The sequence below is a fragment of the Alkalimonas delamerensis genome, from assembly GCF_030717955.1.
Classification (GTDB): domain Bacteria; phylum Pseudomonadota; class Gammaproteobacteria; order Enterobacterales; family Alteromonadaceae; genus Alkalimonas; species Alkalimonas delamerensis.
Genome location: NZ_JAUZVY010000002.1, coordinates 287,229 through 402,571, shown reverse-complemented (window position 1 = coordinate 402,571; position 115,343 = coordinate 287,229). Strand labels below are relative to the sequence as shown.

Below are 115,343 nucleotides of genomic sequence, written 5' to 3'. Positions count from 1 at the left end.
ACATGGTGATACGGCCGCTGGCCTATTGCCGGGAAAAAGACATTGCCCGCTACGCCGAGGCCAAAGCCTTTCCGATTATCCCCTGCAACTTATGCGGCTCCCAGGATGGCCTACAACGCCAGGTGGTCAAAGAGATGCTGCAAGACTGGGACAAACGCTTTCCAGGCCGGATTGAAACCATGTTCCAGGCCCTGCAAAATGTGGTGCCCACCCACCTGGCCGATACCGAGCTCTTTAACTTTAAGCAGTTGTCCAAAGCCGATAGCCACCTGGCTGCAGATATGGCCTTTGATCCTGTTAGTTTTACGGCCCCGGCAGCCACAGAAGATGACGACACAGCCCCGCGCCATGCCGTGCAGGTTGTCGAGTTAGGTTAATTAGCAGCAGACGTAAAAAAACCAGCCAAGGCTGGTTTTTTTACGTCTGCTGCGCGGCGAAGCCCGGTGTTAGCAAGCAGGACTGATGGCCACCAGCTGTTTCACTTCTTCCATAATGGGGCAGTTGAAACGGATCATGCCGCTGATTTCGGCAATGTAGTCTTCACCGCGCTCGGAGTAACTCATCAGGCCTTGCACCAAATCTTCCCCCCGTACCGGCTTATTACGGGCTCGCAGTTCAGCCCGGATATCCCGTAAGGATTCGTAGCTGTGGAAGGTATTGAGGTTGTAAAAATAGCTGCGAATGCTGGCCGCGGCGGTGTCAAAGCGGGCCACTTCGTGAAATTGGTCTTCACCACGAGCCAGAGGCACGATGCCACAGCCTTCCCGAAAGCACCATTGACCAAAAAAGTTCAGTCCTTCCACCGCAAAGCGGCTGGTGCCCCAGGCCGACTCATTGGCCGCCTGCATCAACACCATAGAGGCAGGCAATACATCAACCCGCTTTAACAACTCCGACAGACTGTCGTCATCAAAGTGATCCACATCCATCCGGAACTCGTCAAAGAGTGCGTAAACAAAGGCGTAATCCTGCACGGTCAAAGGTTGCGAAGCGTTGAGCTGACTTTGCAGCTTCAGCAGTTGCTTACGCAAAGCACGCAGCCGTGCGTTTTCATGCGCCACGTAAGGCCCAAGATAGGCAAAAAAGGCCTGCTTTTTCAGGTTTACATCGCTGATGGCATCAAAGTCTGGCAGCGCTCTGTTGGCTGGGGCTTTCATCGGGTACGCCAGTCGCTTGCGGACCTGCTCAGAGTGACTGTAGCTGTACACATCCGAGCGCAGTGGGTGCACCAAAGGCTCGGCCCAAATGACCTCTGGCTCAGGCTGTGCTGGCTGAGGGATAAAAGGATAGTACAATGCATAAAGCACCAGGGCTGTCAGTGCAGCCAAAAGTGGGAACTTCAAAAATCGCATCAAGCACCTTTTCGTGAATAGAAAACATTCTTGGATAAAAACATAAGGGAGCTGTCTAAGCCAGACATCGTCACTGGACGAAAGCTCCCACTGATAACCAAGGCTGTTAAGCGTGGACAATCCCTTATTTTACCCCGAAAATGGTCAGTTCAGGAAATATTCTGGCCATTCCTTGTACAAAAAATCACAGCTTTTAAACTAAGCAACTGATACTGCAATAAAAATGAAACACTGGCATTCACCCCAAATATGGGGTAAAAATGACCATTCAGGCTTTTTTACAAGGAATTGGTCATGCAAAGCGTCCGGCTTTTGCCCCTGATAAGTCTTTTCGGCTTGCTGAGCTGCAGCAGTGCTGCCAACGAAAAAACCATCGAACGCACACTGGATGCCAGTGCATTGCAGCAGCTGGTGCTGGAGGTTGGCGTGGGTCAGGTCAATCTGCACAGCAGCGACAGCGATCAGTTGGAAATAACGGTCAAACTGCGTGGTGAGCGGCGTTGGTGGTTTTTCAGCCATAAGGTGGGCGATGTTGAGTTGCAACCGGAGCAACGCAATGGCGAACTTCGGCTCAGTATCCCGAAAGACAATACCCATCAGCAGTGGCAACTGCGGATCCCAGCGCATCTTTCGGTCCAGACCGACCTGGGGGTTGGCCAGGTGTACCTTCATCAATGGCGAAATCCACTGCAGGTGGATGTTGGCGTTGGTCAAATCAATGGCAGCCTGAACAGCAGCCAGTACCAACAGATTGAGTTGGCGGTTGGGGTTGGCAATGTCGGCTTGAGTAATGCCAACGGCAGCATGCAGTCGGAACGTCATCTGGTCGGCGGTACCCTGAACTGGTCCGGTTCGGGGCAAGCTGTGCTCAAAGCCAATCTTGGGGTTGGCGACATCAGCCTGAGCCATCAGCCCTGATTTTTGCTGAGCAGAATGAAAAGCACGCTTTTCACTTTGTTTTGCGACAGGACATCGGGTAGTATTTGGCTATCCAGACGTATAAAAATATAAGTGCATCCGAGCAAATTATGAAGCCCATTCAACGCTCCTCCAAACTTGAAGGTGTTTGTTACGATATCCGCGGTCCGGTGGCGCAAGAAGCCAAACGGATGGAAGAAGAAGGCCACCGCATACTAAAGCTGAATATCGGCAACCCGGCCCCTTTTGGCTTTGAAGCCCCGGACGAAATTTTAAAGCATGTTATTCACAACCTGCCAACGGCTCAGGGCTACTCCGACTCTCAGGGCATTTACCCGGCCCGGGTCGCAGTAGCGCAGTATTACCAGCAACGCGGCATTCGCGGTGCCGATGCCGACGATGTCTTTATTGGCAATGGCGTTTCCGAGCTAATTTTAATGGCACTGCAAGGCTTGCTGAACAACGACGACGAGGTGCTGATCCCCTCCCCCGATTACCCACTCTGGACAGCGGCTGTCAATCTGGCCGGAGGCAAGGCCCGGCATTACCGCTGCGATGAGCAACAGGACTGGGCACCGGATCTGGATGACATTCGCAGTAAAATCACCAAAAAAACCAAGGCATTGGTGCTGATCAACCCCAACAACCCAACCGGGGCGGTGTACAGCGATGAGGTTTTGCTGGCCTTGCTGGAAATTGCCCGCCAGCATCAACTGGTGGTGCTGAGCGATGAAATTTACGACAAAATTCTGTACGACGGTGCCAGTCACACCAGCACTGCCGCCCTGTGCGATGACTTGCTGTTGCTGACCTTTGGCGGCTTGTCGAAAAACTACCGCATCGCTGGTTTTCGGGTTGGCTGGCTGTTTATTTCCGGTGCCAAGCGCCAGGCACAGCATTATGTCGATGGGTTGCGGATCCTGGCCTCGATGCGGCTCTGTGCCAATGTGCCCTGTCAGCACGCGGTACAAACGGCTTTGGGCGGTTACCAAAGCATCTTTGAGCTGACCAAACCCGGTGGCCGTCTGTACGAACAAATGGATGCGGCCTGGCACCAGGTCAATCAAATTCCGGGGCTAAGCTGCACCCGCCCGAAAGGCGCCATGTATTTGTTTCCGAAAATCGATCGCCAGCAAATCAAAATCAAAGACGATGAATTGATGGTGCTGGATTTTCTGCGGCAACATAAAGTCTTGCTGGTGCATGGCCGTGCCTTTAACTGGCCGGAGCCGGATCACTTTCGCATCGTAATTTTACCGCACAAAGAACAGTTGGAGCAGGCCATTGGCCGGCTCGGGCAGTTTTTATCCGCGTATCAGCAGTAGGCCCAGCCATGACGACCAGCCCCGGCTTTCGTGAAGCCTTTGAATGGTTTACCCAGCAGCTGTCCTCGGTGGTGTTTTATGCCATTCCGGTGGCCGGCGCCGAATTACCGATGGTGGTGCTCTGGCTGATGGCCGGCGCCCTGTTCAGCACCTTTTATCTGGGCTTTATCAATGTGCGCGGCTTTGGTCATGCCATCCGGGTGGTCTCTGGTCGTTACAAGGATCCCAAGCAGCAAGGCGACATTACTCCCTTTCAGGCACTTTCTACTGCGCTGTCCGGTACCGTAGGCACCGGCAACATTGCCGGTGTGGCGGTGGCGATAACCCTGGGCGGCCCGGGCGCAACCTTTTGGATGATTCTGGCCGGCTTGCTCGGCATGTCGCTGAAATTTGTTGAATGCACCCTGGCCGTCAAATACCGGCGTCAGGCGGCCGATGGCACCTTCTCCGGTGGCCCGATGTACTACATCGAAGCCGCCCTTGCCAAATACCGGCTGCCTCGCCTCGGCAAGGCGCTGGCGATTTTCTTTGCCATGGCCTGCGTCTTTGGCTCGGCTGGCTTTGTGCATGTCAATCAGGGCTTTGCCCAGGTGAAAGGCGTTACTGGCTTTGACAGCGCCTGGGGCTTTGGCGTCCTCTACGCCCTGTTGGTGGCGGTGGTGATTATTGGCGGCATCAAAAGCATTGCCCGGGTCACCAGCCGCTTGGTGCCCTTGATGTGTGCCATATACTTGCTGGCGGCATTGGTGATCATCGGCAGCCAGCTGACGGCTGTACCGGCGGCGCTGATGATCATCGTGCAAGGCGCTTTTGCGCCGGAAGCGGCCTATGGTGGCTTTATTGGCGTGTTGATTCAGGGCTTTCGGCGTGCAGCCTACTCCAATGAGGCGGGCATTGGCTCCTCCCCCATTGCCCATGCAGCAGCACAAACCCGTCAACCGGTTTCCCAGGGCTTTGTCGCCTTGCTGGAGCCTTTTATCGATACGGTGGTGATTTGCACCATCACGGCTTTGGTGATCATCTTAACCGGCGCCTATTTGGGCAGCGATCTGGATGGTGTTCGCCTGACATCCAGCGCCTTTGCCACAGTGTTTGACTGGTTTCCGCTGGTGTTGATGGTGGCCCTGCTGCTGTTTGGCTTCTCTACCGTGATCAGCTGGTCTTATTATGGACTGAAATCCTGGAGCTACATTTTTGGCGACAGCGCCCGGGCCCAAAACCTGTTTAAGGTGCTGTTTTGTCTGGTCGTCTCGGTTGGCGCCGTGCCGAATATTTTGGCGGTGTTTGATTTTATCGACTCGATGATTTTCCTGATGGCGGTGCCCAACATCCTGGCCATTTACCTGCTGATGCCGGAGGTAAAGCGTGATTTACGGCAGTATTTGGCACAATTGAAAGAAAACCGGGCTCACTTCAAGTGAGCCCGAATTTTGGCAGAAGCATAATCCATCAACCAAACAATGACAGCAATCACGATCACCAACATACCGACTTCGTTCCAGCGCGCTAAGCCCTGATACTGCATCAGCAAAGTGCCAATACCACCGCCGCCGACCAATCCAATCACCGTTGCCATCCGCACATTGATGTCCCAGCGGTAAATGGTATAGGACAAATAAGGCAACACAATTTGCGGCACTACCCCGTACCAGATCACCTGGATTGGATGCGCCCCTGTGGCGGTCATCGCTTCCACCGGTCCATCGGAAATCGATTCAATCTGCTCCGAGTACAGCTTGGTTAAAGACGCCACAGAATGCAGAAATAGAGCCAACATGCCGGAAAAAGGCCCAATGCCGACCCACACAGAAAAAATAATGGCCCAAACCAGAGGCTCAATCGAACGGGTCAGGTTCATCATAAAGCGAATGACGCAGTAGATGGCAAAGCTCAGTGCTGACTGCTTCATCAAATTACGAGCTGCAAAAAATGCCAGCACAAATGCAACCGGTATGGCCAGGCTGGTGGCAATAAATGCCATGTACACTGTTTCAATGGCTGCAAAAAGAGCATCTTCGAAAATGGCAAAGTTGGGGGTCAATAACGCAGAAAAAATGCGCTGGGCGCCGGCAAGGCCGGAATCGGAGAAAAACTCCCGCATCGACACCTGGGACACATGCAAGCCGGCGATAAAAGTCAGAGCGATAAAAAACACACCCAGCCGGACACTGGCACTGCGGAAAATAGAGCGGTCCTCTGGAAACAGAATCAAGCCACTGATGGCTTTGCCGACAGAGCAGGTGCTGTAGCTCAGAACACTGGCCAGCACCACACCAATCCCAAGCGCATACAGTGGCTCGTGCCAGTAAAAGTCAAGATGACGACTTTGCAAGTACCAGGTTTGATACCCCAGCTTGTAGCCGATCAAGGCGGTGTAACTCCATAAAATTACATCAATGAACCAGGCTTTAATACTGGCTTTATAGCCGTGCACTCTGGCCTGTTCAAAAGGCTGTTCAGTCATTAGCTTTTCCATCAGTTGATACTCACCTCAACCGCATCCTCGCCATAAATGGTTTTAAACCATTGCTCATCAATATCGTCCGGAGCGCCCTGATAGACAATGCGTCCACCCTTTAAGGCGATCACCCGGCTGGCATAGGTGCGAACCAGGGATAAAAAGTGCAGGTTGCAAATCACTGTTACGCCCAGCTCCTGATTAATTTTTTGCAGGTACTTCATTACGGAGTGCGATGTGGAAGGGTCTAAGCTGGCAACCGGCTCATCGGCCAGCAGAATCTTCGGGTTTTGCATCAGGGCACGCGCTATGGCAACACGCTGTTGCTGGCCGCCGGATAAATTATCGGCCCTGACATAAGCTTTGTGCTCCAGACCCACGATTTTCAGGTAATCCAGCGCCTGCTTTTTTTGCGCCTCGCTGTAGAGTCCAAGCAAGGACTTCCAGACCGGAGTCACAGCCAGAGCACCGGCCAGCACATTGGTGAGCACCGTTTTGCGTGGGATCAGATTAAACTGTTGAAATATCATGCCAATACGACTGCGCTGCTGCCTTAGCTCTTTCCCTGCCATAGCAGTCAGCTGTTGCTGTTCAAAATAAAGCTCCCCGCTACTCACCGGGTGCAACTGATTGATGCAGCGTAGTAAGGTGGATTTACCAGAGCCGGACAGGCCAATGATGACCAGAAACTCGCCTTCCTCAACAGTAAAATTAACATCATGCAAGGCCTGAGTGCCGTTTGGGTAGGTTTTACTTAAATTGTTGCATTGAAGCAGCTGCATACAAACTCCTAGAGCAATAGCTGATTGGTATCCAGCTCAATGGCTCGGATCATGGCTCGTAATGGGTCATAATCGGCGTCGGTAGCATCAACCAGCCCCTCGACACTGTATATATTGCGGAAGATTTCCTGCCCCTGTTCAGTATCCAGAAAGCGTTTCACAGCGGCAATAAAGCGATCACGCACCTCTTCGGGCATGTCTTTGCGAAACACAAAGGGGTCGTTCGGGATTTTTTCTGTAATCGCCAGGATCCGTACCTGTTGCTCCACATCCGGGAATTGAGTCAATACCCGTTGCCGGGCATCACGAATACTGCCATCCGCTGCTGGTGCTGAATAGTACGCAGAGCCCGCATCCACTTGCCCTTGATACACCATGGTGATCACACTGTCGTGTTTCATCGCAAACGTTTCATTACCAAGCCTCACACCGGCATCACGCAGCATTTTGAGTGGAAAAAAATAGCCAGAAGTAGAGGCCGGATCGGTAAACGCAAAGCGCTTTCCGGCTAAGTCTTGCAAGGACTCAATGCCGCTATCGTAACGCACCACGATTTGCCCCTGATAGTAGTCGACACCATGACGGATCATTTTTAAATGCGCTCTGGCACCATAGCGTTCGTGCGCCATCAGATAACCAAAGGAGTTCATCGCGCCAATATCGGCCCTGCCAGAACCGAAAGCTTCAACCACGGCGATGTAGCTGGTTGGGATACCGGTGACGTAATAATCGCCGGTCTCCTGCTCCAAAAAGCGAATAAACTCACGCGAATTGGTGGCAATGGTGTCTGCATCGACCGATGGGGTAAAGTACAACCGTACCGGATTGTCCCGGCTGCCCAGCTCTCCTTTGGGCTGGCAGCCTGCCAGCACCAGCATCGTACTTAACCAGAACAAAGTAAGCAGCATCCTGCCCATGAACCCAGCTTGCATACAACTCATCCCTTTTTTATCCGTTTCGGCCCCTGTTGTAACAAGACAATATGACCAACAGATGACATTGCTGTCATCATACTGTCGCAATCGGGCTTAAAAATGGCCCTGCTCTGCTCGATCCACAGCAGGCTTTCACGTAAGATAAATGCAGCACAACAAAGGGAGTTGCTATGACAAATCCATGGCTGGCGAGACGTTCAGCGCAAACGGTACAACGGCAGCATGATCAGCGCACCCCATGGCAGCGGGATCGGGCCAGGATCCTGCATTCTGCTGCCTTTCGTCGTTTGCAGGCTAAAACCCAGATCATGGGGGTTGGCCAGAATGACTTTTACCGCACCCGCCTGACCCACTCGCTCGAAGCGGCTCAGATAGGCACCGGCCTGGTGAATCAGCTGAAGCGTCGTTACGCCGACCAGGCTGAGCTGGCGGCAGAGCTGCCCGATGACAGCCTGATCGAGGCCCTTTGCCTGGCGCACGACATTGGACACCCCCCCTTTGGCCATGGCGGTGAAACAGCCCTGAACTACAAAATGCTGCATGCCGGCGGCTTTGAGGGCAATGGCCAGACCTTTCGCATTGTCAGCAAGCTTGAGCCCTACACCGAGCACCACGGCATGGATCTGACCCGCCGCACTCTGCTTGGACTGCTAAAGTACCCGGTGTTGCCACCCAAGGAGCTGGGTGACAATCAGCAGCTGGCACCTCTGAGCCTGGCGCCGTGGAAAGCGGTGAAATCGGTGTTTCATGAAGATGCCGATGTGCTTGACTGGGTGTTGGCGCCGCTAAGCGCGTCGGATCGGACGCTGTTTCAGCACACCGAATCCTTGCCACAAAGCCCCTGGCAAAAATCCTGCTGCAAATCCCTCGACGCATCCATTATGGAGTTGGCCGATGACATTGCTTATGGCGTGCACGATCTTGAAGACGCCATCGTCACCGGCTATGTCCGCCAGGAGCAGTGGCAGCAGCAGATACCCGCTGCCATGGCCGAACTGGAGCCGCCGATGCAGCAACTGATGCAGCAGGTCTCAAACGATCTGTTTCATCCTGAGCATCACCGGCGTAAAAATGCCATCGGCGCACTGGTCAATGCCTTTATTACCTCGGCCAGCTTGCATCAAAGCCTGCCGGATGCCAGCGAGCCACAAATCCGGCTCAATGCCTGCTTGCCCACCGCCGAACAAGCGGTGCTGGATTTGTTAAAGCAGTTTGTGTTTCAGCATGTGATCAGCCAGCCGGATATTCAGCAAGCACGTTTTCGCTGCCAGAATATGCTGCTGCGGATGTTTGATGCGTTTGCCTCCGACCCGACACGCTTGCTGCCGACCAATACCCAGTTGCGCTGGCGTCAGGCCGAAGCCCAGGGCAAAGGGCTACGGGTGATTTGCGATTACTTGTCCGGCATGACCGATGAGTACGCCGAGGCCATGTACCAAAAACTCTTTGGAGCCTTATGAGATTACGAGTATTAGCCGGACCAACCGCTCTGGCCCATATTCAGCAGCATGGGCTGACGGCCGATGCCATTCATACCCTGGTTGGAGCCAGTGGTGGTCCCAAGTGGTTCAGTCTGTTTGGGCTGGATCAGTACCTGGTCGGTGAGTTTTTTAAAGACCGGCAACAGCCATTGCAGCTGCTGGGCAGCTCGGCTGGGGCCTGGCGTTTTGCCTGCTATGCCCAGCAGGATCCACTGGCGGCTAGCCAACGCTTTTGCCAGGCTTACTCCCAGCTGTGTTACCCGGCCAAAGCCAGCAGCCGTCAGGTCACCGACATTTCCATGACGGTCATCGATCAGGTGTTCCCAACCGAGCAGCACCTGCAGCAAGTGCTGGATAACCCGGTTTTTAAGCTGAACTTTACCGTGGCCAAGGCCAGGAAGTTAACCCGCTCTCGCCATAAGCTGGGCCAGTTGGCCGGTTTAAGCCTGACCGCTGCAGCCAATTTAGCCAGCAGGCGCCATCTGCGCTTTTTCTTTGAACGCTGCTTGTTTCATGCGCCCGACAGTCAACTTATCCAACAACCCCTGACCGACCTGCCCACCCGTACTGTGCCTCTGACCATGGCCAACCTAAAGGCAGCACTCACGGCCAGCGGCTCCATTCCAATGGTGTTGGATGCGGTTGAAGATATCCCAGGTGCCGGGCCCGGTTTGTTTTACGATGGCGGTGTCACCGACTATCATTTTGACTGGCCCTTTGCCAGCCAGGGGCTGGTGCTTTACCCGCATTTTTATCCCCATGTGGCTGCCGGCTGGTTCGATAAGTCGCTGCCTTGGCGCCGGCGTTTTTCAGGCCATTACCACAATGTGGTGATGCTGTGCCCAAGTGATAGCTGGGTGGCGTCCTTGCCTGGGGGAAAAATCCCCGATCGCAACGACTTTAAACGGCCCGATCAGGCAAGAATACGCGATTGGCAGGAGGTCATTGCCCGCTCAGCCGAGCTGGCCGAGGACTTTAAAGCCGGTCGCTACCGACTGGAAGCTTTGTATTAGAGCCAGGGTTCTTTCCAGCAAATCACCAGCGAATTTATTGGTCAAAAAATGCCCGGCAATCATGCCGGGCATTTTTAAGCTCAGATAAGCCATCAACACTAGGGGGCGTCTGGGCTCAGCTCGGTAATGCTAAAGCGGCTTGGCACCACATCCAGCAGCACAAAGGCAGCACTGCTGTTGTCCTTCATGCCATCCAGATACTGCCAGTAGCCCTGAGTCCGCTCATCCTGGCGAAAACGCAGGGTAAAGCCCAAGCCATCGCCTTGATGAAAGTAACTGACCACTTCGCTGGCAGCTTTGTTGTCCACCAAATCAAAACCTATCAGATCTTTTAACCGGCTGTTGCGGCTAAAGACACCCGACACCACCACAGGTTCCGGGATGTTCAGGTACTCCTGACCAATGGTGGCCGACTTGGCTGGATGCGGGGTAAAGCGGTGCTCGCCGACATGGTAGCGATCGCCGCCCTGAATAAAGCTAATGCGCACATTTTCAATGTGATAGCCATGCGGGTTGTTGATTTTGTTGGCGTCACGGACATCAATGATGGTGACACCGCCATAGCCTAAAGCTTCGATTTCGTGACGCTGTGGGTAGTACACCAGAGCAGCATCTTCATCGATGCCATAACCAACCGGGAAGCTGTCCCGGTGCTGCTGCACCGCCACCAACAAGCGGCCAAAGCGGGATTTGCGATCAAAGTGCTGATCGATGATGCCATCTTTAAAAAAGCTCAGCCCCTGGCGCAGGATCAAAGGGCCAACTTCCTGATCCTGCATACCATCGTAGCGCTCACGCTTGGGCGCGGTCAGCGCGTGCCAGGAATCGCCACCGGCAATCATCACCTCACTCATGATGGCTGCGCCAGCACTGGTGCCAGCCACTACCCCACCTCGCTGATACAGCGCCTGCACCGCTTTAAACACCGGTGTCGCTTTGCCATCCGGGCGCAGGGTGCGAATGATGTTGGTCTGATCGCCCCCTAAAAACCAGACTGCCGTGTAATTGTCCAGTTTGGCCGCCAGGGCTTTGTCATGACCGCCTTTGGCCCAGGTACTTTCATCCTGATCGGGCGTGCTACGATCGTTATTGACCGCAATGGGCAACAAGGTTACCTGGTCCTGGGTCAGGCCATAATGCACCATGTCGTCACGGAACTGGTTAAAGTAGCGAACCGGCTGATTGCTGGCGGCGGGGATCACCGCGATGCGCGCCTGAATGGGCCCGCCGGCAAGCTCGATAAAACGTTGATAAACGGCGGCGTTCGAGGTACTGAGCGAGCCACCAACCATCACCAAAGCACCCTGTTCAGTGGGCCTTGGGTCGGGATCTTTTTTTGAACAGCCACCGATAGCCAGACAGGCCATCAGCACAAGGATGGGATACTTCACGTTTTGTTGCTCCATTGTTATCTTTCTACTCAATTGCTATTTTTATGGTCAAACGCCCTGTTGCTTTTATTATCGGGCGCAGCTTTGCTGCCGAGCAAGTGTAGCAAAAAAAGTCCGGGCTACAAATACGAGCAGCCTGAGCCAACGGTGTTAACCACGCTGCTGCCGCACAGCATCAATGCCTTCGCACAATTGGCTGGCCCCTTCCAGACTGCGGCGGGTAAAGCGGTACATCAAATCGGCATCCACCGCCAGATAGTGCCCCTTTCGCACGGCAGTCAGGCTGGAAAACTGACGCCATTGGCTGGCCTGAACCGGTGCAGCACCACGACTGGGCTGAATAATCAGCTCCACATCGGCCAACAGCAATTGCTCCGGTCCAATTTGCGGGTAATCGTTGCGATTGGTTGCAAAAGGATTCTCGGCACCGCAAAGCTCCAGCATCAGCTGTGGCCAGGCATGATTGGCTACGGTCGATAACGGCTGCTGCGACATGGCAAAGAACACCCGCACCGGTGCTTGCTGCTGGTACTGCTGTCGTAAAGCGGCCAGCCTTTGCTCAAAATCACGGGCCCGCGCTTCCGCTTGCTGCTGCCGACCGGTCAGCTCTCCCAGCCAGCGCAGCTCGCTCGCAATGTCATCAAGCTTGAGCGGATCGGAATACTGTACCTTGATGCCCAGCTGCTCCAATCGCTGCAAATCTGCCTGAGGGTTGCCGGTACGCCAGGCAATCACCAAATCCGGCTGCAATGCCAGCACAGCTTCCAGCTGGATCTGGGCGTAATTGGCGACACTGGGCAGTTGACGGGCAGCCTTGGGGTAATCGCTGAAATCACTGACCGCCACCAGCTGAGCTTCGGCACCAATATCAAACAGCAACTCGGTAATGTGCGGCGCCAGTGCCACAATGCGCTCTGGCACTTCGGCACGCAATGGCGCTGCCAGCAACAGCAGCCATAATAAACTGAAACAGCGTACAGGCATCACCAGTCCAGCCCTTGTTGGGCACGAATGCCAGCATCAAAGGCATGCTTGACTGACTGTACCTCACTGACGGTATCGGCCAGCTCCAACAAACGACGATGGCAATTGCGCCCAGTAACCACCAGGTGCTGACCCGGTGGGCGCTTGCGGATGCAATCCAGCACATCATCCAGATCCAGGTAGTGGTAACTCAGCATATAAGTCAGCTCATCGAGCAACACCAAGTCAATGCTGCTATCGGCCAAAAAAGCTTTGGCTTGTTGCCAGACCGCTTCGGCAGCGGCAATGTCGGCTGCTTTATCCTGGGTATCCCAGGTAAAGCCAGTGGCCATCACCGCAAAGGGTACGCCATGTTGCTGCAATAAATTGCGCTCACCACAGGCCCACTCTCCCTTGATAAACTGGGCCACGGCCGCTTTGTAGCCATGGCCCACAGCACGTGCCACGGTGCCAAAACCGGCTGTGGACTTGCCCTTGCCATTGCCGGTCAGCACCAGCAGGATGCCTTTGTCGATGGTGGCGGCGGCAACGGCTTTATCCACCTGGGATTTGAGCTGTTGCTGGCGTTGTTGATGTCGTTTTGCTTTGTAGTCGTCGGTCATAGTCAGCCTGGTTGTTGTCGCCGCAACAGCAGCAAGAAGAAGACGCTGCCCAGCATGGAGGTAATAATGCCCAAAGGGATTTCCTGTTGCAGCAGCAAACTACGGGCGAAGTTATCCACCCAGATTAAAAAGATGCCCCCCACCAAAGCAGAGCCCAGCAATAAAGGCAGCAAGGTCACTCCAAACCACTGCCGTACCAGGTGCGGGATCATCAAGCCCACAAAGGCGATACCGCCGCATTGCGCCACAATAAAGGCAGTGACAGCCGAAGTAGCCAGCAAAAACAATAAACGGACCTTATCCACCGCCACACCCAGGGTGCGGGCGCTTTCATCGTGCAGCAACATGGCATCGAGTTGACGGCGAAACCCCAGAGCCAACAGCAACAGCAGCAGGACGGCAGGCGCGACGATGGCAACCCCTTGCCAGTCGCTGCGGCTTAAACTGCCCATCAACCAGAAAATGACCCGGTTGGCGGCAAAAGGCTCGGCAAAATACAGAATAAAGCTGCTGATGGCGCTGAGCATAAAGGACACAGCCACCCCGGCCAGCAACATGATCTGCAATTGCTGCCAGCCATGCCGGATGCACACCAATACCACCAACAGCACCGCCAGGCTGGCCCCGGCAAAAGCCGACAGCGCCAGCGGCAGCTGTTGCTCCGGAAAGACAATCATCGCCAGACTGGCGCCAAGCCCGGCGCCGGCTGTCAAACCAAACAGATAGGGATCGGCCAGCGGGTTACGGCTCATGTTTTGCAATAAAGCACCGCAAATCGCCAGACCAGCGCCGGCAAAAAATGCCATCGCAATACGGGGCAGACGAATTTGCCAGACAATGGTATCTAGAGTGGCATCGCCGGAAGCACTGGTTAGCAGCTGCCAAAGCTGTGCATAGGATATCGATGCACTGCCCAGGCGAATGCTCATCAGCAAGGTGATCAGCAGCAGCAGCGCCGCCAACAGCCAACGTAGCGGATGCCCCTTGCTCATGGTGTCTCCTGCCTTGGGCTGGCGTGAAAATGAATCACAGCCTGAGGTAAATCCGGATGCGACAGCATGGTGCACGGCTGCTGAAAAACCTTGCTCAATCGCTCCGCGGTCAATACCTCTTTGACCGCGCCAAAAGCCTGCACCTTGCCTTGATCCAACAACAGAATATCGTCGCAATAACTGGCTGCCAGGTTTAAATCGTGCAAGCAGCAAACCACTGTCAGTTGCAGCTGACGGATCAGTTGCAATATCTGGTGCTGGTAATGCACATCCAGATGGTTGGTGGGCTCATCCAGCAATAGAATACGGGCATTTTGCACCAGAGCCCGGGCAATGTAAGCGCGCTGCAGCTCACCACCTGACAGGGCCTCCAGTTTGGTATGACGCAGCTCAAGCAAACCGGTTTTTTCCAGTGCCAACTGCAACTGTTGGCGATCCTGACTGGTGGTGGGGTCGAACCAGCGCTTGTGCGGCACCAGCCCCAGGATCACCAATTGCTCGGTAGTCAGGCTAAATACCGGTGACGGGCTTTGTACCACTACGGCCATCTGACGTGCCAGCTCAGTCCGGCTGTAACTGGCAAGATCCCGCTGGTGCAACAGCACCTGGCCACTGTCGGCGACCCGCTCGCCATAAAGCACACGCAGCAAAGTGCTCTTGCCAGCACCATTGGGGCCAACCACACCGAGCACCCGACCAGCCGGCAGTTGCCAGCTGACTTGGTCGAGCACGGAGCGACCACCCAGTTGCAAACTGACCTGCTGTAGCTGTAACACTGCTGACATCGGCTGCTCCGCCTGCCCCGAATAACAATCCTGATAAGTTGTCGGATTGTAACAGAAAAAATCTGGTTGCCCATTTCAAAACGCACAAAACCAGCCGAAGCTGGTTTTGTCAGGCTAAAAAGCGTATTAAAACTAGTTCAATACAGACAGCAGGGTCTCATCCAGACCTTCGGTGTTCAAGATCTGCACAATGGCCTGACAGTGATCGATGGTAAAATCATTGTCTTCGATTTGCTCATTCAGCATGGCACGACGCCGCAGCACGATGCCGGATAACACGGCGGAGTCAAAATCATTGGACGCTTCAATTCGTTGTTGCAATTTCTCAAGCCAGGGATAAAGCTGCGCTTCGGCCTGATACGCCGATTGCCGTACCGCCGGGTGGAAATCTTGACACGCATTGAGGTTTAACAAATAAAAATTAAGGTAGCCTGCCACCGTCAGCAACCGATAATCTTTGGTCGATGCCTGTAGCTGCCAGGAGCTGGCCGCCATAGCGGCAAACACTGTTGCGATGAGCCATTTGTTCATTGCTTTTCTTCCCTTACTGAATGCTCTTAGTTCAATCTAAACAGAAATCCTGATTTTTTCAATCTATCCGGTTAAATAACCGCCTTTTTTCTCCGAGCCCTGATTGCCCTTCTGAAGAATGATGCAGTTGTTAAATTTTAACTACGAAACAACAACAAAAAGCGACCAGTAGGCTTTCTCTAATTCAACCACTTGGCTACTATTGCTGCGAATGAAATTCAAGGCAAACATAAAAAAACATATTCATTCACAAAATCAAAATAACAACAAACCGGAGGAACTCATGCATTTTAAATACAGTGGAGCCTTTCTAGCATTGGCAACAATCCTCGCCATTCCGCTGGCAGGCCATGCGCAAGAAAGCAATCAGGCAACTGAGCTGGAGCGTATTCAGGTAACCGGCAGCCGGATCCGACAATCGGAGCTGGAAGGTCAAAACCCGGTGCAGGTACTCGACAGAGATTACATTGATCGCTCAGGAATGAGCTCAATTGGCGACTTGCTGCAATCCATTACTGCTTCGGGCTCTGCCTTAAACACCCGCTTTAATTCCAGTGGTAACTTTGGCTTCCCACCGGATGGCGGTGGTGTTGGCGCTGGCGCATCAACGGTTGACCTGCGTCACCTCGGCACACAGCGGGTCTTAGTACTGGTGGATGGACTTCGCTGGGTCAACGAAAGCTCGGCTTCTGGTGTTGGCGGTGTGGTTGATTTAAATACCATCCCAATGGCCATCGTGGATCGGATTGAAGTATTGGAAGACGGCGCCTCGTCCATTTACGGCTCTGATGCCATTGCCGGGGTCGTGAACATCATCACCAAACGCGCTCAGGATGGTGCAAGCCTCAGTAGCCGTTATGGTCAATTTACCCGTGGCGATGGTGAACAAAGCCAGATTGAGCTGAGCTTTGGTGGTGAGTCGGGCCGTCACAGCTATTTTATTGCCGCCAGCTTCTTTGACCAAAAAGCAGTGGCATCCAACCGCCGGGATCAATCCAGTCTGCCCTACCCCGGTACAGGCAATGCCCTGGGCAGTGCCGCCATTCCTGCCGGTTTGATTGACTTTATTGATCCCAATAGCGGACAGCGTCAGCTGCTGTTTCCTATCGGCCTCAACCCCGGTTACGATGGCAGTCTTAGTGGCTGTGAACGCAGTGACCAATTCAGCTGCTTTTCCAACGACGACCGCTTTAACTACGCCAATTACAACTTGTTGCAAACCCCAAACAAACGCAGCTCACTCTTTGCGCAGCAACATTACCAACTGACCGATAGTACCAGCTGGTATATGCGCGGCCTTTACAATCAGCGTAAAAGCACCAACCAGGCTGCTGCCGAACCTTTCTTTATTGGCACAGCAGTCCCCACCAACTTTTGGGCCGATACACTGACCATTGCTGCAGACAACCCCTACAACCCCTTTGGTTTTGATTTGGTGGCCGGAGGTGATGACCCGAACCTGCTGATGCTGGCATACCGGCCGCTGGAAGGTGGCGCCCGACGCTTCGAGCAAACCGTCGATACCTTTTATTTGGCGACTGGTTTAAGTGGGGACTTTAGCCGCGGCGATCGCTGGTTTAACTGGGATATCAATGCCGCCTACAGCACCAACCGCGCTTCACAGCTCAACTTTGGCAGCTACAACGCCAGACGAATGGCAACAGGACTTGGCCCGCTGGCCAATTGCGAAGCCGAAGCCGGTTGTGTTCCACTGAATGTATTTGGTCCGGGCGCTTTAACGCCTGAAATGCTTGCTTACATTCAACCTGTGGTGCGGGACAACAGTGAAAATACCCTGAATCTGTTTTCTGCCAACCTGACTGGCGATTTGTTGTCGCTACCGGCTGGCGAACTGGCCTTTGCCACCGGCTGGGAATACCGTAAATACCGGGGCAATTACCGGCCTGACAGCCTGACAGTCGCCGGTGAATACAACGGCGTGGTCTCATCCCCCACCTCCGGCAGCTACGATGTGCAGGAAGTCTACGCTGAACTCAGCATTCCTTTGCTACGCGATCTGAGCCTGGCAGAACAATTGGATCTCAGTCTGGCCAGCCGCTTCTCAGACTACTCGACCTTTGGCAGTGAGATCACCAGTAAGGCCGGTGTTCGCTGGCAACTCTCTTCAGAATTGCTGTTACGCGGCAGTTGGGCGGAAGGTTTCCGGGCTCCAAATATTGGCGAGCTGTTTGGTTCTGCCAGTGGCTTTGATGCCGTGCTGGATGACCCCTGCTCAGAGCCTTCGGATGCAAGTATCCAGGCCAATTGTTCCGCCCTGGGCGTTCCGGCTTCCTATGTCCAGCCCAATCCGCAAATTGGGGTAATTACTGGTGGTAATCGGGAGTTGCAGCCTGAGTCCTCCACCAGCCATAACCTGGGTTTTGTCTACAGCCCGGAGTTTGCCAGCCAGACCAGCTGGTCCGAACGGATGGACATCAGTATGAGCTGGTATCGTCATCAGCTCAAAGGAGCCATTCAGGCACTGGATGCGCAAACCCAACTGAACCTTTGCGTACAAAGCCTTAGCAATGATTTTTGTGGCGGTATTCAGCGCAATGCGTTAGGAGCCATCGATAACTTCAGCAACACCCTGACCAATATCGGAAAAATCGATACTTCAGGTGTTGACTTTGATGTCAGCTGGTTGCAACCGGCCACAGACATTGGTCAACTCAGCGTCAACTGGCGAACCACCATGATGAATTACCATCGGGTGTTTGATGCCAACAATGAGCGCCAACCCAGAACCGTTGGGGTTGAAGTGAACAACAGCGGCATCCCCCGTTTTAGCAGTAATTTGAATCTGGCCTTTGGCAATGACAGCATTCAGGCCAGCTGGACGCTGCGCTACCTGAGCGAACTGACCGAAAGCTGCGGACGGGCGGCCAGCTTCGCCGTCTGTCGCAACAATCCAGAAGAGGGCCAAAACCGTTTGGGCTCAGTGGTTTACCACGACCTGCAGCTTAGCTGGCAAACCGAGGCGTTGTTAAACGGCCTGCAATTGACGGTTGGCCTGAACAACTTGTTTGGCAAGGAGCCACCGATTTGTTTGTCCTGCACACTGAATGGCTATGATCCATCCAACTATGAAATGCCGGGTAGCCGTTTCTGGTACCTGCAAACCCGCCTTCAGTTTTAACCGCGCTGTGCCGGCAGACACCTTGCTGTCTGCCGGCTTTAAATCCGATCAAACACCGATCCCATGTCCGGGCTAAACAGCTTGTGGTACAAGCGAACCGCATGGTGATCGGTTAGGGTTGCCAGGTAATCGCAAATCACCCGATCTTTTTCTGCTGCCTCTTGATAGCGCGCCAGCACAGCCGGGGGTAACAAGCGCTTTGGATTATCACGCAACACCCGAAAAAGCTTCAGAATCAGTTGCTGCCCCTTGTACTCCAGGCTTTGCACTTCCGGGCTTTTAATCACCTGCTGGTAGACAAAGTCTTTCAATACCGCCAAGGTTTGCTTTGCCTGCACTGATATCTGAGCCTGATAATCCAGCAAAGGTGTTCTAAAGCGACCTTGAGCACGCACCGAAATTTCTGTCAGCATGGAATGCACCAACTTGCTGATGGCATGTTTACGCTCACAGCTGGATTCAGAAAACAGTTTGCGGCTGTAAAAATCGGCATTTTGGGCAATAACGTCATCGGCTGGCAGCCTGGCCAGCACCTGTTCGCGCCAGGCATGCTCAGTGACCAGCTTTAGCGCCAGCGCATCTTCCAAGTCATGCACCCCGTAGGCAATGTCATCGGCCAGCTCCATAATGGAGGTGTCCAGGCCCTGGTAACGGGCTTTGCGGTGGGAGCTTCCGTCTGTGCTGCTGCGAAATAGCTCCTGATCAGCTGCTGGCAAGGGCGCCAAAATCCAGTTCAGCACAGCCTCGTCTTCATCATGAATGCACTTGGGGGGCTTGAAGCTGTCGATATTGCTGGTTCCTTCGGCCAACTCAACCGGGTAACAGGCCACTTCGCGGTGCAGTACCGGGTATTTCAACACCCCCAACATGGTGCGCCGACTCAGGTCCAGTCCATGCTGCGGTGAGTATTCCCCTAAATGCGCCAGAATTCGCAAGGTTTGGCCATTGCCTTCAAAGCCACCCTGATCATGCATAAAATAGTTCAAAGCCACTTCACCGCCGTGACCAAAAGGCGGGTGCCCCAAGTCATGCGCCAGGCAAATGGCTTCAATCTGTCCCATACCGGGCAGCCAGCTGAGCAACTCTGTATTTTCCCGATAGCGCTGACGCAGCTTTTCGCAAATGCCAGAGCCCAGTTGCGCGACTTCGAGCGAGTGGGTAAGCCGGGTACGGTAAAAATCGTGCTCCCCCACCCCCAGCACCTGAGTTTTTGATTGCAAGCGACGAAACGCCTCGCTATGAATAATGCGAGCTCGGTCACGCTGCCCGGTGGCGTCGCCAGGGATGGCATCGTACGACGATTCATCATGTTGTGGCGGATGACTGCGCCGGCTTTCCCACATAACGGACTCCTTTGGTTGTTCTATATCCTACCACTGCGTGTCTGTGAAACAAACTAACCGCAGTGAGCGAACCACAGAACGCGTTTGCCCTTTTATTTCATCGCAGTTGGACTACAGTAGTTTCTACGGCAAATTAAAAATTTTGCCCTGAAAGATAGCGCCATTAACCCGGATTTCACCAGCATCTACTGCGTGTTTTTCATTAGAATAGCGGCATCACAGATCCAGCAGTCAGACCATAGGCTGCCACTGCACGACAAGGAGCCCACTATGCTTTTCCAAGGTGACCTGACCACAACTTGCCCTATCCGGCAAAAAATTCGCGACTTTTACCGCATTGATGAAAATGCAGTGATCGATCACATTCTGCCGCTGGCGGAAGTTGGCGTTACCGCCCGCAGCCGCGCCTGGGAGCGGGCCCGGCAAATTGTGCACAACATCCGCAAAGACCAGGATGGCCAGGGTGGCATTGATGCCTTGCTGAATGAGTTTTCGCTTTCAACCGAAGAAGGCGTGGTCTTGATGTGTCTGGCTGAAGCCTTGTTGCGGGTGCCCGATAAAAAAACTCAGGATCTGTTGATTCGCGACAAGCTGGCCAAAGGCGACTGGAGCTCCCACCTGGGCAGCAGTGACTCGCTTTTTGTCAATGCGTCGTCCTGGGGCTTGTTGATCACCGGCAAGATGGTCAATTACAGCGATAGCAGCAAAGCCAAACAGTTTGGGTTGTTGAAGAAAACCATGGGCCGTCTGGGCGAGCCGGTGATTCGAAAGTCTGTCAATTTCGCCATGAAAATCATGGGCAAGCAGTTTGTGATGGGCGAAACCATTGAAGACGCCATTGAACGCGCTGCCGATACCGAGCAAAAAGGCTACGTCTATTCCTACGACATGCTGGGTGAAGGTGCCCGCACCATGAAGGATGCCGACTTTTATTACCAAAGCTATCTGGATGCCACCCACGCCATAGGCAAGGCTGCCGGTGGCCGTGGCCCGATTAAAAGCCCGGGCATCTCGGTCAAACTGTCCGCCATTCACCCTCGCTACGAGTTTAGCCACCGCGAGCGGGTGATGAGCGAGTTGGTTCCCCGGTTAAAAGCCCTGGCTTTGGTTGCCAAAAGCTACGACATTGGTTTTACTGTGGATGCCGAAGAAGCCGACCGGCTGGATATCTCATTGGATGTGATTGAGGCCGTGTTCAGCGATCCAGAGCTGGGCGATTGGAACGGTTTTGGTCTGGCAGTGCAAGCCTACCAAAAGCGGGCCATTTTTGTCGTCGAATGGGTGACAGAGCTGGCGCGACGGGTTGGCCGCAAATTGATGGTGCGCCTGGTCAAAGGCGCTTACTGGGATACTGAAATTAAAACCACCCAACAGTTGGGTCTGTCCCACTTCCCGGTGTTCACCCGCAAAGCAACCACTGATGTTTCCTACAAAGCCTGCGCCATCAAGCTGCTGGAAGCCCGGGATGTGCTGTACCCGCAGTTTGCAACCCACAACGCTTACACAGCCGCCACCATTTTGGAAGTGGCTAAAGGCGACAACAACGGCTTTGAGTTCCAGCGCTTGCATGGGATGGGCGAGTCCTTGTTTGACCAAATCGTCACCCAGGAAAAAATCCAGTGCCGGGTCTACGCGCCGGTTGGTCAGCACGAAAACTTGCTGGCCTATCTGGTACGCCGTCTGCTGGAAAATGGCGCCAACTCCTCTTTTGTCAATGCCATTGTCGATACCAGCAAGCCGGTTGAGGCGCTGCTGCCGGATCCGGTCGAAACCTTGCAGGGCTTGCGCAACAAGCACAACAACCAAATCAAGATGCCGATTGATCTGTACGGTGATGAGCGCGCCAACTCCAAAGGCATGGACCTGACCGATATCAACGCCATCACGCCGTTCAAAGAAAATTTAGCCCGTTGGTTTGACAGCCATCGTCTCAGCGCCGATCAGGTACCTGCAGACGCCCAGGCGGTGAAAAACCCAGCCAACCACCAGGAGATCATTGGTGCCATTCGCTTGCAAAGTGCCGATGAGATGCAACAACTGCTGGACAATGCCGAGATGGCTTTCCAAAGCTGGTCGCAAACCCCGGTTTCCAGCCGGGCCGACTTGCTGCGTCGGATCGGTGATATTTTGGAGCGGCACCACGACGAACTGGTGGCCATTTGCATCAAAGAAGCCGGCAAAGTGGCGCAAGATGGCATTGACGAAGTGCGCGAAGCCGTCGACTTTTGCCGCTATTACGCTGCTCGCGCCGAAGAGTTGGCCACCGACGCCCGTTTTGAGCCCAGAGGCGTGGTGCTGTGCATCAGCCCCTGGAACTTCCCGCTGGCAATCTTCTTGGGTCAGGTGGTGGCTGCCATTGTTACCGGCAACACCGTCATTGCCAAGCCAGCCGAGCAAACCAGCCTGATTGCCCTGCGGACATTGGAGCTAATGCACACAGTCGGCATGCCGGACCATGTGGTTCAGGTGGTCATTGCCCGTGGCAGCGAGGTGGGCAAAACCATCGTGCCGGATCCGCGTGTTCAGGCCGTGATGTTCACCGGTTCAACCGAAACCGGCACCCTGATCTCACAAACCCTGGCGGCCCGCAGCGATGGCCAGGTGCCGCTGATTGCCGAAACCGGCGGCCAGAACTGCATGATCGTCGACTCCACTGCCCTGCCCGAGCAAGTGGTGGACGATGTGATTAGCTCTGGCTTCCAGAGTGCCGGTCAGCGCTGTTCTGCCTTGCGGGTGCTCTTTATTCAGGACGATGTCGCCGATGGCATCATTGCCATGTTGATTGGCGCCTTGAAAGAGCTGCATGTCGGGGACCCGTCCTTGCTGTCAACCGATGTTGGCCCGGTGATCGATGCCAAAGCGCTGAACAGCTTAAACGAGCACGTCGCCTATCTGGAAGGCAAAGCGCAGCTGCTGTATCAATGCCCGATCCCGGATAACGACGAAAATGGCGCTTACTTTTTCGCTCCCCGCCTGTACCAGATTGACAACCTGAACGTGCTGAAACGCGAAGTCTTTGGCCCTTGTGTCCACATCATACGTTACAAGGCCAATGAACTGGATGACGTCATCGATCAAATCAACGGCACCGGCTACGGTCTGACCATGGGCATTCATTCACGCATCGAAGACCGTTGCGAGTACCTGGCCCGGATGTCTCGCGCCGGCAATGTCTACATCAACCGCAACATGATTGGCGCCATTGTCGGTGTGCAGCCGTTCGGTGGCCGAGGTCTGTCTGGCACCGGCCCTAAAGCCGGGGGTCCCAACTACCTGAACCGTCTGGTCAAAGAAAAAGCATCGCCGGACAACATTCAGATGACCAGCCTGACGCCGGATGAGCTGGACTTGCACCACAGCCCAGAGGCCGATCAGCAAGTCGCTGAGCTGATGGCCAACTCACTGCGGGATGAAAAAGTCTGGCGGGCTACCCCGCTGAATGACCGGCTGTCAGCCATGCGGCAATTGCTGGCCAAAATCGCCACCGTCGACATCATCGACGAACTGGCCGATGATCTGGCGCAAACCCTGGCCGATGCCCGGGCGCAATTGATTCGGGTTGAAAAAACCATGCGCAAACACATCACCTTGCCAGGGCCAACGGGCGAGTCCAACACCCTGCACCTGGAGCCGCGGGGCTGTGTGGTCTGCTACGCCGATAAAAGCACGTCCTTTAATTTCTGGGCCATTTCCATCATCACTGCGCTGGCAGCGGGCAATACGGTGATTACCGTGGCATCAGAGCTTTTTTACGACGAAGCGCTGGCGTTTCGTGATAAGTTTATCGCGACCGGCGTAGCCCCTGGCGTGCTGCAAGTCGCCCGGCCCAATCAGTTGCAAGCCATTCTGGAGCATCCGCACCTGGCCGGCGCTGTGGTGGCAGCACACTCATCGCGCCTGGGTTACTTTAGCCAGCAACTGGCCGAGCGTAAGGGAGCCATTTTGCCGGTGATTACAGCCGAGTATTACGACACTCTGTTAAAACGGCTGGTGACTGAAAAAACCATCAGCATTGACACCACAGCGTCCGGTGGCAATACCTCCCTGATGACTCTGGCTGAAGATGATGAGTAATCGCTGCCACTAAAGCCCGTTTTTATGCGGCCAGTGACCTGCTGGCCGCATCGCTTTTACCTCGGGTTATCCTGTACACTCATTTGCTAACCAAATCACAATAACAATCACCAAGGAGCCTCGTTTCATGAAGCATGCTTTTCCGCTGCTGACTGCAGCCCTGCTTACCGCCTGTGGTGGCCAGCCCCCAGCCACAGAAGTCAGCCAACAAGCCCAACAGGGTCACCAGCTGACCTACCCAATTACCCGAACCAGCGATGTGGTCGATAGCTATTTTGGCCGTGAGATTGCCGATCCCTACCGCTGGCTGGAAGATGATCGCAGCGAGGAAACCGCAGCCTGGGTCCAGGCGCAAAATGAACTGACCTTCTCATTTTTAGAGCAGATCCCATACCGGGACACCATTCGCACCCGGCTGCAAGAGGCCTGGAATTTTGAACGGCTGGGCGCTCCTTTTACCGAAGGGGACTACAGCTACTTCTTCCGCAACGATGGTTTGCAAAACCAGTTTGTGCTGTACCGGCAACGCGGTGATAACGAGCCGGAAGTCTTTTTGGATCCCAACACTTTCAGTGCCGATGGCACCACTTCGCTGGCAACCATCCGCTTTTCCCGCGATGGCAGCCTGGCGGCCTACGCCATCTCCGAAGGGGGCAGCGACTGGCGGAAAATTATTGTCATTGATACCGAAACCGGTGAGCAGATCGGCGATGTGCTGACCGATATCAAATTCAGCGGCATCAGCTGGCTGGGCAACGAAGGTTTCTTCTATTCCAGTTACGACAAACCAGACGGCAGCGCCTTATCGGCCATGACCGACCAACACAAACTGTACTACCACAAGCTAGGCACCCCTCAGTCCGAGGATCGTGTCGTCTTTGGTGCCAAACCCGGCGAAGAGCACCGCTATGTTGGCGCTGCTGTCACGGAGGATGATCGTTACTTGCTGGTATCGGCGGCGGTATCCACCTCGGGCAACAAGCTGTTTATCAAAGATTTGACGCAAGCGGACGCTGGCTTTACCGCCATAGTCGACAGCACAGCGCACGATGTGAATTTCTTAACGTCCGAAGGCGACACCCTGTTTCTGGTGACCAACCGCGATGCCCCCAACCGCCGGGTGGTGGTTGCCAATGCGGCCAAGCCACAGCCGGAGCATTGGCAGGATCTGATCCCGGAAACCGAGCATGTACTGCGTGCCAGCACCGGCGCAGGCTTTTTGTTTGCCAACTACATTGTCGATGCAGTGGCCAAGGTTAAGCAGTTTGATAAAGAAGGCCAACTGGTTCGTCAAATCGAGCTGCCAGGTGTTGGCAGTGCCGGCGGCTTCAGTGGCAAAGCCGATGCAGAGCATCTCTACTTCAGTTTTACCAATTACATTACTCCGGGCAGCATCTATCAATTGGATCCAATGACCGGCGAAACCGAACTCTATAATCAGCCTGAGACCGGTTTCGACCCAGCCAACTACACCTCAGAGCAGGTGTTCTACACCTCGAAAGATGGTACCCGGATCCCAATGATCATCAGCTACCGCAGCGATATTGAGCTGGACGGCAGCAACCCAACCATTCTGTATGGTTACGGTGGCTTCAACGTCAGCTTAACGCCATCCTTTAGTGTTTCCAATGCGCTCTGGATGGACATGGGTGGCATCTATGCTGTGGCCAATATCCGCGGTGGTGGTGAGTACGGCAAAGCCTGGCACGACGCCGGCCGGCAGAAAAACCGCCAGAATGTGTTCGACGACTTTATTGCCGCCGCCGAATACCTGATTGAGCACAACTACACCCACAGCGATAAACTCGCCATTCGTGGCGGCTCTAATGGGGGGTTGCTGGTGGCTGCTGTCTCTACCCAGCGTCCGGATCTGTTCCGCGCTGCCATTCCTGCAGTCGGGGTGCTGGACATGCTACGCTACCACACCTTCACGGCAGGTGCCGGCTGGGCTTACGATTACGGCACCGCCGATCAAAGCGAAGCCATGTTTGAGTACCTGCTTGGCTATTCACCGGTGCACAATGTTCGTGAAGGCGTCAACCACCCGGCCACTTTGGTCACCACGGCCGATCACGACGACCGTGTGGTCCCGGCGCACTCTTTCAAGTACGTGGCCGAGCTGCAGGCCAAAGATGGTGGCGCGCACCCTCAGCTAATCCGCATTGATGTCAATGCCGGTCATGGTGCCGGCATGCCGGTGTCGATGATCATTGATCAGGCCGCCGACGTCTTTGCCTTTATCCTGCACACCATGGGTTATCAGGAGCTGCCACGGCAGTAACAGATAGCAAGGCTGACTCAACACAAACGGCGTCTTCGGACGCCGTTTTTAATTTAGATGCGATGCTAACCAGTCGGTTAAAGCGTCAACAGGCATCGGCCTGGCAATGCCGTATCCCTGACCATAGCGGTAGCCAATTTCAAGCAATTTTGCGATATGGGCTGGGGTTTCGACGCCTTCGGCAATGGTATTAAGCGAAAAGCTGGCGGCAAGCAAGCCAACCCCTTGCAAAATAGCCAAATCCTCGGGATCGGTTAAAATATCACGGACAAAGCTTTGATCCAGCTTCAAGGTGCTGATGGGTAGACGCTTTAAGTAGCTTAGAGAAGAGTAACCGGTACCAAAATCATCCAACGAAAATGATACACCAAGCCGAGTGCAGGCCAGCATGGTTTGCGAGGCATGCTGAAAATCATGCAGCGCACTGGTTTCGACAATTTCAAGCTCAAGTAATTTGAGCGGAACATCTGGAAACTCGGCAGCTAGCACCTCCAGCCTTTCAGCAAAGTCGACTTGCTGCAAGTGATTGGCCGCAATATTCACCGATATCGGCAGCTCAATTCCCTGCTGCTGCCAGGCAGCCAACTGCAGAAAAGCTTGCCGCAACACCCATTGCCCGACTTTAATGCCCAAAGCATGCTGCTCAATAATGGGTAAAAAACTGGCGGGAGCTAACAAGCCCTGCTCAGGGTGCTGCCAACGGATCAGCGCTTCAACCCCTATACACTGCTCGGTCTGTAAATCCGTTTTGGGCTGATAAAACAACACAAACTGCTGCTCCTCTAAGCCCAACTCTATGGCCTGCAAACGTTGATGCATGTCTCTGGCATGCAAATCGGCCACGATATCAAAATAATGAATGCAATTTTTACCGGCTTGCTTGGCCAAATACATGGCTTGATCGGCTTGTCGCAGCAACTGTTCAGATTCAACTGCAGGTTGCTGCGGATAAACGCTCACCCCAATACTGGCCGATAGCTGGCTGCAAATGCTGTCGACCTGGACCGGATAGGCCAAGGCAGCCAAGACGTCTTGCAGCACAGCATCGGCGTCCTCCACCTGCGTTAACCCAGGCAGCATCAGCACAAACTCATCGCCACTGAGTCGCGATAGACAGTTGCGTTCAGACAACCGATGCTGCAAGCGCCGGCTTAAAGCGACCAACACCCGGTCTCCATATGGGTGACCGTATTGATCGTTGACGGTCTTAAAGCCATCCAGATCGATAAAGGCGACAACCAGGAACTGTTGTCCAGACTCAGCCTGCTGCATCGCCTGTTGCAATTTTTCGGCAAACAAAAACCGATTGGGCAACCCAGTCAAGGGATCGAAATGCGCCAACTGCTGTAAATGTTGTTTGACTTGCTGGCGATTTTTTTCCAGCTGAGCCAGCCGATGCTGGGTGTGGCTAAGCCAGCCCACCACGGTATCCACCTGCTGCTCAGGCATCTCAGTTGGCTCAGAAAAACGGCCTTGTCCCAATTGCTCGATACGCCGGTACAAATCGCCGATTGAAGTACCTAAAATCGCCGACTCCAACTGCTTAAAACGCCACAACAGCCACAGCAACATCATGCCAAGCACGATAAACAACAGCAACATGAGTCTTGCCTGGCGCTCAGCTTTATGAACTGCAGCATCTGTTCGTTGCCGCATTTGACTGTATAACTGATCGATTGGCTGCATAATGCCTGCTTTGGCTTGATGGTACTCTGGACCGTGCAGCATGGCTAAGGCCTGCTCTCGTAACTCAGGGTCGCCCGTTTCTACCAAGCGCATCGCCTTCTCTTCGAGTAGCACCAGCTCATCAGACGCATCCTTGGCCGCAACCAATTGTGAAAGCTCATACTCGGTAAAACCTGCTGCGCGCATCAGATCCAATAGCGCTATGGCGTTTTCGGGTGGGCGCGGCCGATTGCCGGCTTCATCCACCAGGTCCCAGTAGATATGATGGTAATCGATAGGCCTGGCCATTTCGCCATCACGGATGGCCAAAATTTCATCAAAGTATTGTCGGTAGCGTTGGTCACCAGTTACCGCATAGGTGCGTACCATACGGGTTAAATCATCGGAAGATTGACGAAGCTCGTCGGCCAGCAGGAAGGATTGCAAACGTTGATGATGAGCGCGCTCGATGTCTCGGCCTGCATTAACATAGAGCCAAAAACTAATCACAAACAAAATGAAAACCAGCAAGGTCCACAGCAACCGAGCATCCAGCTGGTTCAACAAAGGTTTTTTTGGCCGCAATTGTTACCTCAACAACCTGAAGTGAACGAAGGCATTTATTGATGATAGTACCACAGTAGTCAACAGATCGATCAGCTCAGCAATACTTTAAACCCCTGCCAAAGCTTGATCGGCACCCTGGTTTGCGGCATGCTCCGCAGCCATTACAAACGGAGCATCCTTATGGCCTACCTTTGGACAATCACGGCTCTTTGGGCCTTTTCTTTTTCGTTAATTGGTGTCTATCTGGCCGGTCAGGTCGACAGCTACTTTGCCGTCCTCAGCCGGGTGCTGTTGGCTGCGCTGGTGTTTTTGCCCTGGCTGCTGCGTCACCCACTGCCCGCTCGTTTGGCGCTGCAACTGATGGCAATAGGCGCCATTCAACTGGGCCTGATGTATCTGTTTTACTACCAATCCTTTTTGCTGCTGACCGTACCTGAGGTACTGATCTTTACCATCTTTACCCCGGTTTACATCACGCTGCTGCACGATCTTCTGGCCCGGCGCTTTCATCGCCGTTATCTGCTCTGTGCTCTGCTGGCGGTGCTGGGTGCTGCTTTGATGCGTTGGGATCAGCTCAGTGGCGACTTTTGGCTTGGCTTTTTGGTGGTGCAAGGAGCCAATCTCTGTTTTGCCAGCGGCCAAGTGCTGTACAAATACCTGCTGGCGCACTGGCCAGAGCCCGAGCCACCACGGCAACACTGCATCTTTGGTTGGTTCTTCGTCGGCGCGCTCGTGGTCGCGCTGCCGAGCTGGTGGCTGCTGGGTGGCCCACAGTACCCGACTCAGCCGCTGCAATGGGGGATCTTGCTCTGGCTCGGCCTGGTTGCTTCCGGCCTGGGGTATTACCTGTGGAATCTGGGGGCAACCCAGGTCAGCAGCGGCCAACTGGCCACCATGAACAACGCCCTGATCCCGGCGGGCTTGTTGGTCAATGTTCTGATCTGGAACCGCGATACCGACTTAGTACGCCTGGGCGCCGGAGCCGCCCTGCTGTTGGTTGCGCTTTGGCTGACTGGCAAACAGCAGCAGACTTGAATGCCTGGTGTCGTGCTATCGGTGCGGGCTAAAGGAGTGAGAGATTACTGCCTATCTTGCCTATACCAAGGTTTACGGTTTTTGATGCATGACCGCACGAATAAAGCGTGTGTCTTTCAAATTGCCCGATACTTTCCCATCTTTGTCAACCACAGTAACTGCGAACTGAACGGCAGAAAAAAACCGGCCCTTGCGGAGCCGGTTTTTGGGAGGTTGTTTAAGCCTTATTGGCTTAAAACTCTCGGCGGTTTTGCAGCGCAGCGATGCGTTTTTCCAGCGGTGGGTGCGACATAAAGAGCTCAGACTTCTTGCCGCCGCCAGCGATACCGAAAGCGGCCATGCTGCCTTCCAGCCGGCTTTCGTGATTGTGTTGCAGCCGCTGCAAAGCAGCGATCATTTTATTGGGACCTTCCAAGCGAGCGGCACCGGCATCGGCGCGGTATTCACGCTGGCGCGAGAACCACATCACGATGATGCTGGCCAGCACACCAAACAGCATTTCCAGCGCTATCACAATGCCGAAGTACGCCATGGTGCCCAGCTGTTGGTTGTTCTGCCGTATAGCACCGGCAATCAAACGCGCCAGGAAAATAACAAAGGTATTGACCACCCCCTGGATCAGGGTCAGTGTCACCATGTCGCCATTGGCGATGTGCGATACCTCGTGCGCCAATACAGCTTCGACTTCGTCTTCACGCATATTGCGCAGCAAGCCGGTAGAGACAGCGACCAGAGATTCGTTGCGATTCATGCCGGTGGCAAAGGCGTTCATTTCCGGCGAGTCGTAAATAGCCACTTCCGGCATGCCGATGCCTGCCTGACGCGCCTGACGGGCGACGGTGTCCACCAGCCATTTCTCAGTAGCGTTGCGCGGCTGTTCAATCACCACCGCACCGGTGGAGCGCTTGGCCATCCATTTGGACATTGCCAGCGAGATAAAAGAACCACCAAAACCAAAGATGGCCGCAAACACCAGCAAACCGCCAATGCTGCCGCGATCAATGCCGAAGAAGGTAAAAATAATACTCAGTGCAATACTCAGCACCACCAGCACAGCCAGGTTGGTCGCTAAAAACAACAGCACTCTTTTCATGGTGAACCTCTTTTAAAAATCAACTGTCCTTAATATAAGGCTAGCATCTGAATTTTCAATGAATACGCGATGAAAAGCGCGCTGAAAGAGTGTAAGCAAAGTTGTCAGCGGGTAATTGCTTTCGTACACTTGCTTCCTCTTTAATCACAACCTGCCCCCAATTCGACCCACGGAGATATGATGCAGCTTTTAGCCCTGAGCAGTTCCAAAGTGAATAACAGCGATTATCTGGTGCCTTACCTGCCCTGGATTAAGCAGCATCTTAGCGGCTGTTCGCGCTTGCTGTTTGTCCCTTATGCCGGGGTGAGTGTCGACTTTGATGCCTATCAGGCCAAGGTCGTTGAGGCATTAGCCCCCCTTGGTATTGCAGTCGATAGCCTGCATCGGTTTGACAACCCGGCCAACGCCATCGAGCAAGCCGAGGCGATTCTGGTGGGTGGCGGCAATACCTTTGCACTGCTTAAGCGGCTGCAGCAATTGAATTTACTGGCGCTGATCAAAAAACGCGTAACCGAAGGACTGCCTTACATCGGCTGGAGTGCCGGGGCCAACCTGACCGGCTTAAGCATCCGTACCACCAACGATATGCCGATTGTGCAGCCGGAGTCCTTTGACGCTCTGGGCCTGCTGCCGTTTCAGCTGAACCCGCATTACACCGATCAGCACCCGGCCGATTTTCATGGCGAAACCCGCGATATGCGCCTGGCCGAATTTATGGTGTTAGAGCCTGAGATGCCGATCATTGCTTTACCGGAAGGCAGTGCCTTGCTGCGCCAGGGGGAACAGCTCACTGTGCTCGGCGAGTCGGGCGCTTATCGGTTTATAGGCGGCACTAAATCCCAGCTGACAGCAGGCAGCGAGCTATCGGCGTTACTACAGCTTTAGTGCATTCAGCAAAGCGCCAGCCAGTTGCTGCTGCAGCAACGAGCTGGCCCCTTCGGGCTGGTGCGGCACGATGCCAAGGCATGGCGCTGGGATGCGCTGCTGCAAATCGGCAATGTTTTCCTGTTGCAGCTGCATTGTCGGATCGACGCCATTGGCAACCCAGCCGAGCAAGCGCAGGCCAGAGCGTTCAATTTCGCGTACTGTCAGCATGGCGTGGTTCAAACAGCCCAGCTTCATCCCCACCACCAACAGCACCGGCAATTGCTGCTCAGCCACCCAATCGGCCAGATAGCGGCTGGCCGATAATGGCAGCAACCAGCCACCGGCCCCTTCAACCAACACCAAATCGGCTTGTTGCTTTAATGCACGAAGCTGCTGGCTCAGCACCTCTTCATCCAATGGCTGCTGCTCGATGGCAGCGGCAAGATGCGGCGCTACCGCCGCTTGCAGCAAGATGGGATTGATGGCCGCGTAGTCCAGTGGCACCGAGCTGGCTGCCTGCAGCGCCAGTGCATCCGGGTTTTGCCCGGTGCCATCCACTCCGGCTGCGATTGGTTTAGCTCCAATGGTTCGAAAGCCTGCTTGGTGTAGCCCCTGCAGCAAAGCGCGGCTAACGTAGGTTTTACCAGCATCGGTATCGGTGCCAGTGACAAAAAAGGCGTTCATGCTTTGACTCCAACCAAATAAGCCAGCTGGTAACTGGCGACGATGCCATTGGGAGCAGCTCGATTGGCTGTCTCAGGGCAAGGATACGCCTGTTGCAATTGCTGCCAGTAGCGGCGGCCGGTTAAACCCCGCCCAGACTCTGCGTCTGCAGCCAGCACATAATTGGCGCCCAGCGATTTTAGCTCACGCGCCAGCGCCAGCACATCCGGATAAGGCAACTGCACAGACTCGGTGCGAAGCTGCCACTGCATGGCTGGTGCTCCCTGCTGCATGGCACTGAGCAGCACATCGGCGCTTAAGAAAGCATTGACATGCACCGGCAGACCAGCGGCTAAAAAAGCCTGCCGCAACTCGGCCAGAGTGCCGTGCAGCAAGCTGGTAATCACCGCCTGGCCGCCTGGTCGTAACAGCCGTTGCAACTCGGAAGCGACCTCTGCCGGCCTTGGGCACCACTGCAGCATTAAATTGGAAAACACCGCATCCAGACTCCGAGCCGGCAAAGGCAACGCAGCAGCATCGGCTTGCAGGTACTGACTGGCCAGCCCAAGCTGCCTGGCCTGCTGCAGCATGCCGGCACTCAAGTCTGCAGCCAGCAAGGTCTGGCACTGGCTAGCCAGCTCTGGATGCAGCCAGGCCGGGCCACAGCCCAGATCCAACAACTGGTTACGCGGAACCGGTTTCAGCAGCTTCAGTGCCGCGTAACCGCTGTGACGTTGCAAGCGGGCGGCCGATTCGTAACTCTGACTGGCTTTGCCAAAATGCGCGGCAATGGCCGGAGCATGCCCAGCCATCAATGCGTCCCCCGATAAGCCTGACCAAGTGCCTGCACCAACTGCCGGATCTGAGCCGGCTGATGGGCGGCACTTAAGGTAATGCGAAGACGGGCACTGCCCGGAGCCACCGTTGGCGGTCGGATTGCCCCCAACCAAATCCCCTGTTGCTTTAGGGCATCGCTGATGGCCAGCGCCTGGCTGGTATCGCCAATCAGCACAGGTTGAATAGCGGAATCCGATGCCAGCATTGGCAGCTCCTCAGCCTTGGCCAGTTGCTGCAACAACTGAATATGAGCGGCCAGCCGCTCCCGGCGCCAGCTTTGTTGACGGCACAGCAAAACGGCTTCACGAAGTGCCACGCAAAGCGCCGGTGACAGCGCCGTACTGTAGATGTAATGACGACCATACTGACGCAGGTAATCAATGACGGTAGCAGAGCCGGCAACAAAACCACCTGAGCCACCCAGTGCCTTGCCAAAGTTGCCCATACAGGCTTGCAACGAGGCGGGCGTCAGCCCTTGTTGCTGCCAGCTGCCCCTCCCTTCGCTGCCTAGCACGCCCAGGCCGTGGGCATCGTCCAACAGCAAAGGCGCAGCATGCCTCTGACACAGGGCACTCAGCGCTGCCAAGTCCGGACTGTCGCCATCCATACTAAAGACCCCTTCGGTCACCACCACCGCCTTGGCAGGTAGGGTTTGTGCCAGCAGTTTGTCAAGCGAGCTCAGGTCGTTGTGCAAAAAGCGTTTAAAGCCGCCAGCATGGTGTTTGGCAGCATCAATCAGCGAGGCGTGGCTCAGTTTATCCAGCAGCAACCGCTCCTCGCTGGCAGCCAGGGTTTGCAGCATGCATTGATTGGCGGCAAAGCCAGAGGAAAACAGCAGCACATCGTCAAAGCCCAGCCAGTCACAGAGCGCATCGCACAACGCCTGGTGTGGGTACTGATGCCCGGTCACCAAAGGTGAGCCGGTACTGCCCAGGCCATAGCGGCTGGCACCGTCGCACAACGCCTTCAGCACGACCGGCTCCTGTGACAAACCAAGGTAATCGTTGCCGGAAAAATTCAGGTAATCCTTGCCGCCCCCTCGCAGCAGGCCTGCCGTCAGTGGCTGCAAAGGGGCTTGATTGCGATGCAGTTGCAGCTGACGTCGCTCCTGCAGCGCCAGCTGCATGCGGGTCTGATCCATCGGCGTTAACCGGCGGCGTGATACAGCGGCGCTTGCTGCTGCTCTTTGATGGCATCGGCCAGCGCCAGCGCATGGGCTTCGTCCGATACATCCTGACGCTGCTCCGGGCGGATCCCGAGCTTGGCAAACAGTTGCATATCGGCATCGGCTTCCGGGTTGTCGGTGGTCAGTAACTTATCACCGTAGAAAATCGAGTTGGCGCCGGCCATAAAGCACAAGGCCTGCATTTGCTCGTTCATCCGGCTGCGACCGGCCGATAAGCGCACATGGCTGGCCGGCATCAGAATACGAGCCACGGCAATGGCACGGATAAAATCAAAAGCATCCATGTCGTCGACGTTTTCCAGCGGCGTGCCCTGCACTTTTACCAACATATTGATAGGCACACTTTCCGGGTGCTCCGGCAAGTTGGCCAGCTGCATCAGCAAGGCTGAGCGATCATTGGCCGACTCCCCCATCCCCAGGATGCCACCGCAGCAGACTTTCATGCCGGCATCACGCACGTGTTGCAGCGTATCCAACCGATCCTGATAAGTACGGGTGGTAATAATTTCGCCGTAAAATTCCGGTGAGGTATCCAGGTTGTGGTTGTAGTAATCCAGACCGGCAGAGGCCAGGCTTTGCGCCTGCTCCGGGTCAATCATGCCGAGCGTCATGCAGGTTTCCAGACCCATGGCTTTAACGCCCCGCACCATTTCAATCAGGTACGGCATATCACGCTGCTTGGGGTTGCTCCAGGCTGCGCCCATGCAAAAGCGGGTGGCCCCCTTCTCTTTAGCGGCCTGGGCCTGACGCAACACCTTCTCGACTTCCAGCAGGCGTTCGCGCTCCAGGCCGGTGTTGTAGTGCCCACTTTGCGGGCAGTACTTGCAGTCTTCGGCGCAAGCGCCGGTTTTGATCGACAGCAAAGTACTGACCTGCACCTCGTTCGGGGTAAAGTGCTGACGATGCACCGTCTGGGCCTGAAATAATAAGTCGTTGAATGGCAGTGCGAAAAGCGCGTTGACTTCGGCTAGGCTCCAGTCGTGACGGATGGCTGCTGGCATGAGGTTCCCCATTTGGATTGTGGTTCGGGTTATTTTTCGCTAGTCTAGCCGCCAACCCCAACTTGTCAATCTGATTCACCGACATAACTTTACTGATGGTTACTTTATGAGCATTGATTTGGCCTTTGACCGTGAGCACATCTGGCACCCTTACACTTCGATGCAGGATCCTTTGCCGGTGTATCCGGTGGTGGCCGCTGAAGGCTGTGAATTGATCCTGGATAATGGTCAGCGGCTGGTCGATGGCACAGCGTCCTGGTGGTCGGCGGTGCATGGCTACCGTCATCCGGTGCTGGATCAGGCCATTCAACAGCAACTGGGCCAGATGGCGCACGTGATGTTTGGCGGCATTACTCACCCGCCGGCCATCAGCTTGTGCCAACAGCTGGTCGCCATGACTCCGGCTCCACTTCGCAAAGTTTTCCTGGCCGACAGCGGCTCCATCGCGGTCGAAGTCGCGCTTAAAATGGCACTGCAATACTGGCAAGGCCTTGGTCACAGCGGCAAAACCGAACTGATCAGTCTGCGCAAGGGTTACCATGGCGATACCTTTGCCGCCATGGCGGTGTGCGATCCGGTGGACAGCATGCACAGTATGTTCAGCAAGTTACTGCCGCAGCACCACTTTTTACCGGCACCGGAAAGCCCTTACCACCAGGATTTTCGACCCGAGAGCCTGCAACCACTTCGACAATTGCTGCAGCAGCGGCATTCGTATATCGCTGCTCTGATCGTCGAGCCTCTGGTGCAAGGCTATGGCGGCATGCGCTTTTATCATCCCGACTATCTGGCCGGCTGCCGCGCTCTGTGCGATGAGTTTGATGTGCTGCTGATTGCCGATGAAATTGCCACCGGCTTTGGCCGTACCGGCAGCCTCTTTGCCTGTGAGCAAGCCAGGATCAGCCCGGATATCCTTTGTCTGGGCAAAGCCCTGACCGGCGGTTACATGACGATGGCGGCCACCCTCTGTACCGATCAGGTGGCGTTTGGCGTGAGCCAAAGTGAAGCCGGCGGTCTGATGCATGGCCCTACCTTTATGGCCAACCCGCTGGCTTGCGCAGTGGCCAACGCCAGCCTGACATTGATTCAGGCCGGTGATTGGCAACAACAGGTCCCGGCCATTGAAGCGCAGCTAAAAGCCGAGCTGGCTCCCTGCCAGGCCTCGCCTGAGGTGAAAGAAGTCCGGGTACTGGGCGCGATTGGGGTGCTGGAGATGCATCAGCAGGTCGATGTGGCAAAGCTGCAACAGCATTTTGTCAACGACGGGGTTTGGATCCGGCCTTTTAACCGGCTGATCTATCTAATGCCGCCCTTTATCATCAGCGCAGCACAGCTCTGCAAGCTCTGTGCCTCAATGCGCCGCGCCGTTGGGGTCTGAGCCGTTATCGACCGATGTTACAGGCGAAGCAAGTAGAGCCCTAAAGCAATGGATGCCAGCAGCAACAGCACCAGATTAAAATGCAGCCGGTCGCTTTTTCGCCTAAGCCGCAGCCGGTTTAACAACAAGCTGATGGCGCTAAGCGCTGCGGTGGCATAGAGGATCCACTGCAGCCAGTTGGTTAATAACGGATGCCAGTCGTCACGGATCTCCAGCTCCCAGTAACGCACCAGGCCGGTATCCATTTCCGGCCGGGCAAAATGCACCAGCAACAAGGCCAGAATAAAACACAGCCAGGCCAAAATCGCCAGCCAGCCAAACAAGCGTCGTACCCAGTCCGGGCCACGGCGGCGATCATTTTTGTAAGCACCATGCTCTGTGGTCATATCGGCATTAAAAACCCAAGTTTTGCTTGTGTTCAGTCACTGCGTCAGTATCATTACATGTCTTGTTGTTTTGACCAAATTTAACCGCCAGGTTTCCAACTTTACACGGAGCTCTCAAGCATGTCCGATGCTGTGATTCATGATGTTTTAAGCGGTCGCTACGCTGTTGGCGATACCGTCACTGTCAAAGGCTGGGTTCGTACCAAACGCGATTCCAAAGCCGGTATTTCTTTTGTGGCTGTGCACGATGGCAGCTGCTTCGACGCCGTCCAGGCCGTGGTACCAGCCAATCTGGCCAATTACGACAGTGAAGTAAAACGTTTAACCACGGCGTGCTCGGTGATCGTCAGCGGCCAGATTGCCCGCTCGGAAGGCCAGGGCCAACAGTTTGAGATCCAGGCTAGCGCTGTGCAGGTGGTCGGTTGGGTTGAGAACCCCGATACCTACCCAATGGCGCCAAAACGCCACTCGATGGAGTACCTGCGCGAGTTCGCCCATCTGCGTCCACGCACCAACATTCACGGCGCAGTCACCCGGGTCCGCAACTGTTTAGCCCAGGCAGTCCACCGCTTTTTCCATCAGCGTGGCTTTTACTGGATCAGCACCCCCATCATCACCGGCTCAGATACCGAAGGGGCTGGCGAAATGTTCCGGGTTAGCACCCTGGATCTGGAGAACCTGCCTCGTACCGACGATGGAAAAGTAGATTACAGCCAGGACTTCTTCGATCGGGAAACCTTCCTGACGGTCTCCGGCCAGCTGAACGTGGAAACCTACTGCTGTGCTTTGTCGAAGGTCTATACCTTTGGCCCGACTTTTCGCGCCGAAAACTCCAACACCAGCCGCCATCTGGCGGAGTTCTGGATGATTGAACCGGAAGTCGCCTTTGCCGAGCTGGCCGATGTAGCCCAACTGGCTGAAGACATGCTGAAGTATGTCTTTAAAGCGGTGCTGGAAGAGCGGGCCGATGACATGGCCTTTTTTGCCGAGCGGGTCGATAAAGACGCCATCAATCGCCTGCAAAAGATGGTCGACTCCAGCTTTGTACGGATGGACTACACCGATGCGATTGCGATCCTGCAAAACTGCGGCAAAACCTTCAACTACCCGGTCGAATGGGGCATCGATTTGCAGTCCGAGCACGAGCGCTACCTGGCCGAAGAGCATGTGGGCGCGCCCATTATTTTGCAAAACTACCCGAAAGACATCAAAGCTTTCTACATGCGCTTGAACGAAGATGGCAAGACGGTGGCGGCGATGGACATTCTGGCACCCGGCATTGGTGAAATCATTGGTGGCAGTCAGCGTGAAGAGCGCCTCGACAAGCTGGATGAGCGGCTGGCAGCCATGGGCCTGAACAAAGACGATTACGGCTGGTACCGCGATCTACGCCGTTATGGCACCGTGCCTCACTCTGGCTTTGGTCTGGGTTTTGAGCGTCTGGTCAGCTATGTCACCGGCATGGGCAATGTGCGGGATGTGATCCCCTTCCCACGCACCCCTGGCAATGCCGATTTCTAATCGTCCTTGCAGACAAACAACAAGCCCCGCGATGCGGGGCTTGTTGTTTCTAGCCACACACTAGGGCGTGTTGACCTTTGCTGTTTAGATTTTGTTTGCTCTGGCGGCGCTTTGATCGCGAAACGAGGAGCGCAGTTTAGTGATTCTAAATAAGTGACGAGTGACAAAGAGCAGAGCGTCGCCAGACGAACCCTTCGGGCAGCGCTTGGCTGGCATTTCTACTGCGTTAAAGCTTGTTTCATGTAGAATAACTACACCTTACAACCTTTGCCTTGTATAAATACCAGCCAAGCAGCTGCAAAAACAAACAGCAAAGGTCAACACGCCCTAATTGTCAGAAATCTGAGAAAAAATCCGCCGGGTCCAGCTCCGCGCGGATACGAACCGGATTAACAGGTGTTCCCAGATACAAAAAGCCGACAATCTCATCGTCTTCGCCCAGCTCCAGCGATTGTTTGACAAACTCCATTTCCGCGTACATGCCAGTTCGCCAGATGGCGCCATAGCCCAGCGCAAAGGCGGCTTGCTGCATTGCCATCACGGAGCAGGCGGCCGATTGCACCTGTTCGTGCAGCGGGATCTTGGCGGTAGTGTTGCAACGGGCAATGCAGACAATCACCATCGGGGCCCGCAGCGGCAATTGCCGGGCACGCTCCAACAGCTCATTGGCAATGGAAGGATCGTCCTCGACGGCGGCTTCGGCAAAAATGTCGCCCAGCCGCTCCAGCGCAGCTTTGCCCTGGACAATGCTAAAGCGCCAGGGGCGCAAGCCACCATGATCCGGCACCCGTAAGGCCGCACGCTTAATTAAATCCAAGTCATCCCCAGCAGGTGCAGGCTCCATTAAACGGGGGCAAGACTGCCGTGTGGTCAATAAGGTGATCGCATCCATAGAAAAACCCTTTTCAGAGCGAAAGAAAACCGTGATAGAACGAACTGCTAGGCTAGCAGAAGTTGTGTGGCCTGCCTACGGCTTTTGTGCGGATTTGCGTGCAAGCGCTTGGCGAATGCTCAGACTGCTCAGTCCGCCAGCGCTGCCTGGTACATGGCCTCGTAAGCCTGACGCGCTTGCTGCCAGCTAAATTGCTGCGCCATGCCCCGTTGCTGCATCGCAGTCAGTTGCCTGGGCTGCCGATACAGCTCATCCGCTTGTTGCAAAGCCCCCAGCAGAGCCTCGGCGCAGGGCTCGTTAAAGTGAATGCCGGTACTGCCTTTTGCCGGGTATGGTACCACCGTATCCTTCAAGCCACCGGTGGCTCGGACAATGGGCACAGTACCGTAACGCAAGCTGTAGATTTGATTGAGGCCACAAGGTTCAAACAAAGACGGCATTAAAAAGTAGTCACCACCGGCTTCGATTTTGTGGGCCAGACTTTCATCAAAGCCCATCACAAAACTCATCTGTCCTTTAAAGCGGGCAGCCAGTTCAAACAAGGCCTGGGTGTAGCGCCGCTCGCCTGTGCCCATAATCAACAACTGCGATTCGGTCGTAGGCAACCATTGCTCCAGCGCCGGCAGCAAGTAATCAAAGCCTTTTTGGCCAGTGATGCGACTGACAGCGACAAAAAGTGGGACGGATTTCTCCGGCAATTGATGGTGTTGCCGCAACCAGGCCTTGCAGTCTGCTTTGCCGGTTAAATCCGGCCAATCGTAATGGGCCACCAGATGCCGGTCTTGCGCCGGGTGCCACAGGCTGTAATCGCAACCATTGAGAATGCCGCTAAAATCCGGCTGCCTGGACTGATACAAAGCCGCCAGCCCCATGCCGGAGGGCTCGGTCAAAAGCTCATCACGATAGCCCTGACTGACGGTATTGAGCTTGCTGGCACTTTCCACACCATGCTGCAGCAGGTTGACACCTGCCGGCTCTGGCGGCAGCTCCAACTGCGCCGCCCAATCCGGGTGAACCACTTCCTGATAAGCACCATTGTGAATGGTAAAGACAAAGCGGCTCTGCGCGAAAAAATCATCCTGCGCCTGCTCTTGCTGCAAATACACCCCAGCCAGAGCAGTTTGCCAATCGTGGCCATGGATAATGTCGGGACAAAAGTGCTGCTCACGGCACCAGGCAAGAGCGGCTTTGCAAAAAAAAGCAAAGCGCAGCGGGTTATCGCCATAGCCCTGGTCGCCATCGTCGTAAGGACGCAGTCGTTGAAAAAACTCGTGATGCTCCACCAGAGCAATGGCAACGCCGTCCAGTGTTAAATGCCGGACAGCACAGCCCAGGGTGCGCTCACCCAGTGTCAAATACACCGATTGCCAGGCCTCTGTTGGCGTCTCGTACAAGGACGCATAGCGCGGCAGCATCACCAGCACTTCATGGCCGGCTTCAACCAAGGCTTTGGTCAGGCCGCGGCAGGCATCGGCCAGGCCACCGGTTTTGATTAAACCTTCGTACTCACTGCACAACATCAAAATACGCATTGGAGCATGCTTTCCTTCAGACAGTTATTGATCAAACCCGACTCTGGAGCCTTTCGGGATCACAATGACGCCCCCGTCGGAGACATGAAATCGTTGCCGGTCCAGGCTGAGATCTTCACCTATTACGGTATTGGGAGCAATTTTTACATCTTTGTCGATAATGGCGCGCCGGATGCGGCAGCCACGTCCAATGTCGTTGTTGCCCATCAGCACGCATTTTTCGATGTACGAGTGGCTGTGGACGTGCACATTGTAGCCCAATATCGAGTGATACACGATGGAGCCACTGATGATGCAACCGGAGGATACCATCGAACTGATGGCCTGGCCGGTACGGTTGGCTTCATCATGCACAAACTTAGCCGGTGGCATCGGCGGTGTGTAGCTACGTAGTGGCCAGTAGCGGTTGTACAAATCGAAAGGCGGGATCACCGCAATCAGATCCATATTGGCTTCGTAGTAAGAGTCGAGGGTGCCGACATCGCGCCAGTAACCGCGCGAAATTTCCTGCTCGCCACGGATCACATTGCTCGAGAAGTCATACACATAGACATCACCGGCGGGAAACAGCTTCGGAATGATGTTCTTGCCAAAATCATGGCTGGAATCCACATCGGCCGCATCGGCTTCCAGGCTGTCAATCAGGCAGTCTTTTTCAAAAATGTAGTTACCCATCGAGGCCAGCACGTAATCGGGCCGACCCGGGATGGTTTTCGGATTGTTGCTGGGTTTCTCTTCAAAGCCGATCATCTTGCCGCTGCTATCGACTTCAATCACCCCAAAGTGATGCGCATCGGCGACCGGCACCGGAATGGCAGCGACCGTCATGCTGGCGTTGTTTTGACGGTGAAAATCCAGCATTTGCCGTACGTCCATTTTGTAGATGTGATCGCCACCGAAGATGCAAACCTGCTCCGGATCCAGACCGTGGATCAGGTGCAGGTTTTGATAGACGGCATCGGCCGTGCCCAGATACCAGTGTTTGCCGGTTTGCATTTGCGCCGGAATGGGATCGATAAAGCGGTTGGTCAGGCCGGACACCCGCCAGGCTCGTCCCAGATGCTTCATCAATGAATGGGATTTAAACTGAGTAATGACGAAAATCTGCAGAAAGTCCGAGTTAACAAAGTTATTCAACACAAAATCTATGATGCGATAATTGCCACCAAAAGGCACCGCTGGCTTGGCGCGGATCCCGGTTAAAGGCGCCAGACGAGTGCCCTCGCCTCCGGCTAAAATCATCGTTAATACACCTGACATACCGACTCCCTGTAACAAAGAAAAGAAAGCTTGCTGCAAATTCGTTTGCAAAGCTGAGGCCACAATGCAGTATAGACGCTGGCACTGCATACGTATGCGGTAATCTAGGCGGGCAGTATGTCAACAGCATGACAATTGCACCAAAACACAACAGCCGCCTCGCTCCAAGCGCACCAAAACAGTGCTTGATGCCCTCTTTGGGTACATTCAGGCTAGCAAAGCTTCAAGGGGCCGACAAGAGAGGAAAGCGTGAAAAACCACAAGGGCCTTGCTGCCAGGCAGCATGGCCCTCGTTAAATAGCAGGAGCTAAATGCGGGCGGCCAACTCTGCGCCCTGACGAATGGCGCGTTTGGCATCAAGCTCGGCGGCCACGTCAGCTCCACCGATCAAGTGCACCGGGATCCCAGCAGTTTCCAGACCAGATTGCAGCTCACGCAATGGCAACTGCCCGGCACAAACCACCACATTGTCGACTTGCAGACAACGCTCTTCGCCATCCATCTCAATCCAGAGACCATGGTCGTCTACTTTGCGGTACTGCACCCCGGCGATACTTTCCACACCTTTGCTTTTTAATGACGCCCGATGTGCCCAGCCCGAGGTTTTGCCAAGGCCAGCACCCACTTTGGTGCTTTTACGTTGCAGCAAGTAGATTTTGCGAGCCGCCGGTTCGGGGCGATGTTCCGGCAGCAAAGCGCCGCGAGCCTGATAGGCCTTATCCACGCCCCACTCTTTGAGCCAGGCTTCGGGCTGCAGCGTCAGGGAGTTGCTCTCGGTCAGGTACTCGGCGACATCAAAACCAATACCGCCGGCGCCGATAATGGCGACATTTTTGCCAACCGACTTGTGATCGCGCAGCACATCCAGATAGCTCAGCACCATCGGATGATCGATGCCGTCAATCTCAACCGGACGAGGGACAATACCGGTAGCCAGCACCACTTCGTCAAAGCCAGCCTGTTGCAACGACTCAACCGTTTGTTCGCTGTTTAGCCGAAGCTCAATATGGTGCAGCTCCAGCATGCGGCCAAAGTAGCGCAGCGTTTCGTAAAATTCTTCTTTGCCCGGGATCTGTTTGGCGTAATTGAATTGGCCTCCGATCTGATGCGACTTATCAAACAAGGTGACCTGATGACCACGCTGCGCCGCATAAACACTGAATGCCAGGCCGGCAGGCCCGGCACCGACCACCGCCAGTTTTTTCGGTTGAGAGGCCGCCTCAAAATTCAATTCGGTTTCATAACAGGCTCTCGGGTTGACCAAACAGCTGGCCCGTTTTTTCTGAAACACATGATCCAGACAGGCCTGATTGCAGGCAATGCAGGTATTGATTTCGTCGGCTTTGTTGGCCGCAGCCTTGTTGACAAAATCGGCATCGGCCAAAAAGGGCCGAGCCATGCAGATCATGTCGGCCTGACCGTGCGCCAGAATGTCTTCGGCCACCTGTGGCGTATTAATGCGGTTGGTGGCCATCACCGGAATGTCAATCTCCTTGCGCACCCGCTCGGTGATCCAGCTAAAAGCGGCTCGGGGCACCCGGGTGGTAATGGTCGGGATCCTTGCTTCGTGCCAGCCAATGCCGGTATTGATGATGGTCACGCCAGCTTCTTGCACCGCTTTGGCCAAAGCCACCACTTCCTCATAACTGTTGCCATCTTCAACCAGGTCCAGCATCGACAAGCGATAGACAATAATAAAGTCATCGCCACAGCGCTGCCGAACTGCCTGAATGGTTTCCAGCGGAAAGCGGATGCGGTTTTCAAAACTGCCACCCCAGTCGTCCTTGCGCTGATTGGTGCGCTGACAAATAAACTGATTGATGAGGTAGCCTTCAGAGCCCATGATTTCAACCCCATCGTAACCGGCCTTTTTCGCCAGCTCGGCGGCTTTGGCAAAATCAGTAATGGTGCCCTTAATCTGACGATTGGACATTTCCGAGGGGGTAAAAGGGGTGATCGGGGATTTTATTTTACTTGGTGCGACATTAAACGGATGATAGCCATAGCGACCGGCATGCAGCAGTTGCAGACAGATTTTTGCACCTTCCTGATGCACTGCAGCCGTGACTTGGCGGTGTTTTTTTAGCTGCCAGCCAAAGCTGAGCTGGCTGCCAAAAGGCACCAGGTTGCCACGAAAGTTTGGGCTGATGCCCCCGGTAATAATTAAGCCAACGCCTCCTTTGGCGCGCTCGGCATAAAAGGCGGCTAATTTCTCAAAACCGTTTTTTTCTTCTTCCAGCCCGGTGTGCATCGATCCCATCACCACCCGGTTGCGAAGCTGGGTAAAGCCCAAGTCCAATGGCTGCAATAAATGTTGGTAGGCCACATCGCCCTCTCTGGTCATACCTGTTACTCTATGGTGTTCAGAGTAGCTGGTTTGTTCGGGATGCGCAATATGTACATTTGCTTACAAATTGCATTTCGCATTGACGGCTAAATTCGCTAGCATAGAATGACCTCTTTCCAGTAGTCGTTGTTTAGGAATACGTATGTCAGCAGCCAACCCCGGACTTGTACGTCGCTTCTTTGGAGGCATTTGGCGTGGTTACAAAGTCTTTCGCTCACTGATCTTAAATACCTTGTTCATTCTGATAGTGCTGGTGGTGTTGATCAGCATTTTCAGCAGTAAGGATAAAGTTCAGGTTCCGCCAACAGCAGCCTTGTTGCTGAACTTACAAGGTGATCTGGTCGAAGAAAAACGTTTTGTCGACCCTTTCACCACCTTGCTCAATGAAAGTCTCGGTGCTCAGCCGGAAACACCGGAAGTCTTGGTCTCCGATGTGATTCGCGTGGTGCAACAGGCTACCACCGATGATCGTATTCAAGCCATGGTGTTGGACCTTTCCAGGCTTGGTCGGGCTTCGCTCGACAAGTTGCAGGCTGTCGGCGCTGAGCTGGAAAACTTCAAAGCTGCTGGCAAGAAAATTTACAGCCGTGGTACCTTTTTCGGCCAAAACCAGTATTTTTTGGCCAGCCATGCCGATGAAGTGCACCTGGACCCCTTAGGCGCAGTGCTGCTCGAAGGCTATGGCAGCTTCCCGATGTACTACAAAAGTGCGCTGGAAAAGCTCAAAGTAAACACTCACGTATTTCGGGTTGGTACCTACAAGTCTGCGGTTGAACCCTTTATGCGTGACGATATGTCGGAAGAGGCCAAGCAAGACACCTTGTTTTGGCTGAACGATCTGTGGGACAGCTACAAGGCCGAGGTGACAGAGCGCCGTGGTTTTGCTGCCGACAGCATTATCGAAACACGCGACGATTTTTACCAGGCATTGCAGCAACACGATGGCGATATGGCCGAAATGGCACTGGCACTGGGTCTGGTCGATCAGTTAACCACCCACCAAGCATTTCGTCAGAAGATGATCGAGCTGGTCGGTCAAAATGACAACCAGAGCTACAATTACATCAGTTTTGATGATTACCGCAGCCTGGTAGTACCCAGCCGTCAAATTGACAACCCACTGACGGACAAAGTCGCGGTGGTGGTGGCGCGCGGTATGATTGTCGATGGCACGGCCAGGGCCGGTACCATTGGCGGCGACAGTACAGCAGCCATGCTGCGCCGAGCCCGCAATGACGACAAAGTCAAAGCCGTGGTGCTCCGTATCGACAGTGGCGGTGGCAGCGCCTTCGCCTCGGAAATTATTGGCCGTGAGGTACAAGCTCTGCGTGAAGCCGGTAAGCCGGTCATTGCCTCGATGGGTGCTGTGGCAGCCTCTGGCGGTTACTGGATAGCTGCTCCGGCCACTGAAATTTGGGCCGCCCCAACCACCATCACTGGTTCCATTGGTATTTTCGGCTTGTTTCACAGCTTGGAAGACAGTTTCGGCGCTTTGGGCCTCAACGTCGATGGCGTCGGTACTACCGAGCTATCTGGCTTGAGCTCGGGCTTGCCTTTTTTCAAAGGTCTGCAACCGCGTGAAAAAGATATCTTCCAGTTGCTGATTGAACGTGGCTATCAGGATTTCCTTAGCATGGTCGGTGAGCACCGGGGCATGAGCATTGAGGACGTGGATCAGGTCGCTCAGGGCCGTGTCTTTACCGGTCAGCGAGCGCTGGAGTATGGCCTGGTCGACAACTTAGGCAGTTTTGAAGATGCCATAGCTGCAGCCGCCGAGCGCGCCGGTCTTACCAACTATGATGTCAAGGTCATCGGCCACCAGCTGAGCCCTTTCGAGCAGATGGTGGTGGATATCTTTGGTGGTGCCGCCAACCAAGGCTGGTTGCCACAATCGGTGGTAGGGGCTGAGCGTCAGGCACTTGGCCGCTTAACACAGCAGCTGCGTCATGACTTTGTGACTTTAAGCAACTTTAACGATCCGCAGGGCTTGTACGCTTTCTGTTTGCTCTGTCAAATCGACTGACAGCCGCTTGATCCTTCGCTACAATGCCCGGCTTTAGCCGGGCATTTTTTTATGAGGCCAGCCATGAGCAAGAAACGCATTTATGTTGCCTACACAGGCGGTACCATCGGCATGCAAAAGTCGGCCCAGGGTTTTGTGCCTGCCCCGGGATTTTTGACCCAAACGGTGCAAAACATGCCGGAGTTTTTTCGCCAGGAAATGCCGGAGTTTCGCATTCATGAATACCCCGAGTTGATAGACTCCTCCAACATGACGCCAGCCCATTGGCTGCAAATTGCCAACGACATTCAACAGCATTACGCCGACTACGATGGTTTTGTTGTGCTGCATGGCACCGATACCATGGCTTACACGGCTTCGGCTTTGTCGTTTTTGTTGGAGAACCTGGCCAAGCCTGTGATTGTTACCGGCTCACAAATCCCCTTGGCCCAACTGCGCAGCGATGGCCAGGTCAATCTGTTGAATGCACTTTATCTGGCAGCCTATTACCCCATCCATGAAGTATCGTTGTTTTTTAACAATCAACTGTTTCGTGGCAATCGCGCCACCAAGGCCGATGCCGATGGCTTCAATGCCTTTGCCTCGCCCAACTACCCCGCCTTGCTGGAAGCCGGCATTCAGATCCGCTTGCAGGCTGGTGCCCTGAGCACCACAGAGCGGCATGCGGCCCCACTCAAAGTTGCGGCAGTGGTGCCCCAACCTATCAGTGTGGTGACCCTCTATCCGGGGATCAGCGTCGATGTGATTGCCAATATGGCGGCCGCGCCGGTGAAAGCTTTAATCATCAAGTCGTATGGTGTTGGCAATGCTCCGCAACAGCCTGAGCTGCTGCACACATTGCAGCAGGCGACAGAGCGCGGCACGGTGATTGTCAATTGCACCCAGTGTTTTCGTGGGCAGGTCAATATGGAGGGCTACGCCACTGGCAACGCACTGAAAGCCCATGGCGTGATCAGCGGCTACGACATGACGCTGGAAGCGGCGCTGACCAAACTGCACTATCTGCTGAGCCAGGGGATCGACACCGAACAGGTTCGCCAGCAAATGCAGCAGAACCTGCGCGGTGAGCTGAGCAAAAACTAAGCGTCTATTCCCAAAGGCAACCGCTAAAGGCTTAGCACACGCTCCAACCGTTCCAGCAACGGCAACTCATTGGCTGCCAGTGGCCCATGGCTCAGCCAGCGGGCCAGCATAGTCTCCTTGCTAAAAGAACTGGCTTTGTTGTGCTTCTCCGCCAACAGCTGCAACTTGAGGGTTGATATTTGCTGAGCACTGGCAGATGCATCGCTCGCTTCGCCGGTGATCATCAGCTCCAGCACCAGGGTTAACTCAGACCGACTCAGGGGATCTGGCTGTTGCTGCATGGCGTCGCGCCACACCGCTGGCAAGCTGTCAAAATCAGTGCCGTTTCGAAGCGCCTCAAACAGTTGTTGATAAGCCTGCAGCGCCTGAGCTTGATGTTGCTGGTGCTGCTTTTGCTCCAACTTGTCCAGCAACTGCTGCCGAGAGCGCTGCAAAGAGTCAAAGCCACTTAAGTCCAGTGCTTTCAACTGGGTTTGCAGGGAGCTAAGCTGCTGCGGCTGATCACTCTGCGCCAGTGCCTGATCGCAATCCGCAAGCTGCTGTTGCAACACCTGCTGCTGTTGCTGGCGCTGCTGCTCTTGCTGCTGACGACTGGCCTTGAGTTTGGCAAAAAATGCATCGCAAATGGCACGAAACTGACGCCAAAGCTCGTCATCCACCCCTTTGCCTGCATAGGGTATCTGCTTCCAGGCCTGCTGGTATTGCTTTAGCATCACCGCAGCCTGGCCAGGCTCTTGTTGCTCGGTTGCTGCCTGAGCTTGCTGGATTAGCTGTTGCTTTCGCTCAGCACAATCGGCCTGTTGTGCCCGCCCCTGTTGTCGCAATTGCTGACAGAGCTCACGGTAGCCCTGTTGCAGACTGGCCAGTTGCGCTTTTGGCACAGGCCCTATGGCCTGCCATTGCCGCTGCAGTTGCCGCAGCAGCGCGAAAGGATCCGACTCTGAAGCAGCAAGCTCCGCTGTTGTTTGCGTCAGCAGCGCCTGCTTGGCGCTGGCATGTTGTTCACGCTCGGCTTGCTGAGCGGCGAAAAATTCCCGGCATGGCGCATAGGCCGCTTCGCAGGCTTCGTCAAATGCCTGCTGCCAACTGGCCTGCTGCTCGCTGTCGGTTTTACCCAGCGACAGCCAGTCGGCACGGGCCTTTTTCACCAAAGCAGCCCGCTCATTGGCATCAAACATGGGCTCGGCAGCCAATTGCTGCATCTGCTGTACCAAGGCTTCGCGCCGTGGTCCGGCAATAAAGGCTTGCAAATCCGCCAATTGTGCCAACTGCTCGCGCGCCTGCTCAAAGCGACTTTGCAGCTGTTGTTGTTGCTCTGGCAACAGCAGCTGATAGCTGGCTTCAATGCCTTTGAACAAACCAAACAGCGATTTAAACTTCCCCGCCTGGTGTAAGCGGGCAAATTCATGCAGTTTGCCGCGGCATTGCCGCAGCGCTTGCGTCAGCTGCTGTTCAAAGCCATTAGCAATGCTTTGCCACTGCTGTTGCAGTGTCTGTTGTTGTTGCTTGAGATCCTCTGGCAAAGGCAAGCTAAGATCGTCGACCAACTGCTGCCAACGCTGCCGGTACTGCTGCCAGCTGGTACTGGCGGCTTGCCAGTCCTCCAGCGTGTCAGGCATGGCCTCAGCCTGCCATTGCTGCAGCAGCTGCTCCGCCTGACTGAATCGAAGCGCGACCCGGGGTAAGTCGGCCAGCTGACTGCCCAACTGCTCCAGCGCCCGCTGCAACCTAACCCGCTCAGTAGCTGGGATTTCTGCCTGCTCAAGCTGCGCGGCCAGCGCTTGGTACTGGCCATTGAACTGGTCCAGTTGCTGCACATTGGCTTGAGGCAGGTTTTGCCGCAAACTTTGCAGCACGTCGATTTCAAGCGCGGTGATGGCTTTGCGAATGCCATTGATTTGCAGCTGCTGCTGTTGCTGCTGCTCCTCGGCCAACCTCTGCTGTGCCTGTTGCTGCCAGCTGTCGGCAAAAAAATGTTCAACCGACTGGCTCAACTGCTGATGCTTAGCAAAGAGCGCTGCGGCCTCGTCCAACTCGTTTAGGGCGTCAGCCAAATCGGCCCACTCCTGTTGGTACTGGCCATAGCGCTGCTGACTGTCGGCCGGTGAGCGGTCTTTTAAGGCATTGATTTTGGATAAAATTAAACTGGCCTGTTTACACAGGCGAATGGGCTTTTCCTGTTGTTCCCGCCGCTCAGTAAGCAGTTGGTCAATGGCGGTAGCTAAAGCGGGCTCCAGCTGCTTTTGCAACGCCTGCAGCGTTTTTTCATCCTCAATCCTTGGCAAGAGTTCGAGTCGGGTCTTAAGTTCCCAACTGGGATCCTGCACCGCTTGCTGATAGAGGTCTTGCCGGTCCAGCCGCTGCAGCAAGGCCAAGCGAATGGATCTATCCTGCTCCAGACGCAAGATATGCTCCAGCACACTGCTGCGCTGACATTCAGCGATAAACTGCTGCTTCAAACTCAAGGTCAGCTGATTGGCGGTGACCATCTCAACCACCCGGCGCTCGGCCTCGGCACGCAAGCGTTCCGAGGCTTCTTTTTTGCTGGCTTGCCACCAGAGTGAAAAATCATTGAGCTTCTCGAGCGCTGCTTGACGCACAGCCATCTGACCGTCGTTAAAAGCCAGCTCATGCAGGATTTGTTTGTAATCACTCTGGGATTCAGATAACTCAGCAATGGCGGCTATCCGCTTATCCGGGTTTGGATCCTGCCACTTAGGCCGAAGCAATCGTTTAAAGATCATCATGGTCAAACCGCGCTATCGCTGCTTGTTGCTGCCAGGCTGCCTTCTGTTCAGCTTTACTTTTTTGTACCATCTGCCCATCGGCACCAATGGTAAAAGGCTCATCGCTTTTCAGTATTTTGGCCTGATAAGCCATCACCAGCTGCATGCTGTGTGAACGTTGCGCTTCCGACAGCAGCTTGCCATCGGGCCAGCGCCCTGTAGCCACCGCATCCGCCAGCTTTTGATAGGTTTCAGGCGTCAAGGCGCCGATTAAGGAGTCAAAGTCCATGTTTGGATTTTCGCTTCAACATCAGAATCCGGACCCGGTTGACCAGATACCAGATAAAGCCAACACCAATGGCCGCAATGGCCGCATAGTATTGCCAGCCATAGGGCGGCAACTGCCAGTAAAAAAAGAAACCGGCAAGAAACAAAATCATTGCAATCATCGATTGCGTCATCAAAGACTGACTTTGGTTTAAGCGTCGGTCACGTGCCATCGCGGCCAGTTTTTCCTGATCCAATTCTGCGATGCCCATGCCACACTTGGGGCAGGATGGTGCTTTGTCCGAAACTTTTTGCCCGCAGGACGGACAACTGATAATCGCCATAGTCTCCCCTTGCCTGCTGGCTGTGCTGCCAATGACAGCACAGCAGCTTTGGTTAACGAAGTTGATCCACAATGGCCAACACAGCCGTTAAGCTGTCGTGGCCAAATTTCATCGAGCGCACATCGCTCCAGCCATAGAGGTCATCGGGCAACTTGTCGTTGTCTTTAAATGGCATTTCCAGTGTAAAGGCCATGCAGTTAAACTGTTGCGCCACCCAGTTTGATGCCACGGTCATATTGGCCTGGCCAGGTGCATCCACCTCGTAACCAATCTCATTTTGAAACTCCGGCGTTGCCATCAACAGGTATTGGCGGAAGTTTTGCTCCAACGACTGCATGCGCGCATCAAAGCATGGCACCCCTTCACTGCCGGCCAGGAAGTTGTATGGGATGTTTTCATCGCCATGCACATCCAGGTACATGTCGACGCCAGTTTCCAGCATCATTTGTCGAACCAGAAAGACTTCCGGGCTTTTTTCCATCGAGGGTGCTTGCCATTCACGGTTCAGATTTACCCCAACCGCATTGGTTCGCAAGTGACCACGGGCACCGCCATCCGGGTTCATATTTGGTACCACATAGAAAACAGCTTTATCCAGCAGGCTTCGGGCAACGGCATCTTCGTCGTCCAGCAAACGCTCCAGCATGCCTTCGACAAACCACTCGGCCATGGTTTCTCCCGGATGTTGTCTTGCCGTGATCCAGATACGACGTTTGCCCTCACCGGGCTCACCAATCACCAACAAGCTCATATCGCGGCCATCCAGGGTTTCCCCCAGCTCGACCAGCTGACAACGCTCATGCAGCTGCGCCTGCTGCACCAGATCCAGGTGCTGCTCGTAGCTGTAGGGTGCAAAATAGGCAAAGTAAATCGAGTCGGCTTCCGGGTAATGGCTGATCACCAGCTCCTGACCGTTGTAATCGGTATCGACCCGGAACCAGGTTTGCCGATCGTAGGAAGCCACAGCCTGGTAATTTTTCCAGCCATCCGGGTAGGCAGAGTCATTTACATTGATGATTTTTAAGGTATGCAGCTCGCGATGCGGGCTGTGCAAACGGAAGTGAAACCACTGATAAAAGTCTGAAGCATTGTCTTTGCGAATAGCCAGGCGAATATCGGAAGGATCGGTAGCACTGATCACCTCAATATTGCCACTGTCAAATTGAGCGGTAATTTTCATAGGGATTCCGAGGTTGTCAAAAAACAGCGGCTGCGGAGCAGCCTTATAATTTGGTGCCAAGAGTACCATAACCAGGCAGAGAAAACAGCCTAACGCGCTCTGAGTTCCAGACCAAGCCGGCTGCTCCAGCCCATCGACTTGCGTTGCACCCGACCTTCATCATCCAGCACATAGTAGGTTGGAAAACCACGAATTTGGTAGTCCTGTTGTAACTGGTCATTGCCAAGCACCACCGGCATGCTAAGGCCCAATTCATCGGCAAAGTCTTGGACCTCAGCCAAATCCTGATAACTCAAAGCAACAGCCACCAGATTCCAGCCATCGCGCTGCAAAGCCTCCAGATTTGGCATACTGTACTTGCAGACACTGCACCAGGGGGCAAAAAAATACAGCACCGTTGGTTGCCCCACAAGATCATCCCGGCTTAGCCAGCCGTGGTCTAGTGTACGGTGATAAAACATCGGGGCTAAGGTATCAGCTGGAAGCAGGCTGCGCTCACGAAACCAGGCAACCGTTTGAACAATCAGCATCACTGCGATGAGGTGCAACAACAAGGAACGTATCATGGAACAAGCCACGGCACTCTGCCAAGAGGACAGAGTGCCCTACTGCACGATCTAGCCGTTGCGCTGCAGGCGACGACGCCAGAGCAACAGCAGCCCAAGACCCAATGCACTCCACAAAGAGCCTGTTGCACTCTTACGGTCGTAAACCAATTCATCTTCTACGCCGCAATCGCTCGGCTCGCCATTGGCAACAGGATTCAGCTTGACCGCACGGGCCTGAAACTCAGTTCTTGGATTGCCATCCTCGTCCAGCAGCACTTCGCCAAAAGAATTGCGCAGCGGCACCTCGGTGACGGCTGTTGCCAGTATTTCATTGCTGTTGTTGATGCTGGTGGCATCAACCAGGGTGTACGGGCTGTCGCACTCCAGCAAAGTATTCAAATCGATAAAGCTGTCTTCAGCAATGTTGTACTTAAAAGCCCGCTGACGCTTAACCGACGCGACGATGGCCTCGGTACGTCCAACCACAATGCCTTGATCGTTAATCGCTCGCGGATGGGTGTTGGCGCTGACAAATAAGTCCTCTGGAAAAACCATCTGTTGCGCACTGATGTCGTAGTAAAACATCCGGCGAGGGAACTGGCCGGAAATGGACCGCGTCGGCACCGCGTACCCCACCACGATATCGTTGTTGTTGATGTTGGTCGCGACGCTTTGTTGCCAATCCCGATCTTCGGCAGCAAATACCGGCAACACCTGGCCATCAATAAACAGAGAAGCACGCTGGCTTTGGTAAATAAATTGCTGGGTAAAGCAACCTGTGTAAGGGTTGCATCGCTCAACCCGGACGATATCACCCGAGTCGGAGTAGGTCGACTGCCCAACAATGATGCCATTGTTGTTCACTGCAAAAGCGCTGCTGGTGTACTGCACCGGGGTTAACTCTGTTTCCGGATGCGGCTCATTGCTGCCTTTATCGCCCAAAAAACCCAAAATTTCTGGCTCGGAGACGCTCAGATCAGGTTGCAGCTGCCAGGTCATGGCCCGTAGCAGATAACTGGGCGCACTGACCGAACTTAGTGAGTGCCAAAAGTGGTAACAGTTGATCTCTGGCGCACTGAAACCACGGCAGTCACGCTCTTGTGCGGTACGAAAGTTGTCGGAGACGCCCACACTGCCATTGCCAATAATCAAGCCTTCATCGCTGATGCCCCAGGCCGCACTGGAACCACCACCAAACTCCGCATACACAGGCGTTAGAGTCAGTCGCTGATCACCAACACGAACCACACCAAGGCGTTGAGCACCATTCGGCTGCCAAATCCAGTGTTCGGTGGGCTCAGGGATATCGTCACCTTCGTCGACCGACTCAGGATCGGTAGTGCGGGTAAACTGCACGTATTCAAATGGAGGGGTTGCAAAACCGACCTGAACGCCCAAATTATTTTGCCCTACGACCTGCTCATCGTTACCAATTTCTGTCTCGGTGGTACGAAAGCGCAAGGGTTCAACGCCCTGGCCCTGCTCAATAAAGGCTGCGGTCACGCTGACCGGTTGAAAACTGTAACGTTCCACCAGGTTGGCAATCTGCGTATCGCGAGCTGGATAGCGGCGGGTAAAGGCAGACGGCCACTCCAGCAAAAAATTGTACAAAATAGCATGGGTCTCGGCTGTCAAGACGCCGTCATCAAGCTCAGCGCGCTGCTCTTCGGTAAAAAGGTTATTAAGAACATCGCTGTCTAAATCAATGGTGCTGATATCAATATCCACCGAGTACAGCTGACGACCATTCAGCACAGCCACACCTTGATCGTTCACCGAAGTAGCATAGGTGGCACGTGCATCAACAACTTCGCCTAAGTCAACCACCTGGTACACAGCGGCTGAAGCGCTCATTGCGGTCAGTAGCGGCACCAAAGCCAGGCTGATGGGTGATAATTTCATTCAAAACCCCTATAAAATACGTCTGTTTATTCTGCTTCTAAAAGTTCCCAGCGCTCGTACGCATGCGCCAGCTTCGACTCAAGTTCGGCCAGTTGGTTCAACACCCCTTGGGTCTGATCCACCGGGCCGGAGAAAAAATCAGCTTCATTGACCTGCTGCTGCAGTTGCGAAAGCTCGGTTTCCAATGACTCAATCAGAGCTGGCAGCTGCTCCAGCTCACGCTTTTCTTTAAAGGATAACTTGCGGCTTTGGCTGGTACTGGCTGCCTTGCTGGCTGGTTGCGCTGCTTTCTCACTGCTTTTTTTACTTGGCTCAGAGGCGGCCTCAGCCCGTTGCTGCTGTTGCGTCTGCCAGCGTACCACATCATCGTAACCACCGGTAATGTCCAGGATGGTACCATGACCGGCAAACAACAAACTACTGGTGACGGTGTTATTGACAAATTCCCGGTCGTGGCTGACCAAAATCACCGTGCCCTGATACTGCTGCAGAATATCCTCCAGCAGCTCCAGCGTTTCCACATCGAGATCGTTGGTTGGCTCATCGAGGATCAGTAAGTTGCTGGGTTTGGCAAACAAACGCGCCAGCAACAAGCGATTTTTCTCGCCACCCGACAGCGCCCGTACCGGGGTCCGACTGCGTGCCGGTGGGAATAAAAAGTCCTGTAGATAACTGAGGACATGGCGGCTTTGGCCATTTTGCACAATTTCCTGGCGGCCATCGGCCACGTTGTCCTGCACGGTGGCGTCCAGATCCAGCGCCTGACGGTGTTGGTCGAAATAGGCCACTTCCAAATTGGCACCACGCTTAATGCTGCCCTGCTCCGGTTCCAGCTCACCGAGCAGCAATTTGATTAAGGTGGACTTACCCACCCCATTGGGGCCGATCAGCGCCAGCCGGTCGCCACGCATCACCAACAAATCCAGATGCTGCATCAAAGGCTCGCCACCAAAGCTGTGACTCAGCTTGCTGGCCTCAAACACCAACTTGCCAGAGCGTTCTGCCTGCTCAATGGCAAATTCAACTTTGCCTAAGGTTTCAACCCGGGCGGCCCGCTCTTTGCGCAAGGCTTTCAGTGCCCGCACCCGTCCTTCGTTGCGAGTGCGCCGTGCTTTGATGCCCTGGCGGATCCAGACCTCTTCTTCGGCCAGTTTTTTATCGAACAGCGCATTGTGTTGCTGCTCGTCTTCCAGCATTTTTTGCTTGCGCTCCAGGTATTGAGCGTAATTGCCCGGATGCGAGGTCAGCTGACCGCGGTCTAAATCGATAATGCGGGTGGCCAAGGCGCGGATAAAGGCCCGGTCATGCGAAATGAAAATAATGGCGCCTTTGAACTCTTTTAAAAAGCTCTCCAGCCACTGAATGGCAGCAATGTCCAAATGGTTGGTAGGCTCATCCAGCAGCAGAATATCCGGTTTGGCTACCAGAGCCCGGGCCAGCGCTGCTTTTCGCAGCCAGCCACCGGACAAGGACGCCAGGTTGGCATCGGGATCCATTGCGAACTGCTGGCACAAAGCGGTTACACGTGCTTCCAGGCTCCAGCCATCACGGCTATCCAGCTCGGCTTGCAGTTGCTCGAACAAACGCATTTGCTGCGGGCTATCGGCGTCCAGCGACTCCGATAACTGATAAAACTGCTGCAGTTTGTCGGCCAGGTCGCCCGCGCCCTCGCGGATAAAGTCGGCAATGCGGGTGTCCATTTTGGCGGGCGGATCTTGCTCCAGCCGGCTAAGCACCACACCGGTTGGCAGCACCACCTGACCGTCGTCCAGGCTTTGCTGACCGGTCAGCACTTTTAAAAAGGTCGATTTGCCGGCACCGTTGCGCCCGACCAGACAGACGCGCTCGCCACTGAATAAACTAAAATCCACTTTATCCAGCACCGGATGGGTACCAAAGGCCAGACAGGCCTGCTGAAAACGTAATACTTCCACCGTTAGTCTTCCTGTAACTGTAATTGCAGCCAGGCCGTCAGTTGCGCCTGGTCAAAGGGCCAGCCGAGTGTGGCCTTGGTGTGGCGGCAGGCCAGCACCGGGATTAGCACCCGGTATTGCTCAAATAAATGCGCATGATCCACGATGTCCAGCACCTGATACTGGCCACTCAGGCCTGCTTGCTGCAGCATCTGCTCGGCTTGCTCACACAGATGACAGCCCCAGGTACTGTAGAGTTCAAACCGCACTGTCATCGGCTCAGCTCAAAACAGACATGAATGTGCGGGTTGCGCTTAAAGTCTTCCGGCAAGGTTGCCGCCGAAATGTCTTTCACCTGCCAGCCATCGGCTTCGAGCGCTGGGTAGTCGAGCTTAAAGCGCCGCTTGTTGTTGGAAAAAATCACCATTCCGCCCTCGTTCAGACGGTCTTTCAACTGGCTAAGCAGACGCAGATGGTCGCGTTGCACATCCCAGCTGTCTTGCATCCGTTTTGAATTGGAAAAGGTCGGCGGGTCGACAAAAATCAAATCAAAACGCTGTTGGCAGCGGCCCAGCCATTGCAGGCAATCGGCCTGCTCAAAACGATACTGAGGACCATTCAGCCCATTGAGTAAAAAATTGCGCTTGGCCCAGTCCAGATAGGTATTGGACATGTCCACCGTGGTGACCGAACTGGCACCGCCCAGAGCGGCATGCACCGAGGCAGTTCCGGTGTAAGCAAAAAGATTCAGCACCGCTTTGCCTTTGGCCTGCTGTTGAATGCGGCGACGGGTCAGGCGGTGGTCCAAAAACAAGCCGGTATCGAGGTAATCGCGCAGATTCACCCAAAACCTGGCACCGTACTCCTGCACTTCCTTGTACTGGCCTTGCTGCTGCAAGCTTTGGTACTGCTTGCTGCCTTTTTGCCGCTCCCGCACTTTCAGCACCATCTGATCCGGACGAATGCCCAGTACCTGCGGCACCTGATTGACTACATCGAACAGGCGCTTTTGCGCCACCGCTTCGTCGACAGAAGCCGGCGGAGCGTATTCGTGCACCACCACTTCACCGTCGTACCAATCGACCGCCACGTTGTATTCGGGAATATCGGCATCGTACAGCCGATAGCAGCTTAAGTTTTCCCGCTCCGCCCATTTTTTTAACTGTTTGCGGTTTTTGCTAAGCCGGTTGCCAAAGGAGCTGCTTTCGCTGAAAAACAGCGCCGGCGCTTCGGCATTGCGACTTTGCACCTGCTTTTCGGTCAGTTCAAACAGGCTGAACTCGCAATCGAGCGGCCCATTGCTGAACTGATAGCTTTTGCTGCGTGCCAGTTTCAGCGCCCGCAATAAATCCTGATTCGAGGTAATAACAGCCAAACGCCAGCCGACAAAGTGCTGCTTTAACGCCACTGAAAAACGGGTGTAGAGCGGGATCAAGGCTGGCAAGTCTCCCAACCGCTCACCGTAAGGCGGGTTGGTCACAATAACGCCCGGCTCCTCTGCAACCGGGCAACTCATCGCCGTAGCATCGCCGTCCAAAAAGGTAATGGCCTCGGCCACGCCAGCATTGCTGGCATTGCGCAGAGCTTTTTGCAGCACCTGCGGATCCTTATCCATGCCAAACAAGCGCCCGACTGGCAGTTCGGTTTTGGCGGCCTGAGCGTCTTTACGCAGCCCCTGCCACAGCGCAGGCCGGTGGCCTGGCCAGCCTTCAAAAGCAAAGCGCTCACGCTGCAAGCCCGGCGCTCTGTTGCCGGCCATCAGCGCTGCCTCAATCAGCAGAGTGCCACTGCCGCAGAACGGGTCAAACAGCACCTGTTCAAAGCGCCAGCCCGAGCGCAGCAGCAAAGCTGCGGCCAGGTGCTCTTTCAGCGGAGCTTCCCCCTGGCCAAAGCGGTAGCCGCGCTGGTGCAGTGAGGGGCCGGAAAAATCTTGCAAGAAATGAAAGGCTTTGCCACTTAGCCGCACCTGAAAACGAACATCCGGCTGCTGCTTGTCGACATTGGGACGCTCGTTGGTTTGACGGCGGAACTGGTCGACGATGGCATCTTTCACCCGCAGCGCACCAAACTGGGTGTTGTCGATGGAGGGGTGTTTGCCGACACAGTCAATGGCGATGGATTGCTGCACCGACATCAATTCGGTCCAGTTCAGCTGGCTGGCAATTTGGTAGAGATCGGTGGTTTTATCCACCATTTCAGTATGCAGATGCCGCAAGATGCGGGTCGCCAACCGCGACCACAAGCAGAGCGTATAGGCAGTTTTAAGATCCGCTTTAAAGCGCACCACCCCCATGGTGACTTTGATCACCTCACCCTGATGTCTGCGGATCTCATCCGCCAGTAACTCCTCCACACCTTTGGAGGTTAATGCCCAAAATTCCAGCATGCTTTGACTGCCATGAAAAAAATCGACGCCCAGTATAGCAGAAGCGAAACCCGAAGACGCACCTGAAGGGGTGAATCTTTGTTACCTTAGCAGTGGTATTTATCAGCAGATGCCGAATAAAGCAGCAAACGGTAGCCTGACAGTGAATTGGGGCTTGCGTCCTTTTAGAAAACCCCCTATCATTCGCCCCGCAATGACGGACGCGGGATGGAGCAGCCTGGTAGCTCGTCGGGCTCATAACCCGAAGGTCGTCGGTTCAAATCCGGCTCCCGCAACCAAACATGCATTGCAAATCAACCAATTATCTCTACTGCTCGGGGATAATTCACGGACGCGGGATGGAGCAGCCTGGTAGCTCGTCGGGCTCATAACCCGAAGGTCGTCGGTTCAAATCCGGCTCCCGCAACCAACTTTAAAGCCAGCATCAAGCTGGTTTTTTTGTATCCGGATTTCGGGAGCCCGACGCACGTCGGTTCGCTCTTCATAAGCTCCGCGGTGGCTCCCGCAACCAACATCAAGCCAGCATCAAGCTGGTTTTTTTGTATCCGGATTTCGGGAGCCCGACGCACGTCGGTTCGCTCTTCATAAGCTCCGCGGTGGCTCCCGCAACCAACATCTCAACCGGCCTAGTGCTGGTTTTTTGTATCCGGATTTCGGGTACCCTACCTCCTACCTGGATTGGTTGGTCTTTCGGGACCGTCAGCAACTGCTCGTTGAACAATCTGGTTAATCAGCTCCACCACTGAGTCAAGATCTGAGGGATCAATACCAAAGTGCTCGCTGAAAGCATGCAAGGTGTCTGCATGAAAGTCGGATACATTCCTGATTTCCGCTGCTGTAAGAGGTTGCTGAGATACCGACGCAATAAAGTTTTCAATCAGCGGCTCTCTAAAACCCGGCACTACACGGCGATTCATCAGGATTTGTCGCATGCTCTGTTGCGAGATGATTTCAATGCCAGGTGGTAAGGTTGGTTCTGCACCCGCAAAAGGCGATAAACTCACCTCGAGAAAAGTATTGCCACTAAGCACAACCTCGCGCTGAACAAAACCAACCTGGCTAAAGGTCAGTGTTCCTTCGGCTTGATTCAGTTGACTGATCTCAAACCGGCCTTGCCCATCGGTTGCAACCTGGCGCCCCGATGGCAGGTGTCGAACACTGACACCTGCAAGTGTCTCACCGGTCGGATCAGAGCGAACCACTCCTCTGACTGATACTAACGGCATGGAGGGATGGATGCTGATGGTACCGCGACCACTCTTCTGGCCGTCGGATGCCTGGTAACTAAAAACATACGGTTGTGCCAGTTCCGATAGAAGCGTCACCGACACTGTGCTACCACCATTTTCATAGTGTATCGGGCTGTTCTCACTCCGCTCAAAATTGACAAACCTGAAGCCAGCATAGTCTCCAGACAGTGTAAAGGAACTCCGACCACCGGGCTCAAGGCTCGCTTCAAAATCAGCGAGGTCGAGCTGGTTGTTATGCAGGATACGCGCCTGAAAAAGTGCTGCCGGTCGATGGCTAACGCCCAGCATCGACCAAATACGGTGGAGCTGCTTCAGATCCGCAGAAACAAAGCTGACAGATAGCTTTTTCAAACCTGGAGTGACCTCCTGCAACTGGCGATGATCACCCGGGCTAAAGAGGTTACGGCTATCAAAGAAAGCCATTACAGCAGACAGCTGTTTTAATCCGCTCAGATACAAGTCAGGTTCGTAGCGCCCGCTAGTGCCAAGGTTTGCAGAGATAAGCAACTGCAACGCGGTTTCCTCTATAGGAGTATCCGTCTCAGGCCTACCACCAAGCGCCTGCTTTTGCTCGATATTGAGCAGCGTAATCGCCAGACCGTCTTTGGGGAAGTTACGCGGTTGGGTGACAGACAAGGGTGTTGGGTAGAGCTTCGCAGAGTCACCTTCGGCATGAAAGTGCTGGTTTAGCTGATCGGTAAGAAACTGGATAATATGCTGAATCATGGCTTTATTAGTTTGATGTCCCCAAATGTCCAAAAAGCATAAACCACCCCCCCTGAAAATGCGAATCGATCCATGCCCCCTCTTGAAGCAGGTGCTTGCTTGTGTGACAGTTGGACACAACAGTGGTCAGCTTCCAACAGCTGCAGGTAGAAACAATGAAAGTAATTTTACTGGGAGCAACCGGTTTGGTTGGTGGTCATTTGCTGAAAGGCTTACTGAGCTGCGATGCCATTGACACCATTTACGCACCCCTGCGCCGGCCGTTGGCGATTGAGCATCCCAAACTTGTCACAGCGGTAAGCCAGCCAGAACAGTGGCCGGCCCTGTTTGAACACTGGCAAGCCGATGCATTGCTGCACTGTTTGGGAACCACCATCAAAAAAGCCGGCAACAAGCAAAACTTTAAGGCGATTGACTATCAGCTGCCACTGCAGGCCGCAAGCCTGGCAAAAACGAAGGGAGCTCGCTTTTGCCTTTGTGTCTCGGCTGTCGGCGCCAATGCCAACTCGGGTATTTTCTACAACCGCATCAAAGGTGAACTGGAGCTAGGTCTGACTCAACTTGGTTTTAACAAACTGCTGATTTACCGGCCGGGGTTGTTGCTGGGCCAACGCAGTGAATATCGCTTCGCCGAGCACCTGGCCAGCAAACTGATGCCTTTGCTGGCACCGCTACTGCAAGGCAAAGCCAGTCGCTATCGCGCTATTGCTGGCAGCACCGTCGCCAGAGCCATGCTAGCCGATTTGCAGCACCTAGCAGCGGAAGCAGAAGCTGAGGCGAAAGCCGGAGTATCAGTGACAAATGAAGCAAAGTCAGAGGTTGCCCTGCGTTATTTTTCGGATATGCAGCAGCTAGCTGCGGGTGCTAATTCGGGTTAGTTTTTCCCACACCTAAACACATAGTATTTTAAAACAACAAACCGGCAGCTGCCGGTTTGTTCAGTTTTCTTTGCCTTTGGAAAGCCCCAAAGGCGGGTGATTGCTGCAAGAGGTAGATGAAGGATCAGGTTTCATCCGGGAGGGCAGCAGCAATCACCCTTACACACATCAGAACACAGCGCGCACGCTAAGCGCATAGCGGCGGTCGGTGGTGAAGTTTAAGGCATCTGTCCTCACCCCTTCCTGGTTCATTTGATACTGGGTGCGGATCTCACTACGCAGCAGGTTGCTGCCCTCAATACCCACTTTCCAGTTGTCATTGATGCTGTAGTACAAGCTGGCATCCATCATCCCAGTCGACTTAGCATAGGCTGGTACATACTCTTCCGACTCCCGCAGCGTTAACAGGTACTCGGAGCGCCAGGTGTAGGCCAGACGGAACGACACCGCCTCGTACTCGTACATACCCACAATGTTCAGGTTCTTGTCGGAGTAGCCCTGCAACGGCAAGCCGCTGAATACTCGAAAGGTATTGCGGTTGTCGGCAATGCGGTTGCCTGCCTCGTCAAAACCCAGGGTGCCATCCGAAATTTCATTCGGATCTTCGAGACCGCTCTGATCAATGTAGGTAAAGTTGAACTGCAAGCCCAGGCCACTCCAGGCACCCGGTAGCATGTCGTAAAACTGCGAGTACGAGAACTCAGCACCTCGAATGCTGCCCGAACCGGTGTTGGCAGGACCATAGGCTGAAACATTGTAGCTTTCGCCTTCAAACTCCAGCGGCAGCTCAAAGGAGCGACTGCGAATGATGTTGTCCAGTCGTTTGTGGAACAAAGCCACAGCCATAAAGCCCGCCGGCGCAAAGTACCACTCGGTCGACAAGTCCAGGTTAATCGAGCTCTCTGGCTTCAGGTAGGGGTTGCCAGATAGTGCGGTCACCGCAATATTATCCAGCCCCACCACCGGGTTGTTTTCTTCATCGTAGTCCATGCCCGGTGTTTGCAAGCGGCGGTCGTAATCCAAATCCAACAGACTGATGTTGCGGGTATCCATCAGGCTTGGGTAATAAAGCCCTTTGGAAGCACCAAAGCGCACCACCACGTCTTCAGTCACGCCAACATTAAAGTTCAGGCTTGGTAAAATGGTGGTGTAGTTGGTGCCTTTAACCGTACTCAGCTGCGACTGCCCACCGGCCAGGTTAAAGTAACGCTGGTATTCCGGTTGCTGCATCACGTTGTACAGTGACGTATCCGGCTCGCCACGCCGCGCTTCAATCGGCTGTACAAAAGCGCCAGTGGATTGCAGCTTGTAGTTGACGTAGCGCAGACCCACATTGCCGGTCACTGGCATATCGAGATCAAGCAAGTCGAAGTTACCGCGCAGGTAAAACTCGGTCCGCTTTTCATTGGACGAGCTGATGTTGTGGGCAGCAAAAGGCCCCTCTACCCGGTTGGGCTTGTCTTCATAGGGGACGTAGGTGCCGGTACAAACGCCGTTGTTGGCGGCACTTAAGGTGGCATTGTGCCAGCCTTCCTGACAGCCCTGACGCAGCGACTGGGCGTAGTTGCGCACCAGGTCCATCCGGGGGAACAGGAAGTTGTTCACATTGCCCAGCAACACATTGCCGTGATAGAAATCGGAGAAATCAACCCGCTCAAACAGCTCGGGGCGATTGACCGCAGCAGCGGCATTGCGATCGGCCTGGATCCACGGCGTACCAATGGCTGACCAACCCTCGTAGGCCGTATCACGCACCGTCAGATCTTTATCCGAGTAGTAAAAACCGGTTCTGACCGCGGTAAAGAGACCATCCAGCTCGTAGGTTAAATCAAATTTGAAGCTGTCGGCACGGGCGGTGTTGTGTTCCTCTTGCTCCATACCGCTGCCAAGAAACACATTGGGGACCGGGCCATCCCAATCCTGATTGGGTGACCAACCGGCGGTCAGGATGTTGTCGCTTAAAAACTGCACCGTAGGACGGGAGCCCCGCATATCCAGGAAGTAAGGTGACACCACATGCACATGGTTGCCCCGGGTTTGACCCGACATGCTGTAGTTGTGCACCACTTTTTCCGAATCGATGTGCTGGTAGTCAAACACCATGGTCAGGCGATCGGTCGGCCGGTACACCAGATTGAAGGAGGTATCCTCCACCGTATTTTCGTTGTAGTTCCAACGACTGCGATAAAAGAATGGCGTTTCCGGACTCACCCCCAAGGCGATTCCCGAAGTGACGAAGTCACCACTGGTGGTTAAAGGAAAGCCATTGGCGGCATCGTCTTGCCAGTTTTGCGACGAGCCCATAAAGCTGCGGAACCCCTGAGCCGCCTGACCAATTTGCCGCTCATTCCACTCCAGGGAAGCACGGGAATTGATGTGCTCTAAAGTAGCAACCAGGGTATTGTCGGTATTGGCCCACTGCAATGAGGTGGTAAAGCCGGTGCGTTTGCGATCGTTGTCGGCGGTGCTCATATGAATAGCCACCGGCACGTGCCAGACACTGCCAGCAGGTTGTCCCGGTAAGGCCGGGCCATCTACCGGCGAGTCCGGGTCTACCCCGGTAATGCCGCCCCACTGATCCAGGGTAGGCACAAACGAATCGCCACGTGAGTGGAAGTTGCCAAGGCCAATGCCATCACCCCGAGTTTTAAAGGTGGACTGAGACGCCGCAATCAAAAAGCCAAAACGTCCCGCCTTGGTATCCCAGCTGTCGGAGAACAAAGCCGATACCGAAGGGGTCCAGTCTTTGCGGTAATCGCCATAATTGGCTTTGACATTAACAGCCAGCAAGCGCTCATCGGAGTCAAATGGCTTGCGGGTCACCAGATTGACCGTGCCGGCAATACCACCGGAAATAAGATCGGCGGTCTGGTTTTTCACCACCTCGACCGAGCCAAGCAATTCGGCAGGAAAATCCTCGTAGCTTAAACCACCCCAGGGATTGGCGCTAAACGCATCCCGGCCATTCACTTCGGAGCGAACCCGGTCCAAACCCCGTACCAGAACGCCAGTGCCTTCATCGGCGTAGTGCTTCGGATCGTCGGACGAAGCAAAGCGTTCAATGGTGACGCCAGGCACTCGCTGCAGGGCTTCGGTGACGGACTTATCCGGCAAGGCCCCAATATCGGATGCAGTAATGACATCTTTTACCGTATCGGCAAAGCGTTTCAGGTTCTGGGCACTGAGCAAACTGCCCCGGATGCCCCGGACTTGGATCACTTCAACTTGTTCATCTGCTGCCTCATCAATGACACCGCTGTCATTGTCAGCCAGAGCAAATACAGGCTGAAGTCCAATGATCGCAGCCGAGACGGCGATGGTTAACTTGTTACCTTTAAATTTTGTTCCAGGCATGGTGCACTCTCTTTGTTATCTCTCGTTATGATACTGTGGTTCTGTTGTCTGTCACAAGCCGCTGACCAATGCAGCAGATGGGACTTGCAGCCCTGTTTTTCTGCAAGCTCATTGTTACTTTGTACCAACGAGAGCAAAAAGTAAACAGTTATTTTCGAATTAACCGTGGTTTTTTTGCTGAAAAAAGCAGCTATGCATCTTGTTTACTTCAAAAATAAATGTTACCAAGTAACAATGAGTATTCGAAAATAATGGAATCCCCATGCGTCCTTACCTGCTGCTGTTGCTGCTCTGCCTTGGCTTTAGCATGCCCCTGGCCGGACAGCAAAGCGATCCGTCCCCTGCCCTGATGCCCTACCCGATGCAATTGGACTGGTTGGACGAAGCACCTTTTCAATTAGCTTCCAAGCTGAACTGGCAATACCCACAAGAGCACCAACAGATACTTGAGCCCGCCTTGCAGCGTTTTTTGCAGCGCTTGCAGCAGCAACATCCCGAGGTGCAGCATGCCGCTACCGCTCCGATCTCCCTTCGCATTGAAATCGAAAGCGCGGAGCCTTTTTGGTACCCCAGGTTGCATCAGGATGAATCCTATCGACTGCGGCTCGATGCTGCCGGTATTTTGTTGCAAGCACCCACCCACCTGGGCGCTTTGCATGGACTGGAAACCTTGCTGCAATTGCTGGCCGGGCACAGCAGCCTTGCGGCCCTTGCCATAAAAGATGCGCCTCGTTTTTCCTGGCGCGGCCTGCTGCTGGATCCGGCTCGGCATTTTTTACCGGTAGACACCATCAAACGCCAGCTGGACGGGATGGCTGCTGCCAAACTCAATGTGTTGCACTGGCATTTAACCGACGATCAGGGCTGGCGACTGGAGTCAAAGCGTTTTCCAAAGCTGCATCAAATTGGCGGCACCGCTGGCTATTACAGCCAGGAAGATGTCCGGCGCATCATCGATTACGCAGCATTACGCGGTATTCGCGTGGTCCCGGAAATTGATGTGCCCGGTCATACCACAGCATTGGGCGCGGCTTACCCGGAGTTGATGTCGATGCCGGGGCCTGCCGAGCCTGAAAAGCACTGGGGCATTCACCCGGCAGTGCTGGATCCAACCCAGGAAAGCAGCTATCAATTTTTAACCAAATTGCTGGAAGAGGTCGCCAGTTTGTTTCCCGATCCTTATCTGCACATTGGAGGCGATGAGGTCTTGCCCGATCACTGGCAGCAAAACCCTGGGATCCGGGCTTTTAAGCAGCAACATGGCCTGGAAGACCACCTGGCGCTCCAAACCTGGTTTAATCAACGCGTGCTTGGCATTTTAAAGCAGCTGGATCGTCGGATGATTGGCTGGGATGAGATCCTGACCCCTGAGCTGCCTTCATCCAGTCTGGTGCAGTCCTGGCGTGGACTGGACTCGGTGGTCGAAGCGGCTCAGGCCGGCCATGATGTGATTTTATCGACCGGCTATTACCTGGATCAGCCTCAGTTTGCGCACTTTCATTACCGGATTGATCCACTGCCTCAGCCTTCCCCAGCCCAACCAGAAGGCTACCAGGCCTGGTCGGGATGGCGCTTTACCATCCCCCGTTTACGCGGTGCTCCCATAGAGGGCAAACTATGGCTGCTGCATTACGAGCAACGCCTTGAGGGCTTTATCGACTTTGCAGGGCGCAGCCGACAGGCACTGCCGGACTTAACCGTGGAGGCCAATCGGCTACGCTTTTCACTCGATACCTGGATGGGCCCGGTGCAAGCCGACTGGACGCTGGCAGAGCAGCTAGCCGGTGAGCTGGTGGTTGGCAATGCGCCCTATGCCGTTGCTGGGGAGCAAATCGACTGGCACAACCAACAGGATCCGCTGCCTGCAGGCATAGCACGTCCGGCATTAAGTCTGGATCAGCAAGCGCGGGTGCTGGGCGGTGAGATCGCCCTTTGGGGCGAGCTGGTGAATGCCGAGGTGATCGATCGAAGGCTTTGGCCTCAGGCCCTGGTCGTCGCAGAGCGCCTGTGGTCACCAGCTGAGCTTCGCGATGAAGCGAAGCTTTACCAACGGCTGGAGCAGCTGGAGCCCTGGCTGGAAGACTCGGTCGGCCTTTTGCACCTGCAGCAACAAACACAAGGGCTGGCCAGCCTGGTTGAACCCGCAGGCCTGGCCGCGCTGCAGCAACTGGTTGTAGCGCTGGAGCCGGCTCACTATTACCACCGATTGCATGAGCGCTCCGTCCGCCAGCAATACCACAATCAGGCGCCTCTGAACCGTCTGGTGGACTTCTTGCCGGCAGAGCAAAGCCAGCTGCGCGCGCTTGAGCAATTGCTTAAAAAGTGGCAACAACAGCCAGATACCGACCTCAAGCCTTTGAAAGCACAGCTAAGCCGTTGGCAGCAGTTGCCGCGCAGTTTAACCCCCTACTTAACCGACAAACCGGCGGCGCAGGAATTAATACCCATCATCGACACCCTGAGCCAGTTGGCCGAGGTTGGACTCTCCCTGCTGAAGGCCCACGCCAGGCAAGAAGCAGCTCCAGCCGGTGCTGATGCGCTGTGGCAACAAAGCCGGGGCATTGAAGCTGAGCTGGTGATTGCCGCGCACCGCTTGATACAGCCCTTGCTGACCCCAGTTAACAGCCAGCAGTGGGTTGAAGCCAATACCTTTACTTCCGGCATTGAAGGCCCGGCCTTTGGGCCCGATGGTGCGCTTTATGTAGTGAATTACCGCCAGCAAGGCAGCATTGGCCGGGTAAGCGGCCAGGATACAACCGAGCTGGTATTTGAGCTGCCAGCGGGCAGCATTGGCAATGGCATTCGCTTCAGTGCCGATGGCAGCCGGATGTTTATTGCCGATTACAGCCGCAACCGGGTCTGGCAATACCAGATGGCAACACAAGCACTGAGCGAGCTGGTGCATGTTCCGGCCATGCACCAACCCAATGATCTGGCGCTGTTGCCACCGGATACGCTCTTTGCCAGCGACCCCGATTGGCAAAGCGGTAGCGGTCAACTGTGGCGGGTATCGGCCGATGGCCGCTACCAGTTGCTGGAGTCTGGCATGGGCACCACCAATGGCATCGAAGTATCCAGTGATGGCCACAAACTTTTTGTCAATGAGAGCCTGCAGCGTCGGATCTGGCGCTACCGCATAGATGAGCAACAGCTGCACGACAAAACCTTGCTGGCAGCGTTCTCCCATGGGGGCCTGGATGGTATGCGAATGGTGCAGCCTGGGGTGCTGGCAGTCACCCGTTTTGGTGAGGGCCGGGTGATTTTACTCAGTACAACAGGCGCATTGCTGGCCGAGTTGCCACTGCAACACCGCTACCCAACCAACCTAGCTGTGCAGTGGCCTTACCTTTATGTCACCTTGCAGGATTGCGGCTGCATTGAACGTCTGTCGCTGGATGGCATTTTGCCTGATCCAGCAGATGCGGTTGCTCCACAATAGGCCATATGGCGCGGCTTAGTTTCTGATACTGGTTGCGCCTTGGATCGCTTGGGTAAGGCGCTTTGGCATCCAGATACCAGACCTCGGCAGCGATGGCCGCAAAGCCCTGATAGAAGTGATTGGTCGACTTGACCACCAGACCACGGTACTGCGCAGGCTCAATGCCAAGCGCGCAAAACAAGCTGGGATCAAACGACTGGCAACGGTTGGAGTTTAAGATCACGTCAACGCCGGCGAAGCGGATCCAGGCGCAGGCCCCCATTGGCACCTGACTGCCAGCAAAATCCTGCCAGGCTTGCTGGCGCAGCGCTTTCACTTCCACCCACTGATCCACCGGTGCACCGGCTGTGGCGCAGCTTTTGCCACCAAAGCGTAGCGGGATCACGGCCCCCTCACCGGCTGCCATGCACAATTGCACCGCCATCGGATCCCAAATGGTCCCAAAAGCCACGCCTTGCACCTGTTGCCGCAACACCTCGTGCAAAATCAAGGTGCCATCACCGGCGACGCCCCCACCCGGATTGTCCCAGACATCGGCCAGCACCACCGGGGTTTGCTCGCTGCTGCGCATCCGGCTGACCCCCTCCTCGACCGACAGCATGGTGGGCATGCTTTGGCCGCGCAGTGCAAAGAGCTCCATGCCCAACTGCCGGGCCAGCTGCTCGCTGAGTTCGGGTTGATTGTCGGTAATCACCAACAGCTTGGTGCCCATCTCAGGTACATCCCCCGCCATAAAGCCATGGATCACCGAAATCGACAACACACCGGCTTGCTGCTCCAGTTGGCGGATCCGGGCGACAAAAGACTTCATCGGCTCATTGTTGGTTGGCAACACATCGATCATCTTGCAATCGAAGCTGGCCATGCAAGGATTGATTTCCTTGCGCACTGTCGCCAGTGTTAGCCGCACCAGCTCTCTGGCACGATCCATAAAATCCAGATGTGGGAACTCTTTGAAGGCAATCAGCAAGTCCGCCATGGCCAGCCGCTTGGCCGTCAGGTGGCTGTGCGGATCCAATTCAGCGGAAATGACGGTATCGGGGCCAACCATAGCCCGAACACGCTGCAATAAATCCCCTTCGCAATCGTCGTAGCCCTGGGCCACCATGGCACCATGCAAGCCTAAAATAACCGCATCAACCGGCAGCGCCTGCTGCAATTGCTGCAGCAACTCATCACGCAGGTACTCGTAACTGGCACGATTGACCAGGCCACCAGGCTCCGCCCAGCTGCAGCTGCCTTCAAACAACTGGATCGGCTGGCGCTGCGCTTCTTCCCGACAGGCTACTAGGGGTGCACTGCATAAGGTTGGCGTTGCCGGGTGCTCGCCCGGAGCCGCATAAAAACTGTTTTTAAAGCTGGCAAGATCGGTAAACATCGGCGAAAAAGTGTTGGTTTCTGTCGCCAGCGAAGCGGTAAAAATACGGATCATAACGGACTGTCTCGTTTCGGATCGAACCGGGTGGAATGGGTGTTGGCGGCATCGGCTTCAGCCGCTATCTCAGCAGCTGGTTTTTGCTGCAAAAAGCGCTGCCGCTCTGCCCGTAAACGGCGCATACTGGCCAGGCGGGACACCGGCTGATGCCGGTAAAACCCACTGACCAACAGAGCACTGAGCAAGGCCCCGGCAAATGCCGGCAACACCGGATTGCCCCAATACGCCAGCCAATCGGGCGTGAGCAAAATACTGAAAGAGACCAGCATGGCGCACAGCACAGCCGCCACAGCACCCTGCCAGCGAAAACCAGGCCAAAAACGGCCCAGCAGAGCTGTGACCGCCAGACCGGACATCAAGGTAGCAATCAAAGAGGTAATGTAGCGAATGATATCGTTCGACAGCAGTGCCATGCTCAGAGCCAACACCGCCACCACCACCAGCATCAGCCGACTGAGCAGCAGCAGGCGCTTGGGAGCAAAGCCTGCTGGGACGCACTGCTGCAACAGATCACGGATAAAAATACTGACCGCCGCTATGGCGTCGGAGCTTGCCGAGGACAAGGTAGCCGATACACCGGCCAGCAGCACCAGGATGGCCACCATCCCAGGCAACACTTGCACCGCCATGGTGGCAAAGGCAAATTGATGATCGGCCAGCTCTGGTGCTGTCTGACGAGCCGCGATGCCAATGAGCGCGGGTAACGCAGCAAAGGCAAGGTACAACAGGCCGGCCAGAGTAAAGGCTCGCCGGACCGTACGGACGGAGCGGGCTGAGTAAATACGCTGACGAAAGGAAGGCGTGGCCAACACCCCCAAGGCAATGACCGCAGACAGTGAAAGCGCTGGCACCACCCCAATATGCGTTAAGGCTTGCCAGCCGGACTGCGCAGACGGAACCTCTGCCGCCAACGCCTGAATGCCACCGGCCTGTACGCTGATCAGCAGCGCCATCAAAATAAAACCGATAAATAAGATAATGGCCATGATGGAGTCGGTCCAAACCACAGCGCTGTAGCCACCAATCACAATGTAGAGGGTAAAAGCCGTCGCGATGATCAACTTAGCGACATTCAAATCCATACCGGTGGCCCAGGATAAATACAAAGCGCCACCAATAAGGTGCGCTCCAAGCCAGCCGAGTGACGCCACAAAAATCAACAAGGCAAAGAGCAGACGGACCTGAGGCCGGGCTCCGGTGTAATAAGACAGCTCTTCACTCATGGTCATAAAGCCGTAACGCCTGACCGGTGCAAACAGCCAGGCCAGCAATAAAATACCACAGGCACCACCAATGCCGTACAGCATGCCAGCCCAGCTGTTGGTGTAAGCAAAACCCACCGCCCCCATACTGGTACCCGTGCCTATCATGGTTGCCACTGTGGTGCCGAGGCTCAGGCGACCGGAAACCTGACGCCCCGCCAGTAAGAAGTCATCGCTGCTGCGCTGCCGTCGGGCTAGCCAGAGACTTAAAGCAATAAGCCCGGCCAGATAGAGTGCAAACAAACTGTAAAAGACACCCAGGTTCATCGGAAGCCCCCAGTCAAAAATGACAGCGGTGTCATTCGGAGTCAACTTTAGCAGGGTTGTAGCAGGTCAAGTCCACTTCGACTTTGCAGTCGACCACCAACTCGGTCACAGCGCAGACCCGGGCCGGCGGTGCCTCGGCAAAGTACTCGGCAAAGACCTTGTTAAACGAAGAAAAATAGCGCGCATCGGTCAAAAAAACCTTCAGATGCACGATGTCAGCTTTGGCAAAGCCCGCTTCGGTCATGATTGCCAGGCAGTTTTCAATGGCTAACCGCGATTGCTCAACGATACCACCTTCCACCACTTCACCATCGCGCATCGGAGTCTGGCCCGATACATACAACCAGCCACCGGCGGCTACCGCCTTGGCAAATGGCAGCGGCTGACCGCCTGTGCCGGTATTGCCCTCAATCCCAAAACGACGTATTGCCATGCTTCCTCCTGTCAATCCCCTAAAGGTTGGCGCTCATCCCCGCCGCGGTGGCTGTCAAGCGACAGCTTAACCCGTCGCAGTTTGTCACGTGAGCGCCGCTTGTTTTGTTTGGCCAACTCGGTCGCCAGAATATCAATCACCGCCAGCATGGCGTAGCGCGAGGCCGAGGGTTTATAAATGTAATCGGTTTCCGGTGCCTGGATCGCCAGCAGTAGATCCGACTCATGAGCCAGCAGCGAGTCCGGTTTGGTAATAGCGATGACTTTGGCGTCGTACTGCCGCGCAATGGCGGCGGCATCCACCACTTCCGGAGTATTGCCGGTCAGGGAAATCACCACCAGCACATCGGTCGGCTCGACCGCTGCAGCGACCATACGGCACAATAAACCATCCTGATAACTGCTGACCGGTACCCCAAAACGAAACAACCGGTTTTGCATTTCCAGTGAGCCGATGGACGAACCGCCCCCCATGCCAAGGCAGAGCACCATTCTGGCCTGCAACAGCCACTGCACGGCCTGATGCACCGATTCGGTTTTAAGCAACTTACGGCTTAAGTCCAGGGTATTTTTAATGGCTTCGTACACGCCTTGAATGCCATCAAGATCCGGGCTTTCTTCAATAAACCGCTGGCCTACCGCCAGGGATTGGGCTAACTTCACTTTCAGCTGACGCACATCTTTGCAATCCACACTGCGGGCAAAACGGGTCACCGTCGCCTGGCTAACACCTGCCGCTTTGGCCAGTGCGGCGATGTTCAGCTCGGTGGCCGCCCGCACATCATTCAAGATCAACTGAGCCACTTTTTGTTCGGAGTCGCTGAGTTCGATAAAGCGCTCCGACATGCGAGATAAAATATCAATTTCAAACGTCATATTTGCGACAACCCGCGAAATAAACAAGCCTAAACTCAGACTATAAGTGGTAATTATCAACGATACTTTGTACCATTGAGTTCAAAAAGTAAACCTTTCGGTTGGATAAATTATCAACTGCATCGCCAATTGCGTTCAAGGAGCCTGCATGCAACACAAAGCCGATCCCTGCTATCACCAACCGTCAGAGGCGTGTCTGCTCGATGGTCAGTTGCCTTTGCCGGCCGCCATCATTCGTCAAAGTGCGCTGCACAATAACATTCATTGGATGCAAACCTTTGCCGAACGCGCGGGTGTGAAGCTGGCACCGCATGGCAAAACCAGCATGACCCCGGAAATATTTAAACGCCAGTTGGTCGCAGGGGCCTGGGGCTTGACGGTTGCCACTCCGTACCAGGCGACCATCGCAGCCCAGGCCGGAGCCAGCAAGATTATCCTCGCCAATCAATTGGTGGGCCAGGGCAATATGGCAATCATTGCCAATTTGCTCAAACAAGGGGTGACGGTTTATTGCTGCATCGACGATGCAACCAATGTGCAGCAATTGTCAGCATTCTTTAGTCAGCAAGACTGCCAGCTGCCTTGCTTGATTGAGCTGGGGACTTTGGCCGGGCGCTGCGGGCTTCGCCATGGCGATGCCTGTCTTAGCTTGGCCAGTGAAATTCAACAATCAGCAGGGCTCTTGCTGGCTGGGCTGGAGTTTTACGAAGGCATCGCCAAGGATGAAGCCGGCGTGCGGCAGTGGGTTGCTGAGGCGGCAGCACTCTGCCTGCAACTGCAGCAACATTTTATTGCCCCCCGAACAGCCTTGCTGACCGGGGCAGGCTCGGTCTGGTACGACATTGTGGCTGAGGTGCTGAAGAGCTTGCCAACACAGCACGGCATGGAGGTGGTATTACGTCCCGGTTGTTACATCAGCCATGATCACCAGCTCTATGCCAAAGCACAGCAGCAAGTGATGGCTCGCAGCGCCCTGGCGCAGCAACTGGGTGGCGACTTGCAACCGGCGCTTGAGGTCGCAGCTTTTGTGCAGTCCTTGCCCGAGCCAGGTCTGGCTGTCCTTGGCCTTGGCAAGCGTGATATTGCGCACGATGCCGGTATGCCACAGGTGTTGGCGTTGTATCGGGATGGCAAGCGGCTGCCCTTTGATCCTGCCAACGGACAGACCGAGCGCATCATGGACCAGCACTGTTTTTGGCCCTACCCAGCGGATCTGCAGTTGCAGGTAGGCGATGTGGTGCTGCTGGGTGGCTCGCATCCCTGCCTGACATTTGACAAGTGGCGCAGCATCTGGCTGGTGGACGATGCCTATCGCCCACTGCTGGCCATGGAAACCCGCTTTTAAAGCACCGGAGCCATCAAATAGGCGGCACGGGACAAAGCACGGAAGAACAGGGATTTGTTCTCAATTTCCTCCACCGTCATGATGCGGGAGCGATCAAAGTCGGTCTGGAAAATCTTCTCTAAGCGCTGGTTCGGTTCATCGCCGGCAATCAGCGCGGTGATTTCAAAGTTCAACCGGAAAGATCGGTTGTCCAGATTGACGGTACCCACACTGCTGAGGTTGTCGTCAATCAAAAAACTCTTGGAGTGAAGCACCCCTTTTTCATAGCGGTGGATCTCAATACCAAGCTCAATTAAGGGCGCGACAAAGGCATAAGCCGCCAGATACACCAGGTAGTTGTCGGTGCGCTCCGGGATAAGAATGCGCACATCCACCCCACGCAACGCCGCTAACTTGAGTGCTGATAGCACCCCTTCATCCGGCACAAAATAAGGGCTGGATATCCAGAATCGATCGACGGCGCTGTGGATCAGGTGCTGCATCATCAAACTGGCGGTTTCATGCCGATCGGCCGGGCCGGAAGGCAGTATCAGAATGGGTAAATCGGCCCGGTCGGACAGTGTGGCGTCCCAATTGAGATCTGGAATGGTATCGCTGGACCAATACCAGTCTTCGACAAAAGACAGCTGCACACTCATCACTGCAGGGCCGGTAATTTTAAGGTGAGTATCCCGCCAATGGCCGTAGCGCCGGCTTAACCCCAGGTACTCGTCACCAATGTTGGCCCCACCGAGCCAGGCATGCTTGCCATCGGTGATCACCAATTTGCGGTGATTGCGAAAATTCAACTGAAATCGGTTGCCCGGCCCTTTGGTGGAGTGAAAAGGCCGAACCTGGACACCGGCTTGCTCCAATTGACGAAGATAACGACGACCGAGCCGGTAGCTGCCAATTTCATCGTACAGCAGAAAGACCTGCACACCCTGCTCGGCTTTTTCGATAAGCGCTTGTTGAAAACGCTGGCCAATCTCATCGTTGCGAATAATGTAGTACTGCGCCAGAACATAGTGTTCGGCGGCGCGAATGCCGGCAAAAATACTGTCGAACTTTTCCTGACCGTCGATCAGGTATTCGACTTCATTGCCAGTTAACACCGGCATTTTCGCCAGTGATTCAAGTGCTTGCAGGCTACCGCGAACCCGACTGTTTTGCAGTTGAAAACGGTCGACGGTCGACATTTTCAATTGATGCTTTAACCACAGATCCGAGTCGGTTTCACGGCGCGAAATGACATAGCCCTGGAATTTAGAGCGGCCAAAGATCCAATAGGCCGGTACCGAGACATAAGGAAAGGTGTTTAACGAAATGATCCAGGCGATACTGCCCTGCGAGGTGCGCGATGACATCAGTGCATCGAGCGACGACAGCGCCCCCAACACATGAAACAACAGCATAATGGCCACCATCAGACGGCGGCGCTTGCTCAGCACTGGCACCCCGGGGATCGCAGGCAAAGGCTTCCCCGCCACCTGGCGGATCAGGGCAGAAAACTTCTTAATCATAACTGGGCATCATGCATCCGGCTGTTTCGCGCTGAGGCCGTACTATAGCAGCAAGGCAGGTCGCGCAACAAGCCAAACTGGGTGCCAGGACGTGTTGACCTTAGTCAGGCAGAGCGCCGCATCACCGCAGCCTGATAAGGACGAAGGCGGGATGTCAGCAAACGCAGCACAGTACCGGTAGCTAAAGCTTTGCAAGTTAAAGTGACGGCGGGTTGCAGCAACAAGGTTTGGGCGCACTGGCCATCGGTGGTGAGCACCAGCGCTAAGACGCCCTGCTGCCCAACCAGCTCGACCAATTGCAAGGAATGCAGCGGCCGGTGATTGGCGATGTCGGCAAAGTACCAGCTTTTATGCCCCTGAGCGCGCATAAAGTTAATGGCAGCCAGTGCCGTCAGAGTGAAGTAAAGTCGCTGCTCGGCATCAAGCCCACCTTGCTCCAACACCTCCAGCAGCTGCCAGTAACGCTCGGCATCCTGCATGGTGAAGGCTTGCTCGCTGGCCGGAAGATGCAGTTGCTCAGGGCCAAATGGCACCGGAAACGCCAGCTCGGCGTTCATGTCCAGCACCAACTGTTGCCGCTGTGGGCAGTAAGTCCAGCACCAGTGTTCCGACGGTGACAGCATAAGGCAATCCTAAGCTATTAGAAATATTGATCATTTCTGCAAGTATAACAACTTATGATCAAAGTGAAATTCGAATTTCTTCTAATAAAAAAGGATCCTGCCAGGATCCTTATAAGGGGTGCAGGATCCGTCAGAGGCTGTCGACGATCGTCTTGACCAGCGCCGGCCCGCGGTAGATAAAACCGGTGTAACATTGCAGCAAGTTGGCGCCGGCTGCCAGTTTGGCCTGGGCCGAAGCAGCATCGACAATGCCCCCTACCCCAATCAGCGGAAAGTCCTTACCCACGGCTTGACGCAATTGCTGCAACACCTCGGTGCTTTTTTGTTGCACCGGCAAGCCGCTTAAACCGCCGGCTTCTTCGGCATGCTTCATGCCTTCAACCCCGGTGCGCGCTAAAGTGGTGTTGGTGGCAATGGCACCATCCATTTTGTTGCGCAGCAGCGCCAAAGCCACTTGCTGCACCTCGGCTTGGTCCATGTCCGGAGCAATTTTGACAAAGACTGGTACGTACTTATCGTACTGTGCCTGCAAATCGAGTTGCTCGTTGCGTACCGTTTGCAGCAGCTCATCCAGCGCATCGCCGTATTGCAATTCACGCAAGCCTGGCGTATTGGGCGACGAAATATTGACCGTAATATAGCTGGCGTGCGGATAGACCTTGCGCATGCAGTGCACGTAATCGTCTTTGCCCTGCTCATTTGGCGTGTCTTTGTTTTTGCCAATGTTGATGCCCAGGACGCCCTGATAACTGGCCTGTTTCACGTTGTGTACCAGGTAATCCACCCCTTTGTTGTTAAAACCCATCCGATTAATGATGGCCTCAGCTTTGGGCAAGCGGAAAATTCTCGGCTTGTCGTTGCCGGCCTGAGGACGCGGCGTCACGGTGCCTACTTCGATAAAGCCAAATCCCATTTGACCAAAGGCATCGATGCAGTCGGCATTTTTATCCAGGCCCGCAGCCAGGCCAACCGGGTTATCAAATTGGATCCCGGCCACCGTCACAGGCCTCGCCGGCACATCCTGCCGCCACGCCATCGCCAGCGGGGAATGAGCGCAGCGCTTCAAAGTCCCTAACGCTAAGTTATGGGCGCGTTCGGCATCACAGGCAAACATCAGACTTCTGGCAAAGGGATAAAACATCGCAAAGACTCCGGGCTGTGCAAAAGAAACCCCGGTGATTAACCGGGGTTTCGGAGGTTAAACTGCGGGCTAGTTTACCCTGAAGAATCAGGATTTAACAGGCTCACAATGATGGCTAAGCAGCATCAGTTCACGCAAGGCCACCGAGAACTTAGCAAACTCATGAGTCTTGGTGGTTTTGAACTCTGCCAGCATCATTCGCCAGCGCTCCAGCAAGGCGTCGTGCTCCTCGAGCCAACTGGCAATTACAGCTTCGGCATCGCATGCGCCGCCACAGCTGCGTACCACTACAGCCGCCAGAGAGCGTTGCTGCCAGTCCAGCTCTTCGCGGTAGCTGGCCCGGGCCAGTGCCTGCCAATGGTTGGCAACCGGCTGATGGGTAATTTGCTCCAGGAACCAGTGCAGATCCAGACTGTCGCCCAGTTTGAAATAAATCTCTGCGGTCAGCGCCAGTGAGGTTTGCTCGGCATCGGCAACCTGCGCAATGTCCATCACTGAGAAGACAGTGCTGAGGTAAGCCAGATAACGTGCAGTCGCTTCCGGAACCCCTTTGTCCTGGTACGCCTTGAATTGCTTATCCAGTTCGGCCATCTCTTTTTCTGCCATAAAGCGCGGCAGGTTGGCCGATAACTCTTTAAAGGCCGGCTTGAAGAAGTCCAGTGTTTGCTGAATATCCAGTGCCTTATTGCGATGCCGCAGGAACCAGCGGGTCGCCCGGCGTAAGGTGCGGCGCAGTTGGTGCAGCAACTTGGTTTGCAGGCTGGACGGGATCTTGTTATCCAAGGCCCGTAGCGCATCCCAATGGCTGGGCACATCCAGCAAATCGCGCGCCATAGCATAGCACAACAACAGCTCTGCCACACTGCTGCCGGTCTCTTCGCGCATTCGCTGGGCGAAGTTCGGGCCCATTTCATTGACCAGCTGGTTGGCCAGCTTGGTGGCAATGATTTCACCTTTCAGTGGGTGCTGCTCCATCTCGGCGCTGTACTTTTTCTGCAGCACTTCCGGGAAAGCAGCAAAGAGCTCTTGTTTAAAGTACGGGTTCTCATAAATCTCTGGCAGTACCAGCTGCTCTTTTAACACCATCTTGCCGTAAGCAGTCAGGATCGCCAGCTCAGGACGGGTCAGGCCCTGGCCTCGCGCCATGCGATCCGACAATTCATCATCGGATGGCAGGAACTCCAGCTCACGGTTTAATTTGCCGTCTTTTTCCAGCGTATGGATAAAGCGGGTGTATTCTTTCAGCTGATCCGCACCCAGCAGGCCTGAAATGGAAATGCTCTCGGTTTGCTGATAACAGTCTTCAATCACCAGCCGCGCGACATCATCGGTCATATCCACCAACAAAGCATTGCGCTGTTTCAAGGTCAGATCGCCAGAGGCAACCAGGGCGTTCAGCAAAATCTTGATGTTAACTTCGTTATCCGAGCAATCCACCCCGCCGACGTTGTCGATAAAGTCGGTGTTGATGCGACCGCCCTGAGCAGCGAATTCAATCCGGCCACGCTGAGTTGCCCCCAGGTTACCGCCTTCACCAAAGATTTTGGCTTTGAACTCTTTGCCATTTAAGCGCAGTGCTTCGGTACCGCGATCACCGACTTCGGCGTGGCTTTCATCGCTGGCTTTCATGTAGGTGCCGATACCACCGTTCCAAATCAGATCGACCGGCATCGCCAGACAAGCCCGGATCAACTCGGTCGGTGTCATGGTCGCTTTGCTGGTGCCGAGCATTTTCTTCATTTGCGGTGTCAGTTTGATCGACTTGGCACTGCGCAGGAAGATGCCACCCCCTTCCGAGATCAGGGATTTGTCGTAGTCCTCCCAGGTGGATGAGGTCAACTTGAACATCCGCTCCCGCTCCTTGTAGGAGCTAGCCGCATCCGGGTTTGGATCAATGAAGATGTGCATGTGGTTGAAGGCAGCCTGCAAGCGAATGTGCTTCGACAGCAGCATGCCGTTGCCGAACACGTCCCCAGCCATGTCACCGATGGCGACACAGGTGAAATCGGTGCTTTGGCAATCGATGCCGATTTCGCGGAAATGACGCTTGACCGATTCCCAGGCACCACGGGCGGTAATGCCCATGCCTTTGTGATCGTAGCCATTGGAGCCGCCTGAGGCAAAGGCATCGCCCATCCAGAAGCCATACTCTTCGGAAATGCTGTTGGAGATATCCGAGAAGGTCGCGGTGCCTTTATCGGCCGCCACCACCAAATAAGGATCGTCCTCGTCCAGTCGCACCACATCGCTAGGTGGCACAATCTCGCCTTTGACGATGTTGTCGGTAACATCCAGCAAACCGCGGATAAAGGTGCGGTAACAGGCTTTGCCTTCGTTGATAAAGGCTTCACGGCCACCGGTTTCCGGCAGCTGCTTACAGACAAAACCACCTTTGGCGCCCACAGGGACGATGACGGTATTTTTTACCTGCTGCGCTTTGACCAGGCCTAACACTTCGGTGCGGAAGTCTTCCCGACGATCCGACCAGCGCAAACCGCCACGAGCAACTTTACCGAAGCGCAAGTGCACCCCTTCGACCCGTGGTGAATAGACAAAAATCTCGAAGGCTGGCACTGGCAATGGAATTTCCGGGATCAGCTCTGGCTTGATCTTCATCGAAATGTACGGCTTCTCCAAACCGGCTGCATCGGGCTGGAAGTAGTTGGTGCGCAAAATGGCATGCACAATATCGACAAAGCGCCGGATAATGCGGTCGTCGTCCAGATTGGCAACGTGCTCCAGCTCTTCGGTAATTTGCTGCTCCAGCTTCTCGATGGCTTTGGCAGAGACCTTGCTGGACGGTGAGAACTTGCCGTTGAACAGTTCCACAATCAAGCGGGCCAGTTGTGGGTAACGGCTGAAGGTGGTTTCAATGTAGTTCTGGCTGAAAGTACCGCCAATTTGGCGTTTGTACTTGGCAATGGCACGCAGCAAAGCGGCTTCGCGCCCGGACAAACCAGCCGCCAGGATCAGGCGGTTAAAGCCATCGTCTTCCAGCTGACCGGCCCAGACTTTGGCAAAGGAGCTTTGGAAGTCCTGCTGAGCCTGCTCGAATTCATTCAGCAGTTCGCAGTTCAGCTCCATAGTGAAGTTCAGGATCCAGCTGACAGCGCCATCGGGAGATTTCACCGGGTAAGGGGTTTCACCAATGACCCGCAGGCCAAAGTTTTCCAGCATCGGCAGCACATCGGATAAATGGATGGGTTTGTCTTTATGGAACAGGTTCAACCGCACCGCTTTGCTGTTGGCCTTTTCTTCCTGCGGCTGATAAAACAGCATTTCCAGCGTATGCTCGTCGTTCAGCGATTCGAGCTTGCCGATATCGACCAGGGCATCGTTTGGCAGCATTTCTTCTTTGTAGCCACGCGGGAAGGCATTGACGTATTTGCGGGCTAACTCACGGCCTTTGGCTTCGCCATAGACACCGACCAGTGCAGACTCCAGTTTGTCTTCCCAGGTACGGGCCGCTTCGATCAGATTGCGTTCGATTTCTTTCACATTCAGCTCAACATGACTATCGTGGATACGGATGATGTAGTGGGTACGGGCCAACACCGACTCGGAGAAGAAGGTGGTAAACTCAACCGGCTCATCGGTTTTCAGAAACTGCTGGAAGATCTGTTGGGTTTCCCGACGTAATTGGGTGTTGTAACGCTCTCGCGGGACATAGACCATGGCCGAAACGAAGCGACCAAAGGTGTCTTTGCGCATAAAGACCCGGGTCATGTCGCGCTCTTGCATTTGCAACACCCCGGTGGCCACATCCAGTAAATCGTCTGGGCTGGCCTGGATCAGCTCATCCCGGGGGTAGGTTTCCAGAATATTCAGCAAGGCTTTGTAAGCGTGAGTACCCGGTGTGAATTCCGACATGGCCATCACCTCGGCCAACTTGGACTTCAGCAAAGGGATATCGGCGGCACTGTTGTTGTACAGGGTGGCTGAATACAGACCAATAAAGCGATGCTCGCCAACAACCTCACCTTTGTCGTTGAACTGCTTAACACCGACGTAATCGATGTACGCTGGCCGATGGACCCGGGATTTGTGGTTGGTCTTGGTCAAAATCAACAAGGAGTCATCCAGTGCCTGGTGGCGGGCATTTTCTGGCAGCTCGGACAACATCAGATCTTTGGCATCGGCACGGCGCATCAAGCCCAATGCGGTATTGGCAACCCCTTCAATGCGGTAATCGCCTTTAACCGGCTTGATCTTGTACTCGCGGTAACCCAGGAAGGTGAAGTTGTCTTTCACCAGCCAGTTCAGGAAGTCGATGTGGTCTTTGCGCTGTTGATGCTGCGACTTGTCGCTGGGTAAAGCAGCAATCACGCTTTTCAGCTTTTCGCGCACCTGCTGCCAGTCTTGCACCGACAGGCTGACGTCTTCCATCACTGAGTGCAGCTCATCGGTTAAAGCGTCGATGGCAGCTTTGTCGGTCTGACGGTCAATTTCGATATGAAACACGGTCTGGCGGGTATCGGCTTTGCTTTTAGCGCCTAATTTGTCGAAATCTTCGATGCTGCCTTGCTCTGAGCGCTTGGCTTGCAATGGCAGGTGGACAAAAAAGTGTGCCGAGATATTTTGCCGGCTCAGTGCCATCCGCACCGAGTCGACCAAAAATGGCATGTCGTGCACCACGATCTCGACGATGGTGTGCTTGGACTCCCAGCCATGCCGGCTAATCTCAGGGTTAAACACCCGGATCACAGCGCCATCTTTTTGCTGGTTGTTGAAAGTTTTCCACAGACTAAGAGCAGCACCGTAGAGGTCGCTGTCGTTGCGGCCAATCAGATCTTCAGAGGCGATGCTGCCATAGAGGATGGCAGCGAATTTTTCGACCAAAGCCGGCTGCTCTTTTACTTTTTGCTGAATCAGTTTTTTTACGTTTTGTAGTAGTACAGAGGGTTGACCATCTATCAGTGCCATTTTCATATCCTTTCTTGACGTCATGACGCTAAGGGCATGATTCAACGTCGCACCATTGCGCGCGTTAGCTGCGAAGTGTAGTCACTATTGTAGCCATTTTCGAGCTTTATTTCAGTGTTTTAGACTGGTGCAACCAGTGTTGGCAAGGCCTGGTGACAACTTATGCAACTCCCCTAAATAGAAAATGGCCTTTCGGCCATTTTCATGTTTAGTCATGCATAAACTTTTTTTGCATTATTTATTCTTTGGCCAGAAAAAAGCGGCCAAAGCGGGTAGCACCAAAATGGCGCCCAGCATGTTCACCAGGAACATAAAGGTCAGCAAAATACCCATGTCAACCTGGAACTTCAGCGCCGAGAACACCCAGGTACTGACCCCAATCGCCAGGGTAATGCCGGTAAAGAGCACGGCACTGCCCCGCTCTTTCAACGCTTCGTAATAGGCCTCACGCATCGGCACTCTGTCTTTTAGCATCTGACTCATGCTGGAGACAATGTAGATGCCGTAATCAACCCCGATACCAACCCCCAGCGCAATCACCGGCAAGGTGGATACCGTCAGGCCAATTTGCAGCAAGGTCATCAATGCCATCGCCATGGTCGAGACCACAAAGAGCGGGATCACCACCGAAGCCGTTGCACGGGCTGAGCGGAAGCTGAGCAAACAAAGAATAATGACCGCACCATAGACATAGAGCATCATCGGCCGCTGGGCTTCAGAAACCGCTTCGTTGGTTGCAGCCATTACACCCGCCGGGCCGGAAGCCAGCATAAAGCGGGTATCTTCATCCCCCAGCTCATGGCCGTAATCTTTGGCAGCCTGCACCACCCGGGCCAGAGTTTCCGCCCGGTGATCTTCCAGGAACAGGATCACCGGCATCACCGAACAATCACGGTTAAGCAAACCGCTGGCGGTTTCAATCTGGGCCGATGCCTGCACCAGGCTTTGCGTGGTGCGTGGCAACACCCGCCATTTCACATTGCCTTCGTTAAAGCCGGCATTGATGGTTTTGGCTACCGAAGCCAACGACACAGCCGACTGCACCCCGGGGACATTCAGCATCTGCCACTGGAACTGATCAATCCGCTCCATAATGTCGTGGTGGGTGCAGGCATTGGGCACGGTTTCCACCATCACATTGATAAAGTCGACCGAAATGGCAAAGCGCTCGGTGATCAGGAAGGTATCCTGATTGTAGCGGGAATGCTCATGCAGGGCTGGCGCTCCGGCATGCAAGTCACCAATCTTCAGGTGTTGGCTTTGTATGGTCGCAGCAATAAACAACAGCGCCGTTACCACCAGCACCACAGCCGCAACTGGCTTGGTTGCTACCGCCGATAAGCGGTACCAGATTTTGTCGGCGGTTGGATTACCGGCTGCTGCCCGTTGCTGATAGGCCTTGCTAAAACGCGCATAGGACATCAGTACCGGCAGCAAAATCAGGTTGGTCAGAATAATGACTGCCACACCCAGACTGGCGGTAATGGCCAGCTCGCGGATGACACCGATTTCAATGATCAACAAGGTTAAAAAGCCAACGGTATCGGACAGTAAGGCAACACCACCCGGCACCAGCAACTTACGGAAGCTGGCCTGAGCGGCGGTCTTGGCATCCAGCCCCGATGCCACCCGCTTGCCGGTCGAGTTGATCATCTGCACACCATGACTGACCCCGATGGCAAAGACCAGAAATGGCACCAGAATCGACATCGGATCGATGCCAAAGCCGATCACCGAGAGCAAGCCGACCTGCCAGACCACAGCAATCAAGGAACACGCAATCGGCAAGACCGTCAACATCAAAGAGCGTGAAAAGAAGAACACCATCAGCGACGTAATAGCTATGGCAATGGCAAAAAACACCAAAACGCCTTTGGCTCCCTCGGCAACATCACCCACCATCTTGGCAAAGCCAATGATATGCACACTGATTTGGTCACTTTCGAACTGACCACGGATTTTGTCTTCTAAGGTGGCAGCAAACTGAATGGTATCCAGCCGCTCATTGGTCGAAGGGTCGATTTCCAGCAATTGCGCATTGATCATGGCACAACTGTAATCATCGGCAACCATCCGGCCCACAATACCTGCTTTTTCAACATTTTCCCGCACCCGGGCCAGACCGCGTCGATCCGGTACAAAGTCGGCCGGGATCACCGGGCCGCCGGCAAAGCCATCTTCAACCACTTCCACAAAGCGGGTACTGGGACTGAACAGGGAACGCACCTGCACCCGGTTGACGCCGGGAATGTAGTACAACTGATCGTGCGCCTGACGCAAGGTCTCAAAGAAGTTGGCATTAAAGATATCGCCACTGGCGTCGCACATCGACACCAGAATGTTGTTGGCGCCACCAAAATCCTGCTCATGCTGCATGTAGGTTTGCATGTACTCATGCTTTAGCGGGATATTTTTGCTAAAACCGGCGTCCAGCTGAATTTGGGTGGCTTTAAACAACAGGAAGAAAGTCGCCAGGGCAAAAATCGCCAACACCACCAGACGGTGGCGAAACAAGGCATACTCAAATTTATTTACGAATCGATTTAAACTCATGGCTTAGTCTGACTTCTGTTGCGGTAACTGTCGGATCCCAAGCTCGGTTGCCAGGATCATCTGCTGCTGAAAAGGCACGGCATTGACGATGGCCCGCCCCTCCACTTCGGTGCTAAAGCGAAAGGTTTGCCCCTGATCGGTGCTCACCGCCCATAAACCGGCATTGCCGGTCAGGTAAATGGCTTCTGGCTGCACAATGACGCTGTTAATGGTTGCCTGAGAGTCCAGCACCATCGCCTGCCAGCTGTCGCCTTCATCATCGGATAAAAACACATGACCGCGTAACCCAACCGCCAACCAATGCCCCTCAGTCGTTACCGCCACATCAAACAAGGACCCGTGGTAAAAAGGCTCCAACAACTCCCAATGGCGCCCAAAGTCGTCACTGATGCCCATAAAGCCGGCTTCACCCACCATCAGCAGCTGACCGTCGGCCTGATACAGCCGGTTAAAATGCGGCAGAATGGCTGTCAGCTCGATGGCATAGAGCTCAGGGTCGTCGTCCTTCAATTCAAGCAGATAGTCTTGCTCCTCTTCATCGAGCAACTCCAAATGAAACTCTACCTGCCAGCTCTGACCACCATCCTCGGTTCGATACATCAAACCATAGGCGCCAACGGCAATGCCATGCAGCCTGTTTTCGAACAGCACATCCAGCAACGGCTTGTCGAGCTCAGGCAAAAATTGCTGCAGCTGCCAATGCTCACCCCCATCTGAGCTGTACAAAATGGTGGCATCATGCCCCACCGCCCAGCCATGCAGTTCATCCACAAAATACAGTGCATTTAAGCTGGCGCGCACCGGTACCTCGGCTTGCTGCCAGTGCTGCCCATCGTCGCTGAACAGAATATGGCCACGCTCACCAACAGCCACCAGGCGATTGGAAGGCAAGCGCTGGATGTCGGTAAGCAGGGACTGTGCCGCCAGAGGCGCCATCACGGCGCTTTTTGGTGACACCTCTGAGCTGGTGCCCATTGCCGGAGCGCTGATGAACAACAAAGCGCCCAGGGCAATGGAAATACTGCAGGCAAATTTCATCGGACTTATTCTCGGGTTAGATTGCAAAACGGCTGAGAAACTCAGCCGTTTTCAAAGCGTGTTGGGGTGAATTAACGCACGCCTTCACGACGCAAAGCAGCTGGTGTGAAATCACTGTCACTTAAGGTGACAGAGAAATCGTACATTGGGTGCTCGTTGTCCAGACCCAGCGCAATGTAACGACGCGAATTCAGATCATGGAAAACTTCCAGTGTACTCCAGTGCGTTGGGACTTCGTAGTAGTTCAGGCCATGCGCCATCGCCACCCGATACAGATCGCCACGGTTGTCGTACAAGTCGGCGACGTGGATTTGCCAGCTGTCTTCATCGATGTAGAACACCCGCTTGCCATACACATGACGCATGCCATCTTTCAAAGTCGCTTCGACTACCCAGACCCGGTGCAGCTCGTAACGGGTGTGCTCTGGATTGATGTGACCTGGCATCAGAATGTCGCTGTACCTCAGCTCGTTACTGTGCAGCTTGTAGCTGTTGTACGGGATGTACATCTCTTTTTTGCCCTTCAGCTCCCAGTTGTAGCGATCCGGCGAGCCGTTGAACATATCGAAGTCATCGGTGGTCCGCAGGCCATCCGACGCTGTGCCTGGTGCATCGTAGGCGACATTAGGAGCACGACGCACACGACGCTGCCCAGTGTTGTAAGTCCAGGCCTGACGTGGTGTAGCAACCTGATCCATGGTTTCGTGTACCAGCAAGGCAGTACCGGCCAGACGGGCTGGTGAGGTCACGCTTTGCTTGAACTTAAACAGAATGTTCTCCGCCATCAGGTTTTCAGGGGTTGCATCCGGATGGGAGTACTTAAACATGATCTGTTCGTCGAAACCGATAAAAGTGTAAGCACCGCTGGCGGTCGGAGCTGCCTGACCACCGTTTCGGGTTGCTGATACGCCGCGGTAACGCACAATATGATTCCAAATGGCTTCCAGACCGTTGCTTGGGATTGGGAAAGGAATACCAATGGCCGCATTGGCCAAGCCGTTACCACCTTCAATCAGCTCTGCTTTGGTGGCAATTTCTTTGGTCGCATCGTAAAAATACTGCGGGAACGAAGCTGAGCGACGTGTCGGATACACCGGCATTTTAAAGGTGTCCGGATACAGCTCAAACAACGCAATTTGTCCTGGGCTCAATTTGTCACGGTGCTGATTGACATTGCTGCTGTCAATCACAAACAAGACGTTGTCATCGGCAAAAGGATCCGGATGATGATCGCCTGGTTGAAAGCCAGCCGGCGGTGTCAAAATGCCACCGGTCCACTCAGGAATGGTTCCTTCAGCATTGCCGGCTCGTTCTGCCCCAATCGGCGTTAAATCCTGTCCAAGACGAGCAGCTTGCTCCGGCGTGATCTTTGCCAGTGCACTGCAGCTAATAACCATGGCTACCGCACTAGCCAGGAGGGTGAGTTTTTTCATAATGGTTCTCGTCCCTTACTTAAATGGAATACTTGATGTTAAAAGATACAAAGTCACGATCGGCCAGGTTGTTGGTAGTACCAACACCGCCCCAGAACCAGTTGTACGACAGCTCTGCCGACCAACGGCTCAGGTAATCGAAGCCGATGGTGTAACCCAAAGACTTACGACCTTGCACAAACATAAACAACGGATCCGGCGTGATGCCATTGACATCATGCGCAAAATTCACCCGATGCGTCAGGTTGCCGCCAGCCAGCACGTTGTTGTACTGAGCCTGAGCAAAAATCCGGTAACCCCAAGCCGACGCTGTCGGGAACGGGTTCGGCTCTGGACCATCAGACAGCGCCGTGTGCAAGCCTTCAGATGGGCCGAAGTCACCCACCAAAGGTGCGCCACTGCGGTCGGTATTGGGGCCATTCAACCGCAGTACCTCATGCGCTGGCATGCTGTGAATTTTAATGCCCCCCACCTCGGCCAACACCGTCAGGTTGTCGGTGCCAAGCACCGGACCAAACAGATGGGTAAAGGTCATTTGTGCCTGAGTGGTATCACGCTCAATGTAGCCCTGAGCCCGGTTACCTGAACCGACCTTTTCTCCGATAAAGCGACCAATTTGCGAAATACCCGCCAACTCTGGACGCAAACCAGCATTGGCCAACTGCTCGGGCATCCCGGCATACAGAATTTCGACATCATCGATTTGCAGAGGTTCGCCACGACGGTGGGCAATTTCACCGGCGACTGAGGTGGTGCCTACCGTGGTGTTAAAACTAAAGCCGTACAGCTTGATGTCTTCAGGATACTCCAACAGGCCATGGGCAAAGCCTTGCAACTGTAAAATGGAGTCTTTATCAATCTGACCGGCATTGGCTGCCAGGAAAGTCACATCCTGCATCAATGCTGTTTGACCAAAGTCAGAAGCGCGACCTGAAATCAGCGGCACCCGGCTGTGGTAGTTCATGTAGTAGAGCGCAAACTCGGTATCATTGAGTTCTGGTGAGAAATACTCGAATTTGACACCATACTGGCCACCATTTTTTGGCTTGATCTCACCGTTTGAACCATGAGGGCGCAGTGCTACTTTGGTTGGGTACGCCAGATACATTTGCGCGGCGGTAGCTGGATCAACAGCGCCGGAAGCGACCATGGTACCAAGCTGATTCAAGCCTTGCAGCACGTGGAATAAGTCAATGTCCGGGTTGCCCGCAAAGCCAAGCTGAATATTTTGATTGTGGCCACCGGCACCGGCAAAGTCATTGGTAGAGAAATAGGTACCTGGAGCTGGCAAATAGCTGTTTTCCCAATCGTACTGGTAGAACATTTCCATAGAGAAGTTGTCGGTCACACCCAACGCCATGGTCAACATGCCGACAGGAATAAAGGCTTCACGCAGATCCGCTCCAGGAGCCCGCAAAATACCCACATCAACCGGTGTGATGTTGATGCCATGCGGAATAAAGGTGCTCTCACCCCAACTTAGCACTTGCTGGCCCAGACGAACCGTCAACGGGTTCATGCCATCGTTCAGCGCAAAGTTGCCGTAGATGTAGGCATCAAGTAACCGCAAATCACGGCAGCTGAGCTCACGCGCTCTTTTATCGTCACAAGGATTGACCTGCTGGCCCGATAGCGGATTGGTGTACGCATAATTGCTGCCACGCTGCGCAAAGTCGTAAAAGTACATAAAGCGGCCAAAGAAGCCGATATTGTCTTTACGGATGGAGAGATCATGGGTGCCTTTGATCATGTTGCTGAACATATCACCACGATCAAAGTTTAGATTACCGGCATCCCCATTGCTGGAGTAGGCACCAGGTTGGGCCCAGATATCCTGCGGTGTGTAAATAACATTGGTGGCGGCATTGTAACCATCCCAGTCAAAGCGTGGATGATTGACTTTGCTGATGGAGTCCCAATCGCGTTCTGAGGTTCGCCAGCTGGCACCGTATGAAAATGTCGAATCAAATTGAATCTCGACATCCCCCAGTCGCCAGCTTGCCGCCTGGGAGCCGGCCGACACCGCCAGCAACGCAGCTGCCACACCCAGCGCCAAAGGCTTTTTATGGAAAAGAATTGGCCTTCTGTTCATTTCTGTTTCTCCCCCCCTGTCCCTGCAGGTCATTGTTATTTTTGTTGCGACACACTGGGCACTCATCGGAGCTCAGCGCACATGAATAAAATAATTACATCATTTTGGTAGCTTCGCAAGGCCTCTTGCCGGCTAAATCTGTTGATTTGTATTTGTTTTTTACCAGATAAACGAATTTACCAACCAAAGCCTACCCTCTTAGTTTAATCAGCTTTTGAAAAAACCCAAATTGCTGAACTAAGATAATGATAATTCAGTTGAAATGACACAGTCAGACAGACAGGCGTTTTAAGCTACCGTTTAAAGCAAAAGCTCTAACTATTTTTAATTAATTGGATCAGCTTGCCATCTGCATCCAGTGACAAGGTAAAGACGCCGTGGATGCCATCTTTTTGAATAAAGCGATGAAAATGCCTGGCCGCTATCTGGATCCGCTCGCCACTGTGCGCCGTGACGATCAGGTTACGGTAGTGGCCTTGATAGTAGCTCAGGCACTCATCGGCAGAAAGATGCAAGCTAAAGCGATACAGTTTCATCTGCAGGAACCATCAGGAAGCCAGCGCTTTACTGACTTTTTCAAAGACATCATCACTAATGCCCGCTCTGTCGGCCAAGCGTTCCAGTGCCGCCCTTAATAACGACTGACGCTCGGTGTCAAAGCGCTTCCAGGACAACAAGGGTGTGACCAGGCGCGCAGCCACCTGTGGATTGATGCCATCCAGCTGAATCACCGTGTCGGTTAGCAAGGCATAGCCGCGCCCATCCAAGCGGTGAAACTGACCTGGATTCAGCATGGTGAAGGCATGAAATACCGCCCGAACCCGGTTGGGATTTTGCCAGCTGAACTTATCGTGCTGACATAACGCTTCAATCTGAGCAAACACAGCTGGATCGGGGTTGGATGCATGCAAACCAAACCATTTATCCAGTACCAACACATCATGCTGCCAGGCCTTGCCGAAGTCTTCCATCAAGGTGTGAAAGCCGGGATACCCTCCTTGCTGAGCAGCTTTTAAAGCCGCCAATTGGTCGGTCATGGTGTTGGCATTGCGGTACTGCTGTTCAAGCACTGTCTTATTGCATTCAGGCAGCAGCGCCAGGAACTCAAGGCATCGATTCTTCAAGGCACGCTGACCAACATTGGTTTCATGGTAATCCGGAGTTGTCTGCCGCTGCTGCTGATAACAGTGCAACCAGGCACCGGCCAGTCGCTGACTGAGCTGACGCCTAAAATCGGTGATGGCATCCAAGATAGCGTCCACCGGTATCGGAGAAAAGTTTTCCGCAAAAACCGCATAGTCGGGAACTTTTAACAGCTCAGCCGTTAAAGCCAGGTCCGTTAATGGCTGATGCAACAATTGCTGATAAAAATCAAACAACCCTTCCGGCAGCTCATAAGACTCCCCTTTCGCCACAGCCTGCTGCAACCAACCCAACCAGCAGGACTGCAATGCATCCCAACGAGCAAAACCATTGCTGGCCTCAGTTGCAATGCGTAACAACTCAGCATCGCTGTAGTCATGCTGCAATCGCACCGGGGCTGAGAAGTCCTCCAGCACCACCGGCAAGGCAGTCGCCTCAACATTGTCAAAAGTCAGACTGGCTTGGGCGCTGGTCATCACGAACAACTCCGATGAAGAACGCTTGCTACCCAGCAATTGGTAACGAATTGGCAATACCAACGGCTGCTTTTGTGCCTGATCCGCTGTCGGAGGCGTCTTTTGCTGCAACGTCAAGGTGAGCTGACGCCTGTCAGCATCGTAGCTGCGCTTCACGCTCAGTACCGGGGTCCCGGACTGCTGATACCAGCGGCGGAAGGCGGTTAAATCCTGTTGATTGGCATCCTGCATGGCCTGAACAAAGTCGTCGCAGGTGACCGCCTGACCATCGTGCCGCTGAAAATACAACCGCATCCCTGCCTGAAAGCCGGCCTCCCCCAGCAAGGTGTGCAGCATACGAATGACTTCAGCGCCTTTGTCGTAGACAGTGACGGTGTAAAAGTTATTCATTTCCATCACCTGCTCAGGCCGGATAGGATGCGCCATCGGGCTGGCATCCTCGGCAAACTGGGCCGTACGAATCACCTGAACCGCATCAATCCGATTGACAGTGGCCGAACCCATATCGCGGCTAAACTCCTGATCACGAAATACCGTCAAACCTTCTTTTAAGCTGAGCTGAAACCAATCCCGGCAAGTGACTCGATTGCCAGTCCAATTGTGAAAGTATTCGTGGCCAATAATGGATTCGACATTAAAAAAGTCTTTATCGGTGGCACTGGCTTCACTCACCAACACATACTTGCTGTTGAAGACATTTAAGCCTTTATTTTCCATGGCCCCCATGTTGAAGAAATCCACCGCTACCACCATGTAGCGCTCCAGATCATACTCCAGCCCGAATCGCTCTTCATCCCAGCGCATCGCTCGCTTTAATGATTCCAGTGCAAAACTGGCTTTGCTGCCCTGGCCTTTTTCGACATAAAACTCCAGCTGTACAGTTCGGCCCGAGGCTGTTTGGTACTCACTGCTCAGGGTATCGAAGTCGCCGGCAACCAGAGCAAACAAGTAGCAGGGTTTTGGGAATGGGTCTTGCCAGCGCACCAGACGACGGCCATCGGTCAGTTCGCGCTGTTCAACTTTATTGCCATTGGACAGCAAGAACGGGTACTGCTGAGGATCCGCAATCAAACTGCTGCTGAACAAAGACAGCACATCCGGCCGATCCAGGTAGTAAGTAATGCGCTGGAAACCTTCAGCTTCACACTGAGTGCAAAAGGTATTGTTGGCGTAATAAAGCCCTTCCAATGCCGTATTGGCTTGCGGTTGAAGCCGGGTTTTAATCACCAGACTAAAACGGTCATCCTGGACGGTTAAGCGCAGACTTTTATCGTCCAGTTGGTAATCGTCTGCGCTCAGCAGATGCCCTTTGTACTGTACCGACAGCAGCTCCAACTGCTGCCCTTGCAAACAGAGCTCTACCACTTTGGAATCAAGCCGCCGAATCTGAAGCTCTGCAGTCACCACCGTATTGACCGGATCCAACTCAAATGTTAAATCGGTACTTTCAATGCTAAACGCTGGTGGCAGGTAATCTGCCAGCCGTTTGAAAGGACGGCTGAGGGCTTCTGCGGACATAGCAACTCCAATCATCAGAAATTTTTTAGTATAACGTGAATCCGCCTGAACGATCGTTCAGGCGGCTAGGGTTACAGCTTTAAGTGCAGCTCTTGCTCGACACTTTCTGGCGGAGTCAGTTTGAGGATCTTAATGCCACAGTAGGCATAAATTACCGCCAGTACCGGGTTAATCAAGTTGAAGAAAGCGTAGATAAAGTAATCCAGCGGATTGACGTTAAGCACACCATGCATGTAGGCACCACAAGTATTCCAGGGGATCAAGGGGCTGGTGATAGTGCCGCCATCTTCTAAGGTTCGTGACAGGTTGACCGGTGCCAGGCCTCGCCGTTCATACTCTTCTTTGTACATCCGCCCCGGCATCACAATGGCCATGTACTGATCGGCGGTTAAAATGTTGGTTGCGATACAGGTAGCGATGGTACTGGTAATCAAGGATCCAGTGCTCTGTGCTGCTTTTAAGATGGATTGCACAAACTTGCGCAACAAGCCAATTTTTTCAATCACAGCACCAAACATCATGGCCGAGAAAATCAACCAGATGGTATTCAGCATACTGGACATGCCTCCACCGCTTAACAAGCGGTCCAAGTCATCGGTACCGGTTTCCAGCGCAAAACCATCAAACAAGGTAGCCCATACCAACTTGAGGCTACCCACGGTGTTGCCCAAATCCTGATCCAGGATACTTTGCATCAGCTCACGTTGAAACAAAAAGGCCCAGACAGCGCCCAGTAGTGCACCAATAAAGACCGTTGGGAAAGCAGGTACTTTTTTGATAGCCATCGCCAGCAGTACAAAGAGTGGGATTAAGGTCCAGAAGCTAATGGTAAAATGGTGTTGTAAGGTGCTGCTGATCAAGTCAATTTGCGCTGCATCGGCTGTGCCAGAGCTGTTCAAACCTATCAGGGTAAACAACAGCAAGGCCAAAACAATACTGGGTACTGTGGTCCACAGCATGTGCCGGATGTGCGAAAACAGCTCCGCGCCAGCCACAGCAGGTGCCAGATTGGTGGTTTCACTGAGTGGCGAGATTTTGTCGCCAAAATAAGCACCGGAAATAATAGCGCCGGCGGTAATGGCTGGCGACAGCCCCAATCCAGCAGCCACACCAATCAAAGCGACACCGATGGTGGCTGCTGTGGTCCAGGAGCTGCCAATACTCATGGCGACAATGCCACAGAGAATGCAGCTGGCGGCATAGAACCAACTGGGACTTAAAATCTGCATGCCATAGTAAATGAGAGTTGGCACTGTGCCGGCCAACAACCAGGTACCAATCAGGGCACCAACCGCCAGCAAGATCAATACCGCCCCCAATGAAAGCGCAATCCCCTTGGTCATGGCTTTTTCAATATCACTCCAGCGAAAGCCATTTTTCAGGCCAATGACCACAGCCACGGCCGAGGCTAAAAAGAGTGCGATCTGGTTTGGGCCATAAGAAGAGTCATCGCCAAACAGGATGACGGAGCTCGACAGCAGGACAATCAACACCAAAATAGGCAAGGAGGCATCGAGAAAGCTGGGTTCTTTTTTAGTTGTTGTCATTTGAACTCCTATAACCCGACCAGACGAAGCACCGGCTCAAGCACACCAATCAGGTGCAGGAACACAATGCTGACAGCGATCGGAGTAAACCAACGAATGGCAAAACGCCAAATTCCATAGACCAAACCAGAGGTTTGCAGCTCTTCTTCGGTCACTTTTTTCGTCATGACCCAGCCGGTAAAAATAGCAACCACCAAGCCACCCAATGGCAACATCACCGACGAGGTCAGGTAGTCAACCACTTCAAAGAAACTGGTGATGGGTTTGCCGAAAATGTTTAGTTCAAAGGTCGCCCAGGAGGCACCTGAAAAAGAAAACACCGTTAATAGGCCAAGCAGCCAGAGTGAGCCACCTGTGGCTGCCGTAGCCACCATCCGGTTTAACCCTTTGCGCTCGACCAGCCAAGCCACTGTCGACTCAATCATAGCAATGGCAGAGGTAAAGGCTGCAAACACCAGCATGACAAAGAATAAAGTGCCAAAGAAAGTGCCGAATGGCATGGAGCCGAACGCAATCGGCAGGGTCACAAAAATCAGACCGGGGCCTTCAGCTGGCGTCAGACCATACTGAAAAACCAACGGATAAATGGCAAGGCCTGCCAGCATAGCCACCGCTGTATCCACCAGCGCAATCAGCACTGAAGTTTTGGCGATGGAAACATTGGATGGCAAGTAGGCACCATAGATAATCATCGCGCCTGAAGCCAGACTCAAGGTAAAAAAGGCATGTCCAAGCGCCAACAACACGCCATTGATGGTCAGCTTGGAAAAGTCTGGGGTGAACATAAAGGCCAAGGCTTCACCAAAGGCACCATTGGTAGCCGAATAGATAGCCATAATCCCCAGCAACACAAAAAGACTGGGCATCAGAAAATTAACCGCTTTTTCCAGCCCTTTGTGCACGCCCTTGCCAACCACCAGCACGGTGACCAGCAAAATAACGGCGGACCAGGCCATCAGAGCCCAGGGATCTGCCAGATGGGCACCAAACTGGGCCCCTATCACGTCCGCGCTTTGCCCCTGAAAATCTCCCCGCGCAGTCTTCATCACATAGGCCAGCGCCCAACCGGCAACGACGGCATAAAAAGAAAGAATCAGGTAGCTGGCTAACAGACCGCTCCAACCGGCGACTTGCCAACGGGGGCTGGCACTGGCTTCTTGAGCCAGCGTCTTTACCGACAGCCCTGGACTTTGCCTTCCACGCCGCCCAATCAGGACCTCAGACATCATGACCGGGATCCCGATCAAAACAATGCACAACAAGTACACCAGAACGAAGGCCCCGCCGCCGTTCTCACCCATGATGTATGGAAATTTCCAGATGTTCCCAAGACCGACCGCGGCTCCAGTCGCTGCCAGAATAAAAGCAAAGCGACCAGACCACATGCCATGAACGGATTCACGTGCTCCCGACATAAACCAACCCTATTATTATTTATTGTATTTTATAATCGTATTTATATACAAAAAGGCTGGCGAGTCCAGTCGCCAGCCTGGTGTGCCCTGGTTATTGCTGTTTGGCGTAACGCCCTAACTGTAAAAAGTCTGCGGTAATCAATGCGGTTTCTTCCAGCAAAGGATCCAACTCATCCAGTACATCCGGCAAATCATCCATCGACTCAACCGGCTCTTTACCCAACAAGGCAAGACGAGCGTTGGCTCTGTCCAATTGGCGCTGTTCGCGCTCTTCACGCTGCTGCAAGCGCTCTGCTTTCACCAAAGAGACAAATTGCTCATCGCGCTGACGACGGAACTCTGCAATGTCATCTTTCAGGTAACGGAACTCCGGATTTTGTTGAATGCGGCGCTGGTGCTGCTCAGCCAACAAGGGTAAATAAGGCTCAAGCGTATCCAGGCGCTGGAACGACGCCGGTGGTATCGAATCCCAAGGCAGCGCATTCTCTTCGCGGCTTTCGCCCCAATCATCCGGGTCGACCGGTGATGGGAATAAAATATCCGGGATCACGCCACGATGTTGGGTACTGCCACCGTCAATGCGATAAAATTTGGCAATGGTGTATTGGACGCTGCCCAGTGAGTTTTCAAACATATCGTAGATACGCCCCAAACCACGATGCTGCTGAACAGTGCCTTTGCCAAAGGTTTGCTCACCCACCACCAAAGCACGGCCATAATCCTGCATCGCTGCAGCAAAAATCTCCGATGCCGAGGCGCTGAAACGATCGACTAGCACCGTTAAAGGGCCATCGTAGTAGCTAACACCATCGCGGTCCTGACTGACCGAAATTCGGCCGGAGCCCTCTCGAATTTGCACCACTGGGCCACGTTCAATAAAGAGGCCGGTCAATAAGGTAGCCTCTTGCAGTGAGCCGCCGCCATTTCCACGTAAATCAATAACAATGGCATCCACCTGCTTTTCTTGCAGCTTGGCTAGCTCTTTCTTCACGTCCTCGGCCAAATTGTTGTAAAAACCAGGAATGGTAATCACACCAATGCGCTTATCAAGTTCTGAGAACATAGGCTCAAAAATACTACCTTTCGCCGCGCGGTCTTCTAAGCGAATTTTATCCCGAACAATGGACACCACGCTGGTGGTGCCTGAGACCATGGAGCCACCGCTCAAAACTTGCAGACGAACGGTGCTGCCTTTAGGCCCTTTGATCAATTCGACCACATCGTCCAACCGCCAACCGACAACATCAACAAAATCTTCTTCGTCCTGCGCTACACCAATCACACGATCTTTAGGCTTTAACTGCTGAGTTAAATCGGCCGGACCACCGGGCACCAGGCTTTGGATCACGGTGTAGTCATCTTCGGCCCGCAGTACGGCGCCAATGCCTTCCAACGATAAGTTCATATCCTGTTGAAAACGTTCAGCATTTCGCGGGGACAAATAAGACGTATGGGCTTCGATGCTGCGACCGTACGCGTTCATAATCAGCTGAAATACATCTTCATTGTTGGTTTGACGCAGGCGGTTTTGAGCATTGCTGTATCGACGTTGCAACAACTCCTTGGCTTCTTCTTGCGATTTACCGGTTAGCTTAAGATTCAGGGTGTCAAACTTAACGCGCTGGCGCCACAACTCGTCCAATTCCTGCTGCGTTTGCGCCCACTCCGCCTCTTCCCGATCGTAGTAATAATGATCGTCTTCTTCAAAATCAAATTCGGTATCGAGCAACTGCAAGGCATAGCCAAAACGCTCATAACGCCGTTGAAGACTCAGGTTAAACATATCGAAGGCAAAGTTCAGATTGCCGCGATTGAGTGCATCGCTGAACTGGTGACGGTACTTGGAAAAAGCTTCGATATCGGATTGCAGCAAAATGGTTTTGTTAAAATCCAGGCTCTTTAAAAAGCGCTCAAACACCCGTTCAGAAAATGCCTTATCCAAAGTCACCGGCGCATAGTGGCCGCGTGTAAAGAGTCCGGAGATACGCTTGCTGGCAGTCGCATGCTGCGATTCCTGAGCCAGAATTGGCAAAGGCTCTGGCGCAGTATCGCTTTGCTCTTCAGCATAAGCTGTACTTTGCCAAAGGGTGAAGGCCAACAGAATAGCTAAGGTTTGTCTCATAATACTCTCTTTGACGTTGCCGTAAGCGCTTGCCTTTATTCTTGTTGATACAAGCTTTCACGGCTGGTTTTAATCACCATGCCAGATTGCAATTGCACGGTTACCTCATTGCGATTGATTTCAGTCACAGTTGCAGGCATCGGCGCCTGGCCCAGGCGAACAAGGACTTTAGCCCCCGTGGTCAGAGTCGCTTCGGCCACTGGCGTCAAGTTTGCCTGCTGTTGTTTTTTTACCGCTGCAGCGGGCTTTTGGTTTACTTTAGATTTTAGAGCCTGAGTATTAGAACGGCCAGCCGGCTTTTTGTTCATAACCTTTTTATTTGGGGCATTCGACGCTTTTTGTCCTGCTGTTTTTTCTGCCTGGCTTGCCCGCGCACGCTGCTTGCGCTGCTCGGCTACTTTGGCTTTGCTCTCAGCCAGTGTATTTGCCGCATGTTCAGCTTGCTGTGCATCAATTTTGGCGACTTCCTGGCCTGCCAAATCAACCCGGGCGGCATCCAACTGAACCGATTGCAAATAGCGCCAACTGGACGTGTACACCCGCAATGCCTGACGTAGCTGCGTTTTACTGACCGGACTGTCTGCATCAAGATTGGCCGCCAAATCCTGGAAAATACCGACTTTTAAAGGTTTTGCCGGCCCCTCCGCCGAAAAGCAGTCTGGGTATTGGCTTGCCAGATAAGCAATCACTTCTTTAACCGAACCTAAACGACTCGTTGTAGTTTGTTCGCTTTTTTCAACAGCGTTTTCAGTTTCTGCTGGCACATTGCTCTCCGCCGCATCGTGCGATTGGGTTGCTTGGGTCTGGTTGTCAGCGGCATCTGTAGTTGGGGTGGTCATCAATCAATACTCTTCTTCTTCATCATCGTCCAACGGTTCAGGCTCGGCTGACAGTTGGTTCTCTATATAGGTTTGCGCCCAGTCAATCAGCTCATCCTCACTGGCTTCCAGCAGTAAGGTATCAGCCGACAACTGTTGCCACAACTGACTGAGCAGGGTCTCCACCTGCCCGGTTGGCGTTTCTTCCGGGAATTGTGGCCAAATGGCGTGGTAAATAGCATTCATCTGGTCAGCGACCAATTCTTCTTCGCCATCCCAATCGCCCACATCTTGTGGACTGAAAAGATAGTCTTGTATTTTCAGCAAAGCTTTCATTCTATGCTTTGCTCCAGCAGTTGAACCAGCTGCTCCAGCGCCTGCTGATCGGTTGCCGAGAACCGCTCAAGCACCGGGCTGTCAATATCAAGCACCGCCAGAATCTGCCCGCGATGCCGGACTGGGATTACCAGCTCAGATTCACTGGCAGCATCGCAGGCGATGTGCCCCGGGAAAGCATGCACATCGGCAATACGCTGGGTTTGACCAGTAGCAACCGCTGTGCCACAGACCCCTTTGCCAACCGGGATCCGTACACAGGCGACCTGCCCCTGGAAAGGGCCTAGCACCAGTTCGTTATCACGCATTATGTAAAAGCCAGCCCAGTTCACTTGTGGCAAACTGTGGTAAATCAGCGCACTTAAGTTCGCCATCTTGGCAATCAAATCAGGTTCATTGTCGACAAGGGCAGCGGCTTGCTGCAACAGCAGTGGGTAGTGATCAGCTTCGGTTGAACTCATGTCTCATATCTGAAAGGACGGCAGAACCCTAACATTACTTGGTTTGGCGGAAAAATTAAACCATTTCTTTACCAAAAGCTGGTTTTGGCGGCACCGCTGCAGACAAATTAACCAGTCGGATGCTGCGGGCTTTGCCAGGTCTTCGGATTTGCCGGGTAATAAAAGCTTGGAACCTGCGTTTGATGCTGAAAAAAGCGGGTATCTTTGTGCGGTAACTTCATAAAACCGCCGACCCCCTCACCGCTGATGAGTGGTACCTTTCGTAAGATGCTGGCCAGTAAGGTTGCAAAATCTTGCTCTTTGGTCACATCCAGCAGCCGATAATAACTGTGGATCTTCATGTAAAGCGGAGTGACTTCGAAAATCAGACAGCCGGTATGGCGAATGCCATTCAGCTGTGCAATATCGTCCATAATGCTGTCCGGCAGGATCAGTTGCTCATCGGGATCCTTGCCATCTTCAAAGTAGGAGTGCTGCTTGCTGGAGGCATCACTGCTAAGTACCGGGGCTATCCGGTAGGGTAAAGTTGCATCCGCCGGAGGAGTAAAGGGCTGGTGCACACTGTCACGACTGATATGGATGGTATTGCGCGCATTAAATAGACAAGCTTTAAAAATACCGACCCGGCCAATGGCCTGCGCCAAACGGACCACATTGTTGACGGCCAGTGCAAATGCCGGCACCAGACTGTCGTCATAAAGATTCAGGCTGGAATCAATGTAGACCCCTTTGGGTTGCCAGTGAATCGCCAGGCCGCCGACCACCGGGTAACGCGCCAGCCGGCTTACCGCAGCAATAAAAGCTTTTTCGGTATCGCCCATGCCCTCCAGATAGTTTTTGTAGTAACGCTCCAGTTGGGCATCGTCCACCAGACCAATGCCATCTTCGATGCTGTGCTCACGCAAGAAGGACTTACGCGATGAATAGACCACCGTATCCAAGTCATGCCGGACCGGGCTCACCCAGACTGGCAGCAAGGGTTGATCATCGAATAACGGCAACTCGGGCAACACCCACTGCCGGAACTTTGCAGCTTGCTGCAAAAAATAATCGCCGGCTTGCTGCCTGAGCAGCGCATCGTCGGACAAGAGCGCATCCAACAGCGTTGCCAGCGCTTGCGGCAACCCCAAACTTCGCGCCGGTATGGCTTTGTAGCCAAAGCGACAGGATTGGCCCGATGCCAGCGCATAGAGGGTACTGGCGACACCTTGTTCATCGAACCTAGGACTGGATAAGGCGCCAGACCGCTGCTCCGGGCCAATAAAATACACATCCCCCAAACGCGCATTGGAATGCTGTAAGTCTGATGACATCAACCCCATCACATCATTGCTGATAAACTGGCCTTGCTCGTCGGTTTGCGCAAACACCGAGGAGCCCCAGTCGACCAGGCTGATTTGCTCGGTTTCCGGGTCAAACACCAGATTGGATGGTTTGATATCACCATGCACAATCGGCGCCGCGGCCCCCTCTTTTTTGTGCTGCCGAAGCGCCAGCAACAATTCAGCCAGCTGTGCTGCCAGCTTGACCAGCAAGCGGGCGGACAATCGACCATGGCGCAGACTGTATTGCTCCAAGTCCATGCCTTTGGCCCGCCCCATCATTAGGATCCCTTGCTTTTTTATCAGCTGGTAAGTAATGAAGCGCGGTACGGCCGGATGCTGCACTTGCGACAGCATGTAGGCCTCATCGGCAAGACGCTCCTGAATGTGTTGCGGTAAGGTAATGCGGGAGAATTTAAAGACGCACTGCTCCCCTTGCACACTGACCCCAGCAAACGCAAAACCGTAGGCTCCCTTGCCAATCAGTTCAATCTGCTGATACCCGAGCTTTTCGAGCTCGGACATGCACAACGCAACCCACTCCTTTAATTTGCGGGCATCGTTGGCATTGAGCAGATAAAAGGATTGCTCTTCCGGGATGTAAAAGTTACGCAGCTGATGTTTGTACATCCTTGCTAAGCCTTAACACAGCGCGAGCTGGCCCAGTGCCGCAGTGCTGCCACTGATTCGGCCATCACCACAGAAATTGGCTGAGTTTGGCTTAGCTCCTGCTCTAAGTGATGCCAGCTAAGTGGCGAGGCCTCACTTTGGGCGCGGAAACTGGCGCCCACCACGGCCTGCTCCAGCTCAGCACCGGAAAAGCCGGTAGTAAGGGGTAGCAGCTTTGTCAGCCCCTCCGCATCCAGCTCCAGCTCACGACGCTGCAGATGCAGTTTCAGCAGTGCCAGCCGCTCGGCTTCCTCGGGCAAATCGACAAAAAACAGCTCATCAAAACGGCCTTTACGCAGCAGCTCGGGTGCCAATTCATGGATGTTGTTGGCAGTTGCTACCAAAAAAACAGCCGCTTTGCGCTCTGCCATCCAGGTTAGCAAGGTCCCCAGCAAACGCTTGCCAACACCCTGATCACCCTGGCCAGAGCTGATGCCTTTTTCAATTTCATCAATCCACAGCACGCAGGGAGCCATGGCATCGGCCAGTTGCAGCGCCTGGCGCAGATTTTTTTCCGTTTCACCTATGTATTTGTTGTACAAACTGGCCATATCCAGCAACAGCAAGGGGACACCAAAAGCGCCTGCAATGGCTTTAGCGGCCAGACTTTTGCCGGTGCCCTGCACTCCGGTCAGCAACACGCCTTTCGGGGTATCGCGCTGCTGCTGCACAAAGACAGTTCGGCGCTGCAGCAGCCAGTTTTTGAGGTTGTCCAGCCCTACCACATCGTCCAGCGCTTTGGTGTCGTAGACCTGGCTGAGCACACCTTCGGTTTGCAACAGGCGGAATTTAGCAGTATTAACCCGGCTGACATCGGCCGGGCTAATGGCACCATCGTTGGCAATGGCTTTGTAGGCCAGGCGCTTTACCTCCTCGAAGGTCAGGCCTCGTAAATTTTGCACCAATTGCTGCACCGCTTCTGGCGGCATATCGGCCAGCTCGCCGGTGTGCTGCTGATACAATTCGGCCGCTTCCAGCACCAGTTGGCGGACCTGTTGATCGCTGGGCAGATGCAGTTCAAAACGGTAACAGAGCCGAGCCAGCTCCGCAGGGATCGAGATAGCATGACTGAGCAGCACCAGGGTATGACCAACCTGCTCGTGCATCAAGGCAATTTCTTTTAAATAACGGATATGACGGGGTTCTTGCAAAAACGGATGAAAATCACAGAGCACATAAATCCCCGGATTCTTACTGCCCTTAATTTGCGCCAGCACTTGCTGTGGCTCGGTATTGAAAGTCTGCGCATCGGATGGCACATCCAGTCGGCGCAAACCTTCGGTACAGCTCCACTGAAACAAAGGACGAAATAGGTTGACGGCCAGCCGGCGAATCAATTGCAAGGCTCGCTGCTCTTCATAGCTTTCAATCACAATCAGCGGGCTTCGCGCCTGCAACAACACTTTTAAATCATCAAATTCGTGCATTGATAACTCTGGCTGCATTCTTTACGTTTATAGTGCCGCAGTATGCTGATCTTGCCAAGCACAACTGCGAGCTTTACTGTAAGGGTATGGGAATACCGCTACCATTTGGCGTAATGATCCTCACTAAAGCCCCAGACACCGTCCAATTGAATGCCTTCATCCGCTAACTGGATCCGGCCAGAATAACGGCCAAAGTGCTGGCTGAAATTGGAAGCCAGCAGCCCCAGATTGATTTTTTCCTGTCGCAGGCCTTGCGGTTCAAACTGCAGCCGGATAATGCCGTCGCTTGATATCATCGTCCAAGGGGTACCAGGCTGATAGCGATCAAACTGAAAATCAACCATAGCAATCTTGATGAGGCGGCCATCCAGCCAGAGCGCATTTTCGCTAAAGCCGGTTTCATTGACACCGGCAGCCAAATTAAAACCGAGCCTACGCCCATCCGGTAAAAAGCAGGACAGACTGCCCCAGTTCCAGAAGGTTTCCCGCCGCATATAGCCAGCCGTCCAGTCGACACAAGCCAGGGTGTTAAGGGCTTGCAAATCATAACGACGGTTTTGCCACTTCAGCTGACCATTGCAAGGCAAGGCGGTGGCTTTTTGAGTAAAGACCCAGCCCTGATAGCCAGCGCGGCTGCAAACGGATAAAGGTTGGTATCCTGTGGACTCATCAATGCTGGCGGTAAATTGCAGCTGTTTTAATTTCACCTCGACAAGGCGCCTGCCTGGCTGCGACGAGGCATCTATGCTTAGGTAGTTTGCGCCTTTACGAAAAAGGGCTTTACCCCTCCCGGGCTGGGTCTCTATCCGGGTGTTACGCGCTAAGGGCTGAAGGAAGCTGAACTCTTCGAACTGCCGGGTCTGGATGTCGTAACAATAGACAAAAGCATTGCTGACCCACTTTAAATCCACAATAGCCACACCAATCAGCAAACTTTGGCTGCTAAAACCAATAAATTGAAACTGATTAAATTTAAAGCGTTTGGCGAAAGCGCCCAGCCGCTTGTCCATGGCACTGCGCAAGTCGTAATCAAGATAGTTGATGGTCTCGACACCATCCGGGAAATAGCCAAATTCAGGCTGGCCATTGGTGTTGATTAACTGCGTTTTGCGTGCCATTTAGGCTCCTATCGGTATGCTTGTTTAAGCAATGCTAATAGTGATAACGGCATGAAATGATAGTAATAGCCGTATCATCAACTGCATACACCAACCGGTTGGTATCATCGATACGGCGGGACCAAAATCCAGCCAGGTTTTCTCTTAATGGTTCAGGCTTCCCAATGCCAGCAAAAGGAGTGCGTTTTGTATCCTGGATCAGTTTATTGATGCGTTTGAGGGTTTTCTTATCCTGAGTCTGCCAATACAGGTAATCGCGCCATGCTTCATCCGTCCAGCAGAGCAAACGGCTAGTCATCCACCAGCTCTCTTTGGCTTGCTTTGCCGGCTTTAAATTGGGCTATCGAGCGCTGCAGGTGCTCAGCGTTAGCAGGTGAGCGCAGTAAATGCACCGTCTCCATCAGGCTGTTGTAGTAATCCAGCGACATCACCACCGCATCGTCCGCATCACGGCGCGTGATCACCGTGGTATCGGCATTATTGACCACTTCATCCAGCACCGATTTCAGGCTATTTCTGGCTTCAGTAAAAGAGACGATTTTCATAAAGATCACCTGTACAGTAAACAGAACAAGTATAAATAGCCAGCTCTGACTTGTACAGTAAGTAGCACAGAAATAAAAAACCCATGCCGGAGCATGGGTTTGATTGCAACAGCTGTGCTGGTGTTACTTCATTGCCACCAGCATGGCCGCTGGTTGCTCCAGGTATTGCTTCCACAGATTGCAGAAACGGGCAATGGTACCGCCATCAATCACCCGGTGATCGCCCGACCAGCTGATTTGCATCAGTTGCCGAGCTTCGACCTCACCTTTAGCATTAAAGCGCGGTAAGCTTTGTACCTTGCCAAGAGCAACAATGGCCACTTCCGGCTTATTGATGATGGGTGTTGCCACCGTGCCGCCAATGGCGCCAATGTTGGAGATGCTGATGGTCCCGCCTTTGAGCTGATCCGGGCTCACCCGCCCTGCCCGGGCCTGATCGGTCAGCTCAGTCAGCTCTTTTGCAATATCGACAATGGATTTTTGCTCACAGTGTTTGATGTTTGGCACCAACAAGCCCACTTTAGAGTCCACCGCCACACCAATGTTGTGCGCTGCTTTGTAGATAAGCTCGCTGCAATCGGCATTGACCTGACTGTTCAGAATTGGGAACTGCTGAATAGCCATCGACAATGCTTTCATAAAGAACGGCATCATGGTCAGCTTCACGCCTTGCTCACGGTACTGATCTTTCAGCTGGTTGCGCAATGCGCTCAGCTCGGTTAAATCAATTTCGTCGCAGTAGGTAAAGTGCGGAATGCTGCTGACCGACTCCATCATCTGCCGGGCCATCGCCGCTTTGACGCCTTTAATCGGCTCGACTCTGTCTTCTGCTGCAGCCGTTGCCACAACGGTGCTGCTGGCTTTGGCCGGAGCCGCTGCTTTGCTGGTGCTGGTTGTGGTGGTTTTGCCATCGGCAAAAGCACGCACATCCTCTTTAAACACCCGGCCTTTATCGCCAGAGCCTGGCACCTTGCTGATGTCCACATCCAGCTCGCGGGCCAAACGCCGTACTGCAGGGCTGGCTACCGCTTTACCCGGGCGCAGCTCGGCTTGTTGCGTTTCGCTGCTTTGCACAGGGCAACTGGCGTTGCTGCTTGCGCTGGTTGCGGGCTTCGCGCTGGCCGCAGCCACAGAGCCGGCGATACGCATGCCAAACAAGGGCTGATGCACCTTGGCAATGTCGCCTTTTTGATAATACAGCTTGGTGACGGTGCCGGAATATTTGGCCGGAATTTGCACCAGCGCCTTGTCGGTCATCACATCACAGACTGGTTGGTCTTCTTCGATGCTATCGCCTTCGGCCACCAGCCATTCGACAATTTCACACTCGACAATGCCTTCGCCGATATCTGGCAGGATAAAGTCTTCTTCGGCTTCAGCCTGGTTGCTGTCAGTTGCCTCCGTCACCGGCGCACTGGCTGTTGACTCTGCACTGGCTGTGGCCTTGGCACTGGCAGCGCCTTCACCAGCCAACTCCATTTCAAACAAGGGGCCGTGCACCTTGGCGATATCGCCCTTTTGGTAGTACAGCTTGGACACCACACCATCATGCACTGCAGGAATTTGCACCAGCGCCTTGTCGGTCATCACATCACAAACCGGCTGATCTTCTTTGATGGTTTCGCCTTCGGCCACCAGCCATTCGACAATTTCACACTCGACAATGCCTTCGCCAATATCTGGCAGAATAAAATCTTTTTTCATGCTGCCCTCGCTTAGAAGTTCATTGAACGCACAATGGCTTCGTAGGTTTTCAGATGATCGGCGACGTATTCTTTTTCCAGCGCCAGCGGGTACGGCGTATCCAGACCACAAACTCGCTCAATCGGGCTTTCCAGATGCAAGAAGCACTCTTTTTGGATGGTGGCGGCTATTTCACCGGCAAAACCACCGGTCAGCGGCGCTTCGTGGTTGATCACCAGGCGGCCGGTTTTTAGCACTGAGTTGGCGACTGTCTCGACATCCCATGGCAAAATGCTGCGCAAATCAATGATCTCACAAGAAATGCCATCTTTTTCTTTCGCCATGTCGGCTGCTTTTTGCACGATTTCCATCTGAGCACCCCAGGCCAGCAAGGTCAGATCGCTGCCCTCTTGCACCACCTCGGCTTTGCCAATCGGCAGCTCGTAGTACTCTTCGGGGACCTCACCGACAGCGGCACGGTACAAACGCTTAGGCTCGAAGAAAATGACCGGTTCCGGGCTGTTAATCGAAGCCAGCAGCAAGCCCTTGGCTTGATAGGGATCGCGCGGCACCACCACCTGCAATCCCGGCGTATGGGCAAAATAGGCTTCCGGTGACTGACTGTGGTAATGGCCACCGGCAATACCGCCACCATAAGGGGTGCGGAACACCAGGCCACCAACATTGAATTCATTGCCGGAGCGGTAGCGGAACTTGGCGGTTTCGTTGACGATTTGGTCAAAGGCCGGGAAGATGTAATCGGCAAACTGGATTTCCGCCACCGGTTTCATGCCCTGAGCCGCCATGCCGTTGGCAAAGCCAGCAATACCCTGCTCAGTCAACGGGGTATTGAAACAACGGTCACGGCCGTACTTTTCCTGCAGCTTGCTGGTGGCGCGAAACACGCCACCAAAGTGGCCAACGTCTTCACCAAAACAGACGACGCTGTCGTCTTTTTCCATCGCCAAATCCAGCGCATTGTTAATGGCCTGTAATAGATTCATTTTCGCCATCAGTCGATTCTCCCCGCCGTCACCGGATAGGCATCCGGGTATTTTTTAATGTGCGCTTTTAGCTCTTTCAGCTGCTGCTGCAACTGCACAGTGGGCTCGGCGTAAACATCGCTGATCATGTGTTCAATGCCAGGCTTGGCGACTTTTTCAGCAACTTTCAGTGCGTCCAGAATTTCCTGACGCAAGGCACTGGTTTGCTCGGTATCGGCGGCATCATCCAACCAGCCTTTGTTGAGCAACCACAAACGGAAACGACTGATGGGATCGTTTTTACGCCACTGCTCTTCTTCTTCTTTGGAGCGGTAACCGCTTGGGTCGTCTGATGAAGAGTGCGCCGCCAGGCGGTAGGCCATCGATTCCAACAAGATAGGCTCATTGCCGGCCAGTGCCTGCTCACGCGCCATCTTGGTGGCCTGATAGACCGCCAGAATGTCAGCACCATCAACCCGCATGGTTTTGATGCCGTAACCGACACCACGACAGGCAATGCCATCACCAACAAACTGCTCATTGGCAGGGGTCGAAATGGCGTAACCGTTGTTACGGCAGAAAAACAGCGCCGGCGCCTTGTGCACCGCTGCCATATTAAGGCCAGCGTGGAAATCACCTTCCGACGCAGCCCCTTCACCAAAGTAGCACAGGGTGACATTTTTCAGCCCGCGCAAGCGCTGGGCATAAGCATAGCCGCTGGCCTGAGGAATTTGGGTACCCAGCGGGGACGAGACCGTCATGTAGTAAATATCCTGGCTGCCGTAGTGCACCGGCATCTGCCGGCCTTTGCCCAGATCTTTTTCGTTGGAGAACAGCTGATTCATAAACTGCTCCAGCGAAAAACCACGGTAACGCAGCGCACCCTGCTCACGGTACTGCGCCATGATCATGTCTTTGTCATCCAGTGCTGCAGCACTGCCAACAACAGCGGCTTCTTCGCCAAGGCACTGCATGTAAAAGCTGATGCGGCCCTGGCGCTGCGCGGCCAGCATCCGCTCGTCCAACACCCGGATAAAGACCATGGTATCGTACATTTTCAAGGCGGTGGCTTTATCCAGCTCGGGCTCTTTGGCGCCTTCGTACAAGGTGCCGTCGTCTTTTAATAGCCGTAGCGTTGGAATGGTTAACGCATGACCGCTGGTGAATTCTGCCGAATGCACCGTGGTAATGGTGGCGTTATTTGGGTTGGTCATAGGGTTTCTCTTGGTTGTTTACTCGCACCAACTTGACGTTAACGTCAAGCAGGCACCGAGGTTGAACATGCTAAGCAAGCATTGATAAAGCGGCTTCAAGTATAGCGGCTCCGACTTGCTTTTCCCCATTTTGTCTGCCGCTGAGCGGCCAGATCGTTGTTATGGTTGTTGTCATTGTTGTTATCGCTGCCAACTTTACCTTTACGTAAACTGCATTGCAACTCCGGCCAGCGCCTTTTCCTGTGCAGGCGGCGTACAGACTGTCAGTTTTGCTGTACTTTACCTCAGGCCTAAACAGCAAAAAGCCCGCATCAGGCGGGCTCTAACAACAAACTGATGGCTTAGGCCAATTGCCCCTGCACAGAGCGCGGTATCACCATCAGCATAGCGCGCTGACCGACGGCGACTTTGGCATTGGGGAAAATCAGTGCCTCCCCTTCTTTTTCTACCCGGTATTCGGTATCGCCATCGGTTGCCAGCAAAGTGCCCACCGGGTAGGTAGTAAAGTTCTCGACATCATCGGCAAAGTGCAGTTTGAAATCCTGGGTTTGCTTGTGAATGGAGCGGTAGACTTCATACAAATGGAAATCTTTTTCATCAAAAGCTTGCGTTGCCACCGGCTGACCAGCGACCAGGGCCCGCAGGCTATTTCTGGCATCGGCAAAGCGGCGCATGTCGTTTTGCCCAAAGGGCCGCACCTTGCCAAGCTCGACGGTAAAGGCATCGGCACCATGGGTATTGGACGCATAATAGCTAAAGGTTGGCGCGGCAGTTTGCATCAACAACACCGTGCTCACGCCACAGGCGCGCAGAAACTCCAGTTGATTTTGCTGCCAGGCTTTGTCGTGCAAAAACGGATAGACGGCAAATTTCTCAAAACGTGACCCGCGAATGGCGGTGTGTAAATCGTACAGGTAGCGCTTGCGCGAGCCTGCAGGGGCCTGCTGGTAAAAACGGCTGACAAACTGCTCCAATACCTGGGCACGTTTGCGCTCATTGTTGATAAGGCCCGCCCCTTTGCTGTGATAGCCTGAGAACAAACGATTCAAGTTCTCTTCCACTTCACGGCTGCCAGCATTGATGGCCGCAGGGTTGGCGATCAGCACCAAGGTACGGTGTGCCGGTACCAGGCGTTGCTGCAATATATCCTGAATCAGCTCGGCGCAGATTTCTATCGGCGCAGTTTCATTGCCATGCACACCACAAGCCAGCACGATGTCTTTTTCTGCGGGTTGTTTAGGCTCAAAGCAAATTACCCCGGTATCCCACACCTGCACCTGAACGCCATTGTCCAGCTGAAACTGGCATGGAGACAATCCGGCCGGGTTGTCTAAGGTATGACGTAGAAAGTCGTGGTTGGGGATCAACTGCTGGCTCATGCCGAAACTCCTGAGGTAAAGCTGTTTGGGTGAAAACCTGTGTTGCCACTATACCAGCCAGCGCAAAAAACAACAGGGCGGACCAGCTCAGTTGCTGTTTGTTCAACCAATAACCGAACTGGAGTTGGAGGGCGATCAGGCACCGCTAAAAAATTGCACCTGATTGCGGCCTCCCTGCTTCGCCTGGTACATGGCTTTGTCTGCATCCGAAAGCAGTTGCTTTAACTCATAACCCGAAGAGTCACTTGAAGTCACACCAAAACTGGCCGTCAGTAAAAACTCGTGCCCACTTTGCCTGGTTTGAATCTCTTCAATGGAATCCCGACAGATCTCCGCCAGCATCAAAGCTTTATCGGCATGGCAATTGGGCAGTAAAATGGCAAACTCTTCGCCCCCCAGCCGACCAAACACATCGTCGATGCGCATAAAGTTGCGACAGCTCTGCACCACTTGCTGCAGTACCCAATCGCCAGTGGCATGGCCAAACTGATCATTAATTTGTTTGAAATGATCCAAGTCGAATAGTATCACTCCAGCCGTCAGGCCCTGTTTCTGACATTGTTTCAATGACTTTTCTGCCTGCTTATTGAAATGGTAACGATTGCTGATGCCTGTAAGCTCGTCGTTTTCGGCCATAAATTTGAAGCGGTGGCGGCCCATCAAGCCATGGTAGGCACAAATGGCAAGAATGATCAGCAGTAGGAGAAACACACCCAGCAATAAGCGGGCATTTTGAGTTTCTTTTTGCAAAACCTCCTGTTGCAAATACAGTAATTCATTGTCTTTGTTAAGCAAAGCAATGGTTTGTTTTTTTAGCTGCATATCCGTTCTCGCCAGATACTCGGCTAACTGCCGACGCGCCATAGTCTCGTAAAAAGCTTCCAGCTGGGCTTGGTAGAATTGCAGGTAGCGAATACTTTGCTCAAAGTCTCGCTGCATCGAGCTCAGATCAGCGAATAAACGGTACACATGCATCAATGGCTCATAACCCGCAAACTGATCCGTCTCCGCTAAAACGACTGAAGCCTTTAAATAACGACGGGCTTTTTCTGGTTGTTCCTTACTAAAAAACAACTTACCCAGCAAGTAGTGGTATCTGTGTATCAAATAGTGATAGTCAGTACTAACCGCGCTGTCATAACTTTCAAGCAGCCACTGAGCAGCTTCATCAAACAGAGTTTCATCAAGATAGTAATTTGAAAGTGTACTGATAGTCAGGTTAGCAAAAACCTGCTCTCCCAAAGCTTGGCACTTACCAATTACGCCCTTGGCCATATCAAGAGAGTTACCAAGTTCATTTAAATGATACAGTGCTTCAGTAAGCAGTTGGCCACTGATGCAAGTTGACTGAGGGCTGATTTGAGCCTGATAGGACTTTTGGGCCAAAGCAGCCGCAGTCTCATAATGCCCTACTTTACTGTATAGCAATGCCAAAATACGATAAACCCTATCGTGGGAGTCATGGTATTGCTGAAGCTCAAGAGAGCTCATCAGTGGCTCTGCAAGCTCAAATGCTTCCTGGTATTGATGTGTAAGAATGAATGCATTAATTAATGTAGCTTGCACCCGCAAGTTTATTTCCGGGAAACGCTTGTCGTCCGCCAATGTCCTGAACTTGGCAATAGCAGCCTCCCACTGACCATTGAAAGCTTGCTGGTAGGCAATCAAGTATTTTAAAAAATAGTCTTCCTGTTCTGTCATCGTTACATCAGAATCTGAAGCAGCGGAGAGCAGCTCGCTTAAGTACTGCGGGTCACTGCTTTTTATCTCATCTGCATGTTGAAACTGAAGCATCCAACTCTTTGTTTCCTGAGCAGACAACTCTGAGCACTGGACCAGCAGTAGCAAAAAAACACCATACAAAACACGAGCAAAAGTTGAAGTCATGCTTTATGCAACGTTTTTTAAGCCAGATGATGTCGCTTCGTTGTCAGACTCTTGTTGATCGTCATCTTCATCATCCTTCTGTGGTTTTTCTTCGTCCGGAACCTCTGCCGGCTGCAAACCACAGACAAGGTCCGAACGGCTATTTATCGCGACCTCCAAAGGCTTTACTGCACCGCCGCCCATCACAGCATGCACCAAGTCACGAGAAATAACTGACTCGAGCAACACCATCATCTGCGCACGGTCAAAGCGGTAGCTTGCTGAGGTGCCAATTAACTCTAACTGCTTTACCAGATCATTCATCAGACCCCCCGAAGAAAACTGACTAAATAAACATTTACCTCAAACATAAACTAATTTTCGTTCAATGTCTTCTGCAAACATCTTAATTTTCAGTGGTTTTATTAATAACTTAGTCTTGTTGTTCAAGCTGCTTTAGCTTTTCAAGCATGGCATGGTTGGGTGCCATAGGACGAGTTGGTGGGATGACAAGGGTTGTTTTCAAATCAATCCTGGCATTGACAAGTGCTGACAATGGAAGTCTTTCCAATCGAACTTGTTGAATAGCCAGGTTGGCAGCCTCATACAGCAAAACTTCATGTTCGGCTGGGTAACTTTGCAACAGCACCTCCAACAGCAGTGCTTTGTATTCAGGACCAGTGCTAAATTTAGCCAGGCTTCTATCTCCCGCTACACCGGGCTGCCAGATGATCAGATAGGCAGCAGGGTTAAGCAATGTCTGATAAAAAATTAACTGACTGGCTTCGTAATGCTGGCAACCATAAGTCCCGGGATCAATCCCCAAATCAGCGTACAAACAATCTTCAGCTGAAATACCTGGCTCCATAAAGGCTTGGTATCCTTCTTCGCGAGCCATTTCAATCGCTTTGTGTGGTACCCAGGCAAAAACGCCCGGATGACCATAAAAAGCGCCAACCACGTTCTTACCAGCCTTCACCTCAGTTATCATAGCCGCGAGCATTTTTTGGTAACTTAGCATCCGAGATTGTCCCTCGCAGTAATACGGCTGCAAACTACGTACATCGGCATTCATGCTTTCTATCCATTGCTCGGTGATACCATCGGCTACCAGTACAAAAACGACGTCGGCCTGCTCAATACAATTGCGGCTGATAGGGCTGATATGCGACCCTAAAGTCATACCTGTTCCAACACAAACAAGACTGCCTTGCTGCATCATGATCTCCTTCAATCGCTTGTCAATGGCTGGTAGTTGAAGCAAAATTGATTGTTGTTTATTGTTTGCTCAGAGTAAAACTTCCTGGCTATACTCTGCGCCATAGCGACCGCAGCCATATTTTCACGATGAACTTCAAGCCTGACTTTTTGAAAAATTGAAGTTTCAAACACTTTTTCTATTCCTGCCTTTATCGTACTTGTCGATAAACCTTTGCCTTGCGCTTCCTTGCAGAGCAGAATCCCAAGCTCAATGGCAGTTTCATCATCTGCATCCTGAGTAAAGCCAAGCAAGCCTAAACGAAACCTTGCTTTATCTTCAATCACATAAAACAAACGTTGCCAATCCGTTGCTGCATTATGCTTTAAAGCCTGGCGAAAGCTTCGCTCTGCTAGCTCAGCCGTTAACGGTGTTCCAATATGACGCATGATGGCATGGTCACTGTATAGCTCTGCATAAAAAGCATGATCGGATGGTACTAAAAGACGAGACTGCAATAGAACAGTCCTAAAGCACAGCTCAGATGGCTCTGGAATGACTTTTTTCAGCTGATGAGGTTTCGTTTCAATGATAGCAAGCTTCCTTATACACTTTGCCTACAAAACGAAGATTAAACTTTGTTGGTTGAACCCCGCTTGGCTTTTCTCTTAGTCGGTTTGTGCTTGCCTGCGGCTCTTTTTGCCGGATCCAGACCGGTATGGCGAGTCAGTGCTCGCTGACCAGGCTTTGAGTTGGCAGGTCGGCGAACCGCAGGCTTGTGATCATCCGGTGGCACCAGGCAATCTTTACCACGGCCAATCAGGTGCTCCATCTTGTGCGCAATCAAGGCTTCGCGAATTTGCCCCCAGCCTGCCGGGTCGTGGTAACGCAGCAGAGCCTTGTGCAGACGCCGGTTGCGCTCGCCCTTGGGCACCGGCACATCGTCGGTGCTGTGTTTGTGGATGTTCTTCAGCGAGTTCAAGCCGGTATGGTAAATAGTGGTCGCATTCGCCATCGGGCTGGGGTAAAAGTTCTGCACCTGGTCCAACTTAAAACCACGTTGCTTTAACCAAAGTGCCAGATTGATCATATCCAGGTCAGTAGTGCCCGGGTGCGCCGAAATAAAGTATGGGATCAGGTACTGCTCTTTGCCGGCTTCTTTGCTGTACTGCTCGAACATGGCTTTGAACTTATCGTACGCGCCCATGCCTGGCTTCATCATTTTTGATAAAGGGCCTTCTTCGGTGTGTTCAGGTGCAATTTTTAAATAGCCACCGACATGATGCTGCACCAGCTCTTTGACGTAATTTGGATCTTCCACCGCCAAGTCGTAGCGTACACCCGACGCCACCAGCACTTTTTTAATGCCCGGCAAAGACCGGGCTTCACGGTACAGTTCGACCGTCGGGCTTTGATCGGTATCCATGTGCTCGCAAATGCTGGGATAGACGCAGGATGGCCTACGACAGGTTTGCTCGGCACGGGGGTTCTTGCAGCGCAGCCGATACATATTAGCCGTTGGGCCGCCTAAGTCCGAGATCACACCGGTAAACCCCGGTACTTTGTCACGGATTTGCTCCACTTCGCGCAAAATCGATTCATTTGAGCGGCTTTGGATCACCCGGCCTTCGTGCTCGGTAATGGAGCAAAAGCTGCAACCACCAAAGCAGCCACGCATTATATTCACCGAGGTTTTGATCATCTCATAGGCTGGAATTTTCGCCTTGCCGTAGCTGGGGTGCGGTACCCGCTGGTAGGGCAAGCCGAACACCAGATCCATTTCTTCGGTACTCAGTGGAAAAGCCGGCGGGTTGACCCAGATATGGCGATCGCCATGACGCTGCATAATGGCGCGGGCGCAGCCTGGGTTGGTTTCCTGATGCACAATGCGCGAGGCATGGGCATAGAGCGGTTTATTCACCGAGACCTGTTCAAAGGCTGGCAGCTTGACGTAAGTGAGCTCCCACGGCTTTTGCTTGGCTGGCTGCACCACCACGGCTTTGGCTTCCACTGGTTGCGGTTTGGTTAAATCAATACCGGCTTTGGCAAACTCGGAGTAGCTGCTGCAACCAACATCATCGGCGCCATAGGGGTTGGGGATGGGATCGATTTTGCCGATTTTATCCAGTGCGGTGGAGTCTACCCCACGCCAGCCAGCTAACGGCTCTTTACGGATCACAGCGGTACCCCGCACATCCTGAATGCTGCTGACCGGTTCTCCGGCGGCAATCCGGCTGGCCACTTCAATCAATGGGCGCTCGGCATTGCCATAAATCAGCAAGTCGGCTTTGGCATCGAACAACACCGAGCGACGTACTTTTTCCGACCAGTAATCGTAATGGGCAATACGGCGCAAGCTGGCTTCAATGCCACCGATGATCACCGGCACTTCTTTGTAGGCCTCTTTGCAGCGCTGCGAGTACACCAGCACTGCCCTATCCGGCCTTTTGCCGCCCACATCGCCTGGGGTATACGCATCGTCATGCCGCAACTTTTTATCGGCGGTGTAACGGTTGATCATCGAGTCCATATTGCCGGCAGAAACG

At 53.8% G+C, this 115,343-nt stretch carries 85 protein-coding genes and 2 tRNA genes (2 of these 87 cut by a window edge); 20 read left to right on the top strand and 67 right to left on the bottom strand.

The window, feature by feature from the left end; genetic code table 11:
* Window positions 1–377, top strand: the end of a protein-coding gene (gene ttcA / locus Q3O59_RS06235) for a tRNA 2-thiocytidine(32) synthetase TtcA (protein ID WP_305944752.1). It extends 538 nt beyond the left edge of the window; 377 of the gene's 915 nt are visible here — the last part of the coding sequence; the start codon falls outside the window, past its left edge; the stop codon is at window positions 375–377.
* Between the two features lie 69 nt (window positions 378–446).
* Here the strand turns inward: ttcA and Q3O59_RS06230 are convergent, their stop codons facing one another.
* Window positions 447–1,352 (bottom strand): glucosaminidase domain-containing protein, encoded by a 906-nt coding sequence (locus Q3O59_RS06230; RefSeq protein WP_305944751.1) that lies wholly within the window; start codon window positions 1,350–1,352, stop codon window positions 447–449.
* Between the two features lie 294 nt (window positions 1,353–1,646).
* Here Q3O59_RS06230 and Q3O59_RS06225 point away from each other — a divergent pair, with 294 nt between their 5' ends.
* From Q3O59_RS06225 to Q3O59_RS06215, 3 genes are all read left to right on the top strand, one after another.
* Window positions 1,647–2,270 (top strand): hypothetical protein, encoded by a 624-nt coding sequence (locus tag Q3O59_RS06225; protein ID WP_305944750.1) that lies wholly within the window; start codon window positions 1,647–1,649, stop codon window positions 2,268–2,270.
* Between the two features lie 110 nt (window positions 2,271–2,380).
* Window positions 2,381–3,595 (top strand): pyridoxal phosphate-dependent aminotransferase, encoded by a 1,215-nt coding sequence (locus tag Q3O59_RS06220; RefSeq protein ID WP_305944749.1) that lies wholly within the window; start codon window positions 2,381–2,383, stop codon window positions 3,593–3,595.
* Between the two features lie 8 nt (window positions 3,596–3,603).
* On the top strand, window positions 3,604–5,016 hold the full coding sequence (locus Q3O59_RS06215; protein WP_305944748.1) for an alanine/glycine:cation symporter family protein: 1,413 nt from the start codon (window positions 3,604–3,606) through the stop codon (window positions 5,014–5,016).
* Here Q3O59_RS06215 and phnE read toward each other — a convergent pair.
* Genes phnE through Q3O59_RS06200 form a run of 3 tightly spaced genes read right to left on the bottom strand, consistent with a single transcriptional unit; the run spans window position 5,004 to window position 7,767 of the window.
* Window positions 5,004–6,059: a phosphonate ABC transporter, permease protein PhnE gene (gene phnE / locus Q3O59_RS06210; RefSeq protein WP_305944747.1), complete on the bottom strand. Its 1,056-nt coding sequence runs from the start codon at window positions 6,057–6,059 to the stop codon at window positions 5,004–5,006. The two genes, Q3O59_RS06215 and phnE, sit on opposite strands and share 13 nt — an antisense overlap.
* Window positions 6,060–6,070: 11 nt before the next feature.
* On the bottom strand, window positions 6,071–6,835 hold the full coding sequence (phnC, locus tag Q3O59_RS06205; RefSeq protein ID WP_305944746.1) for a phosphonate ABC transporter ATP-binding protein: 765 nt from the start codon (window positions 6,833–6,835) through the stop codon (window positions 6,071–6,073).
* Between the two features lie 8 nt (window positions 6,836–6,843).
* Window positions 6,844–7,767 (bottom strand): phosphate/phosphite/phosphonate ABC transporter substrate-binding protein, encoded by a 924-nt coding sequence (locus Q3O59_RS06200; protein ID WP_305944745.1) that lies wholly within the window; start codon window positions 7,765–7,767, stop codon window positions 6,844–6,846.
* A 173-nt stretch (window positions 7,768–7,940) separates the two neighbouring features.
* Here Q3O59_RS06200 and Q3O59_RS06195 point away from each other — a divergent pair, with 173 nt between their 5' ends.
* Together Q3O59_RS06195 and Q3O59_RS06190 are read left to right on the top strand one after the other, a co-directional pair.
* Entirely contained in the window at window positions 7,941–9,230 is a 1,290-nt protein-coding gene (locus Q3O59_RS06195; RefSeq protein WP_305944744.1) for an anti-phage deoxyguanosine triphosphatase, read from the top strand.
* On the top strand, window positions 9,227–10,264 hold the full coding sequence (locus tag Q3O59_RS06190) for a patatin-like phospholipase family protein (RefSeq protein WP_305944743.1): 1,038 nt from the start codon (window positions 9,227–9,229) through the stop codon (window positions 10,262–10,264). Before Q3O59_RS06195 ends, Q3O59_RS06190 begins: the two co-directional genes overlap by 4 nt.
* Before the next feature lie 98 nt (window positions 10,265–10,362).
* On the opposite strand, the gene Q3O59_RS06185 is transcribed toward Q3O59_RS06190, so the two are convergent.
* The 6 genes from Q3O59_RS06185 to Q3O59_RS06160 form a co-directional block, all read right to left on the bottom strand.
* On the bottom strand, window positions 10,363–11,655 hold the full coding sequence (locus Q3O59_RS06185) for a cyanophycinase (RefSeq protein WP_305944742.1): 1,293 nt from the start codon (window positions 11,653–11,655) through the stop codon (window positions 10,363–10,365).
* A gap of 150 nt (window positions 11,656–11,805) precedes the next feature.
* Window positions 11,806–12,639 (bottom strand): cobalamin-binding protein, encoded by an 834-nt coding sequence (locus Q3O59_RS06180; RefSeq protein ID WP_305944741.1) that lies wholly within the window; start codon window positions 12,637–12,639, stop codon window positions 11,806–11,808.
* Entirely contained in the window at window positions 12,639–13,241 is a 603-nt protein-coding gene (gene cobO / locus Q3O59_RS06175) for a cob(I)yrinic acid a,c-diamide adenosyltransferase (RefSeq protein WP_305944740.1), read from the bottom strand. The genes Q3O59_RS06180 and cobO overlap by 1 nt, the downstream gene beginning before the upstream one ends.
* 2 nt (window positions 13,242–13,243) lie before the next feature.
* Window positions 13,244–14,233 (bottom strand): FecCD family ABC transporter permease, encoded by a 990-nt coding sequence (locus Q3O59_RS06170; RefSeq protein ID WP_305944739.1) that lies wholly within the window; start codon window positions 14,231–14,233, stop codon window positions 13,244–13,246.
* Window positions 14,230–15,018, bottom strand: a complete 789-nt coding sequence (locus tag Q3O59_RS06165) for an ABC transporter ATP-binding protein (protein ID WP_305944738.1) — start codon at window positions 15,016–15,018, stop codon at window positions 14,230–14,232. Before Q3O59_RS06165 ends, Q3O59_RS06170 begins: the two co-directional genes overlap by 4 nt.
* Window positions 15,019–15,150: 132 nt before the next feature.
* Window positions 15,151–15,549, bottom strand: a complete 399-nt coding sequence (locus tag Q3O59_RS06160) for a hypothetical protein (protein ID WP_305944737.1) — start codon at window positions 15,547–15,549, stop codon at window positions 15,151–15,153.
* 283 nt (window positions 15,550–15,832) lie between these two features.
* Between Q3O59_RS06160 and Q3O59_RS06155 the strand changes: the two genes are divergently transcribed.
* Window positions 15,833–18,688: a TonB-dependent receptor plug domain-containing protein gene (locus Q3O59_RS06155; RefSeq protein ID WP_305944736.1), complete on the top strand. Its 2,856-nt coding sequence runs from the start codon at window positions 15,833–15,835 to the stop codon at window positions 18,686–18,688.
* Between the two features lie 38 nt (window positions 18,689–18,726).
* Here Q3O59_RS06155 and Q3O59_RS06150 read toward each other — a convergent pair whose 3' ends face one another.
* A complete protein-coding gene (locus tag Q3O59_RS06150) occupies window positions 18,727–20,031 on the bottom strand; it encodes an anti-phage deoxyguanosine triphosphatase (RefSeq protein ID WP_305944735.1) in 1,305 nt (434 codons plus the stop codon).
* 270 nt (window positions 20,032–20,301) lie between these two features.
* Between Q3O59_RS06150 and putA the strand changes: the two genes are divergently transcribed.
* The gene (putA, locus tag Q3O59_RS06145) at window positions 20,302–24,105 is read left to right on the top strand and encodes a bifunctional proline dehydrogenase/L-glutamate gamma-semialdehyde dehydrogenase PutA (protein ID WP_305944734.1); all 3,804 of its coding nucleotides are present in this window, start codon (window positions 20,302–20,304) and stop codon (window positions 24,103–24,105) included.
* 127 nt (window positions 24,106–24,232) lie between these two features.
* The gene (locus tag Q3O59_RS06140; RefSeq protein WP_305944733.1) at window positions 24,233–26,386 is read left to right on the top strand and encodes a prolyl oligopeptidase family serine peptidase; all 2,154 of its coding nucleotides are present in this window, start codon (window positions 24,233–24,235) and stop codon (window positions 26,384–26,386) included.
* A gap of 48 nt (window positions 26,387–26,434) precedes the next feature.
* Here the strand turns inward: Q3O59_RS06140 and Q3O59_RS06135 are convergent, their stop codons facing one another.
* Window positions 26,435–28,636, bottom strand: a complete 2,202-nt coding sequence (locus tag Q3O59_RS06135) for a putative bifunctional diguanylate cyclase/phosphodiesterase (RefSeq protein WP_305944732.1) — start codon at window positions 28,634–28,636, stop codon at window positions 26,435–26,437.
* A 162-nt stretch (window positions 28,637–28,798) separates the two neighbouring features.
* On the opposite strand from Q3O59_RS06135, the gene Q3O59_RS06130 reads away from it, so the two are divergent.
* Entirely contained in the window at window positions 28,799–29,653 is an 855-nt protein-coding gene (locus tag Q3O59_RS06130; RefSeq protein ID WP_305944731.1) for an EamA family transporter, read from the top strand.
* Between the two features lie 232 nt (window positions 29,654–29,885).
* On the opposite strand, the gene htpX is transcribed toward Q3O59_RS06130, so the two are convergent.
* Window positions 29,886–30,746, bottom strand: coding sequence for a protease HtpX (htpX, locus tag Q3O59_RS06125; RefSeq protein WP_305944730.1), 861 nt, complete (start codon window positions 30,744–30,746; stop codon window positions 29,886–29,888).
* Between the two features lie 180 nt (window positions 30,747–30,926).
* Between htpX and pepE the strand changes: the two genes are divergently transcribed.
* Window positions 30,927–31,631 (top strand): dipeptidase PepE, encoded by a 705-nt coding sequence (pepE, locus tag Q3O59_RS06120; RefSeq protein ID WP_305944729.1) that lies wholly within the window; start codon window positions 30,927–30,929, stop codon window positions 31,629–31,631.
* Here pepE and bioD read toward each other — a convergent pair.
* Genes bioD through bioB form a run of 4 tightly spaced genes read right to left on the bottom strand, consistent with a single transcriptional unit; the run spans window position 31,620 to window position 35,300 of the window.
* Entirely contained in the window at window positions 31,620–32,297 is a 678-nt protein-coding gene (gene bioD, locus Q3O59_RS06115; protein WP_305944728.1) for a dethiobiotin synthase, read from the bottom strand. The genes pepE and bioD overlap by 12 nt on opposite strands.
* Window positions 32,294–33,088 (bottom strand): methyltransferase domain-containing protein, encoded by a 795-nt coding sequence (locus Q3O59_RS06110; RefSeq protein WP_305944727.1) that lies wholly within the window; start codon window positions 33,086–33,088, stop codon window positions 32,294–32,296. Before Q3O59_RS06110 ends, bioD begins: the two co-directional genes overlap by 4 nt.
* Window positions 33,088–34,254 (bottom strand): aminotransferase class I/II-fold pyridoxal phosphate-dependent enzyme, encoded by a 1,167-nt coding sequence (locus Q3O59_RS06105; protein ID WP_305944726.1) that lies wholly within the window; start codon window positions 34,252–34,254, stop codon window positions 33,088–33,090. Before Q3O59_RS06105 ends, Q3O59_RS06110 begins: the two co-directional genes overlap by 1 nt.
* Before the next feature lie 5 nt (window positions 34,255–34,259).
* Window positions 34,260–35,300, bottom strand: coding sequence for a biotin synthase BioB (gene bioB, locus Q3O59_RS06100; RefSeq protein ID WP_228589267.1), 1,041 nt, complete (start codon window positions 35,298–35,300; stop codon window positions 34,260–34,262).
* A gap of 106 nt (window positions 35,301–35,406) precedes the next feature.
* On the opposite strand from bioB, the gene bioA reads away from it, so the two are divergent.
* Window positions 35,407–36,678: an adenosylmethionine--8-amino-7-oxononanoate transaminase gene (gene bioA / locus Q3O59_RS06095; RefSeq protein WP_305944725.1), complete on the top strand. Its 1,272-nt coding sequence runs from the start codon at window positions 35,407–35,409 to the stop codon at window positions 36,676–36,678.
* 17 nt (window positions 36,679–36,695) lie between these two features.
* Here the strand turns inward: bioA and Q3O59_RS06090 are convergent, their stop codons facing one another.
* Window positions 36,696–37,064: a hypothetical protein gene (locus Q3O59_RS06090; protein ID WP_305944724.1), complete on the bottom strand. Its 369-nt coding sequence runs from the start codon at window positions 37,062–37,064 to the stop codon at window positions 36,696–36,698.
* Window positions 37,065–37,184: 120 nt separating this feature from the next.
* On the opposite strand from Q3O59_RS06090, the gene asnS reads away from it, so the two are divergent.
* The gene (asnS, locus tag Q3O59_RS06085) at window positions 37,185–38,585 is read left to right on the top strand and encodes an asparagine--tRNA ligase (protein WP_305944723.1); all 1,401 of its coding nucleotides are present in this window, start codon (window positions 37,185–37,187) and stop codon (window positions 38,583–38,585) included.
* Between the two features lie 334 nt (window positions 38,586–38,919).
* Here asnS and Q3O59_RS06080 read toward each other — a convergent pair whose 3' ends face one another.
* The 4 genes from Q3O59_RS06080 to Q3O59_RS06065 all read right to left on the bottom strand — a co-directional run bounded on the left by Q3O59_RS06080 (window position 38,920) and on the right by Q3O59_RS06065 (window position 44,613).
* The gene (locus tag Q3O59_RS06080) at window positions 38,920–39,477 is read right to left on the bottom strand and encodes an NAD(P)H nitroreductase (protein ID WP_305944722.1); all 558 of its coding nucleotides are present in this window, start codon (window positions 39,475–39,477) and stop codon (window positions 38,920–38,922) included.
* A gap of 128 nt (window positions 39,478–39,605) precedes the next feature.
* Complete coding sequence (locus Q3O59_RS06075) at window positions 39,606–41,009, bottom strand: glycogen synthase (RefSeq protein ID WP_305944721.1); 1,404 nt, start codon at window positions 41,007–41,009, stop codon at window positions 39,606–39,608.
* A 24-nt stretch (window positions 41,010–41,033) separates the two neighbouring features.
* Window positions 41,034–42,269, bottom strand: a complete 1,236-nt coding sequence (gene glgC, locus Q3O59_RS06070) for a glucose-1-phosphate adenylyltransferase (RefSeq protein WP_305944720.1) — start codon at window positions 42,267–42,269, stop codon at window positions 41,034–41,036.
* Between the two features lie 307 nt (window positions 42,270–42,576).
* Window positions 42,577–44,613 (bottom strand): NADPH-dependent 2,4-dienoyl-CoA reductase, encoded by a 2,037-nt coding sequence (locus Q3O59_RS06065; protein WP_305944719.1) that lies wholly within the window; start codon window positions 44,611–44,613, stop codon window positions 42,577–42,579.
* 145 nt (window positions 44,614–44,758) lie between these two features.
* On the opposite strand from Q3O59_RS06065, the gene sppA reads away from it, so the two are divergent.
* Both sppA and ansA read left to right on the top strand, forming a co-directional pair.
* Window positions 44,759–46,639, top strand: a complete 1,881-nt coding sequence (gene sppA, locus Q3O59_RS06060) for a signal peptide peptidase SppA (protein ID WP_305944718.1) — start codon at window positions 44,759–44,761, stop codon at window positions 46,637–46,639.
* Between the two features lie 63 nt (window positions 46,640–46,702).
* Window positions 46,703–47,722: an asparaginase gene (ansA, locus tag Q3O59_RS06055; RefSeq protein ID WP_305944717.1), complete on the top strand. Its 1,020-nt coding sequence runs from the start codon at window positions 46,703–46,705 to the stop codon at window positions 47,720–47,722.
* Between the two features lie 23 nt (window positions 47,723–47,745).
* Here ansA and Q3O59_RS06050 read toward each other — a convergent pair whose 3' ends face one another.
* From Q3O59_RS06050 to rlmKL, 9 genes are all read right to left on the bottom strand, one after another.
* Window positions 47,746–50,469, bottom strand: coding sequence for a DUF349 domain-containing protein (locus Q3O59_RS06050; RefSeq protein ID WP_305944716.1), 2,724 nt, complete (start codon window positions 50,467–50,469; stop codon window positions 47,746–47,748).
* On the bottom strand, window positions 50,456–50,737 hold the full coding sequence (locus Q3O59_RS06045; protein WP_228593288.1) for a YeaC family protein: 282 nt from the start codon (window positions 50,735–50,737) through the stop codon (window positions 50,456–50,458). The genes Q3O59_RS06050 and Q3O59_RS06045 overlap by 14 nt, the downstream gene beginning before the upstream one ends.
* A complete protein-coding gene (locus Q3O59_RS06040; RefSeq protein ID WP_305944715.1) occupies window positions 50,727–51,059 on the bottom strand; it encodes a zinc ribbon domain-containing protein in 333 nt (110 codons plus the stop codon). The genes Q3O59_RS06045 and Q3O59_RS06040 overlap by 11 nt, the downstream gene beginning before the upstream one ends.
* A gap of 52 nt (window positions 51,060–51,111) precedes the next feature.
* The gene (locus Q3O59_RS06035) at window positions 51,112–52,239 is read right to left on the bottom strand and encodes a M14 family metallopeptidase (RefSeq protein ID WP_305944714.1); all 1,128 of its coding nucleotides are present in this window, start codon (window positions 52,237–52,239) and stop codon (window positions 51,112–51,114) included.
* A gap of 89 nt (window positions 52,240–52,328) precedes the next feature.
* Entirely contained in the window at window positions 52,329–52,805 is a 477-nt protein-coding gene (locus tag Q3O59_RS06030; protein WP_305944713.1) for a TlpA disulfide reductase family protein, read from the bottom strand.
* Window positions 52,806–52,856: 51 nt separating this feature from the next.
* Window positions 52,857–54,689, bottom strand: coding sequence for a DUF3466 family protein (locus Q3O59_RS06025; RefSeq protein ID WP_305944712.1), 1,833 nt, complete (start codon window positions 54,687–54,689; stop codon window positions 52,857–52,859).
* Window positions 54,690–54,715: 26 nt separating this feature from the next.
* Window positions 54,716–56,623, bottom strand: a complete 1,908-nt coding sequence (gene uup, locus Q3O59_RS06020; RefSeq protein WP_305944711.1) for an ATP-binding cassette ATPase Uup — start codon at window positions 56,621–56,623, stop codon at window positions 54,716–54,718.
* A 2-nt stretch (window positions 56,624–56,625) separates the two neighbouring features.
* Entirely contained in the window at window positions 56,626–56,877 is a 252-nt protein-coding gene (locus tag Q3O59_RS06015) for a glutaredoxin family protein (protein WP_305944710.1), read from the bottom strand.
* Window positions 56,874–58,988: a bifunctional 23S rRNA (guanine(2069)-N(7))-methyltransferase RlmK/23S rRNA (guanine(2445)-N(2))-methyltransferase RlmL gene (rlmKL, locus tag Q3O59_RS06010; protein WP_305944709.1), complete on the bottom strand. Its 2,115-nt coding sequence runs from the start codon at window positions 58,986–58,988 to the stop codon at window positions 56,874–56,876. Before rlmKL ends, Q3O59_RS06015 begins: the two co-directional genes overlap by 4 nt.
* A gap of 201 nt (window positions 58,989–59,189) precedes the next feature.
* On the opposite strand from rlmKL, the gene Q3O59_RS06005 reads away from it, so the two are divergent.
* Together Q3O59_RS06005 and Q3O59_RS06000 are read left to right on the top strand one after the other, a co-directional pair.
* Window positions 59,190–59,266: transfer RNA gene (locus tag Q3O59_RS06005), tRNA-Met, on the top strand.
* A 54-nt stretch (window positions 59,267–59,320) separates the two neighbouring features.
* Window positions 59,321–59,397: transfer RNA gene (locus Q3O59_RS06000), tRNA-Met, on the top strand.
* 253 nt (window positions 59,398–59,650) lie between these two features.
* On the opposite strand, the gene Q3O59_RS05995 is transcribed toward Q3O59_RS06000, so the two are convergent.
* Complete coding sequence (locus Q3O59_RS05995; protein WP_305944708.1) at window positions 59,651–60,964, bottom strand: Pvc16 family protein; 1,314 nt, start codon at window positions 60,962–60,964, stop codon at window positions 59,651–59,653.
* A gap of 155 nt (window positions 60,965–61,119) precedes the next feature.
* Between Q3O59_RS05995 and Q3O59_RS05990 the strand changes: the two genes are divergently transcribed.
* Entirely contained in the window at window positions 61,120–61,842 is a 723-nt protein-coding gene (locus Q3O59_RS05990; protein WP_305944707.1) for a Rossmann-fold NAD(P)-binding domain-containing protein, read from the top strand.
* 168 nt (window positions 61,843–62,010) lie between these two features.
* Here Q3O59_RS05990 and Q3O59_RS05985 read toward each other — a convergent pair whose 3' ends face one another.
* Window positions 62,011–65,196: a TonB-dependent receptor gene (locus Q3O59_RS05985; RefSeq protein ID WP_305944706.1), complete on the bottom strand. Its 3,186-nt coding sequence runs from the start codon at window positions 65,194–65,196 to the stop codon at window positions 62,011–62,013.
* A gap of 262 nt (window positions 65,197–65,458) precedes the next feature.
* Here Q3O59_RS05985 and Q3O59_RS05980 point away from each other — a divergent pair, with 262 nt between their 5' ends.
* On the top strand, window positions 65,459–68,635 hold the full coding sequence (locus Q3O59_RS05980) for a family 20 glycosylhydrolase (RefSeq protein ID WP_305944705.1): 3,177 nt from the start codon (window positions 65,459–65,461) through the stop codon (window positions 68,633–68,635).
* Here Q3O59_RS05980 and Q3O59_RS05975 read toward each other — a convergent pair.
* The 4 genes from Q3O59_RS05975 to Q3O59_RS05960 are packed head-to-tail and all read right to left on the bottom strand — an operon-like array spanning window position 68,550 to window position 72,907.
* The gene (locus Q3O59_RS05975; RefSeq protein WP_305945118.1) at window positions 68,550–70,064 is read right to left on the bottom strand and encodes a M81 family metallopeptidase; all 1,515 of its coding nucleotides are present in this window, start codon (window positions 70,062–70,064) and stop codon (window positions 68,550–68,552) included. The two genes, Q3O59_RS05980 and Q3O59_RS05975, sit on opposite strands and share 86 nt — an antisense overlap.
* Complete coding sequence (locus Q3O59_RS05970) at window positions 70,064–71,599, bottom strand: sodium:solute symporter family protein (RefSeq protein ID WP_305944704.1); 1,536 nt, start codon at window positions 71,597–71,599, stop codon at window positions 70,064–70,066. Before Q3O59_RS05970 ends, Q3O59_RS05975 begins: the two co-directional genes overlap by 1 nt.
* Window positions 71,600–71,630: 31 nt before the next feature.
* Window positions 71,631–72,032, bottom strand: a complete 402-nt coding sequence (locus Q3O59_RS05965) for a RidA family protein (protein WP_305944703.1) — start codon at window positions 72,030–72,032, stop codon at window positions 71,631–71,633.
* Window positions 72,033–72,043: 11 nt separating this feature from the next.
* Complete coding sequence (locus Q3O59_RS05960) at window positions 72,044–72,907, bottom strand: SIS domain-containing protein (protein ID WP_305944702.1); 864 nt, start codon at window positions 72,905–72,907, stop codon at window positions 72,044–72,046.
* 148 nt (window positions 72,908–73,055) lie between these two features.
* Between Q3O59_RS05960 and Q3O59_RS05955 the strand changes: the two genes are divergently transcribed.
* Window positions 73,056–74,252 carry an amino acid deaminase gene (locus tag Q3O59_RS05955; RefSeq protein WP_305944701.1) on the top strand — a complete coding sequence of 399 codons (1,197 nt, stop codon included), beginning with the start codon at window positions 73,056–73,058 and terminating at the stop codon, window positions 74,250–74,252.
* On the opposite strand, the gene cls is transcribed toward Q3O59_RS05955, so the two are convergent.
* The 30 genes from cls to Q3O59_RS05805 form a co-directional block, all read right to left on the bottom strand.
* Window positions 74,249–75,754: a cardiolipin synthase gene (gene cls, locus Q3O59_RS05950; RefSeq protein ID WP_369812358.1), complete on the bottom strand. Its 1,506-nt coding sequence runs from the start codon at window positions 75,752–75,754 to the stop codon at window positions 74,249–74,251. The genes Q3O59_RS05955 and cls overlap by 4 nt on opposite strands.
* Before the next feature lie 104 nt (window positions 75,755–75,858).
* Complete coding sequence (locus Q3O59_RS05945; protein WP_305944700.1) at window positions 75,859–76,377, bottom strand: cell division protein ZapC domain-containing protein; 519 nt, start codon at window positions 76,375–76,377, stop codon at window positions 75,859–75,861.
* Between the two features lie 130 nt (window positions 76,378–76,507).
* Window positions 76,508–77,518 carry a quinone-dependent dihydroorotate dehydrogenase gene (pyrD, locus tag Q3O59_RS05940; RefSeq protein ID WP_305944699.1) on the bottom strand — a complete coding sequence of 337 codons (1,011 nt, stop codon included), beginning with the start codon at window positions 77,516–77,518 and terminating at the stop codon, window positions 76,508–76,510.
* Window positions 77,519–77,605: 87 nt separating this feature from the next.
* Complete coding sequence (locus Q3O59_RS05935) at window positions 77,606–82,441, bottom strand: NAD-glutamate dehydrogenase (RefSeq protein WP_305944698.1); 4,836 nt, start codon at window positions 82,439–82,441, stop codon at window positions 77,606–77,608.
* A 234-nt stretch (window positions 82,442–82,675) separates the two neighbouring features.
* Window positions 82,676–84,994 carry an efflux RND transporter permease subunit gene (locus Q3O59_RS05930; RefSeq protein ID WP_305944697.1) on the bottom strand — a complete coding sequence of 773 codons (2,319 nt, stop codon included), beginning with the start codon at window positions 84,992–84,994 and terminating at the stop codon, window positions 82,676–82,678.
* A 3-nt stretch (window positions 84,995–84,997) separates the two neighbouring features.
* A complete protein-coding gene (locus Q3O59_RS05925) occupies window positions 84,998–86,032 on the bottom strand; it encodes a WD40/YVTN/BNR-like repeat-containing protein (RefSeq protein ID WP_305944696.1) in 1,035 nt (344 codons plus the stop codon).
* Window positions 86,033–86,103: 71 nt separating this feature from the next.
* Window positions 86,104–87,465 carry a DUF1329 domain-containing protein gene (locus Q3O59_RS05920; RefSeq protein ID WP_369812357.1) on the bottom strand — a complete coding sequence of 454 codons (1,362 nt, stop codon included), beginning with the start codon at window positions 87,463–87,465 and terminating at the stop codon, window positions 86,104–86,106.
* Window positions 87,466–87,484: 19 nt separating this feature from the next.
* Window positions 87,485–89,557, bottom strand: a complete 2,073-nt coding sequence (locus tag Q3O59_RS05915; protein WP_305944695.1) for a DUF1302 domain-containing protein — start codon at window positions 89,555–89,557, stop codon at window positions 87,485–87,487.
* 314 nt (window positions 89,558–89,871) lie between these two features.
* Window positions 89,872–90,093 carry a DUF2835 family protein gene (locus Q3O59_RS05910; RefSeq protein ID WP_305944694.1) on the bottom strand — a complete coding sequence of 74 codons (222 nt, stop codon included), beginning with the start codon at window positions 90,091–90,093 and terminating at the stop codon, window positions 89,872–89,874.
* 12 nt (window positions 90,094–90,105) lie between these two features.
* Window positions 90,106–92,694, bottom strand: coding sequence for an aminopeptidase N (gene pepN, locus Q3O59_RS05905; RefSeq protein ID WP_305944693.1), 2,589 nt, complete (start codon window positions 92,692–92,694; stop codon window positions 90,106–90,108).
* A gap of 71 nt (window positions 92,695–92,765) precedes the next feature.
* The gene (gene nhaC, locus Q3O59_RS05900; RefSeq protein ID WP_305944692.1) at window positions 92,766–94,241 is read right to left on the bottom strand and encodes a Na+/H+ antiporter NhaC; all 1,476 of its coding nucleotides are present in this window, start codon (window positions 94,239–94,241) and stop codon (window positions 92,766–92,768) included.
* Between the two features lie 8 nt (window positions 94,242–94,249).
* Window positions 94,250–95,656, bottom strand: coding sequence for a sodium-dependent transporter (locus Q3O59_RS05895; protein ID WP_305944691.1), 1,407 nt, complete (start codon window positions 95,654–95,656; stop codon window positions 94,250–94,252).
* Between the two features lie 91 nt (window positions 95,657–95,747).
* Window positions 95,748–97,778, bottom strand: coding sequence for a carboxy terminal-processing peptidase (prc, locus tag Q3O59_RS05890; RefSeq protein WP_305944690.1), 2,031 nt, complete (start codon window positions 97,776–97,778; stop codon window positions 95,748–95,750).
* 35 nt (window positions 97,779–97,813) lie between these two features.
* Window positions 97,814–98,617: an RNA chaperone ProQ gene (proQ, locus tag Q3O59_RS05885; RefSeq protein WP_305944689.1), complete on the bottom strand. Its 804-nt coding sequence runs from the start codon at window positions 98,615–98,617 to the stop codon at window positions 97,814–97,816.
* A 3-nt stretch (window positions 98,618–98,620) separates the two neighbouring features.
* A complete protein-coding gene (locus Q3O59_RS05880) occupies window positions 98,621–98,932 on the bottom strand; it encodes a hypothetical protein (RefSeq protein ID WP_305944688.1) in 312 nt (103 codons plus the stop codon).
* The gene (gene msrC, locus Q3O59_RS05875) at window positions 98,929–99,393 is read right to left on the bottom strand and encodes a free L-methionine (R)-S-oxide reductase MsrC (RefSeq protein ID WP_305944687.1); all 465 of its coding nucleotides are present in this window, start codon (window positions 99,391–99,393) and stop codon (window positions 98,929–98,931) included. The genes Q3O59_RS05880 and msrC overlap by 4 nt, the downstream gene beginning before the upstream one ends.
* 107 nt (window positions 99,394–99,500) lie before the next feature.
* Window positions 99,501–101,345, bottom strand: a complete 1,845-nt coding sequence (locus Q3O59_RS05870) for a protein kinase domain-containing protein (RefSeq protein WP_305944686.1) — start codon at window positions 101,343–101,345, stop codon at window positions 99,501–99,503.
* 5 nt (window positions 101,346–101,350) lie between these two features.
* A complete protein-coding gene (locus Q3O59_RS05865; protein ID WP_305944685.1) occupies window positions 101,351–102,811 on the bottom strand; it encodes a Ycf46 family AAA ATPase in 1,461 nt (486 codons plus the stop codon).
* A 98-nt stretch (window positions 102,812–102,909) separates the two neighbouring features.
* Window positions 102,910–103,929 carry a DUF2804 domain-containing protein gene (locus Q3O59_RS05860; protein ID WP_305944684.1) on the bottom strand — a complete coding sequence of 340 codons (1,020 nt, stop codon included), beginning with the start codon at window positions 103,927–103,929 and terminating at the stop codon, window positions 102,910–102,912.
* Between the two features lie 34 nt (window positions 103,930–103,963).
* On the bottom strand, window positions 103,964–104,227 hold the full coding sequence (locus Q3O59_RS05855; RefSeq protein ID WP_305944683.1) for a Txe/YoeB family addiction module toxin: 264 nt from the start codon (window positions 104,225–104,227) through the stop codon (window positions 103,964–103,966).
* Window positions 104,220–104,474: a type II toxin-antitoxin system Phd/YefM family antitoxin gene (locus Q3O59_RS05850; RefSeq protein ID WP_305944682.1), complete on the bottom strand. Its 255-nt coding sequence runs from the start codon at window positions 104,472–104,474 to the stop codon at window positions 104,220–104,222. Before Q3O59_RS05850 ends, Q3O59_RS05855 begins: the two co-directional genes overlap by 8 nt.
* Before the next feature lie 123 nt (window positions 104,475–104,597).
* On the bottom strand, window positions 104,598–106,178 hold the full coding sequence (locus Q3O59_RS05845) for a dihydrolipoyllysine-residue acetyltransferase (RefSeq protein ID WP_305944681.1): 1,581 nt from the start codon (window positions 106,176–106,178) through the stop codon (window positions 104,598–104,600).
* A gap of 11 nt (window positions 106,179–106,189) precedes the next feature.
* Window positions 106,190–107,170, bottom strand: coding sequence for an alpha-ketoacid dehydrogenase subunit beta (locus tag Q3O59_RS05840; RefSeq protein WP_305944680.1), 981 nt, complete (start codon window positions 107,168–107,170; stop codon window positions 106,190–106,192).
* On the bottom strand, window positions 107,170–108,354 hold the full coding sequence (locus tag Q3O59_RS05835; RefSeq protein WP_305944679.1) for a thiamine pyrophosphate-dependent dehydrogenase E1 component subunit alpha: 1,185 nt from the start codon (window positions 108,352–108,354) through the stop codon (window positions 107,170–107,172). The genes Q3O59_RS05840 and Q3O59_RS05835 overlap by 1 nt, the downstream gene beginning before the upstream one ends.
* Before the next feature lie 341 nt (window positions 108,355–108,695).
* Window positions 108,696–109,721: a succinylglutamate desuccinylase gene (gene astE / locus Q3O59_RS05830; protein ID WP_305945115.1), complete on the bottom strand. Its 1,026-nt coding sequence runs from the start codon at window positions 109,719–109,721 to the stop codon at window positions 108,696–108,698.
* 147 nt (window positions 109,722–109,868) lie between these two features.
* Window positions 109,869–111,620, bottom strand: a complete 1,752-nt coding sequence (locus tag Q3O59_RS05825) for a GGDEF domain-containing protein (protein WP_305944678.1) — start codon at window positions 111,618–111,620, stop codon at window positions 109,869–109,871.
* Between the two features lie 3 nt (window positions 111,621–111,623).
* Window positions 111,624–111,923: a hypothetical protein gene (locus Q3O59_RS05820; protein WP_305944677.1), complete on the bottom strand. Its 300-nt coding sequence runs from the start codon at window positions 111,921–111,923 to the stop codon at window positions 111,624–111,626.
* A gap of 109 nt (window positions 111,924–112,032) precedes the next feature.
* Window positions 112,033–112,818, bottom strand: a complete 786-nt coding sequence (locus Q3O59_RS05815) for an SAM-dependent methyltransferase (protein ID WP_305945114.1) — start codon at window positions 112,816–112,818, stop codon at window positions 112,033–112,035.
* Between the two features lie 11 nt (window positions 112,819–112,829).
* Window positions 112,830–113,315, bottom strand: coding sequence for a GNAT family N-acetyltransferase (locus Q3O59_RS05810; protein ID WP_305944676.1), 486 nt, complete (start codon window positions 113,313–113,315; stop codon window positions 112,830–112,832).
* A 113-nt stretch (window positions 113,316–113,428) separates the two neighbouring features.
* Window positions 113,429–115,343: the 3' portion of a YgiQ family radical SAM protein gene (locus tag Q3O59_RS05805; RefSeq protein ID WP_305945113.1), read on the bottom strand. Its footprint extends 287 nt past the window's final position; 1,915 of the gene's 2,202 nt are visible here — the last part of the coding sequence; its start codon lies beyond the right edge, outside the window; it ends in the stop codon at window positions 113,429–113,431.

Excerpts from the sequence above, each read along its gene's own strand:
- Q3O59_RS06230 (WP_305944751.1), bottom strand. The coding sequence starts at position 1,352 with ATGCGATTTTTGAAGTTCCCACTTTTGGCTGCACTGACAGCCCTGGTG.
- Q3O59_RS06225 (WP_305944750.1), top strand. The coding sequence starts at position 1,647 with ATGCAAAGCGTCCGGCTTTTGCCCCTGATAAGTCTTTTCGGCTTGCTG.
- Q3O59_RS06220 (WP_305944749.1), top strand. The coding sequence starts at position 2,381 with ATGAAGCCCATTCAACGCTCCTCCAAACTTGAAGGTGTTTGTTACGAT.
- Q3O59_RS06215 (WP_305944748.1), top strand. The coding sequence starts at position 3,604 with ATGACGACCAGCCCCGGCTTTCGTGAAGCCTTTGAATGGTTTACCCAG.
- phnE (WP_305944747.1), bottom strand. The coding sequence starts at position 6,059 with ATGACTGAACAGCCTTTTGAACAGGCCAGAGTGCACGGCTATAAAGCC.
- phnC (WP_305944746.1), bottom strand. The coding sequence starts at position 6,835 with ATGCAGCTGCTTCAATGCAACAATTTAAGTAAAACCTACCCAAACGGC.
- Q3O59_RS06200 (WP_305944745.1), bottom strand. The coding sequence starts at position 7,767 with ATGCAAGCTGGGTTCATGGGCAGGATGCTGCTTACTTTGTTCTGGTTA.
- Q3O59_RS06195 (WP_305944744.1), top strand. The coding sequence starts at position 7,941 with ATGACAAATCCATGGCTGGCGAGACGTTCAGCGCAAACGGTACAACGG.
- Q3O59_RS06190 (WP_305944743.1), top strand. The coding sequence starts at position 9,227 with ATGAGATTACGAGTATTAGCCGGACCAACCGCTCTGGCCCATATTCAG.
- Q3O59_RS06180 (WP_305944741.1), bottom strand. The coding sequence starts at position 12,639 with ATGCCTGTACGCTGTTTCAGTTTATTATGGCTGCTGTTGCTGGCAGCG.
- cobO (WP_305944740.1), bottom strand. The coding sequence starts at position 13,241 with ATGACCGACGACTACAAAGCAAAACGACATCAACAACGCCAGCAACAG.
- Q3O59_RS06170 (WP_305944739.1), bottom strand. The coding sequence starts at position 14,233 with ATGAGCAAGGGGCATCCGCTACGTTGGCTGTTGGCGGCGCTGCTGCTG.
- Q3O59_RS06165 (WP_305944738.1), bottom strand. The coding sequence starts at position 15,018 with ATGTCAGCAGTGTTACAGCTACAGCAGGTCAGTTTGCAACTGGGTGGT.
- Q3O59_RS06160 (WP_305944737.1), bottom strand. The coding sequence starts at position 15,549 with ATGAACAAATGGCTCATCGCAACAGTGTTTGCCGCTATGGCGGCCAGC.
- Q3O59_RS06155 (WP_305944736.1), top strand. The coding sequence starts at position 15,833 with ATGCATTTTAAATACAGTGGAGCCTTTCTAGCATTGGCAACAATCCTC.
- Q3O59_RS06150 (WP_305944735.1), bottom strand. The coding sequence starts at position 20,031 with ATGTGGGAAAGCCGGCGCAGTCATCCGCCACAACATGATGAATCGTCG.
- putA (WP_305944734.1), top strand. The coding sequence starts at position 20,302 with ATGCTTTTCCAAGGTGACCTGACCACAACTTGCCCTATCCGGCAAAAA.
- Q3O59_RS06140 (WP_305944733.1), top strand. The coding sequence starts at position 24,233 with ATGAAGCATGCTTTTCCGCTGCTGACTGCAGCCCTGCTTACCGCCTGT.
- Q3O59_RS06130 (WP_305944731.1), top strand. The coding sequence starts at position 28,799 with ATGGCCTACCTTTGGACAATCACGGCTCTTTGGGCCTTTTCTTTTTCG.
- htpX (WP_305944730.1), bottom strand. The coding sequence starts at position 30,746 with ATGAAAAGAGTGCTGTTGTTTTTAGCGACCAACCTGGCTGTGCTGGTG.
- pepE (WP_305944729.1), top strand. The coding sequence starts at position 30,927 with ATGCAGCTTTTAGCCCTGAGCAGTTCCAAAGTGAATAACAGCGATTAT.
- bioD (WP_305944728.1), bottom strand. The coding sequence starts at position 32,297 with ATGAACGCCTTTTTTGTCACTGGCACCGATACCGATGCTGGTAAAACC.
- Q3O59_RS06110 (WP_305944727.1), bottom strand. The coding sequence starts at position 33,088 with ATGGCTGGGCATGCTCCGGCCATTGCCGCGCATTTTGGCAAAGCCAGT.
- Q3O59_RS06105 (WP_305944726.1), bottom strand. The coding sequence starts at position 34,254 with ATGGATCAGACCCGCATGCAGCTGGCGCTGCAGGAGCGACGTCAGCTG.
- bioB (WP_228589267.1), bottom strand. The coding sequence starts at position 35,300 with ATGCCAGCAGCCATCCGTCACGACTGGAGCCTAGCCGAAGTCAACGCG.
- bioA (WP_305944725.1), top strand. The coding sequence starts at position 35,407 with ATGAGCATTGATTTGGCCTTTGACCGTGAGCACATCTGGCACCCTTAC.
- Q3O59_RS06090 (WP_305944724.1), bottom strand. The coding sequence starts at position 37,064 with ATGACCACAGAGCATGGTGCTTACAAAAATGATCGCCGCCGTGGCCCG.
- asnS (WP_305944723.1), top strand. The coding sequence starts at position 37,185 with ATGTCCGATGCTGTGATTCATGATGTTTTAAGCGGTCGCTACGCTGTT.
- Q3O59_RS06080 (WP_305944722.1), bottom strand. The coding sequence starts at position 39,477 with ATGGATGCGATCACCTTATTGACCACACGGCAGTCTTGCCCCCGTTTA.
- Q3O59_RS06075 (WP_305944721.1), bottom strand. The coding sequence starts at position 41,009 with ATGCGTATTTTGATGTTGTGCAGTGAGTACGAAGGTTTAATCAAAACC.
- glgC (WP_305944720.1), bottom strand. The coding sequence starts at position 42,269 with ATGTCAGGTGTATTAACGATGATTTTAGCCGGAGGCGAGGGCACTCGT.
- Q3O59_RS06065 (WP_305944719.1), bottom strand. The coding sequence starts at position 44,613 with ATGACCAGAGAGGGCGATGTGGCCTACCAACATTTATTGCAGCCATTG.
- sppA (WP_305944718.1), top strand. The coding sequence starts at position 44,759 with ATGTCAGCAGCCAACCCCGGACTTGTACGTCGCTTCTTTGGAGGCATT.
- ansA (WP_305944717.1), top strand. The coding sequence starts at position 46,703 with ATGAGCAAGAAACGCATTTATGTTGCCTACACAGGCGGTACCATCGGC.
- Q3O59_RS06050 (WP_305944716.1), bottom strand. The coding sequence starts at position 50,469 with ATGATGATCTTTAAACGATTGCTTCGGCCTAAGTGGCAGGATCCAAAC.
- Q3O59_RS06045 (WP_228593288.1), bottom strand. The coding sequence starts at position 50,737 with ATGGACTTTGACTCCTTAATCGGCGCCTTGACGCCTGAAACCTATCAA.
- Q3O59_RS06040 (WP_305944715.1), bottom strand. The coding sequence starts at position 51,059 with ATGGCGATTATCAGTTGTCCGTCCTGCGGGCAAAAAGTTTCGGACAAA.
- Q3O59_RS06035 (WP_305944714.1), bottom strand. The coding sequence starts at position 52,239 with ATGAAAATTACCGCTCAATTTGACAGTGGCAATATTGAGGTGATCAGT.
- Q3O59_RS06030 (WP_305944713.1), bottom strand. The coding sequence starts at position 52,805 with ATGATACGTTCCTTGTTGTTGCACCTCATCGCAGTGATGCTGATTGTT.
- Q3O59_RS06025 (WP_305944712.1), bottom strand. The coding sequence starts at position 54,689 with ATGAAATTATCACCCATCAGCCTGGCTTTGGTGCCGCTACTGACCGCA.
- Q3O59_RS06015 (WP_305944710.1), bottom strand. The coding sequence starts at position 56,877 with ATGACAGTGCGGTTTGAACTCTACAGTACCTGGGGCTGTCATCTGTGT.
- rlmKL (WP_305944709.1), bottom strand. The coding sequence starts at position 58,988 with ATGCTGGAATTTTGGGCATTAACCTCCAAAGGTGTGGAGGAGTTACTG.
- Q3O59_RS05995 (WP_305944708.1), bottom strand. The coding sequence starts at position 60,964 with ATGATTCAGCATATTATCCAGTTTCTTACCGATCAGCTAAACCAGCAC.
- Q3O59_RS05990 (WP_305944707.1), top strand. The coding sequence starts at position 61,120 with ATGAAAGTAATTTTACTGGGAGCAACCGGTTTGGTTGGTGGTCATTTG.
- Q3O59_RS05985 (WP_305944706.1), bottom strand. The coding sequence starts at position 65,196 with ATGCCTGGAACAAAATTTAAAGGTAACAAGTTAACCATCGCCGTCTCG.
- Q3O59_RS05980 (WP_305944705.1), top strand. The coding sequence starts at position 65,459 with ATGCGTCCTTACCTGCTGCTGTTGCTGCTCTGCCTTGGCTTTAGCATG.
- Q3O59_RS05970 (WP_305944704.1), bottom strand. The coding sequence starts at position 71,599 with ATGAACCTGGGTGTCTTTTACAGTTTGTTTGCACTCTATCTGGCCGGG.
- Q3O59_RS05965 (WP_305944703.1), bottom strand. The coding sequence starts at position 72,032 with ATGGCAATACGTCGTTTTGGGATTGAGGGCAATACCGGCACAGGCGGT.
- Q3O59_RS05960 (WP_305944702.1), bottom strand. The coding sequence starts at position 72,907 with ATGACGTTTGAAATTGATATTTTATCTCGCATGTCGGAGCGCTTTATC.
- Q3O59_RS05955 (WP_305944701.1), top strand. The coding sequence starts at position 73,056 with ATGCAACACAAAGCCGATCCCTGCTATCACCAACCGTCAGAGGCGTGT.
- cls (WP_369812358.1), bottom strand. The coding sequence starts at position 75,754 with ATGATTAAGAAGTTTTCTGCCCTGATCCGCCAGGTGGCGGGGAAGCCT.
- Q3O59_RS05945 (WP_305944700.1), bottom strand. The coding sequence starts at position 76,377 with ATGCTGTCACCGTCGGAACACTGGTGCTGGACTTACTGCCCACAGCGG.
- pyrD (WP_305944699.1), bottom strand. The coding sequence starts at position 77,518 with ATGTTTTATCCCTTTGCCAGAAGTCTGATGTTTGCCTGTGATGCCGAA.
- Q3O59_RS05935 (WP_305944698.1), bottom strand. The coding sequence starts at position 82,441 with ATGGCACTGATAGATGGTCAACCCTCTGTACTACTACAAAACGTAAAA.
- Q3O59_RS05930 (WP_305944697.1), bottom strand. The coding sequence starts at position 84,994 with ATGAGTTTAAATCGATTCGTAAATAAATTTGAGTATGCCTTGTTTCGC.
- Q3O59_RS05925 (WP_305944696.1), bottom strand. The coding sequence starts at position 86,032 with ATGAAATTTGCCTGCAGTATTTCCATTGCCCTGGGCGCTTTGTTGTTC.
- Q3O59_RS05920 (WP_369812357.1), bottom strand. The coding sequence starts at position 87,465 with ATGAAAAAACTCACCCTCCTGGCTAGTGCGGTAGCCATGGTTATTAGC.
- Q3O59_RS05915 (WP_305944695.1), bottom strand. The coding sequence starts at position 89,557 with ATGAACAGAAGGCCAATTCTTTTCCATAAAAAGCCTTTGGCGCTGGGT.
- Q3O59_RS05910 (WP_305944694.1), bottom strand. The coding sequence starts at position 90,093 with ATGAAACTGTATCGCTTTAGCTTGCATCTTTCTGCCGATGAGTGCCTG.
- pepN (WP_305944693.1), bottom strand. The coding sequence starts at position 92,694 with ATGTCCGCAGAAGCCCTCAGCCGTCCTTTCAAACGGCTGGCAGATTAC.
- nhaC (WP_305944692.1), bottom strand. The coding sequence starts at position 94,241 with ATGACAACAACTAAAAAAGAACCCAGCTTTCTCGATGCCTCCTTGCCT.
- Q3O59_RS05895 (WP_305944691.1), bottom strand. The coding sequence starts at position 95,656 with ATGTCGGGAGCACGTGAATCCGTTCATGGCATGTGGTCTGGTCGCTTT.
- prc (WP_305944690.1), bottom strand. The coding sequence starts at position 97,778 with ATGAGACAAACCTTAGCTATTCTGTTGGCCTTCACCCTTTGGCAAAGT.
- proQ (WP_305944689.1), bottom strand. The coding sequence starts at position 98,617 with ATGACCACCCCAACTACAGATGCCGCTGACAACCAGACCCAAGCAACC.
- Q3O59_RS05880 (WP_305944688.1), bottom strand. The coding sequence starts at position 98,932 with ATGAAAGCTTTGCTGAAAATACAAGACTATCTTTTCAGTCCACAAGAT.
- msrC (WP_305944687.1), bottom strand. The coding sequence starts at position 99,393 with ATGAGTTCAACCGAAGCTGATCACTACCCACTGCTGTTGCAGCAAGCC.
- Q3O59_RS05870 (WP_305944686.1), bottom strand. The coding sequence starts at position 101,345 with ATGTACAAACATCAGCTGCGTAACTTTTACATCCCGGAAGAGCAATCC.
- Q3O59_RS05865 (WP_305944685.1), bottom strand. The coding sequence starts at position 102,811 with ATGCACGAATTTGATGATTTAAAAGTGTTGTTGCAGGCGCGAAGCCCG.
- Q3O59_RS05860 (WP_305944684.1), bottom strand. The coding sequence starts at position 103,929 with ATGGCACGCAAAACGCAGTTAATCAACACCAATGGCCAGCCTGAATTT.
- Q3O59_RS05855 (WP_305944683.1), bottom strand. The coding sequence starts at position 104,227 with ATGACTAGCCGTTTGCTCTGCTGGACGGATGAAGCATGGCGCGATTAC.
- Q3O59_RS05850 (WP_305944682.1), bottom strand. The coding sequence starts at position 104,474 with ATGAAAATCGTCTCTTTTACTGAAGCCAGAAATAGCCTGAAATCGGTG.
- Q3O59_RS05845 (WP_305944681.1), bottom strand. The coding sequence starts at position 106,178 with ATGAAAAAAGATTTTATTCTGCCAGATATTGGCGAAGGCATTGTCGAG.
- Q3O59_RS05840 (WP_305944680.1), bottom strand. The coding sequence starts at position 107,170 with ATGGCGAAAATGAATCTATTACAGGCCATTAACAATGCGCTGGATTTG.
- Q3O59_RS05835 (WP_305944679.1), bottom strand. The coding sequence starts at position 108,354 with ATGACCAACCCAAATAACGCCACCATTACCACGGTGCATTCGGCAGAA.
- Q3O59_RS05825 (WP_305944678.1), bottom strand. The coding sequence starts at position 111,620 with ATGACTTCAACTTTTGCTCGTGTTTTGTATGGTGTTTTTTTGCTACTG.
- Q3O59_RS05820 (WP_305944677.1), bottom strand. The coding sequence starts at position 111,923 with ATGAATGATCTGGTAAAGCAGTTAGAGTTAATTGGCACCTCAGCAAGC.
- Q3O59_RS05815 (WP_305945114.1), bottom strand. The coding sequence starts at position 112,818 with ATGCAGCAAGGCAGTCTTGTTTGTGTTGGAACAGGTATGACTTTAGGG.